This window comes from Veillonella dispar (assembly GCF_900637515.1).
GTDB lineage: Bacteria > Bacillota > Negativicutes > Veillonellales > Veillonellaceae > Veillonella > Veillonella dispar.
On sequence record NZ_LR134375.1, the window covers coordinates 1,785,686 to 1,901,028 of the forward strand.

General features: G+C 40.2%; 97 protein-coding genes and 1 other RNA gene (2 of these 98 running past the window's edge). 23 read left to right on the forward strand and 75 right to left on the reverse strand.

Annotation, left to right across the window (positions count from 1 at the left end; genetic code table 11):
• The 9 genes from argS to EL171_RS08500 all read right to left on the reverse strand — a co-directional run.
• Positions 1 to 1,614, reverse strand: partial view of an arginine--tRNA ligase gene (argS, locus tag EL171_RS08460; RefSeq protein ID WP_005385335.1) — the 5' portion only. It extends 120 nt beyond the left edge of the window; only the first 1,614 of its 1,734 coding nucleotides appear in the window; it begins with the start codon at positions 1,612 to 1,614; its stop codon lies beyond the left edge, outside the window.
• Complete coding sequence (locus EL171_RS08465) at positions 1,580 to 2,038, reverse strand: YwiB family protein (protein ID WP_005385333.1); 459 nt, start codon at positions 2,036 to 2,038, stop codon at positions 1,580 to 1,582. The genes argS and EL171_RS08465 overlap by 35 nt, the downstream gene beginning before the upstream one ends.
• Before the next feature lie 52 nt (positions 2,039 to 2,090).
• The gene (locus EL171_RS08470; protein ID WP_039968938.1) at positions 2,091 to 2,372 is read right to left on the reverse strand and encodes a GIY-YIG nuclease family protein; all 282 of its coding nucleotides are present in this window, start codon (positions 2,370 to 2,372) and stop codon (positions 2,091 to 2,093) included.
• A complete protein-coding gene (locus EL171_RS08475; RefSeq protein ID WP_005385330.1) occupies positions 2,362 to 3,003 on the reverse strand; it encodes a peptidylprolyl isomerase in 642 nt (213 codons plus the stop codon). Before EL171_RS08475 ends, EL171_RS08470 begins: the two co-directional genes overlap by 11 nt.
• Before the next feature lie 228 nt (positions 3,004 to 3,231).
• Entirely contained in the window at positions 3,232 to 4,008 is a 777-nt protein-coding gene (locus tag EL171_RS08480; protein ID WP_005385327.1) for an HAD family hydrolase, read from the reverse strand.
• Between the two features lie 8 nt (positions 4,009 to 4,016).
• Complete coding sequence (locus EL171_RS08485) at positions 4,017 to 4,253, reverse strand: DUF1653 domain-containing protein (RefSeq protein ID WP_005385326.1); 237 nt, start codon at positions 4,251 to 4,253, stop codon at positions 4,017 to 4,019.
• Between the two features lie 44 nt (positions 4,254 to 4,297).
• Positions 4,298 to 5,371, reverse strand: coding sequence for an iron-containing alcohol dehydrogenase family protein (locus tag EL171_RS08490; RefSeq protein ID WP_039968936.1), 1,074 nt, complete (start codon positions 5,369 to 5,371; stop codon positions 4,298 to 4,300).
• Positions 5,372 to 5,514: 143 nt separating this feature from the next.
• Positions 5,515 to 6,846, reverse strand: coding sequence for a branched-chain amino acid transport system II carrier protein (brnQ, locus tag EL171_RS08495; RefSeq protein WP_005385322.1), 1,332 nt, complete (start codon positions 6,844 to 6,846; stop codon positions 5,515 to 5,517).
• Between the two features lie 216 nt (positions 6,847 to 7,062).
• Positions 7,063 to 9,069 (reverse strand): molybdopterin-containing oxidoreductase family protein, encoded by a 2,007-nt coding sequence (locus EL171_RS08500; RefSeq protein WP_039968934.1) that lies wholly within the window; start codon positions 9,067 to 9,069, stop codon positions 7,063 to 7,065.
• A 580-nt stretch (positions 9,070 to 9,649) separates the two neighbouring features.
• Here EL171_RS08500 and EL171_RS08505 point away from each other — a divergent pair.
• Together EL171_RS08505 and EL171_RS08510 are read left to right on the forward strand one after the other, a co-directional pair.
• Positions 9,650 to 10,789, forward strand: a complete 1,140-nt coding sequence (locus EL171_RS08505; protein ID WP_005385319.1) for an Ldh family oxidoreductase — start codon at positions 9,650 to 9,652, stop codon at positions 10,787 to 10,789.
• A gap of 306 nt (positions 10,790 to 11,095) precedes the next feature.
• On the forward strand, positions 11,096 to 12,733 hold the full coding sequence (locus EL171_RS08510) for an L-lactate permease (RefSeq protein WP_039968932.1): 1,638 nt from the start codon (positions 11,096 to 11,098) through the stop codon (positions 12,731 to 12,733).
• A gap of 130 nt (positions 12,734 to 12,863) precedes the next feature.
• Here EL171_RS08510 and EL171_RS08515 read toward each other — a convergent pair whose 3' ends face one another.
• Entirely contained in the window at positions 12,864 to 13,148 is a 285-nt protein-coding gene (locus EL171_RS08515; protein ID WP_005385313.1) for a PepSY domain-containing protein, read from the reverse strand.
• Positions 13,149 to 13,380: 232 nt separating this feature from the next.
• Here EL171_RS08515 and EL171_RS08520 point away from each other — a divergent pair, with 232 nt between their 5' ends.
• Positions 13,381 to 14,568, forward strand: coding sequence for a multidrug effflux MFS transporter (locus tag EL171_RS08520; RefSeq protein ID WP_005385311.1), 1,188 nt, complete (start codon positions 13,381 to 13,383; stop codon positions 14,566 to 14,568).
• A 671-nt stretch (positions 14,569 to 15,239) separates the two neighbouring features.
• Here EL171_RS08520 and EL171_RS08525 read toward each other — a convergent pair.
• The 23 genes from EL171_RS08525 to pduB (EL171_RS08635) form a co-directional block, all read right to left on the reverse strand.
• Positions 15,240 to 19,493, reverse strand: coding sequence for a 2-hydroxyacyl-CoA dehydratase (locus EL171_RS08525; protein WP_005385309.1), 4,254 nt, complete (start codon positions 19,491 to 19,493; stop codon positions 15,240 to 15,242).
• Between the two features lie 448 nt (positions 19,494 to 19,941).
• Positions 19,942 to 21,060 (reverse strand): 1-propanol dehydrogenase PduQ, encoded by a 1,119-nt coding sequence (locus EL171_RS08530; RefSeq protein ID WP_005385307.1) that lies wholly within the window; start codon positions 21,058 to 21,060, stop codon positions 19,942 to 19,944.
• Between the two features lie 11 nt (positions 21,061 to 21,071).
• The gene (locus EL171_RS08535; protein ID WP_232013616.1) at positions 21,072 to 22,505 is read right to left on the reverse strand and encodes an aldehyde dehydrogenase family protein; all 1,434 of its coding nucleotides are present in this window, start codon (positions 22,503 to 22,505) and stop codon (positions 21,072 to 21,074) included.
• A 128-nt stretch (positions 22,506 to 22,633) separates the two neighbouring features.
• Entirely contained in the window at positions 22,634 to 22,900 is a 267-nt protein-coding gene (locus tag EL171_RS08540; RefSeq protein ID WP_005385304.1) for a EutN/CcmL family microcompartment protein, read from the reverse strand.
• A complete protein-coding gene (gene pduM, locus EL171_RS08545; protein ID WP_005385299.1) occupies positions 22,887 to 23,378 on the reverse strand; it encodes a PduM family microcompartment protein in 492 nt (163 codons plus the stop codon). The genes EL171_RS08540 and pduM overlap by 14 nt, the downstream gene beginning before the upstream one ends.
• 1 nt (position 23,379) lies before the next feature.
• Complete coding sequence (gene eutJ, locus EL171_RS08550; RefSeq protein WP_232013619.1) at positions 23,380 to 24,219, reverse strand: ethanolamine utilization protein EutJ; 840 nt, start codon at positions 24,217 to 24,219, stop codon at positions 23,380 to 23,382.
• 10 nt (positions 24,220 to 24,229) lie between these two features.
• The gene (pduL, locus tag EL171_RS08555) at positions 24,230 to 24,850 is read right to left on the reverse strand and encodes a phosphate propanoyltransferase (RefSeq protein ID WP_005385295.1); all 621 of its coding nucleotides are present in this window, start codon (positions 24,848 to 24,850) and stop codon (positions 24,230 to 24,232) included.
• Between the two features lie 6 nt (positions 24,851 to 24,856).
• Positions 24,857 to 25,132: a propanediol utilization microcompartment protein PduA gene (gene pduA / locus EL171_RS08560; protein ID WP_005385294.1), complete on the reverse strand. Its 276-nt coding sequence runs from the start codon at positions 25,130 to 25,132 to the stop codon at positions 24,857 to 24,859.
• Positions 25,133 to 25,158: 26 nt separating this feature from the next.
• Positions 25,159 to 25,692, reverse strand: a complete 534-nt coding sequence (locus EL171_RS10055; RefSeq protein ID WP_005385293.1) for a BMC domain-containing protein — start codon at positions 25,690 to 25,692, stop codon at positions 25,159 to 25,161.
• A 61-nt stretch (positions 25,693 to 25,753) separates the two neighbouring features.
• A complete protein-coding gene (locus EL171_RS08570; protein ID WP_005385291.1) occupies positions 25,754 to 25,933 on the reverse strand; it encodes a hypothetical protein in 180 nt (59 codons plus the stop codon).
• A gap of 85 nt (positions 25,934 to 26,018) precedes the next feature.
• The gene (gene pduB, locus EL171_RS08575; RefSeq protein ID WP_005385290.1) at positions 26,019 to 26,861 is read right to left on the reverse strand and encodes a propanediol utilization microcompartment protein PduB; all 843 of its coding nucleotides are present in this window, start codon (positions 26,859 to 26,861) and stop codon (positions 26,019 to 26,021) included.
• 2 nt (positions 26,862 to 26,863) lie between these two features.
• Complete coding sequence (gene pduA / locus EL171_RS08580) at positions 26,864 to 27,145, reverse strand: propanediol utilization microcompartment protein PduA (protein WP_005385289.1); 282 nt, start codon at positions 27,143 to 27,145, stop codon at positions 26,864 to 26,866.
• A 44-nt stretch (positions 27,146 to 27,189) separates the two neighbouring features.
• Entirely contained in the window at positions 27,190 to 28,197 is a 1,008-nt protein-coding gene (locus tag EL171_RS08585) for a nicotinate-nucleotide--dimethylbenzimidazole phosphoribosyltransferase (protein WP_005385287.1), read from the reverse strand.
• An 18-nt stretch (positions 28,198 to 28,215) separates the two neighbouring features.
• Positions 28,216 to 28,656 carry a EutP/PduV family microcompartment system protein gene (locus EL171_RS08590; RefSeq protein WP_005385286.1) on the reverse strand — a complete coding sequence of 147 codons (441 nt, stop codon included), beginning with the start codon at positions 28,654 to 28,656 and terminating at the stop codon, positions 28,216 to 28,218.
• Between the two features lie 13 nt (positions 28,657 to 28,669).
• Positions 28,670 to 29,032: an ethanolamine utilization microcompartment protein EutS gene (gene eutS / locus EL171_RS08595; protein WP_038117203.1), complete on the reverse strand. Its 363-nt coding sequence runs from the start codon at positions 29,030 to 29,032 to the stop codon at positions 28,670 to 28,672.
• An 84-nt stretch (positions 29,033 to 29,116) separates the two neighbouring features.
• The gene (locus tag EL171_RS08600) at positions 29,117 to 29,839 is read right to left on the reverse strand and encodes an MIP/aquaporin family protein (protein WP_005385283.1); all 723 of its coding nucleotides are present in this window, start codon (positions 29,837 to 29,839) and stop codon (positions 29,117 to 29,119) included.
• A 10-nt stretch (positions 29,840 to 29,849) separates the two neighbouring features.
• Positions 29,850 to 30,905 (reverse strand): cob(I)yrinic acid a,c-diamide adenosyltransferase, encoded by a 1,056-nt coding sequence (locus tag EL171_RS08605; RefSeq protein WP_005385282.1) that lies wholly within the window; start codon positions 30,903 to 30,905, stop codon positions 29,850 to 29,852.
• Positions 30,906 to 30,932: 27 nt separating this feature from the next.
• Entirely contained in the window at positions 30,933 to 31,307 is a 375-nt protein-coding gene (locus tag EL171_RS08610) for a glycerol dehydratase reactivase beta/small subunit family protein (RefSeq protein WP_005385280.1), read from the reverse strand.
• Positions 31,304 to 33,130 carry a diol dehydratase reactivase subunit alpha gene (locus EL171_RS08615; protein WP_005385277.1) on the reverse strand — a complete coding sequence of 609 codons (1,827 nt, stop codon included), beginning with the start codon at positions 33,128 to 33,130 and terminating at the stop codon, positions 31,304 to 31,306. Before EL171_RS08615 ends, EL171_RS08610 begins: the two co-directional genes overlap by 4 nt.
• Before the next feature lie 18 nt (positions 33,131 to 33,148).
• A complete protein-coding gene (locus tag EL171_RS08620; RefSeq protein WP_005385275.1) occupies positions 33,149 to 33,685 on the reverse strand; it encodes a diol dehydratase small subunit in 537 nt (178 codons plus the stop codon).
• 11 nt (positions 33,686 to 33,696) lie between these two features.
• Complete coding sequence (locus EL171_RS08625) at positions 33,697 to 34,395, reverse strand: propanediol/glycerol family dehydratase medium subunit (RefSeq protein ID WP_126413469.1); 699 nt, start codon at positions 34,393 to 34,395, stop codon at positions 33,697 to 33,699.
• Between the two features lie 9 nt (positions 34,396 to 34,404).
• Positions 34,405 to 36,066: a propanediol/glycerol family dehydratase large subunit gene (locus tag EL171_RS08630; protein ID WP_005385273.1), complete on the reverse strand. Its 1,662-nt coding sequence runs from the start codon at positions 36,064 to 36,066 to the stop codon at positions 34,405 to 34,407.
• Between the two features lie 21 nt (positions 36,067 to 36,087).
• Positions 36,088 to 36,789 carry a propanediol utilization microcompartment protein PduB gene (pduB, locus tag EL171_RS08635; RefSeq protein WP_038124004.1) on the reverse strand — a complete coding sequence of 234 codons (702 nt, stop codon included), beginning with the start codon at positions 36,787 to 36,789 and terminating at the stop codon, positions 36,088 to 36,090.
• Between the two features lie 481 nt (positions 36,790 to 37,270).
• On the opposite strand from pduB (EL171_RS08635), the gene EL171_RS08640 reads away from it, so the two are divergent.
• Positions 37,271 to 38,161: a PocR ligand-binding domain-containing protein gene (locus EL171_RS08640; RefSeq protein WP_005385270.1), complete on the forward strand. Its 891-nt coding sequence runs from the start codon at positions 37,271 to 37,273 to the stop codon at positions 38,159 to 38,161.
• A gap of 187 nt (positions 38,162 to 38,348) precedes the next feature.
• Here EL171_RS08640 and EL171_RS08645 read toward each other — a convergent pair whose 3' ends face one another.
• The 7 genes from EL171_RS08645 to EL171_RS08675 all read right to left on the reverse strand — a co-directional run bounded on the left by EL171_RS08645 (position 38,349) and on the right by EL171_RS08675 (position 46,738).
• Positions 38,349 to 39,170: a MetQ/NlpA family ABC transporter substrate-binding protein gene (locus EL171_RS08645; protein WP_005385269.1), complete on the reverse strand. Its 822-nt coding sequence runs from the start codon at positions 39,168 to 39,170 to the stop codon at positions 38,349 to 38,351.
• Between the two features lie 369 nt (positions 39,171 to 39,539).
• Entirely contained in the window at positions 39,540 to 40,853 is a 1,314-nt protein-coding gene (locus EL171_RS08650; RefSeq protein ID WP_005385268.1) for a DUF389 domain-containing protein, read from the reverse strand.
• A 9-nt stretch (positions 40,854 to 40,862) separates the two neighbouring features.
• Positions 40,863 to 41,900 carry a nicotinate-nucleotide--dimethylbenzimidazole phosphoribosyltransferase gene (locus tag EL171_RS08655; RefSeq protein ID WP_005385267.1) on the reverse strand — a complete coding sequence of 346 codons (1,038 nt, stop codon included), beginning with the start codon at positions 41,898 to 41,900 and terminating at the stop codon, positions 40,863 to 40,865.
• Positions 41,901 to 42,007: 107 nt separating this feature from the next.
• Positions 42,008 to 42,919: a hypothetical protein gene (locus EL171_RS08660; RefSeq protein ID WP_039968919.1), complete on the reverse strand. Its 912-nt coding sequence runs from the start codon at positions 42,917 to 42,919 to the stop codon at positions 42,008 to 42,010.
• A 169-nt stretch (positions 42,920 to 43,088) separates the two neighbouring features.
• On the reverse strand, positions 43,089 to 44,408 hold the full coding sequence (locus tag EL171_RS08665; protein WP_005385265.1) for a dicarboxylate/amino acid:cation symporter: 1,320 nt from the start codon (positions 44,406 to 44,408) through the stop codon (positions 43,089 to 43,091).
• A 301-nt stretch (positions 44,409 to 44,709) separates the two neighbouring features.
• On the reverse strand, positions 44,710 to 45,540 hold the full coding sequence (locus tag EL171_RS08670) for a hypothetical protein (protein WP_039968916.1): 831 nt from the start codon (positions 45,538 to 45,540) through the stop codon (positions 44,710 to 44,712).
• Positions 45,541 to 45,565: 25 nt separating this feature from the next.
• The gene (locus EL171_RS08675) at positions 45,566 to 46,738 is read right to left on the reverse strand and encodes an iron-containing alcohol dehydrogenase (protein WP_005385262.1); all 1,173 of its coding nucleotides are present in this window, start codon (positions 46,736 to 46,738) and stop codon (positions 45,566 to 45,568) included.
• A 147-nt stretch (positions 46,739 to 46,885) separates the two neighbouring features.
• Here EL171_RS08675 and EL171_RS08680 point away from each other — a divergent pair, with 147 nt between their 5' ends.
• Complete coding sequence (locus EL171_RS08680) at positions 46,886 to 48,445, forward strand: hypothetical protein (protein ID WP_005385260.1); 1,560 nt, start codon at positions 46,886 to 46,888, stop codon at positions 48,443 to 48,445.
• Positions 48,446 to 48,529: 84 nt separating this feature from the next.
• Here EL171_RS08680 and EL171_RS08685 read toward each other — a convergent pair whose 3' ends face one another.
• On the reverse strand, positions 48,530 to 49,045 hold the full coding sequence (locus tag EL171_RS08685; protein ID WP_005385258.1) for a flavodoxin family protein: 516 nt from the start codon (positions 49,043 to 49,045) through the stop codon (positions 48,530 to 48,532).
• Between the two features lie 444 nt (positions 49,046 to 49,489).
• On the opposite strand from EL171_RS08685, the gene EL171_RS08690 reads away from it, so the two are divergent.
• Positions 49,490 to 51,772, forward strand: coding sequence for a ribonucleoside-diphosphate reductase subunit alpha (locus EL171_RS08690; RefSeq protein ID WP_039968914.1), 2,283 nt, complete (start codon positions 49,490 to 49,492; stop codon positions 51,770 to 51,772).
• A gap of 74 nt (positions 51,773 to 51,846) precedes the next feature.
• Positions 51,847 to 52,875, forward strand: a complete 1,029-nt coding sequence (locus EL171_RS08695) for a ribonucleotide-diphosphate reductase subunit beta (protein ID WP_005385256.1) — start codon at positions 51,847 to 51,849, stop codon at positions 52,873 to 52,875.
• A gap of 84 nt (positions 52,876 to 52,959) precedes the next feature.
• Here the strand turns inward: EL171_RS08695 and EL171_RS08700 are convergent, their stop codons facing one another.
• The 3 genes from EL171_RS08700 to EL171_RS08710 all read right to left on the reverse strand — a co-directional run bounded on the left by EL171_RS08700 (position 52,960) and on the right by EL171_RS08710 (position 55,014).
• Positions 52,960 to 53,598, reverse strand: coding sequence for a hypothetical protein (locus tag EL171_RS08700; RefSeq protein ID WP_005385254.1), 639 nt, complete (start codon positions 53,596 to 53,598; stop codon positions 52,960 to 52,962).
• 458 nt (positions 53,599 to 54,056) lie between these two features.
• On the reverse strand, positions 54,057 to 54,515 hold the full coding sequence (locus EL171_RS08705) for a DIP1984 family protein (RefSeq protein WP_005385252.1): 459 nt from the start codon (positions 54,513 to 54,515) through the stop codon (positions 54,057 to 54,059).
• An 82-nt stretch (positions 54,516 to 54,597) separates the two neighbouring features.
• Complete coding sequence (locus EL171_RS08710; protein ID WP_005385250.1) at positions 54,598 to 55,014, reverse strand: GNAT family N-acetyltransferase; 417 nt, start codon at positions 55,012 to 55,014, stop codon at positions 54,598 to 54,600.
• A gap of 729 nt (positions 55,015 to 55,743) precedes the next feature.
• Between EL171_RS08710 and aroF the strand changes: the two genes are divergently transcribed.
• The 7 genes from aroF (at position 55,744) to EL171_RS08745 (ending at position 63,683) form a co-directional block, all read left to right on the forward strand.
• Entirely contained in the window at positions 55,744 to 56,757 is a 1,014-nt protein-coding gene (gene aroF / locus EL171_RS08715; protein WP_005385248.1) for a 3-deoxy-7-phosphoheptulonate synthase, read from the forward strand.
• A 74-nt stretch (positions 56,758 to 56,831) separates the two neighbouring features.
• Entirely contained in the window at positions 56,832 to 57,884 is a 1,053-nt protein-coding gene (gene aroB, locus EL171_RS08720; protein ID WP_039968910.1) for a 3-dehydroquinate synthase, read from the forward strand.
• 10 nt (positions 57,885 to 57,894) lie between these two features.
• Positions 57,895 to 59,163 carry a 3-phosphoshikimate 1-carboxyvinyltransferase gene (aroA, locus tag EL171_RS08725; RefSeq protein WP_005385246.1) on the forward strand — a complete coding sequence of 423 codons (1,269 nt, stop codon included), beginning with the start codon at positions 57,895 to 57,897 and terminating at the stop codon, positions 59,161 to 59,163.
• Positions 59,164 to 59,235: 72 nt separating this feature from the next.
• On the forward strand, positions 59,236 to 60,330 hold the full coding sequence (aroC, locus tag EL171_RS08730) for a chorismate synthase (protein ID WP_005385245.1): 1,095 nt from the start codon (positions 59,236 to 59,238) through the stop codon (positions 60,328 to 60,330).
• On the forward strand, positions 60,317 to 61,456 hold the full coding sequence (locus tag EL171_RS08735) for a bifunctional chorismate mutase/prephenate dehydratase (protein WP_005385244.1): 1,140 nt from the start codon (positions 60,317 to 60,319) through the stop codon (positions 61,454 to 61,456). The genes aroC and EL171_RS08735 overlap by 14 nt, the downstream gene beginning before the upstream one ends.
• 123 nt (positions 61,457 to 61,579) lie before the next feature.
• Positions 61,580 to 62,815: a shikimate kinase gene (locus EL171_RS08740; RefSeq protein WP_039968908.1), complete on the forward strand. Its 1,236-nt coding sequence runs from the start codon at positions 61,580 to 61,582 to the stop codon at positions 62,813 to 62,815.
• Between the two features lie 262 nt (positions 62,816 to 63,077).
• Entirely contained in the window at positions 63,078 to 63,683 is a 606-nt protein-coding gene (locus EL171_RS08745; RefSeq protein ID WP_005385242.1) for a type II toxin-antitoxin system RelB/DinJ family antitoxin, read from the forward strand.
• A 341-nt stretch (positions 63,684 to 64,024) separates the two neighbouring features.
• Here EL171_RS08745 and aroD read toward each other — a convergent pair whose 3' ends face one another.
• The 3 genes from aroD to EL171_RS08765 form a co-directional block, all read right to left on the reverse strand.
• Positions 64,025 to 64,819 carry a type I 3-dehydroquinate dehydratase gene (gene aroD / locus EL171_RS08755; RefSeq protein ID WP_005385241.1) on the reverse strand — a complete coding sequence of 265 codons (795 nt, stop codon included), beginning with the start codon at positions 64,817 to 64,819 and terminating at the stop codon, positions 64,025 to 64,027.
• A 306-nt stretch (positions 64,820 to 65,125) separates the two neighbouring features.
• A complete protein-coding gene (locus EL171_RS08760; protein ID WP_005385240.1) occupies positions 65,126 to 66,358 on the reverse strand; it encodes an MFS transporter in 1,233 nt (410 codons plus the stop codon).
• A 93-nt stretch (positions 66,359 to 66,451) separates the two neighbouring features.
• Positions 66,452 to 66,871 (reverse strand): RrF2 family transcriptional regulator, encoded by a 420-nt coding sequence (locus EL171_RS08765; protein ID WP_005385239.1) that lies wholly within the window; start codon positions 66,869 to 66,871, stop codon positions 66,452 to 66,454.
• Between the two features lie 147 nt (positions 66,872 to 67,018).
• On the opposite strand from EL171_RS08765, the gene EL171_RS08770 reads away from it, so the two are divergent.
• Positions 67,019 to 68,386, forward strand: a complete 1,368-nt coding sequence (locus tag EL171_RS08770; protein WP_005385238.1) for an NCS2 family permease — start codon at positions 67,019 to 67,021, stop codon at positions 68,384 to 68,386.
• Between the two features lie 156 nt (positions 68,387 to 68,542).
• Here EL171_RS08770 and EL171_RS08775 read toward each other — a convergent pair whose 3' ends face one another.
• From EL171_RS08775 to EL171_RS08785, 3 genes are all read right to left on the reverse strand, one after another.
• Positions 68,543 to 69,868 (reverse strand): hypothetical protein, encoded by a 1,326-nt coding sequence (locus EL171_RS08775; protein WP_005385237.1) that lies wholly within the window; start codon positions 69,866 to 69,868, stop codon positions 68,543 to 68,545.
• Between the two features lie 66 nt (positions 69,869 to 69,934).
• On the reverse strand, positions 69,935 to 70,600 hold the full coding sequence (locus tag EL171_RS08780) for a hypothetical protein (protein WP_005385236.1): 666 nt from the start codon (positions 70,598 to 70,600) through the stop codon (positions 69,935 to 69,937).
• 240 nt (positions 70,601 to 70,840) lie between these two features.
• Positions 70,841 to 71,353, reverse strand: coding sequence for a pyridoxamine 5'-phosphate oxidase family protein (locus EL171_RS08785; protein ID WP_005385235.1), 513 nt, complete (start codon positions 71,351 to 71,353; stop codon positions 70,841 to 70,843).
• Between the two features lie 280 nt (positions 71,354 to 71,633).
• Between EL171_RS08785 and EL171_RS08790 the strand changes: the two genes are divergently transcribed.
• The 3 genes from EL171_RS08790 to EL171_RS08800 all read left to right on the forward strand — a co-directional run bounded on the left by EL171_RS08790 (position 71,634) and on the right by EL171_RS08800 (position 74,527).
• Complete coding sequence (locus tag EL171_RS08790) at positions 71,634 to 73,076, forward strand: amino acid permease (protein ID WP_005385234.1); 1,443 nt, start codon at positions 71,634 to 71,636, stop codon at positions 73,074 to 73,076.
• Between the two features lie 63 nt (positions 73,077 to 73,139).
• On the forward strand, positions 73,140 to 73,709 hold the full coding sequence (locus tag EL171_RS08795) for a helix-turn-helix domain-containing protein (protein WP_039968906.1): 570 nt from the start codon (positions 73,140 to 73,142) through the stop codon (positions 73,707 to 73,709).
• A gap of 23 nt (positions 73,710 to 73,732) precedes the next feature.
• Complete coding sequence (locus EL171_RS08800; protein ID WP_164712004.1) at positions 73,733 to 74,527, forward strand: IS3 family transposase; 795 nt, start codon at positions 73,733 to 73,735, stop codon at positions 74,525 to 74,527.
• Positions 74,528 to 74,581: 54 nt separating this feature from the next.
• On the opposite strand, the gene EL171_RS08805 is transcribed toward EL171_RS08800, so the two are convergent.
• From EL171_RS08805 to EL171_RS08870, 14 genes are all read right to left on the reverse strand, one after another.
• The gene (locus tag EL171_RS08805; protein WP_005385230.1) at positions 74,582 to 75,154 is read right to left on the reverse strand and encodes an immunity protein YezG family protein; all 573 of its coding nucleotides are present in this window, start codon (positions 75,152 to 75,154) and stop codon (positions 74,582 to 74,584) included.
• Between the two features lie 257 nt (positions 75,155 to 75,411).
• Complete coding sequence (locus tag EL171_RS08810) at positions 75,412 to 76,536, reverse strand: cation diffusion facilitator family transporter (protein ID WP_005385228.1); 1,125 nt, start codon at positions 76,534 to 76,536, stop codon at positions 75,412 to 75,414.
• A gap of 238 nt (positions 76,537 to 76,774) precedes the next feature.
• Positions 76,775 to 77,779, reverse strand: coding sequence for an RluA family pseudouridine synthase (locus EL171_RS08815; RefSeq protein WP_005385227.1), 1,005 nt, complete (start codon positions 77,777 to 77,779; stop codon positions 76,775 to 76,777).
• Positions 77,779 to 80,367 carry a 3'-5' exonuclease gene (locus tag EL171_RS08820; protein ID WP_005385225.1) on the reverse strand — a complete coding sequence of 863 codons (2,589 nt, stop codon included), beginning with the start codon at positions 80,365 to 80,367 and terminating at the stop codon, positions 77,779 to 77,781. Before EL171_RS08820 ends, EL171_RS08815 begins: the two co-directional genes overlap by 1 nt.
• A 9-nt stretch (positions 80,368 to 80,376) precedes the next feature.
• Entirely contained in the window at positions 80,377 to 80,631 is a 255-nt protein-coding gene (locus tag EL171_RS08825; protein WP_005385224.1) for a hypothetical protein, read from the reverse strand.
• A 1-nt stretch (position 80,632) separates the two neighbouring features.
• A complete protein-coding gene (gene recR / locus EL171_RS08830) occupies positions 80,633 to 81,229 on the reverse strand; it encodes a recombination mediator RecR (RefSeq protein WP_004694915.1) in 597 nt (198 codons plus the stop codon).
• Positions 81,230 to 81,559 (reverse strand): YbaB/EbfC family nucleoid-associated protein, encoded by a 330-nt coding sequence (locus EL171_RS08835; RefSeq protein ID WP_005385221.1) that lies wholly within the window; start codon positions 81,557 to 81,559, stop codon positions 81,230 to 81,232.
• Positions 81,560 to 81,682: 123 nt separating this feature from the next.
• Complete coding sequence (dnaX, locus tag EL171_RS08840) at positions 81,683 to 84,451, reverse strand: DNA polymerase III subunit gamma/tau (protein ID WP_005385219.1); 2,769 nt, start codon at positions 84,449 to 84,451, stop codon at positions 81,683 to 81,685.
• Positions 84,452 to 84,706: 255 nt separating this feature from the next.
• An RNA gene (ffs, locus tag EL171_RS08845) (signal recognition particle sRNA small type) lies at positions 84,707 to 84,806 on the reverse strand.
• A gap of 113 nt (positions 84,807 to 84,919) precedes the next feature.
• The gene (gene gltB, locus EL171_RS08850; protein ID WP_005385217.1) at positions 84,920 to 89,503 is read right to left on the reverse strand and encodes a glutamate synthase large subunit; all 4,584 of its coding nucleotides are present in this window, start codon (positions 89,501 to 89,503) and stop codon (positions 84,920 to 84,922) included.
• Positions 89,504 to 89,936: 433 nt separating this feature from the next.
• Positions 89,937 to 90,806, reverse strand: coding sequence for an RluA family pseudouridine synthase (locus tag EL171_RS08855; protein WP_005385215.1), 870 nt, complete (start codon positions 90,804 to 90,806; stop codon positions 89,937 to 89,939).
• A gap of 1 nt (position 90,807) precedes the next feature.
• Positions 90,808 to 92,001, reverse strand: a complete 1,194-nt coding sequence (locus EL171_RS08860; RefSeq protein WP_005385213.1) for a GNAT family N-acetyltransferase — start codon at positions 91,999 to 92,001, stop codon at positions 90,808 to 90,810.
• A gap of 189 nt (positions 92,002 to 92,190) precedes the next feature.
• A complete protein-coding gene (locus EL171_RS08865) occupies positions 92,191 to 93,126 on the reverse strand; it encodes a DUF2156 domain-containing protein (protein ID WP_005385212.1) in 936 nt (311 codons plus the stop codon).
• 52 nt (positions 93,127 to 93,178) lie between these two features.
• The gene (locus tag EL171_RS08870) at positions 93,179 to 94,315 is read right to left on the reverse strand and encodes an efflux RND transporter periplasmic adaptor subunit (RefSeq protein ID WP_005385210.1); all 1,137 of its coding nucleotides are present in this window, start codon (positions 94,313 to 94,315) and stop codon (positions 93,179 to 93,181) included.
• Between the two features lie 93 nt (positions 94,316 to 94,408).
• Here EL171_RS08870 and EL171_RS08875 point away from each other — a divergent pair, with 93 nt between their 5' ends.
• A complete protein-coding gene (locus EL171_RS08875; protein WP_039968898.1) occupies positions 94,409 to 95,260 on the forward strand; it encodes an aldo/keto reductase in 852 nt (283 codons plus the stop codon).
• 64 nt (positions 95,261 to 95,324) lie between these two features.
• Here EL171_RS08875 and EL171_RS08880 read toward each other — a convergent pair whose 3' ends face one another.
• The 3 genes from EL171_RS08880 to EL171_RS08890 form a co-directional block, all read right to left on the reverse strand.
• Positions 95,325 to 95,663, reverse strand: coding sequence for a branched-chain amino acid transporter permease (locus tag EL171_RS08880; protein WP_039968896.1), 339 nt, complete (start codon positions 95,661 to 95,663; stop codon positions 95,325 to 95,327).
• On the reverse strand, positions 95,656 to 96,321 hold the full coding sequence (locus EL171_RS08885; protein ID WP_039969303.1) for an AzlC family ABC transporter permease: 666 nt from the start codon (positions 96,319 to 96,321) through the stop codon (positions 95,656 to 95,658). Before EL171_RS08885 ends, EL171_RS08880 begins: the two co-directional genes overlap by 8 nt.
• A 237-nt stretch (positions 96,322 to 96,558) precedes the next feature.
• Entirely contained in the window at positions 96,559 to 97,725 is a 1,167-nt protein-coding gene (locus tag EL171_RS08890) for an iron-containing alcohol dehydrogenase (RefSeq protein ID WP_005385203.1), read from the reverse strand.
• Between the two features lie 253 nt (positions 97,726 to 97,978).
• Between EL171_RS08890 and EL171_RS08895 the strand changes: the two genes are divergently transcribed.
• Positions 97,979 to 98,797: a MetQ/NlpA family ABC transporter substrate-binding protein gene (locus tag EL171_RS08895; protein ID WP_039968893.1), complete on the forward strand. Its 819-nt coding sequence runs from the start codon at positions 97,979 to 97,981 to the stop codon at positions 98,795 to 98,797.
• 73 nt (positions 98,798 to 98,870) lie between these two features.
• Here the strand turns inward: EL171_RS08895 and EL171_RS08900 are convergent, their stop codons facing one another.
• The 6 genes from EL171_RS08900 to EL171_RS08925 form a co-directional block, all read right to left on the reverse strand.
• Complete coding sequence (locus EL171_RS08900; protein WP_016476398.1) at positions 98,871 to 99,686, reverse strand: nitroreductase family protein; 816 nt, start codon at positions 99,684 to 99,686, stop codon at positions 98,871 to 98,873.
• Between the two features lie 611 nt (positions 99,687 to 100,297).
• Positions 100,298 to 101,851, reverse strand: coding sequence for a nitrite/sulfite reductase (locus EL171_RS08905; RefSeq protein ID WP_005385197.1), 1,554 nt, complete (start codon positions 101,849 to 101,851; stop codon positions 100,298 to 100,300).
• A 262-nt stretch (positions 101,852 to 102,113) separates the two neighbouring features.
• A complete protein-coding gene (locus EL171_RS08910) occupies positions 102,114 to 103,505 on the reverse strand; it encodes a cation:dicarboxylate symporter family transporter (RefSeq protein ID WP_005385195.1) in 1,392 nt (463 codons plus the stop codon).
• Between the two features lie 275 nt (positions 103,506 to 103,780).
• Positions 103,781 to 104,509 carry a LutC/YkgG family protein gene (locus tag EL171_RS08915; RefSeq protein ID WP_005385194.1) on the reverse strand — a complete coding sequence of 243 codons (729 nt, stop codon included), beginning with the start codon at positions 104,507 to 104,509 and terminating at the stop codon, positions 103,781 to 103,783.
• The gene (locus EL171_RS08920; RefSeq protein WP_005379682.1) at positions 104,509 to 105,954 is read right to left on the reverse strand and encodes a LutB/LldF family L-lactate oxidation iron-sulfur protein; all 1,446 of its coding nucleotides are present in this window, start codon (positions 105,952 to 105,954) and stop codon (positions 104,509 to 104,511) included. Before EL171_RS08920 ends, EL171_RS08915 begins: the two co-directional genes overlap by 1 nt.
• A 12-nt stretch (positions 105,955 to 105,966) precedes the next feature.
• Positions 105,967 to 106,704 (reverse strand): (Fe-S)-binding protein, encoded by a 738-nt coding sequence (locus EL171_RS08925; protein ID WP_005385192.1) that lies wholly within the window; start codon positions 106,702 to 106,704, stop codon positions 105,967 to 105,969.
• A gap of 525 nt (positions 106,705 to 107,229) precedes the next feature.
• Between EL171_RS08925 and EL171_RS08930 the strand changes: the two genes are divergently transcribed.
• Together EL171_RS08930 and EL171_RS08935 are read left to right on the forward strand one after the other, a co-directional pair.
• Positions 107,230 to 109,011 carry an S-layer homology domain-containing protein gene (locus tag EL171_RS08930; RefSeq protein WP_039968887.1) on the forward strand — a complete coding sequence of 594 codons (1,782 nt, stop codon included), beginning with the start codon at positions 107,230 to 107,232 and terminating at the stop codon, positions 109,009 to 109,011.
• A gap of 176 nt (positions 109,012 to 109,187) precedes the next feature.
• Positions 109,188 to 110,570, forward strand: a complete 1,383-nt coding sequence (locus EL171_RS08935; RefSeq protein WP_005385187.1) for an S-layer homology domain-containing protein — start codon at positions 109,188 to 109,190, stop codon at positions 110,568 to 110,570.
• Positions 110,571 to 110,762: 192 nt separating this feature from the next.
• On the opposite strand, the gene EL171_RS08940 is transcribed toward EL171_RS08935, so the two are convergent.
• Complete coding sequence (locus tag EL171_RS08940; protein WP_005385186.1) at positions 110,763 to 111,605, reverse strand: polysaccharide deacetylase family protein; 843 nt, start codon at positions 111,603 to 111,605, stop codon at positions 110,763 to 110,765.
• A 10-nt stretch (positions 111,606 to 111,615) separates the two neighbouring features.
• Entirely contained in the window at positions 111,616 to 113,697 is a 2,082-nt protein-coding gene (locus tag EL171_RS08945; RefSeq protein WP_005385184.1) for an OPT family oligopeptide transporter, read from the reverse strand.
• Positions 113,698 to 114,145: 448 nt separating this feature from the next.
• Here EL171_RS08945 and EL171_RS08950 point away from each other — a divergent pair, with 448 nt between their 5' ends.
• On the forward strand, positions 114,146 to 115,343 hold the 5' portion of the coding sequence (locus tag EL171_RS08950) for a class II fumarate hydratase (RefSeq protein WP_039968886.1). 158 nt of this gene lie beyond the right edge of the window; only the first 1,198 of its 1,356 coding nucleotides appear in the window; the start codon lies at positions 114,146 to 114,148; its stop codon lies beyond the right edge, outside the window.

Below are 115,343 nucleotides of genomic sequence, written 5' to 3' on the forward strand. Positions count from 1 at the left end.
ACCTTGACGATAGAAGGAATGGAACATGCTTGCCAAATCGAATAAGTAACGAGCAATACGATGTGGTGCATGATGTTCGGCAGATTGAACGACCTCTTCTGGATATTCAGCTAATTTTTTAATCAATTCTAATTCCATTTCGCTTGTAAGCGTTGTGAAATCAGTTTCACTATAATCACCAAATGCAATGCCTGCTTCACGCACTTGGTTGTAAATGCTGTGAATACGGGCATGAGCATATTGAATATAATATACTGGGTTATCATTGCTACGAGATTTAGCCAAGTTAATATCAAAATCAAGTTGGCTATCTAGAGAACGCATCAAGAAGAAGTAACGAGATGCATCTACGCCAACCTCTTCAATCAATTCATCTAATGTAACGCTATCACCGCTACGTTTAGATAATTTAACGAGTTGTCCATCGCGGAACAATGCTACCATTTGTAACAATAATACTGTTAGTTTATCTGGGTCATAACCAAAAGCAGCCATAGCAGCTTTTACACGGCATACATAACCATGATGGTCAGCGCCCCAAATATCAATCATTTCTTTGAATCCACGATCATATTTATTGCGGTGGTATGCAATATCTGCTGCTAAATATGTAGGAACTCCATTATCACGAATAACTACGCGGTCTTTATCATCACCATAGTCAGTAGATTTCAACCACAATGCACCGTCTTTTTCATACACTTTGCCAAGAGCCTTTAACGCCTCTACGGAGTGATGAATTTCATCAGCTTCATGAACAGTACGTTCAGAGAACCAATTATCGAAAGTAACACGGAAATTGCTTAATGTTTCCTCTAAGCGAGCTAATTTTTCTTTTAAGCCCTCTTCTTTAAACAATGCTACACGATCAGCTTCGTTCATAGCATTTAATTTATCGAAGCCTTCGCGTTCTGCAATAGTTTTTGCAGTCTCGATAATATCAGGACCACGGTAGCCATTTTCAGGGAATACGAGAGCCCCTTCTGGAATATCGAATTCAGGCATGGAACCATCTTCGTTGCGCTTAGGTGGGAACACTAATGTAGCACCTTGCAACTCTTGGAAACGGTACTCAATGGAGATAGCCATATTATCGATTTGGTTACCTGCATCATTGATGTAGTACTCGGATTGTACATTGTAACCTGCTGCACGCAACAAGTTTACAAGGGCACTACCATACGCAGCACCACGACCATGTCCGACATGTAACGGACCTGTTGGGTTCGCACTTACGTACTCTACTTGAATCGTATCGCGTGCACGCAATGGTTGAACGCCATACTGATCGCCAGCATTTAAAATAGCTTTCAACGTATCGTATACCATATCAGATTTCAAGAAGAAGTTGATGAAACCTGCACCAGCAACCTCAGCACGTTCGAGCCAATCAAAATTCATATGGCTAATCAAAGCCTCTGCAATAGCACGAGGGTTTTGACGAGCTACACGAGCGGATTGCATTGCAATGTTTGTAGAAAAATCACCGAATTCTTTTTGAGGTGGCACTTCGAGAACGATTTCTGGATATTCCCCAGCTGGTAAGCCACCGCTGTTAATCGTATCTTGTAATGCCTGTTCAATCCCCGATTTCAGGATTTCCTTCATTTCCATGCTCTGTATCCTCCCGCACGTCTATATCTAACTGATTATAAAATTGCCATTCACCTTCGACGGAAATGTCATATCCTAAATGAACATGACCTACACCTTCGTGAAAGTCTACTGTTAATTCATGAGTATTCACGGCCATGTGCAAATCACCATACGGTGTTTCATACACGGATTCGCGCTCTTCACCACGGACATATTGATGACGCATATTAACAGCCCCTGTTCGAAGCAATACAATAGAGTCATCATGGATTTTAATGGTCGTCTTTACCCCATCTAAGCCAGTCACACTAGATTCTTCGTAACGCACATACTGGGCATTACCCTTTTCATGTGATGTACCTGGGGAAATCAGTTCCACTACGGTATCCTTGCCGTCCATATCTCGTTGTACACTTTTTACGGACACTAGAACCCGCTTCATTTTTCAACCTCCATGGCAGTAATTAATCATCATATTATACCATAATCAAAGACTATTTTACACCCTCAATGAGTCGCAATTTCTTAGTCTTTGTCATCTGTTTTATGGCATATTCTCTACGTTGTGCATCTTGTTTATTGTGAAAGCTTTCAGAATACACCAATTCAACAGGACGTCGCCCTCTCGTATACTTAGCACCGCCTGGAATAAGCCCATTATGAGCCTCTATACGGCGTTCAATATCGGTGGTCCACCCACAATACAAGGAATCATCTGCGCAACGCACCAAGTACACATAGTGCCGCTCTTCAGACTTAACCTCCTTATTTGCCATTTTTTGCATCATCAGTAATCGGTTCCAACGTAATAGTATTGATGATTACTGGCTCTACTGGTTTATCATTACGGCCTGTTTTTACTTTGCCAATTTTTTCAACTACATCCATACCTTGTACTACGGTACCAAAGATAGTGTGTTTGTTATCTAACCAATCTGTAGGTCCCAAGGTAATAAAGAACTGAGAGCCCCCTGTATTAGGGCCTCGGTTTGCCATGGCAAGAACGCCCATTTTATTGAAGTGTAAATCATTGGAGAACTCATCAGGAATGGTATAACCTGGACCGCCAGCACCTGTACCATCTGGATCCCCGCCTTGAATCATAAAGCCTTCGATAACGCGGTGGAATGTAACACCATTATAGAAACCTTTTTTCACTAAGTAATCAAAGTTTTTTACAGTAATAGGCGCTTTAGAGCCTAGCAAACGAACTTTGAATTGACCATAATTTGTATCAAAAATAGCATACTCATCAGCAATTGGCGCATTAGAGAAATTAGGCATAGTTACAGTTTCTGCTTTTACAGTATTACCTTGTGGTTGTTCCCCACTTTTTGTACCACAAGCTGCTGTACCAAGCATTGTAATCCCCAACATTGCGCATAAAGCCAAGCGTTTCCAGTTCATAGTTCCCCCAAAATATATTGTTTATACTAACATGTATGTAAAATTCACATAGAAAAGCCGCTCAACCCGTGAGCGGCTCTTTTTTAGTATATCATGTTTTAGAGAAAATTTGGTTTAAATAATTATTAAATTTACCAATTTATATAACCTTATACTTTCAGTTATATATCAGTCATTATTTACCATCAAATTGTTCAGTTTTTTAGTCTACAATGAGGACATTAGAACTCAATCAATCCACTTGAAATGCTTACACGCATTATAAATACCATCCTTATCACAGTCGGTAGTGATATAATCGGCTTTTTCTTTCAATTCAGCACGGGCATTTCCCATGGCAATATTAAGCCATTCTGGCCTAAACATAGATAAATCATTATATCCATCACCAAATACTACGGCTTGATTAGGTTTCATACCAAAATGATCAAGCATATTGCGAATACCCAAAGCTTTTTCCATTGGTTCATATAAAACACAGCCATCGCCATAACGAATGAGCTTATGCGTCATATGCTCAATTTCTTTTTCCTCTTCTTCCCCTTCTTTAAAGAACACATAAATCTTATAAAACTCTTCTACATTATGAAAGTCAAAATTAGGATCTACTGTCGTTTTAAAAACATCCCAATTCGGATGCCAATCTAATATTTCCTTATACGGCGTAATTCGGCCTAATTTATTCCGATCTGTTACAGCCCAAGGAATATTATGGGACTCTAAATATTCCAAATAGTTAATGCATGCATCACGATCCATGCCAATCATGGACACTAGTTCATTATTAACAGTAACACTATGTCCGCCATCTGCCACAAAATCTGTAAGCCCCGCTTGTTCCGCAAAACGCTTTGCATCTACTTGGATACGGCCTGTTGCTAGTGCCACCCTATGACCACGGCGCTTTAATTCATCTAAGCTATATTGAGCACTGTCAGGAATTTTACCTTCCGGCCACACAGCTAAGGTATTGTCTATATCGAAAAAGAAAAATTTCTGTTCCACAGGCCCTCCTAATCACGTCCGCTCATTAACTTAAATCGCTCTTTCTGCTCTACATCAGGATATTTTTCTTGATCCACATCACTCAAAAACATATCTAGTGGTCGTACATATAAGTCACGTTGATCATATAATTTTTGATACACTACGAACTGTTCACTCGTTTCCGAATGAGTTGCAACATCTAACACATAATAGTACATGCCTTTAAAATGACGATATAAGCCACCCTTTACAATTTTTCGCATTTATAACCTCATCACATAACATACACAAACGGTTACAAATTATATTAATCAAGAGATTCCATGTATTGAATAGCCTTAGTCAACATATCTGCTGTAATTTTGTACGGAGATACATCAATATCATGAACAGATGTAGCCTTTTCAACAATTTGAGGAATATGCGATGCAGTAAGACCTAACTGTGAAAGTTTAGTAGGCCAACCTAATTCGCGGTATATTGGCAACCACCGTTGTAATTCATCCATTTGTTGGTCAACGGTTAACAAAATAAGTAAGCCATATGCTACCATTTCACCATGCAAATGGTTTTCTTCTGTTTCTTTATTAGTAACACAGCCATAACATACAGCATGAGCCATATTACTATTATATGCCATAGGAACACAACCCGATACAATACCGGTAGTAAAGATAACAGTCATAGCAATGGTATCAAATGCATCACTACGTTTTTTAGCTTGACTGTCTTTATAGGCTTGTATACCATGTGCTAAAATTGGTTCACTACACATAGAAGCTAGAGTAAGGCCTAACTGAGTATTATAATCTTGCTCACGATTGCGAGCAGAAAGATGAGTTTCATAGTGTTTTGCAATAGTATCTCCCATTCCCGCCCACAAGTAACGGCTTGGTGCTTCTACGAGAATATCAGCATCAATAAAGCAGTGCACAGGAGGATGATTTACAAAGGCTACGTCATCAAAAGTATGCTCTGCAGTGTATACAGCTGCTACTTCTGACGTTGCAGCACAAGTAGAGGCAATGGTCGGAATTGTAAAGAATGGTTTATCATCTAACTCTAGAGCTACTACTTTTACCGTATCCATGGCCTTACCGCCACCAACAGCAAACATAAAGTCCGCATCTTTTACAGAAGCCATTTGTGCAATTTCCTTACCTCGAGAGAAAGTACACTCTCCACCAAAGTGAATAATATCTAGCACTTTAATCCCTGCTTTATCAAGCACTGGACGAATGTGTGGCAAAGCTTTAGAAAGAGCTGTCTCACCACCAATGATAACTACAGACTTACCATATAATTTTGTAAATTTGGGAATAGCGTCAAACACCTCATGACCGCCAAAACTATAACTAGGTAAACAATGAGTACTACGCATAAAATCTTCCTTCCTTCTTTCATTATCTATATTCTTATTATAGAAACTTCTACTCACAAAATCAATTTTATATGACAACCCTTAAGACACTAAAAAGGTTCTATACTTTCACCCAAAACGAAAGTATAGAACCATTAATGATATTATTTATTTTCGGACACAAGACCTTTATGGATAAGACCTACAACGAAGCCTAATACCGCAAAGCTCACCCAGCCCATCCCAGCAGCCTGGAATGGAATGTATTGAGTAAAGAGCTGTTCCAATGCAACAGGTGCAATACCTGCCGTTTCAAGACCAGTCATAAGAGCAGAGATCATTGTGAAAGCCATTGTCCATGCGTATACGCAACGACGACCACCGAACACATTGTGAAGAAGTGCCAACAAGATGATTACAATCGTTAACGGATACAAGAGCATCAACACTGGAATCGCTGCACTGATGATTGTTTTCAAACCGAACATGCTAAGACCAAATGCTGCTACGGAGAAGATTACTACATATAATTTATAGCTAATCTTCGGTGTCAACTTGTGGAAGTACGTACCACAAGAAGTGATAAGACCGATACTTGTAGACAAGCAAGCTAGAAGAACGATGATAGCCAAGATAATTTGACCGAATTCACCGAACAAGTAGTTAGCACTTACGGACAACACAGGAGCACCTGTATCAAACAAACCAAAACGTTCAACACTAGTAGCACCAATGTTAGCGATAAATACATAAACAATACCGAGAAGACCTACAGCAATAGCGCCTACTTCCATTACTGTTTTTGTAATAACCGCACGAGATGTAGCGCCGCTAAGACGAACAAAGTCGATTACAAGAATAGCAAATACTACGGAAGCCAACGCATCCATCGTATTATAGCCGTCCAAGAATCCTTGCAACACAGCTGTAGGTGCATCACCATAAGCTGGTTGTGGCACTGCATAGCCGCCTAGCGGAGTCATAAAGGATTTAATAATTAACAACAGAATTACAAGTAGTAATGCTGGTGTCAAAATATTACCGATACGATTAACAAGCTTTTGTGGACTAATGGATAACCACAAAGAAACACCAAAGAATAATGCCAAGAAAATTGGTTCCATATTCATGCTTAAACCTTCTGTGAAAGGTTTAATTGCAATTTCATAAGCTACAGTACCAGTACGTGGCGTCGCAAACATTGGACCGATACTCAAGTAAAGAGAAATTGTGTACAACAAGCCATAAATCGGATGAACACGGCTCGCAAGTTCTTCAACATCTTTACAGGAGGAGTACCCCATCGCTGCAACACCTAATAGTGGAAGGCCTACACCTGTTAATATGAAGCCGAGCAAAGCCCAACCTACGTTATCACCAGAATGTTGACCTAAGGCCGCTGGGAAGATCAAGTTCCCTGCCCCAAAGAATAGGGCGAATAACATCATGCCTATAGCCCAATAGGCACGGGCAGATAATTTATCATTACCATTCATAAACGTAACCCCCTTCAGGTTATATATAGAAATAATATTACTATTATAATCCTAATGAGGATATGTATGCAATAAAAATATCGTTATTATGATATGTCGGCATAGCACTATTCCCGTAAGTAAAAGGAATTAAGCACCATAATAAATACTATATAGTATTTATTATGCTGTTCTCTTTTATATACTCACCTTATATATCATTTTCATATTCTTATCTTATGCGTCAACCTTTTTAATATGAACTTGTACATCGTAGAATGTACTACCCCAACCTTCATCTGTAGGGCGGTCTGCAGTAAGCGCATTAATAGCTACATTTGGATCACTAGATTGTGATTGCCACCACACGCCAAGTGTTACTAATGTACCTCGTTGTACCTCTTCATCATAGTAAGCTTTAATTTTTACACTACCACGATTATTATAGATTTCTACTTCATCCCCATCATTAATGTTATATACCTTTGCATCTTCAGGGTTGATACGAAGTTTCATAAGCTCAGGATCATCAAACTCGAGTTCACAGAAGCTAGAATCTAAAATACGAATATCGTTCCCTATGATAAGCCAGAACGGTGCATTATCTCCATATGGCGGCAAATAACGAATTAATGGTTCCACATCATGTGGATTATATAGCTCTATTTTTCCAGATGGCGTTTTAAAATCTAATTTGTAATTTTCAGGCAATGTCATCTCTACAGGTTCACCTTGTAAGATTACATCTTGATCGACCTCAGATATACGACTAGATGTACGAACAATTTGTTCTATTAACGCCCGTTCACTAAGGTTAAAGAATTCATCTTCAAGCCCCATTCGCTTAGCTAGTTCAGAAATCACTTGCCAATTGGATCGAGATTCACCAATAGGATTGATTAATTTATAGCCAGTTCCGATGGTATAGTGCCCATAGGAGTTATATATATCATCATGTTCTACTGATGTTGTGGCGGGCAATACAATATCCGCATATTTACATGTGTCAGTAAAGAATCGTTCGTGAACAACCGTAAACAAATCATCTCTCATCAAACCTTTTCGCACCACATTTTGATCAGGTGCTGTTATGGCAGGGTTACTAGAGAACACATAGAGACTATGAACTGCTGTACCTGATGGATTTGTAAGCATTTCGCCAAGTTTAATCATAGGCATCAATCGCTTGGCTGGTGCAGCAACATGAGCCTGCTGCATAACTTCTTTGCCAACAAACTTACTGCCACTAGCACTGGATAGCAAACCACCGCCTAAATATTGCCAAGCACCAACTACAGCAGGTAATGCATTAATGGCGCGACAACTCATGGCACCATTCCCATATCGAGATAATCCGCTGCCAAGACGAATGAATGGAGCCTTAGCCTTAGCGTATGCATGAGCAAACTCAGTCATACGCTCTACGGAAACGCCACAAAGTTCAGATGCTTTTTCCGGTGTAAAGTCAATTAACACATCATTTACAAGCTCATCATAACCTTGTACATGTTTCTTAATAAAATCTATATCTGCTAATCCATCTCGATGAATAATATGAAGCATACCTAACGCTAAGGCGACATCACTACCAGGTTTTACGTAAATATGTTCATGAGCTTGGTTAAAGGTATAGGTTTTATGAGTATCAATAATCCAAACTCGAGCGCCATTCCGTTTTGCCACGTTTACATCATGTAAGATATGAACGTCGGTAGCAGTTGCATTAATGCCCCACAAAACAATTAAATCACTATGTTGTGCCTCTTGCGGCTTAATAGCTAATGTATCACCGTAAACTGAGCGGAAACCGGCCTGCTTAGCGGGAGAGCATATACCTCGATCCTGGTCCGTCGCACCAATACGGCGGAAAAAGTAATCTGCTGCTGGGCTTTGAATAACTCCCATAGTGCCGGCATAGGAGTAGCGTAAAATACTTTCACTACCATAAGTACTAATGGTGTCTTTAAAATTATTAACAATGATATCTAATGCCTCATCCCAGCTGATACGCACATATTGATCTTCTCCAATACCTTTCTTGCCAACCCGTTTCATTGGGTACTGTAAACGCAACGGAGAATGAACCACTCGTTCATAATGCGCCATCTTAGGGCATAATGTGCCTCTTGTAAAAGCATGATCTCTATTACCACGAACAGATACCACTCTATTGTTATCTACCGATACGATTAAACCACATGCATCTGGACAGTCATATGGACATACTGATTTGTATTCTTTCAAAATAAGCACCTCGCTTATAAATTATATAAACTATAGGATGTATATTTATATTATATTACAGCATCCTTTGTATAAGTGTAACCTTTAATACATTTTCTAACTTTGTAAAGATTAAGAATACTGCATATATTGCATAACAATACATTCAGTTATCACAATACGTTAATATACTCATCAATATTTTTTATATATAATACTGAATATTTCAAGTTTTATCGATATTTATCCATTCTCATTCTTACTCAAAGCCTAAACAGATATACTAATAAGCTCTATAAAAATACTGCAAATCTATAAAAAAATTATGCAATCATAACTAAAAGTCATAACCATATAGTTTTAGGTATAATCAGTTGTTTCAGTAACTGCCCTAGGAATATGTGACAAACATCACCGGTACGTATGCGTATTTAGTAATGTGTTTCAGACTGTAAGACTATTCAATCTCACATCTTTCTGTGCTATACTGACATTGTCATTTGAGAGGATATAGAGCTCACAAGATATCATTTAAATTTCATGATATTTTAGAGTGATGTTACTATATCAGGTACATATTTTCTGAAAAGAGGTTTTAACGATGGCAGACGCAAAAAACACTGTGTTATTCCCTTATGAAACATTGAAAAAATTAAGCATGGACGCTTTCCAAAAATTCGGTTTCTCCGAAAAAGAAGCTGACATCATCCAAGACGTACTTTTGACTTCCGACTTGTTCGGTATTCAAAGCCATGGTATGCAACGTATGGTTCGTTACCACAAAGGTATCACTAATGGCTTAATCAAAATCGACGCAAAACCTGAAATCGTAAAAGAAACTCCAATTTCCGCAGTTATCGACGGTCATGACGGCATGGGTCAATTGTTGGGCCACATGGCTATGGAAATGGCTATCGAAAAAGCTAAAAAATCCGGTGTTGGTATCGTATCCGTACGTAACTCCAACCACTATGGTATCGCTGGTTACTATGCTAAAATGGCTTCCGACCAAGGCTTAATTGGTTTCTCTTGTACAAACTCCGAAGCAATCATGGTTCCTGTATATGCTCGTAAAGCTATGCTTGGTTCCAACCCTATCGCTTGGACTGTACCTGCTGATCCTGTTGACTTCTTCTTCGATTGCTCCACTACAGTAGTAACTCGTGGTAAACTTGAAATGTACAACAAAATGGGCAAAGCTACTCCAGATGGCTGGGCTGTTAATAAAGACGGCGTTCCTTCCACTGACGCAGCTGAAGTATTGGGCAACATCTCCCGTCATGAAGGCGGCGGTATCCTTCCTTTAGGTGGTGCTACAGAAGTTCTTGGCGGCCACAAAGGTTATGGTAACGGCATGATTGCTGAATTATTCTCCTCCATCTTGTCTCAAGGCGGTACTTCCAACAAATGTATGGTTGGCGGTAAATCCAACATCTGCCACGGCTTCATGGCTATCAACCCTGAATTCTTCGGTGACCCAGCTGAAATCAAAAAACACTTCTCCCAATTCTTACAAGAATTACGTGAAGCTCCTAAAGCTCAAGGTCAAGACCGTATCTACACTCATGGCGAAAAAGAACATGAATCTGTTGCTAAAGTTAAAGCTGAAGGCATCCCTGTACTTAACGGTACAATGCTTGAAGTTCAAGACCTTTGCAATGAATTAGGTTTAGACTTCAAATCCTACTTCGGCGATTATGTACCAGAAGCTCCTGCTACAATGTTCAAAGGTAACTACTAATACCTAAGACCTTACAAAGGCCCTAACGTGGACATGTAGTCAGTAAAGAAGGGGACATAAACACTGTTTATGTCCCCTCTCTTATATTTTTTTAATCTCATTAACCTCAAAACCATGAGGTTAAAAAATTTTAAGAGATATATTAATTTTTATGATAAGTTTATCTGTTATTTTATTGTAAGCTTTTATTTTAACTGAACTTTTACAACTTAATACAATAGCGATTTACTCATCAATTAAATTGATTAAGCTACATCGTCCTGTTAAGCATATATTTTTATTTTTCTTGAAAGGATGATTTTAGAAATGAGTGCTATCACCGTTCTATTAGCGCTATCTCCAATCATTTGGTTGATCGTAGCGTTATCCATCTTGAAATTACCTGCATGGCAAGCAACAAGTGTTGCTGCAATCGGTTCTTTCATCATCGCTATTACAGCATTCCAATCCGATCCATTCATTATGGTCACTGGTGCCCTTGAAGGTGCCGCTTTGGCAATCTGGCCAATCCTATTAGTTATTACAGCTGCTATCTTCGTTTATAACTTGGTAGTACATACGAAAGCAATGGAAACTATTAAAACAATGCTTTCTTCTGTAACATCTGATACTCGTGTACTTGCATTGTTACTTGCATGGGGCTTTGGTGCCTTCATGGAAGGTATGGCTGGCTTTGGTACTGCCGTTGCAATTCCAGCTGCTATGATGGTTGCAGTAGGTTTTGATCCACTAAAATCTATCATCGCATGTCTCGTTGCGAACTCCGTACCAACAACATTTGGCTCCATCGGTATTCCAACAACTACATTGGCATCCTTAACAAACCTTGATCCAAGCCATTTAGGTACATTCATTTCCGTACAATTATTCTTACTTAACCTTATCGCTCCATTCTTCGTTGTTATGATTATTGGTGGCGGTATCAAAGCGTTAAAAGGCGTATTCCTTGTTACATTACTTTCCGGTTTAGCATTAGCTATTCCTGAAACTATAATCAACGCAGTAATGGGTCCAGAATTATCCGTAATCTCTGCATCCATCGTTATCATGGCAGTTATCATTATTTGTGCAAAAATTATGCCTCCTAATGATCCTGCATACGCAGTTAAACAAACTGGCGAAGTTCCAAAAGTTTCTGGCGGTGAAGGCCTTGTAGCTGCAATGCCATTTATCTTAATCTTCGTATTATTGTTATTAACTTCCAAATTGTTCCCTGCAATTAATGGTCCTCTTGCGTCCATTAAAACATCTGTACCTATTTATCAAGGTCCTGGTGCAAAACCTTACACATTCGTATGGATTGCAACTCCTGGTATCATGATTTTCATCGCTGGTATTGTTGGTGGTTTCATCCAAAAAGCAAAAGCTGGCGAAATCTTCGGTACATTGGGTAGCACAGTTAAAAACTTGAAATTCACATACCTTACAATCATCACAGTTGTTATGACAGCTAAATTGATGACTTACTCTGGTATGACTGCAGATATTGCGAAAGCAATGGTTGCTGGTACAGGTTCCTTATACCCTCTATTCGCTCCTATCGTAGGTGCGTTGGGTGCCTTCTTGACAGGTTCCGGTACAAACTCCAACGTATTGTTTGGCCCACTTCAAATCGCTGCAGCTCAAGGTTTAGATCCTACAAACTTCGAAGATCTTGGCTTCTGGTTAGCAGCAGTTAACTCCGGTGCAGCTGGTATCGGCAAAATGTTGTCCCCACAATCCATCGCGATTTCTATTGGTGCCGTAGGTCCTGCTTTGAAAGCATACCTAGAAAACCACAAAGAAATTGGTTCTGAAGAAGCTCACAACTTAGAACATGAAATCGAAGCAAGCGTTATCATGAACAGCGCGTTCAAATACTTCTTGATCTTCATCGTTATGCATGGTTGCATCTCCTTCTTCGGTCAACATTTCATCCATGAAATTCACCACTTCTTCTTCTAAGATTTGGTAACATAAAAAGAACAGCTCTTAATGAGCTGTTCTTTTTTATTGTTATATATTAGGATACTCCAAGTAATACAACCTTAAGAAGTTTATCCACATTTGTTACACATTATAAAATCTCAGTCTATTAATAGACCTCTTGCTCCACTTCCCATTTTGTAAATGTACCAGTATCTGCATCGATTTCAAAGTCGTATTCATAACCATTGTAATGAATTTCACCTTCATACTCTAAACGGCCATGATCATAATCACGATTGAACTCAGTTACATTTGCAATCGTTGCACCAGGTACACGTGCCAATGCACTTTGTACGGCCTCATCAGAACTAATAGCTTCTACGGAGGACACTACAGTACTACTCAGGACAGCTACCACAGTCAAAATCAAAGATTTTACCATTTTTTTCATATAATTCTCTCCTATATATATAAATCAAATCGATATTTTTAGATGCAATAATATATCTATTTTAATCGATGAAAGAAAAGATAGCAAATCAGAATTCTTAATAACAAAAATCTATAGAAATTATCTACTAATCATGTTACAATACATCGTATCAAATAGAAAAAATTAAATGCAGTCTGCGAAGTGCGATTCGCAGGCTTTTATTTTTCCCATTTTAAGATAGGAGGATTATATGAATCAAGAAAATTCTGCTAAGGTTTCCTTTATCTTGGTAGTATTCCTTGGCATGTTAACAGCCATAACACCGCTCGCAACAGATCTTTATTTACCAGCATTGCCGATTATGCCTGGCGAATTAAATACAACCGCATCTAATATTCAAATGACCATTGGTGTTATGACCTTTGGTGTTGCATTAGGCCAATTATTTGGTGGCCCTATTAGCGATACAATGGGTCGTAAATTACCACTCATCGTAGGCAATTTACTATGTGTCATCTCTAGCATCATTTGTGCCTTTGCACCTAACATCGAAATACTTTTACTAGGTAGATTCCTACAAGGTTTAACTGGATCTGTAGGTGTTGTAATTGCCAAGGCTATCGCTCGAGACTTTGCTTCTGGTCAAGAATTGACGAAACTCTTCGCCTTACTTATGATGGTTAACGGCTTAGCTCCAGTACTTGCCCCTCTCATAGGTGGCCAATTGCTCTTATTCACTACATGGCGTGTAATCTTTGTAATTCTAGCAGTATTCTCTGCTATTCTATTAGTAGGCTCACTTCTATTCCGTGAAAGCTTACCAAAAGAAAAACGTATTACAGGCGGTGTAGGTGTAGCAGTTAAAAATTATATTACCCTCATCAAAGATAAGCCATTCTTAGGTCAAACATTAATACAATTATTTGCCTTTGGCGGATTTTTTGCTTATATATCAGGTTCATCCTTTGTATACCAAAATATTTTTAATCTTTCCGCTCAAGAATTTAGCTATCTTTTCGGTATTAACAGCTGTGGTATTGTCTTAGCTAGTGCCATTAGTAGTCGTGTCAGTAATGTTATAACAGCTAAACAATTACTAACATTCAGCCTATGGCAACTTACAATTGGTTCCTTACTATTCTTAATTGCTATGATTTTCGAATGGTCACTCATCCCTGTAACAACCATCCTATTCTTTACCGTATGTACCGTATCCCTATTCGGCTCCGCCTCATTCTCTATGGCGATGACCAACTACGGGAAAATGGCAGGCAGTGCCTCTGCCATACTCGGCTTTGCAAGCATGTTTGCGGCAGGTATTGTATCTCCACTCGTTGGTATTGGTGGGGATCATACGGGGATACCCATGGGGATTACAATGCTAGTATGTGCAGTGCTTTCCTTATTGTGCCTATATGGTTTAGTTGAAAAAGAATAATCTATTTTACATTTGTGTACGTCCCACAATGGGGCCCAACTACAACAGAATATTATTAGTATATAAATAAGATACCCCTTTCCTTGCTCAGTACTTCGTAAAATCGCTTCGGAAAGGGGTATCTTATTTATATTAACACTACCTGTGAAGGCGTCCCATTGCGGGACTATACAAGCATACTTCAAAATAGATTACTTCTTATTCCCTACAAACACCATAAGCACAATAAAAGAAAGCTACTGTCCAACTGGTTGTAAACGAAAGGAGATGTGGCATAGCCACATCTCCTTTCTCCCCCTCCCATCTCCGTTAGGTGTATTGCTAATTTTTTATAATAAATAATGAGATAACAAACTCGATGGAGCTATTAGGGATATAGTAGATTGGATTACTTACATTTTATAATGGGACATCTTCATAGCCGAGTGTATATAGAAAAGAATACAGCCCTCTCTGCAGCGATTTTACGGAGCGTAGTGACGTACCTGAGCCAAGAGAGGGCTGTATTTTTTCTATACTAATGATATGCAGTTGTATCCGGGCCCCATTATAAAATGAAAGCACCTTATCGCTTATTTACAATAGCTCCATCGAGTTACACAACTATTATTGGGGCTAAAATTAGCAATACATCTAACATGGCCCCATTGAAAATATAACGGAGCATTCCTTTATTCAAACATGGTCGATAGTAATAGTTTCAAGCGGTTTGCTTGGTTTACTGCACTGGAGCCTGGATCGTAGTCGATGGCAGCAATGCGCACGTCTGGGTAGGCAGCGGATAGTGTTTTTACCATGCCTTTACCTGTTACGTGGTTTGGTAAGCAACCGAATGGTTGCAAGCATACGATTTGTTTTGCCCCTTTTTCGATGAGGTCAATCATATCGCCTGTGAGGAACCAGCCTTCACCGCATTGGTTACCAAGGCCAATGTATTGAGCTGCTTCTTTTGCTACTTCTGTCATACGTTGTAGAGGGTCGAAGTGTTTAGACGCTGCTACGGCTTTAGCGTATGGCAAGCGGTAAAGTTCAAGGGCTTCACGAGCCAATGTACCGAAGAAGCCAGATAGCCATGTACCATCAAGGTGTTTAGCACGGTATGTGCTATCCATTGCGCAGTACAAGAAGAAGTCTAATAAACCAGATGTAACGACTTCGCCACCTTCTTTTTCAATGAGTTCATTGATATGGTTGTTAGCACTTGGGTGGAATTTAACGTAAATTTCCCCTACGACGCCAACGCGAGGTTTTTGTACATCTTTATTGACCGGCAAGTTATCAAAGTCATGAATGATTTCTTTGATGTACTTATTATACTGACGAAGGCTGGCAGATGTAATGTTTTCACGTAATTTTTTAATCCAGTAATCACATAATGCATCTGTAGAGCCTGGGTTAGTTTCGTAAGGACGTGTAGCCAATACGCATTGCATGAGGGCATCACCGTAGACAACGGCTTGAATCATGCGATGCAAGAAACCTTTTGTCAATTTGAAGCCTGGTTGACGTTCCATATCGCTTGCATTAAGAGATAGAATTGGCACTTGTTTCATACCAGCGTCAATCAATGCTTTACGCAAATAGCCAATATAGTTTGTAGCACGGCAACCACCACCTGTTTGAGAGATGATAACAGCTGTTTTATCGATATCATATTTGCCAGATAATAGTGCAGACATGAGCTGACCAACAACGATAATCGCTGGGTAACATGCATCATTATTGATATATTTCAAGCCCACTTCAATATCGTCACGCGTTGGTGCTGGCAACATTTCAAAGTTATAGCCTTCATTTTTGAGGACTGGATCTAAGAGGCTAAAATGCAATGGTGACATTTGTGGCACCAAGATTTTATAGGTCTTACGCATTTCCTCTGTAAACACCACGCGATTATAATCGTAGGTTGGCAATTGTTCTTCCACCACTTCTGGTGCCTCTGGGTTGTGATGACGACGCAAGCTACGTTCCATTACAGATTGCAATGAACGCAAACGAATCGTTACAGCCCCAAGGTTTGTACCTTCGTCAATTTTGAGTAAGGTATGAATTTTATGGTTTGCTGAAAGTATATCTTTTACTTGATCCGCTACGATAGAGTCGAGGCCACAACCGAAGGAGTTGAGCTCAACAATTTGGAAGCCTTCTGTTCTACTTACGAATTCAGCAGCGCGATATAGACGGCTATGGTAAGACCATTGGTCTACAACACGTAGATGCTTGATTTCATTCCCCAGTGGCGCAACGCCATCTTCTGTAAGAACAGCCATACCAAGGGATGTAATAAGCTCTGGGATACCGTGATTAATACCAGAGTCCAAATGGTATGGACGGCCAGCTAATACGATAGTAGGAATTTGTTCTGCTACGAGGCGAGATACTGTTTTCTTTGTCGTTTCACGGTAAGAAGCCTTACAATTTTCTTGTTCTTCCCACGCTTTTTCAACAGCGTTAGCAATATCTTTCTTCTTGAGATTCAAGAAGTCCAATGCTTTCACAAGAGCAGGAACAAGAGATTTCTTATCAGCTAACGGCAAGAATGGTGCATGGAATGGAGTATCTCCTAACACGTCTTGCATGTTGTTTTTAATAAGTTCTGGATAGGAAATAACCATTGGACAATGGTAATTATTGTCGCGGCTAAATTCCTTAGGGCCATGTTGAATACAAGGGTACCAAACAAAGTCTACCTGTGCATTCGCAAGATCGCGAATATGACCATGAACAGCTTTTGCTGGATAGCAAGCTGTATCGGATGGGATTGTATCGATAGCCTTGTTGTATTGGTCCTTCGTTGTGTAATCGGAAAGGATTACTTCATAGCCAAGTGTATTAAAGAATGTAAACCAGAATGGGAAATCCTCATACATGTTGAGGACGCGAGGAATACCTACGCGCATTTTACCTTCGAACTCTGGAATATTTTTCTTTAAGTAGTAGTCGAAGTAACGACGCAATTTAACATCTACTAAGTTAGGAACTGCTTTGCGTTCCTCTTGAATCATACCGCCTGCACCGCGGTCACAACGGTTACCCGTTACATAGGTACGACCATCGGAGAAAGCGTTGATGGTAAGCATACAATTATTAGAGCAAAGTCCACAATTGCGCATTGTCGTAGATACTTGTAAGGAGTTAAGACCATTGCTATCGAGCAAAGTACTTTTTTCCTTTTGTAACTCTTCTGCCGTTTCAGCTGCAAGAAGGGCCATACCATACGCACCCATCAAGCCAGATACGTCAGGACGAATTACTTCTACGCCCATCAATTTCTCAAAGGCACGCAATACGGATTCATTGTAGAATGTACCGCCTTGTACAACGATATGATCGCCCAATTCTTTAGGATCTTTTACCTTAAGAACCTTATAAAGGGCATTTTTAATAACAGAGTAAGCAAGACCTGCCGCGATATCTTGTACCGTAGCACCTTCTTTTTGAGCCTGCTTAACCTTAGAGTTCATAAATACGGTACAACGAGACCCCAAGTCGATTGGCAAGGATGCCAACAAACCTTCCTTCGCGAATTGGTCGATTGGAATGCGTAGACCGGATGCGAATGTATCGATGAAGGAACCACAACCAGAGGAACATGCTTCGTTCAATACGATATCTTCGATATAGCCATCGCGAACCTTACAGCATTTCATATCTTGACCGCCGATGTCCAAGATAAAGGAAACATCAGGGCAGAAGTAGCGAGCTGCACGATAGTGAGCCATTGTTTCTACTTCACCGATATCGATGCCAAGGGCGCGTTTAAGGAACGCTTCGCCGTAACCCGTTACACCAGAATGCGCAATATAAGCGCCTTTTGGTAAAAGTTCATAAATTTTCTCGATCATTTCACGAGATTTTTCTAACGGTTTACCATGGTTTGGACCATAGTGAGAGAAGATAATTTCCTTATTACTATTGATGAGAACTACCTTAAGTGTAGTAGAACCAGCATCAATACCAAGGTAACAAGGACCTTGCGCATCTTCAATATTTGCTTTTGGCGTTACTGCCTTAGCATGACGAGCGCGGAATTCTTCTAATTCTTGTTCATTTTTAAATAGAGGTTCTACACGATCTGTAGCCTCCATAGGAATACCGATGAGGGCACCGATTTCTTTTGTTAATTGACCAACTGTAATCTCACGACAGTCTTCTTTCATCAAAGCCGCCCCTAAAGCGATGAACAATTCACCATTCTCAGGGATAATGCGATGCGCTTCATCTAGTTCTAAGGTATCGCAGAAGCATTGGCGCAATTCAGACAAGAATGTCAATGGACCGCCAAGGAACGCTACATTACCTTCAATTTTATGACCGCATGCAAGGCCCGCAATTGTTTGGTTTACAATCGCTTGGAATACGGATTTTGCAATATTTTCATGAGATGCGCCTTGGTTTAACAAAGCTTGTACGTCTGTTTTAGCAAATACGCCACAGCGTGCTGCAATTGGATAAATCGTATCAGCATTCATGGCCAATTGGTTAAGACCAGATGCATCAGTTTGCAATAAAGTCGCCATTTGGTCGATGAAAGCACCTGTACCACCTGCACAAGAACCATTCATACGGTGTTCTGCCGTTTGACCTAAATAGGTTACCTTCGCATCTTCACCACCAAGTTCGATGATAACATCAGTTTCTGGATACAATGCTTTTACAGCACGTGTTTCAGCAATAACCTCTTGTACGAATGGAATGCGTACCTTTTCAGCCATCGCCATACCACCAGAACCGGTAATACATACATGAACTTGATCATTTTCATGGCCCACTTGAGCCTCTTGGAGCAAGGTATATACGGTGTCCAAAATGTTCGCATAATGGCGTATGTACTTTTTATACAAATAATTATCGTGTTCGTCTAATAGTACAACTTTAACCGTTGTAGAGCCCACGTCAATACCCATGCGTAGCATGTGTTGCATAAATACCTCTCTTTTCAAAAACCGTATGACCACACAAGATCATACTCATATTGTGAAAGTAGTACATTTAATATGAAGCTCACATAAAATATACTAGCATCTAATTAAATTAGACGAGGATACGCTTTCACAAAAATATCTAATTTTTTAAATATCCTATACATATTATACAACAAATGTAGATAAAATCTATGTTATTCTATATTCCAATGTGTTATATGGAATATGACTAAATTTGAATAACACCTCTACATCGTGATAGGATGTAAAAATTATTATATCATTCTAAGATGAAAAAAGGTGTATCTAATAGCACATAACCTCAGTAATACTATCTATTCCTATACAAATAAAAAAAGAGGCTTCAATGAAATCATTAAAGTCTCTTTTTTCAGTCTTATATTTCTAGTTTTAGTATTCAATCTATATAGTATTCAGTCTATATAAATTACAATACTTTTTTATATAAACCAATAAGATCATCATGGTTAGCTGGATATGGATTAAATCTGTAACACATATCCTCTAGTGCTCTATCTGCCATAAGGTCGAGCTTAGTTTCCGATACAGCTTTATCTACACCAAAGGCTGTCAGATTCATTGGACAGTCTAATGTATGTTGCAATGTAACGATAGCTTCTATAAGAGCAGCTAATTTATCCACCTCTGATGCATTATGACCTGCAAAGCCTAATTTAGCAGATAAATGAGCATATTTTTTAGCTACCGCCGGATTGTGGGAGCAATTAAATCCAATTACATACGGCAAGAGCATACTATTAGCTAGACCATGAGGCACATGGAATTGTCCTCCCAGCTGATGAGCCATAGCATGAACGATACCTACGCCAGCCTTGTTAAAGGAAAGCCCTGCAAGGCATGATGCTTCGTGCATAGACATGCGGTCATGCTCTGTAGCTGTTGGTTTATGACATTTTGGCAAATATTCAAAGACAAGCTCAATCGCCTGTTGTGCCAATGCATCGGTAAAGTTATTAGCAGCAGTCGCTACATAAGCTTCTAGAGCATGAACGAGTACATCCATACCACTAAAAGCAGTAACACTTGGTGGAGATGTTTTTACAAACAATGGCGTTAATAAAGCTTCATCAGGTAATACCGCATCATCCACAAGAGGATACTTAATTTGTGTTTCGCTATCTGTAAGAACAGCAAAAGAGGTCACTTCAGATCCTGTGCCACTAGTAGTAGGCACGGCAATAAAGGATTTGATATCCATATGCTTTAATTTACGACCAAAATAAGCAATCCCTTTACTCATATCAATGCAAGAGCCACCACCTATGGCTATGATAACGGATGGCTTAATGCCTTCCATAAATTCAATGCCCTTTACTACATGCGTTATGGGCGGATCAGGTACCACATCAGTGTAGATAGTTACTTTATTTTTACTGTCCATTAAGCCAATCACATAGGTAAGGCTTGGAGAATCTTTTAAAAATGGATCACATATGATAAGGATGGATTCATTATTAAATTCTGTAAGACGATTCAACGAATCTGGTCCTGCATAAATTTGAGTTGGAAAAGTCCATTTATTCATATGCTCACCACCTATCGAATATTAAATCCTGTTGTTAAACAACATCTACGACGTCGTGCAAAGCAGCGCGCTGATGTAGTCGATTCCCCAGTTGGTGTAGCAATTGTAAAGGTTGTCGTACCTTCACCACTAAAACCAAGCCCTGCATAGGATGGACCATTTTTAACAAAAATAGATGTTTTCATTTTACGAGCCATACGATTGAGACGTTCCATATTTAAGGAATGCATTGTTGCCGTATGATGTAAGCCCGCTTCTAACATCAAGCATACATCGAGACCTTCATCAAAGCTATCTACCGTCACAACCGGTAGAATAGGCATTAACATTTCAATCACTGCAAATGGATGGTCTTTTGGTGTACGCATGATAATCAATCGTGGATCACCGTTATACGGAATATGTGCCGCATCAAGAATGACGCTTGCATTCTTACCGACGAACTTTTTGTTTGGTGTCCCATTTGGTAATACAGTTAAATCCACTAAGCGTTGAATATCTTGTTGATTTTCAATGAGGACGCATCCTGCTTTCACCATTTCTTGAACTAGTTGTGGCTCAATTTGGCGCATAGCAACGACGCTCTTTTCAGCGATACATAGAATATTATTATCGAGGCTTGCACCGAGAACAATATCTTGAGCTGCCTTTTTAATATCTGCTGTTTCATCTACAAAGGCTGGTGGATTACCAGCACCGGCACCGATAACCTTTTTACCACTTTGAAGTGCTTGTTTTACAACCCCAGGGCCACCAGTAACAACTAATAGACTCACATCGGGGTGCAACATCATCTCTTGAGCGGACTCAATAGATGGCTCCCGAAGTGTAACAATAAGATTTTCAATGCCAATTGATTTAGCGATGATTTGATTAAGTTCACTAACTAACAATCGACTAAGATGCTTAGCACCAGGATGAACGCTAAAGAATACTGCATTCCCCGCTGCTAACATGCCGATAGTATTACATATTAATGTTTCCGCTGGATTTGTACTTGGTGTAATAGCACCGATGACACCGTAAGCAGATAATTCGTATAATGTCATGCCATTATCACCAGTTTCACACTCTGTAACGAGATCTTCTACGCCCGGTGTTTTATCAAGTGTAAGGTTTAATTTCAGTACTTTATCTGCAACGCGCCCCATCCCCGTTTCTTCAACGGTTTTTTGAGCCAACTCTTGTACTCGTGGACGCATAGCAGCACGGATGTCTGCTATTACCTTTTCACGGGTTGCCAAGGTGCAATCTTCAAAGCGCGCTTGCGCTGCTTTTGCTGCTTGAATTGCGTCATCAACCGTATCAAATACACCTGGCTCAACTTGATCTCTAGGCGCTTGTTTAATAGGTTGTGATGAGGCAGATTCTTGATTTTGCCCCTGTAATACATCTATAACCATGGAGCGGATCATTTCTTTCAACTGTGTATTGTTTTCCATCATGAACCTCCATATAGGTTGCATTGCTGATGCAATGACCATGTCAACTAACGGTGTACACAATCAAGGATACATTCATGATGTGACACAATAACTAGGTTTAACTCTGGCACCAGCTATTTCCTATACAATTATTTTTCAAAACTATCAATAATACCCACAATAGCACAATCTACTGCGGTGCCTCTATCATCTTCGAAAATATGCCGTGCCGATGAGCCTCGAGTTAGAAGCACATATTCACCTTCACCAGCACATACTGTATCGACGGCGATTTCTATGCGCCCCGTCAACTCTTGTTCTCCGTCGAGAATGTCCACCATCATCAGTTTCATTCCCTTTAGAGATTCATGCTTTTGAGTAGATACGATACTACCCACAACTTTACCGACTTGCATACTTCTCGTTCCCTTCAATTATTGTGATACCTAAGCGCTCGATTTCATCTCGAGCAGCCATGGTGAACCGTTGTCCCCTATATATGACGATAATAGACTGACTTTCACAAGATCTAACAAAAGAGGCCGTTATCCAAGCTTGATGACTAGCATATATAGGACGACCAAATTTATCTAAAAATTTGATAGGCCAATCTAGAATGACTGATGGATTCATCAACGAGGTTACAGGAACTGCTAGGCGTATTGTCACCTCACAGTCATAGGCTAATGCACGATGCAAATAAGTAACCCAAGGCACCAATGTATCGCCCATTAACTCTCGTATATGACCATAATCTATACCACTGAAAGAAATGAGTTGATTCTGCAACAATATATGTTCATCATAGCTATTGCACTCTGTGACCATAAACGTAGCAGTGGATGTCATACGCTTTTCTAGGCGTTCTAGCACCAGTTTAACTAATGCATCCATATTAATGCTCACTTCCCATGGCAATCCCTAAGGGCGTTACAAATTCTGGATATAATGGCTTATCTACGGGCAATCCTATATATTGACTGAAAGTTTTTGTGAATTCCTCAAAATTAGAAGCACCACCTACAACAACAATAGGAGTCCCCTTTTCATAGCCACCCTCTTGCAACGCACGCTTAGAAATAGCTGCCATTTTTTCAACAACAGGCCGTATGGTTGCATATACATCGCGTTTATTTGCTTCATTGCGCTTATAAGCCTCCGCTTCAGGGATGGAAATCCCATAGGCCCCGCTAATTACGAGGTTCATATGGGTACCTCCTGTAGGCTCATCTACGGTATATACAACTTGGCCATCTTTTAAAATGCTTATGCCCGTAGTACCACCACCGACGTCAATAACAGCTCCATCGGTGATGCCTAGCACATTAGCAGCAGCGGTAGGCTCGTCTAAAATACAGGTTACTTCAAAACCGGCACTTTCAAGAACATGACCTACTACATCTTTATTCTTGCCTATCGTTCCAGGTGGAATAGCTGCTGCAGCATATACAAGTTCTGTGCCTAAGGCTGCTTCCGCCTGAGCCTTTAGCGCTCGCGTAATCGTAACAGCTCCCACATAGTCAACTACAAGGCCATCTCGAATAGATTCGTTGTATTCAAAGGCACCATATATAGGTTTACCTTTATCGTTTACTACGGATAGGACAATAGATGATGTACCAAGGTCAATGCCTACGCGCAAATTCTTTTGATTATGAGAGCTCACTTGTTTAGACTCTACAAGATCAGAGAACTCTTGCAAGGTATTATTTGCCTTTTTCAAACCTTTCATCATATCACCTACTTTACTGTACAATTCTCGCCATTACTGTACCTTGTACATTGGCAGCATTTGCCTCATCTGTATCAATATGGAGTTCTAGAATAAATCCCGGTACGGCTCGAACGATGACATCACCAAATACAGTGGTACGTTCTGGCGTTTGAAGTTCAACATTTACGCTGTCGCCATCGTTTACATTAAGCCGTTTTGCATCATCAGGCGACATATGAATATGTCGTTTTGCAACGATGCAAATAGGTTTTGTAATTTCCCCATTTTCAGTACATAGAGTAATCTCTACGGCTGTTTCTAAATGACCAGATAGTACAATAGGAGGTTTTATACCCAATGTACGTGCATCGGTCAAAGATACCTCCACTTGTGACTGTTTTCTAAGAGGACCTAAAACACGGACATTTTGAATGACCCCTTTAGGCCCCACTAAAGTAACTGTTTGTTCTGAAGCAAACTCTCCAGTTTGCTTCAAATCACTTTTCTTAGTAATAGCCTGATTAGGGAATAATATATCCCAGTCCTCCTGACATAGATGAACATGTCTATTGCTCACACCTACGGGAATGGACGATTCGAACATGGCTTCGATCACTTCTCGTACAATAGTACGAATCTGTTCCCGATCCATAAGCTATTATCCTTTCTTAGGTAAAATTAATTCTACATCGCTATGAGGGCGTGGAATTACATGAGTAGATACTACTTCTCCTACTTTTTGTGCTGCAGCACAACCTGCATCAACAGCCGCTTTTACAGCACCTACATCACCACGAACCATTACAGTTACAAGACCGGAACCAATTTTTTCAGTACCTTCTAATGTAACGTTAGCTGCTTTCACCATTGCGTCAGCCGCTTCAATTGCGCCTACTAAACCTTTTGTTTCTACCATGCCTAATGCGTTATTCATGATAATCTCCTTTATTGCTTACAACTTTATTTCTTTTTAGGGTTTTTCTTTGGTGTTGGTTTCTTTGTACCTGTTGATTTAGAACTTTTTGGTTCTATGATCGTAGATACGATTTCATCTAACGCCGCAACAACCTTTTCATCTAATTTGGGTTTCTCTGTTTTAGAAGTTGTAACTTCAGCTTTGACTGGTTCATCTTCTACAATGCTATCAGTTTCTTGAATACCAGTACTTGCCTCAGTTAACTGTATATCATCAGCTACCTTATCTGGCTTATCTGTAAAATCATCATTAAAGGATTCTACTAAGCCTTCTACAGGTCGAGGAATTACTTTATGCGCTATATAAAGGTTCATGCCTTTTGTAAGAGCTACACCAGTTTGAACGGCTGCTTCAACAGCAGCTACATCACCAGCAACCTTTACGGTCATCCATCCAAGGCCTCTCGCCTTTTCTATTCCTATGAGCCGTACATTTGCAGCTTTAACCATTGCATCTGATGCGGTGATAGCCCCCAACAAACCAGCTACTTCTAGTAACCCGAGTGAATCTTTCACCATGCCACCTCCCGACGTCTATTTTTTGATGATTCGCACGTAGGATTCATGCATTCCTATGACATTAGCTACGTTGCATATCTACTAACATTTGACGAATCAAATCTTTTAACTCTGGTTCTTGAATCTCTGTTTTAGGTTCTTCTTTCGATTTCTCCTGCACAGGTTCATCCTTGAGCATACCTACTTCATCTATTATGTCCATAATGATAGCCCGTAACATTTGTTCATTTAGTTCTGCCATTATGAATCCTCCTATTCACATTGTGAAAGTATCATCTATAGCGACGTAATGATATGTAATGAATGTCTCTTTGAAACAACATTTATTAGATAATATAAGCATTACCTTTATTCTTAGGTTCTTCTCCCATAGTTTCTAGTAACGCTAACCCCACATCACGTGCTACTTTTACAGCTTGTTTAACAGCGCCAGAGTCACCACTAATTTGTAAAATAACTTCATTACTCATAGCGGAACTTGATGGAGAGCGGTAACCTACCACATCTACATTAGCTGATTTAACTGCTATATCTGCCATAACTACACCTATTGCTGCTGGGGCCCCAACGATTAACCCAAAGGCTTTACCTTCTGGTGTCCCAAAGGCAGTCACCAATGCTTCTCCAGCACGAGCTGTATATTGAACCTCCACATGGCCTGCGTCATTCATATATACTTCGCCGAAGGTTCGTTCTAATTCACGCAATGCTACCTCTACAGAACGTCTTACATCAGATACGTCATCGCCACCAAATATGATAAGGGAACCAGCACCGGCGCCACCTTTCATATCACGGGCAAGTTCAATGCTAACAATCTCAGTATTCGTTGCTTTTACAGCTTCATCAGCGGCCATGATTTGCGGCCCTGCACCTGTACGTGAGCCTAAGATACCGATAGATCGATATGACTTAGTGAGCTTCATAGCTTCCAATACTTGACTGTCTACATTGGCAATTACAAGGCCAATTGTATCGCCTGTTGTAGTACTGCCTACATGTTCAGTAATCATTGAAGTTTGTAGTTGATTTGTAGTAGGTGAACTTACAGGTGACGAAGCACATGATGCATTACCTGTTGCGCCTGTAATTTTGCTTAAATCAGCACCATCGATACGCATCAATACACGCTTTAAAATCTCATCTACCATACTTTTAGTATCGGCCATAATTATTCACCCTTTGTTGGTAAAATACCTTCTACATCTTTATGTGGTCTTGGAATTACATGAGTAGAGATAACAATGCCTACGCGTTCTGCAGCGGCTGCACCTGCGTCTACAGCAGCTTTTACAGCACCTACATCACCGCGAACCATAACAGTAACGAGACCAGAGCCAATTTTTTCATTCCCTACGAGTTCTACATTAGCTGCTTTAAGCATTGCATCTGCTGCTTCAATAGCGCCTACTAGGCCCTTAGTTTCCACCATACCTAATGCTTCTTGTGTCATCTGTTTTCTCTCCTTTTACAAAACATAGAGCAAAGATTACAAATTTATTTTTCTAATAGTTCCACCATAGTGCCTATATTCATAAAGGCAAAGTGTGCTGTTTTAAGTAGTTGTACCATTAATACTGCACCAGTTCCTTCACCTAATGCCATTTGCCCATGGATTGGAACTTCATCAAGACGAATATTTGCATAAGCCAATGCTGCGGCCATCCCTACCTCACGAGAATAATGAGATGGAATACCGTATAATGGAGCATCTCCATTCATTTGCGTAGCACAAGCCATGGCAACAGCTGTAATATATCCATCGATAACAAATGGAATATGTAAGTCCGTACAAGCAACCATAGCACCGGTAATAGCGGCTATATCAAAGCCACCTACACGGCTGATTACCTCTTTTGGACTATTTAAGTGCCCCTTATGATGAGATAGTGCAGTACGTACAAATTCTCGTTTTTGATTCATGTACGCCTCTTCATCAGGACCAGATCCAGGACCTACGGTTATCCGTGGGTCTAGTTTTGTAAGACCACTCAAGACAGCTGCTGAAGTTGTGGTATTACCAACACCCATTTCACCAAAGGAAAATAAATTGATACCCGATTCTGCGTAGTAGACAACGCGGTTATATCCCGCTTGGTACGCTAGGTCAAATTCTTCAGCGCTCATAGCAGCACCGTCTAATATATTCTTTGTGCCTTGAGCAACCTTTCGATTCACCCCAATACCTTGTGGACAAGCAATGCCTACATCTACCACTTCGTAAGGGATATGGTTAAAGATACAGTAATTAGCAACTGCACTTTTACCATCAATCATATTTTGAGACTGTTTACGAGTAATCTCATAGTTATAACCAATTAGACCATCTACGGAGATACCATTATCTGCAGAAAAGATAATATGCTGAGCATGAATCTCAGGTGCCATATCCTGCCAAGCAAGACACATTTTTTTGAAATATCGTTCCCATAGACCCAAGCTTTTTGGAATGATCGCCTTATTTAAAATAAATTGATTAAGTTGTTCTTCAAAAACTTTGTCCATGGAAAAACCTTCTTTCAACTAACTATATATGTAGTTACATAATTGTTTTAACGACTCTTCGTCGTGAACTGATATTTCAAAAATCTTAGTGGCTCCCGCTAGTTTGAGATTGCGCCTAGGTGCCTCAACATCTTTGCCCGTATCTACCTTTGACACAACGCCTATAACTTCGCGATTGAGGGAGTTCCCAAAGCTTGGTGGAAATATGGTTGTTTCATCACCTGCAGGAATCATAAAAATCACTAAGTCCGCATCATAGGCGTGCAAGATAATGCCTCGATAGTAATTAGGATTTTCCATATATTCCCCAGGGGTATCGATGAAGTTTCCCACCCGCGTTATGGCTTGTGTCTTATGATACGTAGCCGAGCCATGAGTAATCGTATCTGCTAATGTAGTTTTACCACAACCGCTACGACCTACTAGAAGGATGCGTTTTTCTTTCTTTTCGGTGCTCATAATTGCCCTTTCATTAGGATCTTGTTAAATCCGTTGGGAAGAATCCTAATATGCGTTGCAGTCCTTCAATTACGCTACGCAAAGCAGATTCAACAGCAGATACATCACCAGTTATGAGAAGTGCCCCCGAAAATCTATCGATGAAACCGATTTCGATATCACCAGATTTACTTGCAATATCGGCTGCAATAATGGTCCCTTCGCCAGGTGTTATGGTAAGAATCCCAATGGCATTTCTACCTTTTTCCTCGAGCCCCATTTTTCTAAATAGGTCTGGTTTAGGATTGGCAATAACATGGGCTATCGTAACCTGCTTTCCGGGTACAAATTCTTGTATGATGCGCTGTTTTGCATCAATTACCTCTTGAAAGGCCATATAATCTCCTCCTAATTCAAAATAAATTCTTTGAACCATCCTGATAAACTATAATTTGTTTTGTCTTATATACTCTAGCTAGAGTTAAGGTGCCACTAATTGGAAGAATAATACGGCCAAGCCCGCCCCAATCAACGGACCAATAAATGGTACCCATGCATATTGCCAGTTTGCAGTTCCCTTATTAGGAATCGGTAGTAAGAAATACGCTAACCGTGGACCAAAGTCACGGGCTGGATTTAACGCATATCCAGTAGTTGCACCAAAGGACATACCAATAGATGCAACCAAAATACCGATGACCATAGGTGCTAAACCATCAGCCATTTTACCTAAGCAGAGAATAGCTAGCATAAACATAAACGTAGCTATAATTTCGGACATCAAATTGAACGGTTTATTATCGATTGCTGGACCTGTTGCAAAAATCCCTACGCAGTTCCCTTCGTCAGGACCTGTTACTTTAAAGTGTGGATAATAGAACAGTGCAGCAATGGCAGCGCCTGTAAAACCACCTGCAATTTGCGCTATAGACATTGGAATGACTTGATCCCAAGGGAATATACCTGCCACGGCAAGGGCAAAAGTAACGGCTGGATTCAAATGACCCGGGCCACCAAGTGTAATCCCTACATATACACCAAAGGCTACGGCAAATGCCCATCCGAAGATAATGTGTAGCCAGTTAGTACCAAAAATACTAACAATGGTTTTCTTTAACAAGATAGATGCATTGGTAGTATTACCAAATGCAATTAAAACGGCAGTACCAACAAACTCACTAATATACATTTGCGTTACGTCCATTGTTTTCACCTCATTGAGTTAACAGAGATTGTAATGCATGAGATGCAATGTCCATATCCTGTGCCACGGTACCACCGCTAATGCCGAGTCCACCAATTATCTTTCCATTCATGATGATTGGATAGCCTCCACCAAAGGTGCAAATTTTACGGTTTACCATGGATTCTATGTTGAATAGATCGCCATCAGGCTGTGCGTTTAAATGTATTTCATGAGTTGCTGATTTAAGCGCCACTGCGGTGTACGCCTTTGCCTGTGCGATGTCGTTACTGATGAGCAATGCATCTGACATACGTTGGAAATACATTAATACACCGTTTGCATCTACTATAGATACAACGATAGGTACGCCTATGGACTGAGCGTAGTCCATTGCCGCTTGTGAAAGCTTCGTCATAATATGCTCTAACTCTGATCCAGTTGTCATATCATTAACTCCATTTTCAGCAGTCTGCTCTATATTACCTACGCATTGATTGCTTCCTGTTAGTATTTCCTCACGACTAGTTGTTACACGTTCTGAAACGCGTTCTACAATTGTTTCCACAAATTGTACATAGTCTTCCATGCGAGCCATGATATATAGAGCATCAGATAGTCGATTAATAAATTTACGAACCTCATCGCGAATAGGTTCTACAGAACCTAAGCTTATAAGCAATCGTTCACCGCGACGACAAATGGTGCGCGCCACGTGTAGCTCTGCAGCAGATAGATAATTTCCGCTTAATATAAAGCTATGTTGCTGTGGCAATCGCTTTGTATAGTCATCAATCATGTGTTCCAATTCGCTTATATCTTGTTGTGAAATTAGATTACTACTTTCACTAAGATTTTCCACATGAGGCGTTGCTACCTCCGCACATAAGCGGAATAGCTGATGTTGTAATGTGTGAAGCACATGTTTATTGTCTGGTGAGACGACTAATTTCTCACATACACTAACCTGTGCATTTAATTCATCAAAGGTTCCATATGTGTCCACACGAAGTGAATTTTTTGGTACTCTAGTGCCATCAAAGAGGGCTGTTGTACCTGTATCACCGGTTTTCGTATAAATAGCCATATGCACCACCTCTAAAGTTAGTTAGATTTAAAAAGCTACTTCCAATCGTTCATCAGAAACGAAAGGATTACCTTTTACAAGGCGGGCTGCATTGACACCTAAGGTGCGTAAGCTATCTGGATATTGAGCATAGCCCGTAAGTCGATAAATAAATTGATGAGCCGGTATATTTTTATAGGTTAACACAATCGTCTCATCATCAACGCCTATCCCAACAGATAAAGCCGAATTACGAGATGCTAGGTCAGCCAATGTCGTATGCGTACCACTATGGAACTCAATGACAACAGGTAGACCTTCCTCTTCAATGCCATATAGAACGGGTTTTAGTATATCCGCACTGATATGCTGTGTGGCATAGAGCAATATGGTTGGCTTACTGACGATACTTTGATCCATCATAGGCCTCCCTTCTGTGCATAAGATAATACCAATCCTGTTGCTACCGCATTTCGTGCCCCTTCAACGCCTCGAATATTGCCTCGCCCTGCTACTAATGCATATTGTGAAAGTGCATCGGTTACGAGTTGAGGAATTTCAAAGTCTAATGCAGAACCACCTACGATAACTACAAATGGTATATCTCGCACATTATGAGTAGGACTCACAGATGCCAAAGCGCGGAGTGAATTTGTAACAAATACCCGTTTCTTGGCGGTTTGACGGACACGCTTAATCGTTTCTAGAGGGATATCTCGCTCTACAGGAACGAGCCCATCCGGAGTAATGATAACAACGCGGCCAAACAATGCTGCAGGAAGCGGTTCATTAAAGAACTGCACCGTTCCATCTTCGTGACGAATGTGATATACGCTGAGTACTTGAGCTAATGGATCTCGTTTGATGGCTTCTGCAATATGCATATCCTCTAAACCAAGTTCAGAATTGATGAGCATAGTTACCATATTTCCTGCCCCAGCAAGATGAATGGCCTTAATTTTTCCTTCTTGGTTAATGATGGATGCATCAGTTGAACCAGCCCCTAGATCGAGTATAGCCATTGGTTTTGCTGTCCCCGGCGTTGTCAATGCGCCTAAGATAGCTGATTCAGCCTCTTCACCACCGATTTCAACTGGTACGCCTAGCTCTTTTTCAACCTGCTTTGCAATGATTTCCATTTGTAAATGATCTGACTTAACCATGGAGGCAATGCCTACAGCTTGTTCCATAGAGAACTCACCTGCAAGGCCGCCCTTTACATTGATAGGAACAGATACATCTACGGCTAGCAAGTCTTGGATGAATACATCTTGAGGTGATTTATTCGTCAATTGAGCCATTGTAAGGCGAACCTTTTCAAGCATGCCACCTACGTTCGTACCTGCTTCACCACTAATATCATCGATAGGATGAACAGATTCGAGAGTTTCCATAATCCGCTCTGCCCCAGCAGATACATCAACGGATACAGTTCGGTCATTCCCCATAACAATGATGGAGCCTGCCGGTATTACCCGCTCCTTAACGTCCCCTGCCGGTGTTTTGATGACTACAGCTGAGCGATTTCCGATAAGAGCTCTAGCGATAGGCACAATATTCTTTGTTTCCTCTGGTGAAAGCTCAAATACAGTGGCAATCCCATAAGGATTTGATAATTGTGATACCACTTGCCCCGGTTCTACAACCTCTACAGCAGAAAGCATACCCATTGGAATTTTATCGATATACGCAACCTCATCTACGATAGGAATTTTATGATCCAATCGGTTGTTGACGAGCACGCCGTCATCGGCTTGAAGAATAGCAGCTCGAATATCATAACCTCGTTTACAGTACGCATTAATAAGCTGTGCTACCAATTCAAAATCGATAATCTTTGGAGCTACTACAATGTATGACTGACCTTGTGGCTTATCAATCAGTTCCTCAATGGGAACCGTATAGCCTACGCCAAGACCTAATCCACCGGGTGTTTTAGGATTATGACCGATCATGGTGGATTCTGTAATTATGGTTTCTGTAATCGTTTCCATAGCCACATCACCGATAACTGGTGTAGCCTCATTAATGCGAACTAAGTCAATGTCCCGTAGTGTAAGATTAGCAGATCTAATTAGCGACTTGAGGGAATCCATGAGACCTACGATATTTTCGCGTGTTCCTTTAATACCTGTAGTACTAGCAATGGCAGAAGATAAGAACTTTACCTCTCCATTGCTATGAATTTCGGCCAAGGCCGCTTCTGTTGTAGAGTTTCCAATATCGATGCCAACAATTCGTTTCATAATGACATCTCCTATAGGTTAATTATCACCTTTGAGTTTTTTACGACGTTCGTAGTTTTCTGCAGCTTCTCGTACAAAGTTTGCACAAATCGGAGCCCCTAAACCATCAAGTTCGCTAGCAATATCTAATAATTCTTGTTTGGAAGAACGATATGGACGAAGTGCGTTGTACATTTCAAGTAAGCGTTTATCACTTACCTTTGTCATTTCTGCAGCACGAGAGAAGTTGAGTTCAATTTGATCTCGGCCCCCAGCCTTAGCAATTTGACCTTGAGCTTTCAAAATGGATGGAGAAATTTTTAAATCGTCCATTGTGATATGACCGGCCATTACGTTATCCATCGTAATGTGGCTCAAGTCTCGACCTTGACCAAGATTAATCCATTCTGGGTGTTTTTTAGAAATTGGATAATCTTCGATGGTAACCACTCTATCTACAACTGCTGTATTAGGTGTAGATGATGTATGAGGCGCAGAGTATTGTGTAGTATTTCCCTTTGCCCCATCTATTTCAGATACGATCTGCCGAATTAAGGCTTCTAATTCGTTAGCCATAGTAAACCTCCTTATACAGTGACACGAACTTCATCAGCTGGCTTACCTTTTACTACATGCTTAGTTTCCTTGATATGAAGCAATGCAGATAGTGCTTGGTATTTTGGACGAGCCATTTGATCGTTCAATGTTGGTACTGGTGTTGGGGATTCGCCCTTAGCGTATTTAGCAGCATTTTTACCGATAGCACGGTATGTTTCAGCTGTTAATAGCGGTGCTTGAGGGAATAATTCCAAATTTGAAAGTGGTTGTAAATCGCGTTGGTGAATCAAAGTAGTACCTTTAGATTGAATACCGATACATACACCAGATCCAGAAATAGAATCGCCTTCAACAGCTACGGCCGCTACGTCAGAGGAACGATATACGCGAATCACACGAGCTTTTAAACCTTCTTCTTCGATACCAGCTACTAATTGGCGAATCACTTCTTGATGCGGTACACCAACGATAGTTTGTCGTTGACTACGACCAAAGGCAGGGCCAACAGCAATAACTACTTCATCTGCGCTTGTACCAGGTTGTGCAGGACCCCCAGTTTGGAGCCAGCTATCGTCACCAGTTGGATCTTCATGTCTAGGAGCCGCACTTGATGTTGTGCTTTCACCAACACTAGCCTTGAATTGTGGTGCCTCATGAACACCACCCATTTCTTGTAAAACGTCTAGGATAATAGAACGTAATACATCTCTGTTAATTTCAGCCATCATGACACCTCCTTATATATCCCGTGGATCAATGGCGTTTGGAATATTTTTAATGCGTTCCCAATCTTCACCTTCCACACGATAACCTGTGCCAGCACCTTGATAGTCATTTCTATTGTTAATCGCGGAGATAACATTGAAATCACGGTCAAAGATGGCCGATGTTTGTAAGTAATCGCCGGAGATTTTTTGTTTTAATAGATTCAAAATACTTTGTGCTACATCAGTATGACCTTCTTTAGCTAAGCCTTTTACAAAGTCAACGCCTGTAACACCGCGGTTTAACAAGTCTTGAGCCGCTTTAATATCTGCAACCTTATCGCGAGGAGGCATGTCTTTAGAGCCATTCGCATAGGTAGCAGCCTCTACCTCTTGATCTGTAATCGGAGGCAAACCTAAGGCTTTGAACAAAGCTTGTAGTGCACGAGCCGCTTTATTACGAACCGCTACTACTTCTTCTTCGCGAACAGGGATAAGACCGCCATTTACCTTGAGGTCACGTTGGATAACTGTCCAGTCATCATAGTCCTCTGCATCCCAGTTGGAGCCAGCAAACATGTTGTCATAGTTTGGTGTAGAACTATAACCAGAGCAGATGAAGTCAGTGCCTGGTGCAAATTGCATCAATGTACGAGCTGTTCTACGCAAGTCGGAGTGACTGAATGTTTGGTCATTACTAGATGCACATTCAAGGTCGAGCATAGCTGCTACAAGGTTTTCTGCTAATACAGCACGGATACCAGAAGGTACGGCTGCTGGAATACCGATACAGCTTACAGAACCATTTTGGATACCTTGTACGCCAGCGCCTTTTGTGATGTATAGGCAACGGATTTCAAGGTACAACATAGATTTACCTTCTGCTTGGCCCATTTGTACTTCAGAACCTGTACCAGAAGTAAAGCGCATTTTAAGGCCACGAGATGCATAAGCAGATGCGAGGAAGCCTTTAGACCAAGGTGTATCATCACCATCAGTAAATACATCTTCTGTACCATATACAGAAATAGTTTCTGCATAAGCTGTGAAGCCACGCATACCAAGTTCCAATTCTGTTGCTTCTTCCAAGGAGCATTGAGTCAATACGCCTGGTCGACCACATTGAGAACCTACAAGTAAGCTGATCGCATTAAGTGGTGCATAACGAGCAACTGCAACTGTTGTTTCTTCTTCTGCGAACCCACGAAGCGCACCTTCTGCAGCATCCGCTGCGATTTGTACTGGGTTGTCGTTTACGTTCGTTACATGGGCTTGGTTAGCCATTGTACGACGAGCACGCATTTTTTGCATACATTGCATCATTTCAACAACGTTCATGCAAGAAACAACTTCCAGCATTTTCGCTGGGGTAATAGATTTACAAATCTTAACGATTTCTTCACGAGGCACTGATGGTGTAAGCATCATATTAGCAATCTCTTTTGAGTCCATTGCCATCGCTTGTTGAGCACCATCGAGAACGATACCGTAGTTCGCAATAAATGTATCGATAAGATCAAAATCTTCACGGCGTTTACCATCGAGTTCAACGATGCGACCGCCTTCGATTTTGAGGCTAGGCTTTGGATCTTGAGGAGATTCCATGGCTATAAAACCTTCCTCTACCCATTCCTTTACATAACCATCCTGATTAACAGGACGTTGACTTAAGACTTCGAAACGTTTTGATTTCATAGGGCATACCATCCTTTCAGATTAGATATAGGAAGGGGCTCCGTTCACTGGTTCGTCACCCATAGTACCGAGCAATTGTTTACCTACTTCACGAGCAGAGATAACCGCTTGTCGTACAGCCCCAGAATCGCCAGAAATCTGTAAAATTACTTCGTTAGAATTACTTGTACCTGCAGACGGAGATGCATAACCGATTACATCAACATTCGCAGATTTAACAGCTACATCAGCCATAACTACTCCAATAGCTGCGGGAGCACCTACGATAAGGCCAAATGCTTTACCTTCAGGAGCCCCAAATGCTGCATTTACTGCATGACTAGCGCGTGCTGTATATTGAAGTTCAATATGACCAGCATCGTTTGCATATACATCGCCAAAGGTGCGTTCCACTTCAGCTAACGCTACTTCAATAGCTCGTTTTACATCGGATACATCATCACCACCAAAGATGATTAACGAGCCATGGCCTGCGCCACCTTTAGTATCACGAGGTAATTCAATGCTAACGATTTCAGTATTGGTTGCTTTTACCGCTTCATCAGCAGCCATAATATGTGGGCCTGCACCAGTACGAGCACCTAAAATACCGATAGAACGATATTTTTTCTTTAGTTTCATCGCATCTAATACTTGTTGATCTACGTTAGCAATTACGAGACCTATAGTATCACCAGTTTTACTAGTCCCTACAAATTCAGTTAATCCACATGTTGTCGCCATAATACCCTCCATACGTATAATGAAAGTATCTATGTACAAAAAACTATGTTGCGATATACCATTTTATATTTTTTAACATTTCTTTAACCATTCATATGTATGCAACACTACATTCTGTACACCATATATTGCTATAGAGCATGCCTTGCTATTCAGTCACAACCCATCGGACTCAATCCTTTCTAAATATAAGTAATATAAGGCTTTTATCTATCTTTATTATAAAAATTATTAAATACAACTTTTTTATGTGTATTCGTAAAATGCGATTTTTCTATTACTAAAATACGACAATTCTGTTATACTTATACATGTAAAAGCAAGAAATAACGTAATTTTATAGGTATATGAATTTTAGGTGGTATGTCACTTTTCTCTTTTCACAGGTTTAGAGCCGCCCCTTTCGATAGAGAGCAAGTAGAGCTATTTTAGCGGTGTGCTTACTAGACCTCTTAACACATTTGTGATTGGAGGTTTCACCATGATTTGTACGAATGAAGATACTAAGCTTATCAATGAAATCATGCGCGATTTCACAAACATAACAAAAATCGCCGCCATTTTTGTAAATAATCGTGGAAAAGTATTATCTCAAGAATATAACTTTTCTCCATTTTGTAAGGTTGTAAGGCGCAATCCAAGCTACGCCAAACGCTGCAATCAATGCGACTTATATGGTGGACTAGATGCTACAAAAGAACTATCCTCCTGCCCATATCGCTGTCACATGGGCCTTATAGATTTCTCCGTGCCCATCATGAAAGATGGTGCCATCTTAGGTTTTATCATGGCCGGGCAAACGAAAACAGAGGATACGACAATTAAGCCCATCTTACCTACCCAAACCGATTGGCATGATGATACTAAACTTCGCGCCTTGTATCGGACCTTGCCTGTTTTGACTGCAGAACAAATTTACAGCGCTACAAAGGTTTTACGGATTTTGGTAGAACACTACTTCCCATTTAACGATGCCATAGCTGAAGAAATGCCTTATGAACAATTGCCAGACTTTGTAGAATCGGAACGCCCTATTAATCGTCCAGAAATCCGAAAAGCTATGTTATATATAGAAAAAAACCTGAGCAAACGCGTGTCGCTCAGGAGGATTTCGGAACATATTCATTTAAGCGAGTCCTACTTCTCTAAAATTTTTAAAGATGATACAGGACTTTCAGTAGTGCAATATATAACACTATTGCGTATACAAGAAGCCAAAAAGTTATTAGTATATTCCCAACTAACGGTTAATCAGATTAGTAAAACATTGGGCTATAACAGAACAAGCTATTTCTGTAAAATTTTCAAAATGGCTACCACTGAAACACCACATTCGTATCGGAAAAAATATGCGAAACCTATAGATGCTTAATATACTAACTTAGCAATAATCCTCTTATAAGGATTAAATTACCAATCTTATACTATGTCTCATTAAACAGTATTTAAACATACTAAAAAAGACGTAACACTATTTGGTGTTACGCCTTTTTTGTATTAGAGAGTTAATCTAAGGAGATGTTTTGTGAAATACACTATGTTATTAACGACTCACTTCATTAGAACGCTGGGATAATTGCACCTTTGTAGTGTTCTTCAATGAATTTCTTAACTTCTGGAGATTGTAATGCTTTAGCTAATTTTTGAATAGCAGGTTTATTTTCATCACCAGGGTTAACGGAAAGAAGATTTGCATATGGAGAGTCAGCTTTTTCTACGAATAATCCATCTTTTGTAGGGTTAAGACCAGCTGGCAATGCATAGTTAGCATTGATTACTGCTGCATCTAAGTCTTGGATAGAACGAGGAATTTGAGCTGCTTCTAACTCAGTAATTTGAATATTTTTAGGATTGCTAGTTACATCAAATACTGTATTAGTCAAACCAGTTGGATCTTTTAATGTTACTAGACCAGCACTTTGCAACAAGAGAAGTGCACGAGCACTGTTTGTTGGATCAGATGGAATTGCTACTTTTGCGCCATTTGGCAAGTCTTTCAAGTCTTTAATTTTTTGAGAGTAAATAGCCAATGGTTCAATGTGAACTGGTGCAAAGCTTACAAAATTTGTACCATGATCTTTATTGTAGTTATTTTGGTAAGGTACGTTTGCAAAGAAGTTTGCATCTACTTCATGGCTAGATAGAGCCATATTTGGTTGAATGTAGTCTGTAAATTCAACGATTTGTAAGTCTACACCTTCCTTAGCCAAGATAGGTTTAACTTGTTCTAAGATTTCAGCATGAGGTACAGGATTTGCTGCTACCTTTAATACCTCTTTAGAGCCACTAGAGCTCGCGTTATTTGTGGAAGAGCCACAACCACTAATCAATAAGGACGCACCCAGTACGGCCGTCGCTGCTAATGCTAACCATTTTTTCATGTAATCCTCCTATCTACGATGAAAACCTACATCTCTGACGAGGACTCATACGTATACAACATTCGTAGACATTGTAATAAATCTATTCTTCTTATCTTGTATCTACATTTAATTATTTAATAATTTCGATGTAGTAAGTATAGCAATTTAATTCCTACTCGTATAATAGATTTTATATATGTAATAATATAACTTTAATCTATAGCAAGATAAGAGTAATTACATTTAGCTATGCCAAGTACATAAAAACGGTACTAAGATGATTCCCTGCACTACTAGGTAATATACCTAATAGGTACAATCAATCTTAGTACCGTTATACATATCGATCTATATTATAAACAATATAAGCAAAATCAAAAAATCAACTTATAGAGTTGACGTTGTTTGCTCAATAGAAATAGTTACAGGTGCTGATAATTTAGCCTCTAACCAAGCTTTTATTCGTTCTGAATCTGCATCAGATACAGCGGATGTAGTATGGATGATCACCATATAGCGACTCGCTTTAGGCTGTTCTAGATTATCTATCAAAGGCATACCTTCTACTTTGCTTACAAACGGGAATAACGCCTTTGCTTCAGCTTCTGTCGTTTTCATAGTATTTATAGTTTCACTTACTAATTGATAAGTCGGCTGGTACAGATTACTCAAGTTTTTATATGTTTCAAGATTCTCCGAAGATTTATTCAAGTTCGTCTTATCCATAGTAGATTTTTTCTCATCTACGCTATTAACAAATCGTAATGTATAAGGCTGCAAGTACTCATCCTTCTGTAACTTATCATCCAACTGGGCTTGCTCCTCTGAAGTCACAGGAGCGCCTATAACTACTATGTTTACTAGCTTATTCGTTTGATCCAATGAATAATCAATCACTTGTCGACGTCCCTCTTGATTAATATCATTCTTAATAAACTGCTCCATATGATTTGACTCAGAATACTTGATGGTCATATCATAGCCTGCATAAATACTTGGTATAGCCATAATAAGACCAATCACGAGAAATATTAGCTGGTTACGACGATTAACCTCTTCTACTTGTTTATGGAATGGCAAACTATATACACCTTTTAAAACAATAAAAGCTGCAAAGAAGATGAAAAATGCATTTATAAAGAATAAATAGCTAGCCCCAAAGAAATAGTGCCAATTTCCATTAGCAAGTCCATATCCTGCCGTACATAGTGGCGGCATAAGTGCAGTTGCAATCGCAACACCTGGTATAACATTATCTAAAGTCTTACGCGTTTGCCCAATAATCCCGGCTAACCCACCAAATATAGCAATGAATACATCAAAAATATTCGGTTCTGTACGCGCTAATAGTTCAGATGTAGCCGTCTGAACGGGAGTAATATAAAAATATAAAGCAGATGCCAAAACAGCAATCGTAATCTGTAAGGACAATCTTAAAATAGCACTTTTTACAACTGTAAAATTAAGCGTAGCGAAGCCAAAACCAGTTGCCAAAATAGGTCCCATCAACGGCGATATAAGCATAGCACCAATAACAACTGCCGTACTATTCATATTCAACCCAATAGAGGCAATAAACATGGAAAGGATCAGGATAACCAAAGCAGGTCCCTTAATCTTAGCACCACCTATCAGTCTTTTAGCGATAGTTGCATCATCAGCTCGCTCAAAATGTATATCAAAGTATTTATTTATTTGCATTCGTCCTCCTTATAATTTCATCAAATCTGCAAAGGTCCCAACGTTTACAAACATGTACTGTGTGGTTTTTAACATTTGTACCATCAAAATGGCGCCGGTGCCTTCGCCCATCGACATTTGGGCTTGGATAGGTACCATATCTTGTGTAATCCCCACCTCAGCCAATGCGAGCTCTGTGCCTTTTTCTCGAGAGTTATGAGATGGCAATGCATAATCCTTAACGCAATCATTTATATGTACCGCACAAGCCGCCGCTACCGATGTAATAAAGCCATCAATGACGAAGGGCTTTTTAAACTCAACACAAGCTAGCATAGCTCCAAGAATAGCAGCAATATCAAAGCCCCCTACATGGGCTACAATTCTACGAACTCGTTGAGGTTCACTTTCAGCAACAATACGATCCTTATGTGTATCTAATACAGAACGGACAAAGTCAATTTTACGCTTCATCAAATCTGGTTTATTCGGCCAAGAACCAGGTCCGACCGTTTCTGTTGGATCAGCCCCAGTTAAAGCGGACAACACACAAGCAGAGGTTGTGGTATTGCCTAACCCCATTTCACCAAAGGAAAAAAGATTTATTCCTTTTGCCACATAATGTTCAACTCGTTCATATCCAGCTTGAAAGGCACGATTAAATTCATCCTCTGTCATAGCAGGATGGTTCAAAATATTCTTTGTCCCCTTCGCTACTTTGCAATCCACACCAATACCATCATCTGAGGCAATGCCTACATCTACAACCTCATAGGGAATGTTGTTAAAGTTACAAAACTGTGTTGCCGATGAACGACCTAAAAGCATATTACGAGACTGCTTTTGCGTTACCTCGTAGTTATAGCCTACATAGCCTTCCATATTACAACCATTATCGGCAGAAAATATGATATGTTGAGGTCTAATGTCACCACTAATCTCGCCCCAAGCCGTACAAATCTTGCGGAAATATACCTCCCACAAGCCTAGACCACCTGGGATTAAACATTTGGGTTGAAGAAATCTATTTAATTGTTCCTCGATTGGTAATACTGAGTTATCTTTCATTGCATTCTCTAGTCCTCACATAATATGCGACTAGCCTTCTATTAATTCGATATTATTCTATATGAAAGTATAACATAAATTACATATCTAGTAATGTGAGGTTTGTACTAGTATTCATATATACGAATGATTCTCTCATCAGGAAATAGCCTATGCTTTTTAGCCTTATATTCGGGATTGTTATTAGAATCAAAATATTCAATCGTATTTCTTAGCTGTTCATGAGTAAATGGACTCGTACTTGGATTATATACAAGCTGATTAAATACAGCATACCGTCCATCATATGCAGCAAATAGTAAATTAGATTCCTTATCTGGATTGTATGAATCCACTAACATTCCTGGCAAGCCATTATTCCATACCGCTGAATAAGTAGGATTTTGTAACTCATCAAAGATTCCCCATAAACGCCAATATCCTTGCAATGTGTGATAGAAATTATACTCTTTATCTACAAGTACTTTATTTTCTATATCTTTAGTATCAGGATGATCTACGTCTAAAGGAATAATCTGAATAGAATACCAAATATCTCCTATCTCATACTCTATAAAAATATTATTATCTAACATATAGAACATCTTCAACTCTGCACCTTTTGGAATGCGGAATGTCAGGCCTTTACGAGTAATTGTGTCTGTATATGAATCTATATCCTTTAAACTCTTCTTACAAGGAACCTTGCTTCCTACTGGATACGATAAAAGAGTAGTCTTTCTCTCATCATGAATGAGCTTATCCGTTGAATGATACAATCTGCCCCGAATTAAACTTAATTCTTGAGCATATGTTTTTTCTTCACGTAAATACCCCTTAGCTATATCCTCTGACTTCATTCTTTCCAAATGTCTTTGTAAATCAGCTTCAATCTCATTATTTGTTTGTTCACTACTAACGCACTTCTCTTTAGCACTACCAGAAATATCACTTTGAGTAACCTGCTCTTTTGCATGTACTTGTGAAGCCATAAGACTTAGCATTAACAGTACAGCAAGGTATGAATATATTCTTTTCACAATACAACTCCTTAGCTTTATAACAACCACTACAATAAACTTCAATCTCTACTAGTATTGTACCTTTTAATACTTGTACAGTCATCAAAAAAGGTTATCCCGTACGGGATAACCTTTTATTTGAGTTATATAATTAAGTATTTTTCTTAAGTTTAACTAGTTGCTAAAACTAAGCACCTTGGAATTGTGGCATATCGTCGCCACTGGAATCGTCCAATTTACCTTGAAGGTCATGGTCAACCATAGCACATACGGATGCGTCAGACCATACGTTTTCAGCAGTTTCGATCATATCGATAATTGTATAGATTGGCAAGATGATACCAAGCAAACCAATTGGAGCACCGATGGAGCTCATCAAGGACAGTGTTAAGAAGTAACAGCCCATTGGAACGCCGGCATTACCAATGGCAGCAAGTACAGCAATGAACAACCAAGCAATCATTGTGCCCATAGTTAATTCAATACCTGCATTTTGCATTACGAATAAGGATGTTACAAGAATAAACGCTGCACAGCCATTCATATTAATAGTTGTACAAATTGGCAATACAAAACGAGCTACTGCAGGGTGAGCTTTCAAATTATCCTCAGCAGATGCCAATGTTACAGGCAATGTTGCAGCAGAAGATTTAGTGAATAATGCAACTGCTACAGCTGGAGACATTTTACGGAATACGTCCACAGGGTTTAAGCCACGGAACAACAAGAACAATGGAATAACGATAAAGAATTGGATCAAGTTACCGCCGATAACAACAGCAGTGTATTTACCTAAAGCACCAACGATGACGCCCGCTTCGATTTGAGCAGATAATTGACCTGCAAAAGCAAGGATGCCGATTGGCAACACATAAAGTAATGCTTTAATCAATGTAAATAGTAGTTCTTGTAAGCCGAACAGTACTTTCAATACTGCTTCGCGACCTTCTGTACGAGGCATAAATGCAAACGCTAAACCAACGGAAGCAGAGATAAACATAACGGACAATACGTTACCTTCCAAATATGGTTTCATAATATTGTTAGGAATAACGGATAAGAAGTGATCATAATATGTTACATGACCTAATTTTTCAGGTACTTGCGCTGCACCAGCACCAATTACATCAAGTGGTAAGTTACCTGGCGCAATCCATAGGAACAAGCCAAGGCCCACGGCTGCTGCACAAATTGTAGTAAGCAATGTATATACTACAGCATGACCAAAGATACGACCTGTATCCTTTTTAGCACCGAGCATAGATAATGTAGTAATTACTGCTAAGGACACAGTTGGAATTGCGATGAATTGGAATAAACGTGTGAACACAGCGGCAATAAAGTTAAATAATTCATTTAACGCTGGAATATGTTGCCATCCCAAGATAGCACCAATGATAAGTGCACCCATCCAAAGAATAAACTGACGCAATTTGCCTTGACCGCGGCTTTTTAAGGTAATCTCTTGCGCTAAGGCATCGACGTTTTTGTTGTTTTGATCTGCCATAAAAACACCTCTCTAAAAACTAAACTTCATGAGACCACAAAAGAAATAATCCCAGCCCTAGGGCTGGGATTGTAGATATATCCTAGTCTCTTTAAATCACATTATAAAGATATGATTTAACACTGTCAAACCTAAATATTTAATATAAGGATTAATATATTCAATTAATAAAACACTTTAACTCATAAAATCAAAGTAGATAAATACTAATGATACATGTCTATATCTACAGTAATCATTCGAGTTCGCTCTGGATTAAACACTGTCGCATTTATGCTCTCCACAACAATACCCAATCCAATTACTTAGATTGATAAAACACAGCCCGTGTCCCATCATTACTAATCAAAAGTTCCACAAAATGTGGCCTTTTTGTATTACCATCATCTACAAATACATATAATCTATGATTTCGAGTAGAGTTATATGTATCTTTAACTACAGTTTTTGTCTCTTTTCGAGGTGCAAAGCGTAGCCACTCTATAAAATTCCGTTGTGGTAAGTTTAGAGGTTCTTCCTCGATGCTCTCTATAATGTTATAGCTATCGGGATGAGATATAAAACGCTTTTTCTCCCCAGTGTCTAAATCACGTAATACACCATCCGCATCAATTTGCGCTGTATAGGTAGCATTTTGCTTAGCTATCATTTCATACTGTGAGATTACTTTAGGGTCTCCCTCTAATACAGTATATCTCGTAGGATATGCATTTGCCCAAACTAAGCTATCACCAGATGCAGAGGCTCTCAGAATCCCATCTGGTAGTGCATTCGGGCGCTTTAATCCTTCCGGTAATTCCTTATTATTAGGCCAGCCCCGTTTCCAATCCATTGTGCTAAACTCAAAACCATCCATTTGATCATGAGTCGTTTGAGTATCATACTTAAACCAATCGGCTACGAGCCAAGATATACTAAGGGTTACGACAATAAACAAAGCACAAGTCAATCGGCTATGTGTTTTTTCAGATATGGACTGTTTCTTAAAGCGCCTATATTGAAGTAACACACTCAACACTATGGCTATGCCAAAAACAATATATGTAATAGGCGCTATGTTAAATAGCACTACTACAATTACAAACAACACGCATAGTAGAACTGTTAATAGGCCATAAAATCCTTGGAACAAAACTCTCTCCTATTATGGATAACACTTAAAACATCTTTTTATACAACTCTTCTATATCTTTACGACTTATTTCAGCAACTGTATTAGCAATATTTCCTGTAGCGACAACGTATACATTATCTACAAGCCATGGAATGTCTTTTTTCGTAAAGCCTAATTCTGTAAGGTTTGTAGTAAGATCTAGGTCATGTACAATCAAGCGTAATGCTTCACCTAGTTCAGAGCCATCTCCGTGGTTAAATATACGAGCCAAGGCGTCAAATTTATCAGGGTTTGCACTCCATGTGTATTCCACAGCAACAGGCTCAATAACAGCAAGGCCTACTCCGTGGGTGATATCTTTAAGGCCACTGGCTGGATGTTCCATGCCATGTGCTAGTGTTACACCAGCTGTATTAATAACCATGCCCCCAATGGTGCTTGCTAATGTAACAGCTTCCCAAGCTTTTGTAAGTTGTTTTTCATTGAGTACTGCTGGTTTGCCTTCAGCTGTCGCTTTCACATGTTTATATAGAGGTACAAGATATTGTGCTAATAATGTCACCGCATAATGAGCCAATGCATCGGTGAAAGGTTGCGCTGTTTTAGAGGTATAGGCCTCGATATTGTGGCAGAGTGCATCAAAGCCAACAGATGCCAATACATGAGGTGGCATAGTGCCCATTACAGCAGGATCTACGATGGAAACCTTAGGCACGATAGCGTTACAACGCAAAGATTTTTTGTCCCCTGTTTCAGGATTAGTAAGGACCCCAAAACCATTGCCTTCAGAGCCGGTACCACAGGTTGTAGGAATGACAATAAGAGGCAACGCATTATCACTGACTTTACGGTTGAAAATATAGTCGTTGATGTCGCCATCATTGACAGCCATGAAGGCAATCCCTTTTGCACAGTCCATAATGGACCCACCACCGATAGCAATCACCATATCGCAACTTTCAGATTTAGCTAAAGCAGCGCCGTCTAACGCTGTTGTAGTCAACGGATTAGCATCAACTTGATCAAAAAGGACATGGTCAATATGCGCCGCATCAAGCTTTGCCACAACACGGTCATATAAGCCAGATTTTTTCGCACTACTGCGACCAGTTACAATAAGGGCTTTCTTGCCATAAGGCGCGGCAAAATCGGCAATATGATCTACTTTATTCCAACCAAATTGGATATTTACAGGTAAAAAATAAGAGAATTCCATGTGATAACCTCTTTTCTTTGAAAACTAGTTCTTAAAGTTATTGTAATGTATATTTGAGGGCATGTAAAACCTCATAGGGTTTTCACCAGAAAACAAGTATACTAATAATAAGAGGGGGTATTTATATTTATAGAGGGAGAGACATCTATGAAATTTGCCATTAAACATTTATGGTCTTCGCTGCGGGACCTAGCAACGCAGTCGCCTATATTACTGGCATTAATTGCCGTATTTTCATGTACACCGTTGTATATTGAACAAGATTGGTTTTCCGAAATCGATCTTAAGCTATACTCACTGTATTTCTTTATCGTCATATTACAAAGTTATATAACAAGGGCTCGAAAGTTTTCCATCTTATATATCTTGGTAAGTATCGGAATCAGCGTTGGCCTTTATATGATTCACGAAACCTATGGCTATGTGCGGGGCATTGAGCTAGCCACGGAAAATATATCGTACCTATGGCTGTACTCCATGATTGCCTTATACTTCACATCGCCCGGTGAACACTACATCGGCGAAATCATTAACCGCATCAAGCGAATTGGTATCACCCTTGTTACGTCTACGCTATACAACATTGTTATCATTATGAGTTTATGGTTCTTCTTCATCATCGTGGACCAACCATTCAACTTTGAAGAAACCATTTTTAAAGTGCTCGCATCCATTAATATATTCATTTGTCTATCTATGGTATGTTCTTACAAAGAGGATCCTGCAGGTCCTCCCGCACCGAACTCATTCTTTACCGTCGTATTCGGCATCATCTTGCCAAAGGCATCCATTATTACAGGCATTCTAGCTAACATCTATCTAGTCTTGATTCTGTTGGGCCTTCGCGATGATACTCGATTCTTCTACACGTACTATCCGTATGTAGCCATTTTCTACCTATTCTACTTGGCTAGCTTTAGATCTAGTGAAAGCAGCAGAACACAGCAAATCCTGTGCTTCCTATTCATTACGCTCACTACATTGTGCTTAGCCCTTATCGGTAAGCGTGTAATTAATGAACCAATTCTCTGGCTCAATACGATTTACGTAAGCGCATTCAATCTAATTTTCTTAGCACATAATGTATATTCTCTTGTGAAAGGGTTAAAACCTTCTGTACACACAACTGTTATGGCTCTTGCCTTAGGCGCTGTTCTCTTGACGCCATTCATAGGCTATACAACGTATCGTGAATTTGTGACCTATACCAAGGTTGATGGCGAATGGCATGCAACCCTACCAATAGTAGCTACCTTTGATCCTAACTTCACAGATTACGGCACACCATATGTACCTGTGGACGATTTAAAACTGCCAGATACAAACCCAGTAAACGGCAGACGCGTCGAGTATATCAATTTTGATGCTTTGTCTGCACCAAAGGTTATTTCTATTGCAGGCTACGACAAATACATTGAAAATATCGAATTAATAGTCTATGAAAGAGACCTTAAGGAATATCAAGTAGAATCGGCTAACTTCGACTCCATTTCCTTCAAATTCCTTAACCATGGCCTTGATCTAGAAGTATCTTTACCAAACGGAGTAACAGAGGTGCATCATATTTATGATAAGTTCCTTACCGTCGATAAAACAGCTATCGATCCTATCATTATAGAAGGCACGGGATACAAGCTATTGATTACGTCGTACTTCATAAACCAATTCGACACGCGCAAACTTAAATTTAATGTACTTTATAATTAAGCATAATGTGCCATATAATAACTACAACACTATATGTATACTATGACAAAAGCAGTACCCCACAGGGGGTACTGCTTTTATTCGTTAGCTAAGCTTTATAAGAATATCTTTAGCAAAGTCTTGTGCTGCTTGAAAGTCTTCTTTATTTGGATGTACTGCAGCTTGTTTATGTCGTGCATCTCTATCAGCTGATTGGCCATGGCTATGTCCCTTAGGGAACATTTTATACATCATTTCGATGACCTTAGGGTCTACCTTGCCTTGGCAGATGAAAGTCCCTACAGACTCTACTCCATCTGGTAAACAGTTTGCTGCATTGATTAAACTCTCCTTAGCATGTGCCATTTGTGGTGGTACGCCTGCCGTTGCAAACAAGGCAATATGTGGATTATGTAATGTACCGAGTACATCACGAGCTTCTTTATTGGCTGTTCCTTTATCAACCCAGAATCCTACAAACACAAGATCGTAAGATGATAAATCGGTGGGCAATTCTTTCATAGATACACATGGTGTACCTGCTGGCAATACACTAGTAATAGCCTCAGCTACTTGTTTCGTGTTCCCTGTAAGGGAAGAATATATAACAATAGACTTCATGTCTTACCTCCTAATTAATATATATATCTATTATAGGACATATATATCAGACCTTTAATAAAATAAATCACAATATTATATTGAAGGAAATTCTATTTACTGATACGTACTATTTTTACGTACTATTTTAATATTCTGAAAAAAGATATATCATTCAAAATCATCATATATGCGTCCCATATAGTATTTTCTAGCATTTATAACTATATCGATAAATTTAAGCATACTATATTTATAATTTTCTAAATGTCAATATTGAATGTATAGAATTTTTTCGCTATAATCGTAACATAATGTATAAGCTTAATAAGAAAACTACCATATATTGTAGTTTTCTTATTTTTCTGATTAGACTTAACTTAAAGATATTTTATACTTTTCAGTCTAATCTTATATATGCTTAAATTAACAGTTTTATTACTTTTAAACTCAAGGGGAACAGTAATGGAGATTATGATCAAGAAACGGGATGGCCATTTCGAGCCTTTGTCCGTTGAAAAAACGAAACGTATGATTGCCTTCGCATGTTTGGGGTTAGATTCTTGTGATCCACTAGAATTGGAAATGGATGCGAAGTTACAATTCGTTGATGGTATGACTACTAAAGAGATTCAAAAAACTTTAGTACAAACGGCTATCGAAAAGGTTATCTCTAAAAAAGACGACGGTTTCGGCAACCAAGTTAATAAAATGAACCAAGATTGGCAATTTGTAGCGGCTCGTCTATTCTTGTTCGATCTCTATAAAGAAGCAGCTATTACACGCCGTTACAAAGCATTCGGTTATGGCAACTTCCCAAATCTTGTACACATGCTTGTAGAGGAGAAAAAATACGCTGACTTCTTCGTTACTGAATATACAGCTGACGAATTGCAAGAATTAGGCGATTACATCAAGCCTAAACGAGACTATCTCTTCAACTATGAAGGTCTTAAATTATTGGCTGACCGTTACTTGGTAAAAGGCTTCAACAAAGAAATCTACGAATTACCTCAAGAACGTTTCATGGCTATCGCTATGCACTTGGCATTAGTAGAAGGCGAAAACAAAGTAGAATACGCTAAGAAATTCTACGATTTGATGAGTCAATTAAAAATGACAACAGCTACACCTACATTAGCAAATGCAGGCACACCATTCCATCAATTGTCCTCATGCTTCATCTCTGGTGTAGATGACAACTTATGGTCCATTTACGACGTAAACAGCAAATTCTCCCGCGTATCTAAACACGGTGGTGCTCTTGGTATCTACCTTGGTAAAGTTCGTGCCTTGAACTCCGACATCCGCGGGTTCAAAAACTCCTCTGGTGGCGTTATTCCTTGGATCCGTTTGTACAATGATACAGCTGTTGCAGTAGATCAATTGGGTAAGCGTAAAGGCGGCGCTACAGTAACACTTGATATTTGGCATAAAGACTTCTACGAATTTGTAGAACTTCGTACAAACAATGGTGATGACCGTCGTAAAGCACACGATATCTTCCCTGCTATCTCTGTTCCAAACATCTTCATGGAACGTATGATTGCTCGTGAAAACTTCACCCTCTTCGATCCTCATGAAATCTTAGCTGTAAAAGGTTATGCCTTAGAAGACTACTACGATACTGATGACAATAAGGAATTCACAAAACGTTACCTTGAATGTGAACAAGATCCTAACTTACACGGTATCGAAGTACCAGCATTAGACATGATGAAAAAAATCATGCGCTCCGCTGTTGAAACGGGTACACCGTTCATCTTCTTCCGCGATACTGTAAACGCTGCAAACCCTAACAAACATGCAGGTATGATTTACGCATCCAACTTGTGCCACGAAATCGCACAAAACGTTGGGTTCACTAATCTTGCTGAAGAAATTATCAACGAAGACGGTACTATCACTACGAAAACAAATACAGGTGACATGGTTACATGTAACTTGAACTCCATCAGCCTTGGCCGTATTACTGACGAAGAGTTAGAAGAAAATATTGCCCTTCAAATTCGAATGCTAGACAATGTTATCTCTATCAACCAAGCGCCAGTGCCAGAGTCTCGCATGACGTCTGATAAATACCGCGCTATTGGTCTTGGTACTTCTGGTTACCACCACTACCTTGTAAACCACGATATCCAATGGGAATCTGATGAGCACATCGAAGTAGCAGACAAATTATTCGAAAACATCGCCTACTATGCTATCAAAGCTTCCATGGAATTGGCTAAAGAAAAAGGTGCATACCCTGCATTTAAAGGTTCCGAATGGGAAACTGGTGAATACTTCACACGTCGTGGCTATACATCTGATCGTTGGAAACAATTAGCTGCAGACGTTGCTAAATATGGTATCCGTAATGGTTACTTGATGGCTGTAGCGCCTACTGGTTCTACTTCCAATATTGCGAATACTACAGCTGGTATCGACCCAATCTTCAAAAAATTCTTCATTGAAGAAAAGAAAGGTTCTTTCACACCAAAAACTGCACCAGATTTGAACAATAAAACATTCTGGCTCTACAAAGAAGCTCATACAATCGACCAACAATGGTCTATCAAAGCTTGTGGCGTACGTCAACGTCATATTGACCAAGCACAATCTTTCAACTTGTATATCACACCTCAAATGAAGGCGAAAGAAATTCTAGACCTTTATGTTGAGGCCTACAAACAAGGTATCAAAACAATCTACTATATCCGTAACCAATCCCTTGAAATGGATGAGTGCACAAGCTGCTCCTCCTAATACGAGATGTGTATATAAGTCTGATGACGACCTATCGCAGTATAGGTCGCATCGTTGTATAAAGGAGTCCTACTATGGAGAAAAAACTGATTTTCAACGAACATGGTGAACGTGGCACGCAATCTATGATTGGCGGCAACACAACAAACCTTCGCGAATGGAACCGTATCAAGTACGACTGGGCTAACCAAATGTACCGCACAATGCTCAACAACTTCTGGATTCCTGAAGAGATTTCCTTGAACGAAGACGTTAAGCAATTCCCATACTTAACAGATTACGAACGCCGTGCATTCGATAAAATCATTGCGTTCTTGAACTTCCTTGATTCCATTCAATCTGAAAACTTGCCTAACTTGAGCCGTTATATTACAGCCTCTGAAGTGGCATCCTTATTGAATATCCAAGCATTCCAAGAAGAAATTCACGCTCAAAGTTATTCCTACATTTTGGATACTGTAACGAACCCTATTACACGTGACAAAATTTATGACGAATGGCGTACAGATAAAACATTGCTTGAACGTAACCGTTTCATCGCCGATGCATATCAACGGTTTAGCGATGATCCTAGCGAAGCAAACCTTATTCACACAATCATTGCAAACTATATCTTAGAAGGTATTTACTTCTACTCTGGCTTTAGCTTCTTCTACACATTGGCACGCCAAGGTAAAATGACAGCTACATCTACAATCTTCAAATACATTAACCGCGACGAAGTAACTCACCTTGTATTGTTCCAAAACATCATCCGCGAGTTACGTCGTGAACGCCCTGACTTGTTCACTCCTGAACTAGAAGCGAAAATCACTGACATGATTCGTCAAGGTGCAGAAAATGAAATCGCATGGGGTCAATACATCACTGATGATAAAATCCTCGGCCTTAACAATGTTCTTATCGAACGCTATATCAAATACCTTGCCAATATCCGCTTAGAAGCAATCGGCTTGCCTCATCTATATCCTGAAATCAAGGATAATCCAATGGAATGGATCGAAAGCTTCTCTAACTTGAATAGTACAAAAACAGACTTCTTCGAAGCAAAAGTTACAAACTATACAAAAGCAGCGGCATTCGATTTTGATGATTTAGAATAGTAACAAAAAAGATAAAAGAAAAAGTGATTCTCCCATCGTGAGAATCACTTTTTTTCTTTATAAAGGTTATTCAATTAATAACTGTTAGCCAGCTGTATATGGGCCGAATCGACCTGCAAATAGGTAGGAACCCATTTTACCAAGTTTGGCAGCAAAGAAAGAAGCCACGAGACCTAAAACAATCATAATCCATGCGTTATCAGCATTCACACCGTCAGCGATAGCGATGTAGGCTTGTGCACAGGAAAGAATAAAGTAGATAATGGTTAAGTAAATCTTTGCTTTAGGGATTTTAGATGTTCCTGTTTTGTAACGTAATTTACTACCAAAATAACCAGAAATACCACCAATGATAACGAGAAGTGGTAAAATCATAGCTGCTAATGAAATTGCAGAGAATAATACATTGGAAATAGATGGAATCAACAAAGCAATAACAGGTACTAAGAAAGAAGCTACTGTTGCTACGATTGGGAAATGTACCGCAATTGGATGAAAATGAAAATCTAGCAATTTTTCGCGTCTTGGATTAATGCGACGTGGTTTGTAATCCATCCAAACTGTTGGAGGGAAACCACATGCTGGACAAGGTTGATCCCTGTACTTAGCTTCCTCAATATATCCGCATACACGGCAAATTATCCAGTCTGTACCTTGATCAGGTGTTGGTTTAGCTGCGGTAGAACTTGTTGCTGCCGTAGCTGCTTTTTGTTCTGCTGTCATAATGAAATCTCCTTACTTAAGAAATTCTATGCAATCAAATAACGATTATTATTTATACACCTATATTATATCATAATTCTCTAAGTAAACAGTAAAATTTATATCCTTATTTATAAATTAAATATATTGTTGTACATATGTAACTATAATCAAGAGCAGCAGCATCTGATTTTGATAATTTAGAATAAGGATAATTAGCTTTCTTATAACATTTTAATAATATAAAAAAGGAAGCATTTCACATTCTTTAGTGAAATGCTTCCTTTTTATATCCCCAAGCCACCCTCATCAAAACAGTTGACACATGGTAATACATTATAAAAAATAACTATACATTTATACACAATAAGGGCCTACACGATACATATCTTAAATGCCCCGTACATGTAAATGTCATCTTTTTACGAATTAAGCAATCGTGGCTTTGTATCCACCCTATCTTGATTACCAACTTATACTTAATACTCTATTAAATCAACTGTCCAATTGGTTGACTGTAGTAAATTATCTAATGTACGAATCTCCTTAGATATTCTATCTGCTGTTTTTTGTAATTCACTAACATTTATAGTTGCTATCATTTTGATTTCCGAGCCACGAGCACGATAATTAATCGCACTCGCACTATCTGCTAAGGCACGATATGCAGATAGACGCATAATTGCACCTTCTTTTTCTGCTATAATTTGTGTTAAAGAGCGCCCTTCAACAATAGTTGCACAGTTAGTAAGATTAATATCTTTAATGAGTTGTTGAAGTCTAGCAATTGCCTTTTCTAGTTCTTGCATCAACACTATAGGGTTTTCATTAGGTGTTTCCCCTTCTTGTACTAAACTATTTTGATTTAAACGCCCTCGCAAATCACTAATTTTTTTATTTAAGTCAGCTCGTTCTTGTAATGCCTCTGCTAGTTTCATATACTCTCACCTCGTAACAAAATAATATGCACATTCAACTTATTTAATGCTACCTATCTACTTATTCTTATTATACAAGGACTTATAAAAGCTTTCTCATTAAAATATGAGGACACCCTTCATCAAGGTATTCCTCTCCTTCCGCTTTATAGCCAAGGGATTCATAGAATGGCTTAGCCTGTACCTGTGCAGACAAGGAACATGTTTTATATCCATCCCTACGAATAGCATTTTCTGCTGCCATCATAATTTTTGTTCCTAAATGTTGCCCACGATACAGCTTGCGTACTGCCATGCGACCAATATGTGCATCTCCGACTACGTCACTTGGAAAATATCGGCAAGTACCAGCTGCTTTACCATCTATGGACAAGAGAACAAATTTTGCAGTCTCATCGATTTCATCGAATTCTTCTGTAAAGCCTTGTTCCTTTATAAATACATCAATACGTATTGGTTTTATTTCATCAGTAATATGATCTAAGATTTGAATAACCATATAGCCTCCACAGCTACTCATATATCGCTATTTGTGTAAAATTATTTTTGTTATACTGTACCTAAGAGAGTCAATTGACGTGAGTTAGGTTCATCACCGAAAGGTGGTGATACTATGACAAAACATGAAATTACATATGTAGTTATCATAATTTTGTTATCCGTAGTTACTATCATTGCCTTAGTTAAGTAAGGTAATGAAAACGCCTAACGTAATGAGGTGGCTAGACCTCTAACACGTTAGGCGCATCATTTTTACCAAAATTTTAGATGAGCCTAACGCTACCGACACGTTGATTGGCTCTCTTTATGAACTCATTATACTACAATTTAGTCATGAATAGCAAAAATCATTTTTATACAAAATACCTCATTACATCTATATTTCGAACAAGTTATTAAGTATATTTTTTTTAAAACTTCCATGAAATTTATTTTTAGGTGTTGCATAATTTTATCATTTGGGTTTATACTATACCCAACATTTTAGAAAGGAGCAACCAAAGATGACTAACCAAATTAGCCTCGCTACAAAACAATACTTTTATTGGTTCTTTATCCAACGTACGGGTAAGGAACTATTTGTGGTGTGCTAATTAAGGATTTTGTCATTATTAGTTGCTTAGAATAGTAAAAGGGCTACCCGTATTAGATTACGGGTGGCCCTTTTTTGTTTGCTATCCCGTATGGTAAGCCCTACTATTCACTGTAGTTACAAGGAGGAATTATCATGATTATCACATTGAAACAAAATGCAGCAGAAACAGAAGTATCTCGTTTACGCAGTGAATTAGAGGAAAAAGGCTTCATTATCCATCCTGTAGAAGGCGCTCGCTACAACATCTTGGGTCTTATCGGCGACACTGCATCTCTTGATGCACGCCAAATCGAATCCCTTGATTTCGTAGATAAAGTAACTCGTATTCAAGAACCATACAAAAAAGCAAACCGTAAATTCCATCCAGATGATTCTGTAATCAACGTAGGTGGAGCACTTATCGGTGGTGGTCACTTCGCAGTAATGGCTGGTCCTTGCTCCGTAGAAACACCTGAACAAGTATTAGAAACAGCAAAAGCTTGTAAAGAAGCTGGCGCCACAATTCTTCGCGGTGGCGCTTTCAAACCTCGTACGTCTCCATACTCCTTCCAAGGTATGGGTCCAGAAGGTTTAGAATTGTTAGAGCTAGCTAAAAAAGAAACTGGTCTTCCTATCGTTTCCGAAGTTATGGATATTTCCCAATTACAATACTTCGATAACGTAGATATGCTTCAAATCGGCGCTCGTAACATGCAAAACTTCACACTTTTAAAAGAAGTAGGTAAATTAAATAAACCAGTTCTTTTAAAACGTGGTTTGTCTGCTACATACGAAGAATGGTTGATGGCTGCTGAATACATCATGTCCGAAGGTAATGAACAAGTTGTATTATGCGAACGCGGTATCCGCACATTCGAAACTAAAACTCGTAATACATTAGACGTAACAGCAATTCCTATGATGCACGAATTATCTCACTTACCAATCATCATGGACCCTAGCCACGCTGCAGGTATGAGCCGCATGGTTCGTCCACTCTCTCTTGCATCTGTAGGCGGCGGTGCAGATGGCCTTATGATCGAAGTTCACAACGATCCATCCAAAGCATTGTGCGACGGCCCTCAAGCATTACGTCCAGACCAATTCACTAGCCTTATGAAAGAAGTTATCGCATTGCGCCAAGCATTGGTAGAATGCACGAAATAATCTCAAATATCACACAAATAAGCTAGTATCCGTTATAATAGATACTAACTTATTCTTTTATGAAAGGAACCGTTATGACTCGCATCCACATTAACGCGTCCACACCGTATGACGTTGTCATCGAGGAAGGCGCTTTACAACGCATCACCGATTATATTAAACCGTTAAAACCAAATTGCCGTGTTATCATCGTCAGCGACAGCAACGTGGCACCACACTATTTGGATTCTGTGAAAGCTAATATGGAACATGCGGGTTATACTGTTTGTGATTATGTATTTCCTGCTGGTGAAAGCTCCAAAAATGCTCATCAACTCATCGATTTAGTAGAGTACATGGCAGCCCAATCGTTAACGCGTAAAGATCTTCTCATCGCCCTTGGCGGTGGTGTTGTAGGCGATATGGCAGGCTTTGCAGCTGCTACCTACTTACGTGGTATCGACTATGTACAGGTTCCTACGTCTCTATTAGCCGCTGTAGACTCCTCTGTAGGTGGTAAAACAGCAGTCAATCTAGAAGCCGGTAAAAACTTGTGGGGTGCTTTCAAACAACCGATCCTTGTTCTCTGCGATCCAACTACACTCAATACATTGCCAGACATGGAATGGAAAAATGGATGTGGGGAAATTATCAAATACGGTTTCCTCGATGTACCAGGTTTATTAACTCAACTCGAACATAAACCATTAATAAAACATCGCGATAGCGTGAGTGCCGTCATCGCTCGCTGCGTTCAAGCAAAAGCAGATATCGTAGAACAAGACGAACGTGAGTCTGGTGTTCGTGCCCTCTTAAACCTAGGTCATACCTTTGGCCATGGCATCGAAAAGGCCAGTCACTTTGAAGTCCACCATGGCTATGCTGTAGCCATCGGTATGGTCCTCATGGCTCAAGGTGCGGTAAAACATGGAGAATTAGATGCAGCGGCATTAGAAAAATTAAAAGCCCTCATCGAAGCACACGATTTGCCAACTACTACGACCATAACGAAAAAAGAGATCTTAGCAGCTGCTAAACACGATAAAAAAAGCGAAGGAGCAACTATAAAAATCGTCGTTCCTACCAGCTATGGACATAGTGAACTTAAGGTGGTAACCCACGAAGAGCTTGCCACCTATTTAGATTAAGGAGATTTATATGCATTCCGTAACGAACGCCATCCCTACAGGGACGATTGCGTCCATCCCAGCAAAGGCCCATGCACACCGCGCATTGATTTGTGCAGCTCTTGCTACCTCTCCATCTACTATATTACTGAGTCGTACCTCTAAGGATATCGATGCAACGATGGACTCCTTACGAGGCTTAGGAGCTCACGTAGTATATGAAAATAAAATTGTTACCGTTACTTCTGGCCCCGCTCCTGCAAAGGGCAATGTAGTACCTCACGAATCAGGCACTACATTACGCCTTTTATTACCTGTAGCAGCATCCATCTGTAATGATGTAGATGTAGATGCTAAAGGTCGTTTACCAGATCGCCCACTAGAACCTATGCTAAGTGAAATGAAAGCGCACGGCGTGACTTTTTCCCAAGACAAACCACCATTTACTATGACAGGTCATCTTCAAGGCGGTCAATTTAGTATGGTTGGTGATGTGAGTAGCCAATTCTTCTCTGGATTATTGTTGGCTGCTCCTCAAATCGGCTTATCTACTATTACCTCTACTACGCCACTACAATCTAGCGATTATGTAACATTGACAACTGAAACTATGCGCAATTTTGGTGTAGAAGTAGAGCATACCTTACCAGATACTGATATTAACGAGGCTTTCACAGTCCCATTTGGTGCATCCTTCATCGGTCGTGATAATTATCAAATCGAAGGCGACTGGTCTAATGCAGCGATCTGGATGGTGGCAGCCGGTATGACGGGCAGACCAATTACGATTACAGGTATGAACAAAAACTCTGTACAAGCGGACCGCCGCATCATGCAAGTTATGATTGATGCTGGTTGTGATGTTATCTGGGATGGTATGAATGTGACGGTCACAGGTCGTGCTTCTAAACCGATTCATGCAGATCTTGAGCAAATGCCTGATATGTTGCCTGTTATGGCGGCCCTCGCTTGCTCTATTTCTGGTGAAAGCGCCTTTGTTAAGGGTGCTCGCCTACGTCTAAAGGAATCGGATCGTCTTGTAGCCGTTGCTAATCTCGTAAGAGACTTAGGCGGCACGGTTCGTGAAGATGGTGATGACCTATATATCATCGGAAGTGGTATACTTAAAGGTGGCCAAGGTGATTGCGTAAATGACCATCGCCTCGTTATGGCTGGCACATTAATGGCTCTCATCAGTGAAAATCCTGTTACCTTAAAAGATAGCGAAGCTATCACAAAATCCTATCCAGACTTCTTCGAGGACTGGAACTTACTGGGCGGTAATGCACAACCAGTTTAGATTTCTAATCGTATCTGGTGAAATCTAATAGATAATAGAAATAGTACGTACTATATAGTAGGAGTTAATATAATGGCATCTAATTTCGGTAAAACCATACAGGTATCTACCTTTGGCGCCTCTCATGGGTACGCCATTGGCGGTATTGTAGAGGGTCTACCTTGTGGACATACCATCGATATCGATGAATTAAAAGCCTTTTTAAAGCGCCGTGCGCCAGGGCAAAATCAATTAACAACGCAACGTAAGGAAGCCGATGTACCTGAGTTTTTAGCAGGTATCGTAGATGGTATGCTCAGCGGTTCTCCATTGGCATTTATGATCCGCAACACATCCCAGCATTCTAGCGATTACAATAACTTGCGCGATATCCCTCGCCCATCTCATGCGGACTTCACAGCTCGCATGCGCTACGGCGACAAGGTAGATATGCGCGGAGGTGGCCATTTCTCAGCTCGCCTCACAGCACCACTTTGCGTAGCTGGTGGCATCGCCCTTCAACTATTACGCGAAAAAGGTATCGAAATCCACGGCCATTTAAAACAAGTGGGAATAATCCAAGATGCTCCTATCGATATGGTTCATCCAGCTATGAAAGCATTAGCTAACATCGCTGCAGAGCCGATTGCTATGGTTGATCCAGAAAAACGTACTGAAGTAGAAAACTTGGTCATGAAGCTCAAAAAAGATGGTGACTCTACCGGTGGTATCGTTGAGGTCGTTGCTACAGGGCTACCTATTGGCCTTGGCAATCCAAACTTTGACGGCATTGAAAACCGACTAGCTCGCGTTATCTTTGGTGTACCTGCCATTAAGGGCGTATCCTTCGGCGGTGGTTTTGACATGTGTGCTAAGCTTGGTTCCGAAGTGAATGATGCTTTCACCATGAACGACGACAAGATTACAACAACGACTAACAATAGCGGTGGTATCCAAGGCGGTATTACCAATGGTTTGCCGCTCGTTATGCAAGTCGGTATCAAGCCAACACCATCTATTTATAAAGAACAACATTCTGTATCACTTTCACAAAAAGAGGACACATTGCTCACCATTCAAGGTCGTCATGACCCATGTGTAGCGCTTCGTGCAGTACCTGTTATCGAAGCTGTAACAGCCCTCGTTATTCTTGATTTCTTAGGAGATATTGACCATGAACTTAGATGAAGTACGCGTTAAAATTAACGACATAAACGATCAGATGCTCGAATTATTCAAAGAGCGCATGGAACTCTCCAAAGATGTTGCAGCGGCAAAGAAAGAAATGAATAAGGCCATTTACGATGCTAAACGGGAACGAGATATTCTCGACAAAGTAACGCGAGATGCAGGCCCTGACCTCGATCTATATGCGCGTCGTTTCTTCGAAGCATTATTCAGCTTGAGCCGTACGTACCAATCTGAACAGTTATTCCAAGATAATGAGTTCACTGTAAAAATGAAAAAAGCCATTGAGCAATCCCCTACCTTACCTCCTCAACGAGGCAGCGTAGCTTGTGCTGGCGTATTCGGCAGCAATGCACAAGTGGCATGTGATAAATTATTACCACTTAGCCAAATTCACTACGTAACAGGCTTCCGTGCCGTATTCGATGCCGTTGAGTCTGGTGAATGTCAATTCGGTGTATTACCTATCGAAAATAGCTCCAATGGTTCTGTAAAAGAAGTATATGACCTTCTAGAGGATCGTAAATGCTATATCGTACGCGGTACACGCCTATGGATTTCTCACGATCTACTCGTGAAAAAAGGCACAAAACTAGAGGATATTCATACTATCATCTCTCACCCACAAGCATTGGGCCAATGTAGTCACTTCCTAGAAAAACTAGAAGGTGTAGAATTGCGCTCCTTTGATAATACAGCGCGTGCTGCACAGTTAGTAGCAGCCAGTGACGATCCAGGTGTAGCCGCTATCGCAGCACCTCAATGTGCAGACTTGTACAACTTGTCTCCATTGATGCGCAACATCCAAAACAGCGATAACAACTATACGCGCTTTATCTGCATTAGCAAGGACTTCCATGTGTATCCAGGGGCTAACAAAATCTCTGTAGTAACAACAGCAAGTCACGCTCCAGGTGGTCTTGGTACATTGCTTACCAAGTTTGCTAACATCGGTGTCAACCTTACAAAACTCGAGTCTCGCCCTATCGTAGGCCATAACTTTGAGTTCTTGTTCTACCTCGACTTAGAGGCATCCTTAGCGGATCCAAAGGTGTTGTCTGTGCTAGCAGAGCTTCATACATCACAAGATAAGTTCCGCTTGCTCGGTAATTATCCAGAAAACTAATATATTCATCTGTACTAGTGCCTATAAGGGCATATATAGTACAATGAATGTAGTTATAAAATTTCAATGGCTAATAGGTACCAGCCTATTAGCCATTCTATGTATATTGACCTAGGAGGTCCTATGAAATTTGGTTTACTTGGCCGTACGTTGGGCCATAGCTTCTCCCCTCGTATTCACAGTGCGTTAGGGAATACAAATTACGAATTATTTGAGCGCGAACCAAGCCAATTGCAAGAGTTCTTCGCTGATCCAGAATTACAAGGCATCAACATTACAATTCCTTACAAGGTAAATGCCCTTGAAGCTTGTGATGTGGTGGATCCTCGTGCTGAACGTATCGGTTGTGTAAATACAATGGTTCGCAAGGATGGCAAATGGCACGGCTATAATACAGACTATGATGGTTTTGTGTTTACCCTACAACATGCAGGCATCGATGTAGCTGGCAAGGAATGTATCATTCTTGGTGATGGTGCGTCCTCTGCTACCGTTCACGTAGCCCTCGAAGATTTAGGCGCTAAAAATATCGTCCATTTATCTCGCAAAACGGCTCCATTCTATGGTGATGCGCCAAACTATTATGAAACAGCGCAGATTATTATTAACTGCACCCCTATCGGCATGTACCCTCATAATCCAGCCAATCTCATCGATATTACGCAGTTTTCTAAATTGGAAGGTGTTGTAGACCTCATCTACAATCCACGCCGCACGATTTTACTATTACAAGCAGAAATGATGGAAATTCCTCATTGTGATGGCTTGCCATTCCTTGTAGCTCAAGGCGTTGAGGCGGCTAACCATTTCCAAGGCCAAAGCTTTGGCACGAAAGAAATCGAGCAAATCTTGCGCGATATGCGACGTGAAAAGGAGAATATCATCCTCATCGGCATGCCTGGTGTAGGTAAAACAACAGTAGGCAAAGCCCTTGGCGAAGAAATGGGCCGTACTTGCATTGATGTGGATCAAGAGTTAGAAAAAGAAATCGGCGACATTTCCACCTATATTACGGAACAAGGGGAACCAGCATTCCGCGAAAAAGAAGCAGAAATGATTGCAAAACTCGGTACCCAAACAGGTCTTATTATCTCCACTGGCGGCGGCTGTGTAACAGTGCCTAAAAACTTCGCACATCTACGCCAAAACGGTCGCATCTACCAATTAACGCAACCGGTAGAAAACCTATCTACCTCTGGTCGTGTTCTCTCAAGTGGTGGCATTGAGCGCTTACGCGAACTAGAAGCAACTCGTACACCAATGTATGAAAGCTTCGCTCAATGCATCGTAGAACATAATCGCAATGCACCAGAAACAGTAGCGGCTATCCTAGAAGACTTTGAAACAAACCTATTGTAAGATTATTTACATCTGTATTTCTAGATAAAACTAAAACTCATATCATAACATCAATGATATAAACTAAAAAGCAGTAGCTATCCTAAAGATAACTACTGCTTTTTTATATGTCCTATGTATTATATATATTTGTAAAAGTTACCACTTGCAATTACAATGTAATTACAGATAAGATTAAAAAAGTTATCTACCTATTAATGTAAAATCGATACAGTATCCATATCATAGTAGTCACAATCGAAAGAACATTAGGAGAGATTTTATGAAAACCGTAAACCTACAAGTCCGCATCAACGAAGACCTAAAACAGGAAGTATCTAGCATATTAAAAACACAAGGTCTATCATATACATCTATGCTTGACGCACTATTCCGCCAAATCATCAAAGAGCGTCGCATTCCATTTGCCATTGCTTTACCGACGGCACCGATAGACAAAACACCTACACCAAGCACACTCAACAACGGCACCTACGAACAACCACAAACTACATTAAAAGCATCAGATGCTATCAGTATATATGGATCAGCAACCTCAACAGAGGTAGAAATATCCTTCGACACAATCGATAAAACAGGTGTTCTTAACATCCGCATTAACCCAAAAGTAAAAACACTTACTACTGCAATCCTAAAAGAAATGGGATTAACTATATCTCAAACTATAACACTTGTATCTAAGCAAATACAATTCGCTAAAGATATTCCTCCGACTATACATCGTCCAGAATGGGTTGATGCGATAAATAATAACTTATGGACTGAAGAAGATTTAAACGCTAGAATCCAGACTGGACTTAATCAGGCTGAAAATGGGCTTGGTGAACCTGCAGAAAAAGTCTTTAATGAGCTCCTTAAAGATTTATAAGTATGGAGGTTAAAATGAGATATACAATAATTTTGACCCCCACAGCTAAATCTGACATAGTAAATCTCAAAATTTCATTAGCACAATAGCTTATAGATCAAAACGTTATCAGTAAAGAATTAGCGTTAATCTATGAAAAAATATCGTCATTAACTATTTTTCCTGAACGATATCCCATTATAAATAGTGATACAAAGTACAGAAAATTATCACATAGAAAATATCTCATCCTCTATAAAATTATAAATAATTATATATATGTGTTCTATATTAGACCTTCAAAAATGAATACATTACAGGAAATATAAAACATTAAAAAAGTCGGCTTTAGCCGACTTTTTTTAATGCACTTTTACGCGTTTATGTTGTTGTTCATCGAATACACCATCTACGTCAATGGTATCAAGAATTCGTTTTAGTTCATGCACATCAATTTGACCTGGTGCCGATGCTTTGCCAGCAGAGGCAAAGGTCATAGCATTACCAAATAGAGCGCCTGCTGCGCGCGTAACAGCGCCCAATGGTCCCATGGCCATCGTAATGATTGGATCTGATGGATATAAAGCTTTCACCTCAGCTGTCGCCTCAAGTAGTGTAAGAACATCGCCCGTTGTATGAGGCATAACAGCCATCTTTGGCACGTCGGCCAAGAATTCTTTCATTTGAATGAGGCGATTTACAATAACCTCATGACTTGGAGTGCCATTAAAATCATGGTTACTCATGATAATTGTAATACCATGTACCTTGGCAAATTCAATCGTTTTAAGCATTCTATCTTGATCAAAGAAGAGTTCAATATCGATAGCATCTACCAATCCAGTAGGAATGATGCGCTCTAACATTGTGAAGTAGTCTTGTGAAGAAATAGACTTTTCTCCACCTTCCCCTTTCGTGCGCCATGTAAATAATAAGGCACGACCTTTTAATTGAGGCTTAATAAGCATTAACAATTCAATAATAGCGTCAATGGAGTGGGCCCGCTCGTAATAGTCAATGCGTAGCTCCACTACATGACACGGTGTATTACATGCAACCGCAGTGGCATCTAAAATTTCTTTCATTGTTGTGCCTACAATAGGCACACATATCTTTGTCCCCTTTTCGCCGAGTACAGCATGACCGATACGGACCATAATAACTCCTTTCCGTCCCACAAGGTGAGACAAATGACTTACCTTAAACTAACTATATACCAATATTTTTGTAAAAGCAATCAATCAGCCTATATTGGATTGCTATTCACTAAAAATGTATGAAAGCCTGTTATTATGCACTAAAACAGTATTCTTAGATTAACGATTAGCATCAATTTTTGTTATGCCCAAAACCTTAAGACTAATAAAATATAATTATATTATATGAACCTTACAATACTAGTTATACTAAAAAAGATACCTTGCTCAACTACTGTAATAGTTAAGTAAGGTATCTTTTTAATGTTAATCATGTTGCACGGATAGTTTTCGAGATTGGAAGCCCATATATAGTAATAGCAAGCCGGTAATACTAAATACATAGGATATACCAACATAAGTAGATACAATACTAGCAAATACAGGGCCTACCATAGAACCAAATTGTTGAGCTGTTGTTGTCATACCAAACATGCGACCTCTAAAGCTTGGATCTGTATTGAGTGTTACAGCTGCACTCAAGGATGGATTAATGCCTACAATACAAGAGCCTATTAAGACTTGTAAAATACCAAACCACCAAATGCCCACTGGCAAGCTTTGAAGTAAGAGGACGATACCACTCCCCATCATACAGTAGGATATGGTCTTAAAGTAGCCACGGCGTTCACCAAGGCGAACCCATAGATTTGTCGTCAAGGATCCTGCTAAGCCGCCGATACTAAGGATTGTACCAGAGATCATAGCCGCCCCTTCCATGGTACCTTGCATATCCCCGACATAGAGGGCCAAGATAGGTTGCAACATCATGATAGCACATTGCATAAAGAAGAAAATCCAAAGCAATCGTACTAATACTGGCTGTTGTTGAACAGCTTTAAAGTCTTCACGTAGCGATGTAGATTTAGTAGGTTGAGCCGGCTGTTCCTTTCCATCAGCACCTTTAGCATGTAATTTTGGTTCTTTCACAAAGAACAATACGGCCAATGTCGCAATAAATACAGCGATACCAGATACATAAAACACAGGGCGCATGCCTACTACACTTTCAACGGCGCCACCTAAAAATGGACCGATGACATTACCCAAGATAAGTCCCGTTTGGAAGATGCCTAGAGCTCGACCAACCTGTTTCTCATCAACACTGAGGGATACCATGGTCATCGCCGCTGGATAGAACCCATTGGCAAAACCAACGAGCGCACGCCCCATGAGTAGTTGATATTGGTCTGTAACTAAACCAATTAATACATAACAGATGGCAATGGCAAAGCCGGCGCGCAAAGCCATCCGTTTTTTACCTTTATTATCCGCAATCTTCCCCCATATAGGAGCCATGATGCCGGCGATGAGGAAGGTAATACCGAAAACGAGGCCTGACCAAAGTGCTACATCAGCCTTTGGCACTCCTAACTCTAAAAGGTAGATAGGCAAAAACGGAATGATCATGGTGTAACATATAGCCAGTACCGTCATGGCAGCTGTAATAATCCATACATTGCGCATACCACCACGAGCATCATATGCAGTTGTGCTCATCCTTTGCCTCCTTTCATATATAAAAGTATATATAGTAATATACTTTTATATTCTATATAAATAAGAGCCGCATATAAAACGCGACTCTCTCATTTATTCCGTTGGAAATTTGTGATCCATTACATCCTGTAAGGATACGCGTTCCATAACGTGACGGAATTCATCTTGCAAGTACTGCCACAAGGGAGCAGTCAAGCAATCATTAAACATAGGACATGGCTCAACATCATCTTCTAAACAAGATACGAGAGCAATGGAGTCCTCTGCAGCATATAAAATTTCATATACATTGTATTCAGCAGGCGATTTCACCAAGCGATATCCACCGTATTTACCACGGCCACTTTTAACGAGGCCAGCGGAGGATAAGCGAGATACAATCCCCTCTAAGTATTTATCGGAAAATCCTTGGCGTTCAGCAATTTCACGAATGGGTACATTTTTTTCTACCCCGTGTTCTGCAATATCCGCCAATATCCGTAGGGCATAACGCCCTTTAGTAGATATTTTCATAAGTTAACCTCTAAATCATTCATAATATATTTATAGTATATCATAAATTCATACAAAAAATGGTGGGAAATATGGTACACTATACATATATCGAAATATTTTCATTCAGATATAATTTTTAATTTCATATCGGGAGGGTGTTATCTAATGTTAGATAAACTATTTCAACTCAGTGAGCGCGGTACCACTGTTAAAACCGAAATTTTAGCAGGTATTACTACGTTTATCACGATGGCGTACATCCTATTCTTAGCGCCTAACATTCTTAGTCTTGCAGGGATGGATAAAGACGCAGTCCTCATCGCTACAGCCTTAGGTGGTGGCCTTGTAACGATTGCTATGGGTTTATTCGTAAACTATCCTATCGCCCTCGCTCCAGGGGTTGGCCTCTTAGCCTTTTACTCCTTTACCGTAGTTCTCGGTATGGGTGTGTCCTGGCAAACAGCATTGGGTGCTGTATTTATCTCCGGTCTCGTATTCCTCGTATTAACACTTACGTCGATACGCCAAATGATCGTTGAAGGCATCCCAGCCTCTATGAAGGTTGCCATTACTGTTGGTATCGGCCTCTTCATCGCTATCATCGGCTTAAAATTATCCGGCTTGATGGCAATCTCTATTAGTTTGTCTCCAAACTCTTTAGGCCAAGTTGTACAAACACATGGTAATTTAGTACCTCCAGCATCCGAAGCACTCTTGACGCTCGGTAATTTGCACAATGGCGAAACATTGTTGGCTCTATTCTCCCTCATCTTTACAGCACTATTGATGGCTCGTAAAATTCAAGGGTCTCTCTTGATTGGTGTGGTAGTAACAACAATTGTATCCTATGCTACAGGCCTTTCTACAATGCCTGAGAACTTCACTGTATTAGCAGTGCCTGATTTCTCTAAGGCAGCATTCCTTCAATTAGATATTCCTGGTGCGCTCCACATGGGCTTAATCACGATTATCTTCTCCTTCACCTTCGTAGAATTGTTCGACTCCATGGGTACTTTGATTGGTACTGCTACAGAGGCGAAAATTGCAGATCCTAAATCTGGTAAATTCCCAGGTCTTGGTAAAGCCATGACTGTCGATGCTATCGGCGTTAGTACTGGCGCATTGCTCGGTACTTCTACGATTACTGCTTTCGTTGAAAGTGCGGCAGGTGTAGGTGCTGGTGGCCGTACAGGCTTAACAGCGGTTACAACAGGCGTATTATTCTTAATCTGCTTGTTCTTGGCTCCAATCGTATCCTTGGTGCCAAATGCAGCCACATCTCCTGTTCTTATCATCGTTGGTGCCCTTATGTTAGGTGCAATCCGCAACATTGACTTCGATGATTGGACAGAAGGCTTCCCTGCATTCCTCGTTATCGTTTTGATGCCATTCACATACAGCATCGCTAACGGTATCTCTGCAGGTCTTATTGCATATCCTCTACTCAAAATTATTGCAGGCCGTGCAAAAGAAGTTAACTGGATTATGTACGTATTGGCGGTACTCGTTATCATCCGCTACGTATTCTTCTAATTAATAACCAAAAGAACCTATCTCTAAAGATATTAGTAAAATATCTAAGAGATAGGTTCTTTTTATTATGTACTTTTTTATGTACAGTTTTATACTAAACACTAATACCGTATACCATCGGTAAATCATGCTCTAAAATCTTATTACAATTCAGTACTAACGAATTGTTTTTACACCGATTAAATCTGTACGACTTGGATCGATATCTTTTAACGGAACTACATGATCTCTATAAAAGTCTGCTTCAGATGCTTTCACAGGCACTTGGAAGAACAAGAAATACGCCATATTATCCTTGTACCACGTAACACTACGTACTAAGCCCTTATCTACATCCCCTGTATAGTCAACATCACCTAATGGCGTAGAGTCAGTCCACTGTACGTCATGGTACTCCATTGGAATATATTCTTCAGGCCATACAGTATCCATAGAGTAGCTCATGCGGAAGACCATAGTATGAGTTACCCAACGGCCACTGCGCTCTTGATATTCTTGACCTTGCTTCCAATATACAGTTTCTAATACATCATTGTCATAAAAATGTGTAGCATAGTATGTATAACCAAGCGGTAAATAACTTGGTACAGATACGTCATAGGACACCTTATGAGATGCATCAATTACACCACTTGGTAAGCCCTTGGATTTACTGGTAAGTATAGGCCATACGGAATTCGTATGTGTACGCAATGGCAACCCAATCGATTCATAAGGAGGCCATTCAGGCTCATCATTTAGTTTAACCTTTTTCGCATCGTTTTCTTCAACATGTTGCTTATCATTGCGATCACCACGTAACCTAGTATCATCAGCGGCTACATTATTTAAAGGGCCTACAGAATCTACAATTTTGCTTACAAAGTTTTGGTTTCTTGAAGAAGCAAAGTAGAGCATATACACTTTATTATCTTTTTCCCAGTAAGCAATCTGAATAGCGTCTTTACTAGAACCTAACGTATGTACAGAGATTCCATCAGGGGTAGTAAAGCTAACTACATCCTTAGCATTGTAATTTGTCTTTTCTAATATAGGCTTTACTACGGTATCGATAGCCCAACCCATGCGATATACAATATCTGTATTAGAGAAGGTTAATTTCGGACCATATTCTCCATCATGGCCTGTTTCTGTATAAACAATTTCTAATACATCATGGTCCTTGGCCTTTACATCGCGTACTGCATAGTCTTTAGGCATATAAGACGGAACTTGTATAGGATAGCCAAATTCCTGCGCAGCACTTTCAATATTAGTTTTAACTAAATCATTATCACCAACTTGATCATACCAACGATAGCGATCAGCGAGTTTTTCATTATCATCGATGAGCTTTTTATTATCTACATCTCGTTCAACAGGAACCGTATTACCATTTTTATCGATTAACGGATATGTGGCACTAACTGGCTGTACACCAAACGTAGTGACTGCTGCAGCCATCGTGGCACATAACACAGCAGATGTTATTATTTTCTTCATATTCTCTCCTCTTTGAGCGGTTACATACGTTACCGCTTTGTTCCAAATAAATTGCTACGTGAGCATCTATATTCTCACAGGCTCCACATGTTCCTTATAGAATTCAGCATCAACTGCTTTCACAGATTCTAAGAACAATAAGGAGTATGCCATACCGTCCTTTGTCCACGTAATGCTACGGATTAGTTGTGCTGCTGGATCACCAGTGTAAAAGACTTCGCCAGATTCACCTTGTTCAGACCATTCAAAATCCTTATACTCACCGGGAATATACGGTACATCTTTTACATCGTTCACGGAATAGCCCATTCTATAAACGAAAATACTACCAGAGTTTCTCTTCCCAACTCGATATGGTTGGGAATTTTTTATAAAATATACAACCTCTAATACATCATTTTTGTCTTGACGTACTGTATAAATTTCATAGCCATAAGGGATATAACTAGGGGCCTTAACCTCATATGGAAGCTTCTTCGCTGCCTCTTTTAGGTTTCCCTTAAAAGTATGCGCCTTTTTTGTATTCTCTATAGGCCAATCATGAAAGTGCCACTGTAAACCATCCATTCTAGGCTCGACATTTTTAAAATTATGTCCTAACTTAAGCGTTTTTGTAGATACAGAATTATCTGTAGATATAGCAGTGTCTACAGTATCTGCTGTTACACTTCCTACAGATAGTAACCCAACAGCTATAGTAGCTAAGATGGACTTATATATTGTTTTGCTCATACTCTCTCCTTGTATAAAAATTTATAATATACTTCACACATATAATGATATATTTTCTTATTTATATCAAAAACATAACTCCGATTCTGTTGCCCTAGCTACTTCATAAAACTTTTATTTTTCCTACGGTGAAAGTCTAGTTATTAACTAATAACAGCCTTAATACTTACTAGTTCGACACATAAAAAAACATCCTACTGAGCGCTATATCTTAAAAGAACTCAATAGGATGTTGTATCATTATTTAGTTAATGGAGGCATAATAATATCTTGTTCAAGTTGTCTTCGTCTTTTTGCAGTATAGTCCACCACTTTAATTTGAACGACGCCCACAGAGTTTACCATGGCTTCTGTAAAAGCAAATTTACGATTTGTTTGATGGTCCATCAAAACTTGTAATCCATGAACCTTTTCATCAATACTCTCTAAATAAGTCACCGTCCCTCGTCCCATAACACTGGAATAAACTGAACTATATTTACAAGGAATATCTCCACCTGAAACAAGGGCCTCATCACTGCCATCAATTTCGATAAATACATGAGGATTTGCTTTAATCAAGTCAAACTTCTTTCCCTCATGATTGCCATGTACATAGATATAAAGCACCTCATCTATAAATTCGTATCCAAAATGTAGGGGTACTACATAAGGGTAATCACCATCCATCATACCTAGGTGAATGATACGAGTACTATTTAAAATACTTTTAATTTCATCTATATCTGTAACCTTACGATCTTGTCGTCTCATATAGCCTCCACGAGTTTACGTATAAGATAATCTACGTATCATTATAGCAAACTTTTTATACCTTGTATGATAGAATGCTTTTTGCATGAATAAGCACTCTTTTATTCGTATATTAATAACACTGTTTTTAATATTTGTCTACTGTATAAATACATTTGACTTTTTACAATAGATACTGTATTATAAGAAAATAGTTTTATAGATTCTATAGATTATAAAGGCTATGGTCATCCATGGCTTTTTATATTTGTAGATAGTTTGTAGAAAAGAGGTCTTTACTATGTCTGATACGCATCAGTTAAAACGGGGCCTTAAGAACCGGCACGTACAGTTGCTCGCCATTGGCGGTGCCATCGGTACAGGCTTATTCTTAGGCTCCGGCCGTGCCATTCACTTGGCAGGTCCATCCATCATTTTTGCTTACCTAATTACAGGTATTATATGCTTCTTTATCATGAGAGCATTAGGCGAATTATTATTGTCTAACTTGAACCACCACTCATTTATCGATTTCGTAGAAGAGTATTTAGGTGATCGAGCAGCCTTTATCACAGGATGGACATACTGGTTCTGTTGGCTTTCACTAGCCATGGCCGATTTAACAGCCGTAGGCCTCTATATGCAGTTCTGGATACCATGGCTGCCTCAATGGATACCGGCCCTTGTCGTCTTAGTGGCATTGCTATTGATGAACCTAACAGCTGTAAAATACTTCGGTGAAATGGAGTTCTGGTTTGCCTTGATTAAGGTAATCGCCATTATTTCCCTCATCATCATCGGTATCATCATGATTGTTACAGGCTTTACTACAGATGCGGGCGTTGCCGCCTTTAGTAATATGTGGAATTATGGGGGCTGGTTCCCGAACGGAACGATGGGCTTTATCTTATCATTCCAAATGGTTGTTTTCGCTTTCACAGGTATCGAGCTCGTAGGTTTGACAGCTGGTGAAACAGAAGATCCTGAAAAGGTTATTCCTATGGCAATCAACAACATCCCATTACGCATTATTTTGTTCTATGTGGGCTCTTTGGCCATCATCATGAGTATTTACCCTTGGACAGCCGTTAACCCTTCTGCTAGCCCATTTGTGGCTGTATTTACAGCAGTTGGTATTGCAGCCGCTGCAGGCATCGTAAACTTCGTAGTTCTTACATCTGCTGCATCTGCTACAAACTCTGGTATCTTTAGTACAGGCCGTATGATTTATGCCCTTGCTAAACGCGGTCATGCACCAAGCTCTATGCGTCGCTTAACACACAGTAGCGTACCATACCAAGCAACGATTTTCTCTGCTGCTGTACTATTGATTACGGTTGTACTCAACTATGTAATGCCAGAAGCAGTATTCGTTATGATTACTTCTATCTCTACATTCTGCTTCATCTTTATTTGGGCGATGATGGTTATTTGTCACCTCAAATACCGCAAGAAAAATCCTGAATTAGCGGCACAATCTAAATTCAAAATGCCTCTATTCCCTGTGATGAACTATATCATCCTTGCATTCTTTGTCTTCATTCTAGGTATTCTTGCCTTAAATGAAGACACTCGAATTGCACTCTTGTTTACACCGATTTGGTTCGTTATCCTCTGGGCCTTCTACTCCATGCTTAATACGGACGATGAAGATGCTCTCAGCGAAGAACTTATCGAAATGGCTGGTGTAAAAGAAATTTACAAAAAACCTAAAAAAGATGATTCTGACGATTACATTATCTAATACAAAAGCCCGTGCATTGATATGTACCCCCTTTACTGGACAACCAGTAAAGGGGGTATTTTCATGAGATATAGTTATCAATTTAAAAGGAAAGCAATTGAATTATTCTATCGAGGTGAATGGCCTAAGACACCTAACGGTGTAACAACAGATACATTTCATAGACTAATAAGAGACTGGGTTAAACTAGAGCAGCATCATGGCCCGGACATTAATAAAAATCGAGGGACTAATAAGTATTGGACTCCAGAAGAGAAATATAGTTTGGTATGCCAAGTCCTCTCTGGACAAGGATTGAGAACAGTAGCTATTGTAGCGGGTATTAATTCTGGACAACTGTATCAATGGGTTCATAAATATAAAACTTTGGGATACAATGGTCTTATTAATAAACCTAAAGGACGACCACCAAAGGATTGCAAAATGAAAGTACCTAAGACTATCTCACCTCGAAAACTCAAAGAAAGTGAATATGAGGAACTCATTCGCTTACGTGCTGAAATTGCGTATATTAAAGCTGAAAATGAAGTCATAAAAAAAGAGATTGCCTTGAGAGAAGAAAAAGAGGCTGCGCGACTCAAGGCGAAAAAGCAGCGATTATTAAAACGCTCCGCCAACAAGGCTATTAACTAAAGCATCTTTTAAAAGCTATGCCAATGGCCAAATCTACCTATTATTTTGAACTTACTAAAGTAGATCTTGTAGATAAAAGAAATACAGAGCTAAAAGATGAAATTCAAAAGATTTTTACAGAACATAAAGGTCGGTATGGTGTACGCCGTGTATACCAAGAACTTCTTAATCGAGGTTTTGTAGTCAATCATAAACGAGTACAAAGACTAATGCATAGTATGGGACTCGCAGGAAAGCGACCAAAGGAAAAGTATCACTCTTACAAAGGTAAAGTCGGTAAAGTAGCAGAAAATATCGTCAATAGAGATTTTAGTACAACTGCACCATTGCAAAAATGGACTACTGATGTGTCTCAATTTAATTTCTCGTGGGGAAAATGCTATTTGTCGCCTATTTTAGATATGAATACGAATGAGATTGTTGCTTATGACTTAGCATTAAGGCCTAACTTAGAACAGATTTCTCGTATGTTAGAGAAAGCCTTTAAGAAGTTTACTAATCTTTCGGGATTAATCTTCCACTCTGATCAAGGCTGGCAATACCAACATAACTATTTTAGGCAAGCACTTAAAGAACATGGGATTATTCAGTCTATGTCTAGAAAAGGGAATTGTTATGATAACTCTGTGATGGAAACCTTTTTTGGTAGATTGAAAACAGAAATATATTATGGTTTTGAAACAGAATATTCATCATTTAATGCTTTTTCAGTAGCGATAGAAGAATATATTAACTATTACAACAACAAAAGGATCCAGAAAAAAACAAAATGGATGCCCCCTGTAAAATACAGGGAAGCATCCATGTGTTTAGGCTAGTAAATAATATGTGTCCAGGAAAATGGGTACATATCACATAGCACGAGCTTTTTGTTACTTCATAGTAGGGAAGTTTTGTTTTTCATATTGTTGTTGATAAGCAGGTAGATTTCTTGTGTCTTCACCATAATTGAAGATCGTCTTAGTACGATATCCGCCTTGGGTAATGATAAGATCAATGGAGGATGGTACCTCTTGACCATTCTGTTGCAAATGGTTTACTAATTCTTGTAATGCTTCAACTTGTCGTAAAGAACCAGTCATATATTTGCCTTTGGATAGACCTGTATTTCTAATAACTTGGCCATTATATACTTGACCATTTTTATCTGTGTAATAGAAACGTACAGCCGCTTTATCTCCTGTAGGCACTGCTTTAATATAGATAGTCTTCCAATTCTTCTTAATCATCACTCTTGTAGCATCTGCTAACTTATTAGATAAACGTTGTGTCTCTTTATTGGTAGACTTGGATACACCATTAACCTGTTGAATTTCATCATTCATAGGCATTTCAATAGGTGATATTGCAGGATCTTGTTGTACCTTCTTCGCATCTGCAGGCTGAACCGCCAACACACCAACGGCCGCCATTACAGCTAATGTAGTAAGAGCAAATTTCTTCATTCTATCTCTCCTCATATGAGATTCCCTAAACAAATTATATTTTATACAATATATTATATTCACTTAGTGTATAATTTTCAAGTCAGTCTAACGTTTTAGAACTAGTATCCTTAATTACTTAGTTCCATCGCAACATAGAACCCCCTCTTAGACTTATAGTATAACTAAATCTATAGCCTAGTAAAAGAAAAGGCTTCAACCATTTCTTAGCGAAATATTTTCGTCGATGATTGGTTGAAGCCTTTATTTATATTCTATTAGTTACTGAAGTCTGTATCTACAATAGCAAATTGTACATAGTCAGGGCAGCGTTTTTGCATTTCTGCTTTAATTTTTTCTAATGTACCATGTGGATCTTCTTCGTCAAAGTCAAAGATAATATCGTAGTAGATAACTTTCTTCTCTTCGTGTACGTAAAAGGCATGTACTTGTACAACATGTGTATATAAGCTTACAACTTGGTCAAGAGCTTGTCTAATTTCAAGCACTTCCACACTTGGTTGGTTTTCAGCATAGACGCCAACGGTCATATTAATACCAAATTTTTTATAAAGATGAACAGCAATACCTTTTGTCAAAGGATGAATATCAGCCATAGTCATCGTATCTGGTACGGTAATATGTACAGAGCCAATTGTTTCACCAGGTCCGTAGCTATTCAAAACCAAGTCATATACACCACCTACATTTGGATGTTGAGCGATGGTTTCTTTAATATCACGGATTAAGTTATCATCTGCACGAACACCAAGCAAGTGATTATACATTTCTTTTAAAATGTCATAAGCAGCTTTCAAAATCAAAACAGAAATCACTGCACCAACATAACCTTGAATATCAAAGTTAAAGAAGAATACTAAGCCTGCAGATACTAATGTGGCAAAGGTAATTACTGCATCAAAGAGCGCATCTATACCAGACGCTACAAGCGCATCAGATTTGTATTTCTCGCCTTGTGCCTTGATATAGCGGCCCATCACAACTTTCACCACAATAGCAACGGCGATGATAACGAGGCTTGGAATATCAAAGGTAGATACCTCAGGGTGAAGAATTTTATCAATAGATTCTTTAAGAGATCCGATACCTGCACCAAGGATGATGAAGGCAATTGCCATGGTAGTCATATATTCTATGCGACCATGTCCAAAAGGATGCTCCTTATCGGCCCCTTTAGCGGCTAATTTTGTACCAACGATGGTCAATACAGAGGACAATACATCCGTTAAGTTGTTCACCGCATCAAGGATGATAGCGATGGAGTTAGACGCAAGGCCTACAATCATTTTAAAGATAACGAGAACGACGTTACCTATAATACCTTTTATACTGGCAAGCGTAATTCCCCGATTACGTGCTGCACTATTTTCTTGCAAAATCATACTACACCTCTTACATTCATTTCACTAAGCTACAAATCGAAGCCTATCGATTTATCTATGTTCTTATTATAGCTTATCGATTATCATTTGTCATTATATTTTTTGAAAAATTTTTATAAAATCATTGTAATTACTGAATTATCAATAATTCTCAATTCTCAATTAGAATATTTGATGTATTATGACTTCACAATATATAGGACAGATTTATTGTTAACAATAATATAATCAGATCAAATTACGCGGTAACCGTAATGCGTTCCCCTGTGCGCATATGTGTAAATACTACCTTCTGAGCCCGCAATTGGAAAGGCTGTCCTGTCGGTTGTGCACCGTATAATGTATCCCCTACAAGAGGGTGACCTATATGGCTGAAAGCTACACGAATTTGATGTGTTTTCCCTGTGTACAAACGAACTAAAACCTCAGTATATCCACATTTTGATGAGTTATGCACAGATTTGTCCACATTTACACCATGTTTATCCACATTTTGTAATTCTATATCCACATTTTCTTGAGCTATATCCACAGATTTTACCAACTTATGCACAGAGTTATCCACAGGCTGTGAAGAATGTCTACATAGGAAGGAAAAATCGGTACGCGTTTCCTTCCCCTTTGGATTGACTTCATAATGAATACCATCAGTACTGCGATCCATAGGTAATACTAAAGAGTCTTCATCAGCTTCTACAATACCTTCAACAGTGGCCATATACCACTTTTCAAAGGTATTATCGTCCATTTGCTGTTGATAAAGACTTTGGGCTAAGCCGCTTTTAGCAATTACGATACATCCCGTTGTATCTCTATCTAAACGGTTTAAGAAACGCACCTTACGCTTAATACCATTCTCTTTGAAATAGTACGCTACCCCATTGGCAAGAGATACTTGGTCTTTAGAGTTTACTGTCACACCTGCTGGCTTATCCACAATGAGGAGATCATCATCTTCATATAAGATATGTAGATCCATTTCAATTGGTTCGTAATCGATTTTTTCCTTAGCCATAGCAATCCAAATCTCATCACCTTCGGAGATAACATCCTTTGGCGTCGCCTTATGACCGTTGATGTGGATTAGTTTTTCCTCAAACAGCTTAACTAAGGACTTACGAGAATATCGAGTATCTAGTACTGCACCAAGTGTAACCTCAGTTTTTTCACTACGTGCAGTCTCTATATCTGCGGCAGTGACAGTCCACAAAATATCGTCTGGACGATGTGTTTTTCGCGCCATTAGTATCTCCTTTCTACGAGCTCAGGGTCTCGTGGCATGTAGTTCAGTAGCGAGCTTGGTTGAACAGCTCGGCCACGTATATTCGTTTGTTCAAAGGTAATAGTCAGCTCTTGTTTAGGTCGTGTAATAGCCACATAGAACAAGCGCTTTTCTTCGTCTTCACGACCTTCTGCAATAGCAAAAGGACTTGGGAAGGTTCCTTCATTGAGGCCGGCCAAGAACACGTGGTCAAACTCGCTCCCCTTCGCTTGGTGAATGGTAATGATTGGAATGCGATCTTCATTGCGTACCTGTTGGGCAGGCTCACCTGCTGTAAGGGCTGCCATCTGCAAAATTTGATTTAATCGAGCCAAACCTGCTGGACCTTCATAGGCAGCATCAAGTTTTTCCATGATGCGATATAGATCCCGTATATGCTCTACCTTCGCTACTTCCCCATGAGATTTATAGTACTCTAGAACCCCCATTTGGTTCATAATGTACGCTAATAACTGTGTAGGTAGCTCTGTATAGGCCTTTCTACGCAATGTCGCCATTTGGGACGCAATATTGGTGAAAGCCGCTTTATACTTATTAATCGCCACCATACGACCTGTTGTAGTGGGCACGATATTTTCTTTTACTGCATAGATTAAAAGCTGTGAAGTGGCCAAGATATCGTCCATCGCATTGTGCGTAGGCTCATGATTGATAGGAAACTCTGATGCTAGGAAGCCCAGTTTATGATTTGGCAAATTAGGATAGAAACGACGGTAAATATCGAGTGTATCGTAGATAGCCTTAAATTCTGGATTACCTAAATTATGGCGTGCCAATTCATTAGTAAAGATGGTCACGTCATAATTTACATTGTGGCCTACGATAATAGCATTCTTGGAGAATTCCTTAAAGGCTTGTAGCACTATAGCTGGCTCTTCGCCGTGTTCTTTTAAATACGCATCCGAAAAGCCGTGTACCTCTTCGGATTGTCCCACAGGTACGCCGGGGTTGATAAAGCGTTCAAAGGTTTCTAGGACCTGCCCATTTTCATCGATGCGGATGGCTGCAATTTGAATGATGCGATCCTGGGACGTATCGGTACCAGTACTTTCTACGTCATACACCACGACCTCATGATTTTCTAAGCCACTGACGAGCTTCGCATAAGGCTCTGCTTCAAAGATAGGCATATCCATAAAGTCCGTCAATTTTAAGCCCACTTGACGCGTCTCAGGACTTTCAATAGCTGCAATACGAGCGTCACCGATGCCGGCAACATAGCGTTTAATAATGCGCTTAGCGCTGACCGAGTCATTCGGGTTCATAAGCAGTTTAAAGTAAGCCATAACGTCTTTAATTTCTTGACGTCTAAAGAATTTAAACTCGTCAATGATCATAAAGTGACGGCGTTCATCTTCAGCCTTTTCGTTGTTCAGGCGTTCAAAGGAGTCGCTCAGCCGTTGCGCCTTTTTATTATCCCGCACTAAAACGCCAATATTGGCATCCTTTGGCAAGGCGCAGATAGCTTCATAGATATATCGTCCCTCAAGATAGCTGTTTTTACAGCCTTTTATGAGAACAGGCTTGCCCTTTCTTTCACTATTGGCGCGAGGCAATTCAGTATAGATAGAACCTACCAGATCAGGGAACATATTCTGCAATGTTTTGAAGGCCATCGTAAAAAGCGTCCAGTTAGAGCGGTAGTTTTCGTAGAAAATGATTTTTAAAGGCTTAAAGTCCGCATCAAATTGCTTGAGTAAACGGAATGGATCAGACCCACGCCACTCGTATATGGTTTGGAAATAGTCCCCACATAATAGGACGTGATTACCTTCCCAAAGCATTTCAAGTACCTTGTACTCTAGTACACCGGTATCTTGCATTTCATCAACAGAGATATAACTATAACGACTGCTCCAACGTTCTCGAACTACAGGATCTTGGAATAGACGATGAACACCGCAAATGAGATCTGTGAAATCTAGACCATGTACGGAGGCTAAGTTTTCATCATAGGCAGCAATCCATTCGTGACCATGGTTCAAGAAGTCATGGAGTTCACTATAAAGAACATTCCCAAAGCTAGAGAACTGTTGCTCAATAGCAGGACGCTGTTCCTTTTGCAAACGATCAATCGTTCGTTTATAATCGCCTACGAGATCATCAGAATAAAAGCCATATAAGGAACGATATTCTTTTACCATACCGATGATGTTGGCAAAGGACATTTCTCGCAACTTACCTGGACGATACGGTTCAGACAATTCCTTGCAATCCTCTTCATCAAAGATCGTTACATCCGTATACAAGGTTTCATTGCGCTTCCCCTCTTGTTGGAGTACGAAAAAGCAAAAGCTGTGGAATGTACTAATCTCCACAGCCTTTGCAGGACTGCCTACGAGCGATTGAATGCGGTCTTTCATCTCGTTTGCTGCCTTGTTCGTAAAGGTCATGCACAAGATATTCTCCGCCTTCGCATAGCCGCCCTCGATGAGGTGAGCCACTCGATAAGCAAGTGTATTCGTTTTTCCCGTCCCAGCGGACGCTAACAAGAGGATATTCTGTTCAACTTCATCAATAACGCGTTGTTGTTCACGATTGATAAGCATGAGGTCCTCCTATTTTAAAAAGCCGTACCATCCGGCAGCAATGAGCATTGGAATAGGGCCTAGAATTGCTGTTAAAGCCCATACGCCCAAACCAATATCCATAGGAATATTGAGGATATGAACGCATACTAAATACGTCAAAATACCAGTTACTGCATTCATAGCCACTCGTTTAATGGTGAAAAATGCTACTTTGAAAGCAATGTAGGCTACAGCAACGGATACAACCGCCGATATAATCGGTGATGCTAATAAAGCTCCCATATTATCCTTTCATTTCTTGGCGGTTCACTACAGCACCGCCTAATGTTAATTCATCGGCATATTCGATATCGCCACCCACAGGCACACCACGGGCAATACGCGTTACCTTAATGCCACTTGGACTTAATAAACGCGCCAAATAGAGAGCTGTCGCTTCCCCTTCTACGTCTGGGTCAGTAGCGAGGATAACCTCTTGTACGACACCATCACGAAGGCGAGCAATCAATTCTTTTACGCGAATATCGTCAGCACCGATGCCCTCCATAGGGGACAAAGCACCTTCTAATACGTGATATAAGCCCTTATAGTCACCACTACGCTCGATAGCAATAACATCGCGAGATGTTTCAACGACCATAATCGTCGTTTGATCCCGGTTTGGATTGCTACAGAATTCACAAGGGTCTTGAGCTGATAAGTTAAAGCAAATAGAACAGTGACGCGTAGCCCCCTTCGCTTCTACGATGGTTTCCACGAGACGGTCTACCTCTTCCTTCGGCATTTCTACCAAATGATAGGCCAAGCGTCTAGCCGACTTGGAGCCTATACCCGGCAAGCGGCGCAACTGCTCTACGAGCCGTTCTAAAGCGTTTGTCATTTAGAATAAACCTGTTGGCAAATTAAGACCACCAGTTACTTTGCCCATTTCTTGAGCCAAAAGGTCATCTACTTTTTTGCTAGCTTCGTTGACAGCAGCCATTACTAAATCTTCTAACATTTCCACGTCTTCAGGATCTACTGCAGATGGGTTCAATTTCAAGGACTCGATGATTTTTTCACCGTTCATTACAACTGTTACAGCACCGCCACCAACGGAAGCCTCTACTGTACGAGTTTTTAATTCTTCTTGCATTTTCTTCATATCTGCTTGCATTTTTTGAACTTTTTTCATCATGCCAGCCATATTGCCCATACCTTTACCAAACATTGTAATTCCTCCTTTTAGGACCTTGTCCTTACTAACTGTCTATGCCCATAACTCTAACATGCGACATAGATTTTAACATATGTGTCACCTACGGCCTTAGGACCAACGGGTATACTCAAAAATTTATTCTTCGATGACCTCGACGATGATGTCGTGATCTTCAGATAGTTTCTCTAATGTTTCTGCCAAAAGAGGATTGTTTCGCTCCTCTTCTGTCATATGTTCTGGATCCCATGCATATTCACGAGCTACCGTCACGCTATCGATAGGCGCTACTTCAATAGGTGCTTGTGAAAGCATAGTATGATCATCACTTTGATAAGGGGTTCCCTGTTGCTGTTCGCCCCCATTAGACTTTGGGACAGCTTCTACCTCAATATGTGCACCGCTATCCATAGGGCGTTCTAAGACTTCCCCATCATCGCTAATAACAGTGACACTATCTAACGGATGTGGTGGCATATCATCTAAAGATGATACGTAAGATTCCTCCATATCGTCTACAGGTACATCATCAAAGGAATGAACTGGAATATCATCGCCTTCCATAGAACCTGCTAGAGACTCGATAGGGATTTCTCCATCTGGAACTGATACAGACGGACTGCCATCAAAGGATGTAATCGGTACATCTCCACCAGTTGGTGATGTTTCTGCTCCGACCTCACTCGTATCAGCACCAGTTGTGGCACTTACAGCAGCACCGCCCGTCTTCTTCGCCAAGAAGGCTAACGCTGCGGCCTTAGCTGCATCTACTGCTGCGGAATCTGGCTTACTTGGTTGCTCATCAGTTGTAGGTCCACCATTAGGCGCCGTACCTGTAACAGTCTGCGGACTAGCACCTTGAGATGCTTGACCACCTTGAGTACCCTTTTCGTTCGCCCCTTGTGCATAGCTAGCGACTTGCGGAGAGGACGAATTTGTTAAGTCCATTTGCGTTGGTTGACCTCCAGAGGTCTTCTGCACATCAACCATTGGCTCTTGTGGTCGTTGCGGCGCTTTTACTTGGTGTTGCGTCGTACTGCCAGAGGCCTTTTTATAGTCTTTGTAAACTTGTGTGAGGGCATCAACGATTTCTACATGTACTGGATAGCCCAGTGTATATGTGAAAGCATCTGCCGCTTCTGCTAAGTTTACTTCGTTGGTCATTACATTGAGGTGCAATGTATTTTTGAAGGCCATAACCGCCTTGCTTTGATCTACGTATACAAGTTGACCTTGACCTATGACGGTAGAGGTCATATTGCGATTGCTATCCTTCAAGTATTTAATGACATTGGACTGTACATTGCGATACTCTTGAGCAGACAAGATTTGATCACTAATGATAGCCTGTGTACTAATACCTTTTTTACTACGACCTTTGGCTTGATTTCTAGCCGATCGTTCTGGCGCACTGCTTGTACTTGGTGGCGCCATACCAACGCCGCCCATTGGAGGCGGAGCCATACCTACTCCATTCATAGGAGGCGGTGTACTACCTGGTGTACCCATCGGTGGAGGTGTCATGCCTACACTCGCAGGCGGTGGTGTCATCCCCACTCCACTTGGAGGCGGCACAGTACCAACAGTACTATTTTGAGTACTACTCATGGAAGCATTCTGTACAGCAGCATTATCTACAGGAACAAAGCTATTGGCATAACCACCTGGCGGTCCAAAGGAATTAGCACCATAAGCAGGTGCAGTTGCGACAGCTGGACCTCGTTGTTCTAATTGAGCCATGCGGTTCAATAAATCATTTCGTTCAGATCGTTCTGAAGACTCTAATGCATACACACGGTCTTCTAAGCTTTCATCAACAGAACCTAATTTAGCACATAAAACGAGTAAGCCCATTTCGATGATAGTTCGTGGATTATCCACCTGTTTTGCATCATTCATGATGGATTGCGCACTGCGCACATACTGGTTAAGCTCATTAAAATCGATGCTTTCAGCTTGAGCTAAAAACTCATCCTTAAAGGCATCATATACCTTGAGCTCATCCGCATCAGGTGCGACCTTACCAACTAATAAGGCCCGCACGTGCTGAATGAGGGCTTCCATAATCTGCGTCGCATCACGACCTTCTGCTAAGGCATCGTGGATATAGGACAACAATTTGGGACCATCCCCGTTGCGCAATGCATCTAGGAAGTGAATAATCCATTCTTTGCTAACAAGACCGATTAGTTCTTCTACTACTTGCGGCGTAATAGTACCTGTTGCCATACCGGCACATTGGTCTAAGATACTCAACGCATCGCGCAAACCGCCGTCTGCATGGACAGCGATGAGCTGTGCTGCTGCAGGATCTAAGCCAAAACCTTCCTTTTCCGCTACATAGGATAAACGCTGTGCGATATCGTCAGACGTAATCCGTCTAAAGGTGTATCGCTGACAACGAGATACGATAGTAACAGGTAACTTTTCAATTTCTGTAGTAGCGAAGATAAACATAACGTGAGCCGGCGGCTCTTCGATAGTTTTTAAAAGCGCATTCCACGCTTCGGTCGTAAGCATGTGGGCTTCGTCGATGATGAACACCTTTTTACGGCCCTCAACAGGCATGAATTTGACACTTTCACGAAGGGCACGCACCTCATCGATACCACGATTGGATGCGGCGTCGATTTCAAGAACGTCCATGGACTGACCGCTCAAAATCGATTTACAAGCACTACACTCGTTACAAGGATGATCCGTTGGCCCATGCTCACAGTTGATAGCGCGTGCAAAAATCTTGGCCATACTCGTTTTACCAGTTCCGCGCGGACCAGCAAACAAATACGCATGAGCTACCTTATCCTCGCGGATAGCGCGCATCAACGTATCCGATACTTGATGCTGACCAACCACATCGGTAAAGGTCTGCGGACGGTACTTACGATATAACGCAATATATGCCATTGGAACACCCCCTTTTTCCGAAAATTACAATACTTTATTATACCATATTCAGAAAATTCTGACTTCCTTAATAAAGTTCTTTCCCCAATACGAAAGTAATATATTTACTTATAAATAATGCTGATATTTCCTAGTCAAAACTCCATCATATGGTTCATAATACAACATCGTATAGTCCAGAATCGAATATCATGCATTCTAAATTAGACATAAAAAAAGCGGCCCCACAGGCCGCCTTGCAATATTCGATCACGACAGCCCCCGGGTTCCCCGTGGCACATGAAGGTTACCGCTTAGTGCTGCTACCTCTCAGTCCTGACACGATTCACAGGCCCCCATTGCACAGGCCCGAGAACTGCCATGATCCAATATTGCAATACAAATATTATACATGAAAATACCTCTATAGTCAAAGCTATAGAGGCATTTCATATGTCTTATCTAAAGGATATTCAGTTAGATTAGAAATTATTTTGCATATTTTTCTTTGAATGCAGCTAATTGAGCTTCTTCCAAGGATAAGCCTTGTTCTTTATAGCGTTCAATAGCAGCGTGCATTTCTTCATATGCTACAGGTACAACTTTTGTAAATCTGTTTACAAAGTTATTCCAGTTTTCAAGGATGTGACGGCCTTTAGCGGAATTAGTATGCAATACGTGTTGTTCTACTAATTCTTTAATGCGTTTAAGGTCATCATTATTAGCAGGACGTAATTCTACTAGACCTGTGTTTACATAACGTTCATCGCAATCGAGGATGTACGCATAGCCACCGGACATACCTGCTGCGAAGTTACGACCAATTTTGCCAAGTACAAGCACTTCGCCACCAGTCATGTATTCACAACCATGGTCGCCTACACCTTCTACAACAGCTGTGATACCACTGTTACGAACGGCGAAACGTTCACCAGCTACACCATTGATGTAGGATGTACCAGATGTAGCACCATAGAAGGCAACATTACCGATAAGGATGTTTTCATCAGCTTCAAAGATGGATTTCTTAGGTGGATATACAGTGATAGTACCACCGGATAAGCCTTTACCGAGGTAATCATTCGCATCCCCTTCAAGTTCTAATGTCATACCTTTAGGAATGAAAGCACCGAAGGATTGACCAGCAGAACCTTCAAAGTTCAATTTGATTGTGTTATCTGGCAAGCCGCTTTCACCATAACGACGTGTTACCTCAGAACCAACCAAAGTACCTACTACACGGTTAATATTATTGATAGCCAATTTAGCGCGGATAGGTTTTTGATCTTCGATAGCAGGACGACACATACGCAAGAGTTTGGACATATCCAATGTGCGTTCCAATTCGTGATCTTGGTCAACCATATGCATATGACCTACAGATGCATCGATGTATGGGTGGAACAATACGCGTTTAAGGTCAACGCGAGACAATTTGAAGTTATCGTCTTGAGATTTTTGACGAACAAGATCGATACGGCCTACCAGCTCAGCTACGGAACGAATGCCTAAACGAGCCATGATTTCACGCAATTCACGAGCGATGAAGATCATCAAGTTTTCTACATACTCAGGTTTACCTGTGAAACGAGCACGCAATTTTTCGTCTTGTGTAGCAACGCCGTAAGGGCATGTGTTGAGGTTACATACACGAGCCATTTTACAGCCTACAGCAACGAGTGGTAATGTACCGAAGCCGAATAACTCAGCGCCAAGCATAGCCGCAACAGCTACATCGAAACCAGTCATCAACTTGGAGTCTACTTCCAATTTAACACGGTCACGCAATCTGTTGAGCATCAATGTTTGATGAGTTTCGGACAAACCTAATTCCCAAGGCACACCAGCATGTTTTACAGATGTACGACCTGCCGCACCTGTACCACCATCGTAACCAGAGATTAAGATATTATCTGCTTTTGCTTTTGCTACACCAGCCGCGATAGTACCAACGCCTGCTTCAGATGTTAATTTAACGGAAATACGAGCATCTTTGTTAATGCATTTCAAATCGTAAATCAACTCTGCCAAGTCTTCGATGGAGTAAATATCGTGATGTGGTGGTGGAGATACGAGTTCTACGCCAGGAGTGGAGTGACGAGCTTTCCCGATTTCAGGGTATACTTTTTTACCTGGTAATTGACCACCTTCACCTGGTTTAGCACCTTGTGCACATTTGATTTGCAATTCTTTTGCATGAATGAGGTAGTTTGCAGTTACACCGAAACGACCAGATGCAATTTGTTTTACTTCAGAGTTCATGCTGTCGCCATTTGGCAATGGTTTAAAACGAGCTACGTCTTCGCCGCCTTCACCAGAGTTAGATGTAGAGCCAAGACGGTTCATAGCGATAGCAATCGTTTCATGAGCCTCTTTACTGATAGCACCATAACTCATAGCGCCCGCTTTAAAGCGTTTTACGATGGATTCTTCAGGCTCAACCTCTTCGATAGGAATACCGCCGCCCACTGGGTAGTTTAATTCCATCAAGGAACGCAATGTTACATGGTAATCGTTGCGAATCGCTTTAGAGTATTCTTTATATTTTGCGTAATCACCGTTGATAAGGGATTCTTGTAAAAGATCAATTGTTTTAGGATTGAACAAATGCTCTTCCCCATCTTTTACAGGGCCATACCAACCACCTGGTTCAAGCACAGATTCATCGGATTTGAAAGCACGGTCATAACGAGCCAATGCTTCATTGGCAACGCCTACAAGACCAATACCGCCAATACGTGTTGGTGTATTTACGAAGAACTTATTAATAAAGTTGGTATTCAAGCCCAAAGCTTCGAAGATTTGGGCACCATGGTAGGAACGAACTGTGGAGATGCCCATTTTGGACATAACCTTCATAATGCCGCCTACAGCTGCTTTAATGTAGTTCTTTTCTGCTTGTTCAGGTGTAATATCACCAAGGCGTTTACGAGCTTGTAAATCGCGTACAGTTTCAAGGGCCAAGTAAGGATTGATAGCTGTTACACCATAACCGATCAATGTACAGAAATGATGTACTTCGCGAGGCTCACCAGATTCGAGGATAAGACCAATTTCTGTGCGCAATACTTTTCTAATTAAGTGATTATGAACAGCTGCTACAGCTAACAACGCTGGAATTGGTGCATGATTTTCATCGACTCCACGGTCGGATAAAATCAATACATTTTGCTCTGTACGTGCTGCTTCTTCTGCTTTTTCGCACAATTCATTCAACGCATCACGCAAGCCATCCGCACCCTTAGTTGGGTCGAAGAGGATTGGCAATGTAACAGATTTCATGCGACGGCAATCAAGAGCCTTAATGGACGCCAATTCTTGATTTGTAAGAATTGGTGTACGCATGGACAACGCATAGGTACCAGCTTTATTAGGATCTGTTAAGTTACCAGAGTTACCAAGCATAACGCGTGTAGATGTAACCATTTCCTCACGAATGGAGTCGATTGGAGGATTTGTTACTTGCGCGAACATTTGCTTGAAGTAGCTGTATAACAATTGTGGTTTATCAGACAAGATAGCAAGTGGAGCATCGGCACCCATTGCACCTACAGGGTCTTTACCATCTTTCGCCATAGGTACGATCATACGTACAAGATCTTCTTGAGTATAACCAAAGGCTTGTTGCTTTTGGAACAAATCTTCTACTTTTGGAATATCGCTTTCATCAGCTTGCGTAATTTCAGACAAGTGGATTACGTGCTCTTTTACCCATTCATCATATGGCAATTCAGTAGCAACGCGTTGTTTGATTTCTTCGTCGGAAATAATACGTTGTTCCTCTGTATCGATGAGAAGCATTTTGCCTGGCTCCAAACGACCTTTAGCGCGAATATTTTCAGCATTTTCGTTTACTACACCCACTTCGGACGCCATGATAACGCGATCATCAGTTGTTACATAGTAACGAGCAGGACGTAAACCATTACGGTCAAGTACGCCACCGATAACAGTACCATCAGTAAAGCCCATAGCGGCAGGACCATCCCATGGTTCCATCATGAAGCTATTGAACTCATAGAAGTCATGTTTTTCTTGGCTCATGAGATTATTGCGTTCCCAAGGTTCAGGAATCATCATCATAATCGCATGAGGCAAGGAACGACCTGTCATGTGCAAGAATTCCAAAGTATTGTCGAACATAGCGGAGTCAGAACCGCTATCATCTACTACAGGGAATACCTTTTTAATATCTGGGAATAATGGAGATTCCGCTTTGCCTTCACGAGCATTGATCCAGTTTACGTTACCACGGATTGTGTTGATTTCACCATTATGCACTAAGAAACGGTTAGGATGCGCCCGAGCCCAGCTTGGGAATGTATTCGTACTGAAACGAGAGTGAACCATAGCCAATGCAGATGTAAAGTCAAGGTCACTCAAATCAAGGTAGAAGTCACGCAATTGACCAGGTGTTAACATACCTTTATATACGATTGTTTTAGAGGACAAGGATGCAATATAGAAATCACTAGATAATTCCTTGCTCAATGGAACAATGCGTTTTTCTGCTAATTTACGAATAATATATAATTTACGTTCAAATTCTTTATTATTAGTTACGTCTGGGCCTTTACCGATGAGGATTTGAATCATCCAAGGGCGAATGGCAGCTGCTTCTTTACCAACTTTTGTACCATCAACTGGCACTTCGCGCCAACCGAGAACAACTTGGCCTTCTTCGCGTACAACCTCTTCGAAAATGCGTTTTTGCTCGTTACGGAGGCTTTCATATTTATGGGCAAATATCATACCTACGCCGTACTCACCAGCTGCAGGCAAGTTGATACCAAGCACTTCGCATTCGCGTTTGAAAAACTCATGAGGAATTTGTACCAAAATACCGGCACCATCCCCTGTGTCCTTATCGGCACCAGCACCACCACGGTGTTCAAGGCGCTCTAAAATACGCAAACCATCATCGATAATATCGTGGGATTTTTTACCTTTAATATTAACGACAAAGCCCATGCCGCACGCATCCTTTTCAAATTGGCTGCTGTACATACCATTAGCTTCTAGTCTAGCTTGATCTAGACATTGTTGCTCGATTGTGCTCTGATTCCTATCCATAACGTGCACTCCTTCATATCACTTGATCAATCCAAGCTCTGCGGCATCGTTCCGTTCGGTCTTGGTGAAAGTATAACTATAAACTACTTCTAAAGAATCCATTCTGTAGTGATATTATCGGCTGTAACCGTCCATATCCTCATCTAAATTTTAAATTCTATAGAATTTTTGTCTATACATAGTATACTCCTGTCCACTGTGAATTGAAAATATAAAAAAAACATAGTCCATGACTTTAAGTCATAGACTATGCATTTTTATCACTATTGTTTTTTGTATACACGAATACACAATCATCAATTGAGCTTTTTTTGTTTTACGTGGCACGCTCTGTGACCACATCTAGCAATTGAGCTTTCTTTATTTTACGTGGCATGCTCTATGACCACATCTTCATTTAGATTATAGTTGATGATACTTATAAAAGCAATTACTATTTTTCACGACCAAAATCATCCCCTACTTCACAGGTTACCGTCATAGCCTCGTCCTTACCATAGGGTACAAAGGTGAGTTCTGACGCATGTAAGCATTGACGTGTATAAGGTTTATTGCGTGTCCCATACATGGCATCTCCCACAATAGGATGACCAATGTGTTCCATGTGCACGCGGATTTGATGTGTTCTACCGGTTAATAATTTGAACTTCAATAGCGTATGTTCGCCTTCGTGACCAAGAACGGTATATTCCGTTTGAGCCGGTTGACCAAATTCATCGATGACACGGCGATTATCAAATACTGGATCTACACCGATAGGTGCATCGACAACACCATCTGAGTTAATGCGACCTTCTACAAGACCAGTATAGATGCGATCGATACGACCAGCTTGTAATTCATCAGTGTAATATTGCTGAGCTTCCTTTGTTTTACCAAAGAGAATACAACCAGATGTGTCTCGGTCAAGACGATGTACAGGGCGTACCTTGTGAACTACACCTTTTTTCGCATAATACCCAGCCACATAGTTACTCAATGTACCAGATTTAGTTTGTCCCGCTGGATGAACAAGCATGAATGGAGCTTTATCAACCACCAAAGTATGAGCATCTTCGTAGAGAACTGTAATTGGACCTTTTTCTACATCGACGCCATAGTCCTTATCCTGTGGTAATTCCAAAGTTAATACATCACCCTTTTTGAGGGAACGCTGGGAATGGGCTACACGGCTATTTACTTTCACCCGTTTCTTGCGGAACATCATTTGAATATCTCGAGAAGATAATGAAAAGCGTTCTTTTACATATTTAGAGACCGTCAATTCTGTCGGTTCTTTCACCGTATACGTTTTCCAGCTCATATTACCACCATTCGTTAATATATGTTTTTTGTTCAGGATAGAGAATATCGAAGAATTCTAGCCATTCCTCATTAGCTGAAAGTTTACCTTCAAAAGCAAGATCACGAGCGGTTAATGTGCCCATTAAGAGTTGGCTCAAAGCACCGACTTCAACAGTAATATCTACGTCCCCATCTAATGTGTCAGACACCTTTTTAACAGATGGTGTCAATGCACCGCCATATTGGACTTCATAGCACCCTTCATTCCACTCACAAAGGCTATCTTTCACACCAAAGGTCATTGTAATAGGCATCATCAAAGCCTCTGGGTTTACAGGAATGGATTCGAAGGCAGCTTTCACATCCACAATACGGCTCATCATGTACGGCATTGTGGAATGTCCGCTTTTACCATCTGGATAGAAGCGATAGTATGTATCGTGAAGGCCCTCATTCCAACGAATAGTAGTGCCTTGAGAACGGTGGTTATAGAAGTAGTTCAACAATGCTCGTTGTGCACGACGTGTAGTATAAACTAATTCGGATACAGGAATTTCAGGTTGACCTAAGCGATATACCGCATAGCCTTCGATAACACCTTCATCATTGCGCACTACAGCGATATTCACGCCTTCTGCAAAGAAGCTGCCGAGCAAGCGTTTCCATTCCTTTTCACCGCGTTCAGCATAGCCAGAAAGACGAGCTGTATATGCTTTATATACAGGATCAAGCAATGTCCATTGGTCAACGCTATTAAGTAAACCAAAGCTCAAGGATTTATCAGTCATAGGGCGCAAGTCCTCAAGAGACATAGCGTTCACCCATTGATGTGCATAGAGTTCCCAACCATATTGTTGGTAGAATGCAGCCTTGGAAGGCATTAAAATCGTCAATGCTTGACCGCGGTTGCGAAGTTCTTCAAGAGAAGACTTTAGCAAGGCACCACCTACGCCACCACGGCGAGCTGCTGGATGTGTTGCTACGCCAACCATGTAACTTGTAGGCAATACAGCACCACGAACATTGATATTATATTGACGCAAATGAACGGTACTCAACAATTGACCTTGTTCGAGACCAACCATTGTGTTTTCTGGTTCATAGCAATTGGTAAAGTAATATTGGAAGAATGGGTCTTCCTTTGGTTCAAAGCAGTACGACCATAGATTTTCTACATGTGGCGTATCTTGAGCCGTTGCAATTCTAAATTCCATAAGTATATCCTCGTTATAGTAATAAACCACTTTCTATCTGTTACATCGCATCGCATCGCATCGCATCGCATCGCATCGCATCGCATCGCATCGCCATGATGATACAAAATATACAGTCAAATAGATAGGCTAACACTTCTATTATAACAAAAAGAGCTATGAAGCACATCGGCTTCATAGCTCAGATTTTTATTTACCGCCTGTCGCATTGTCTGCTTCGTTAGCATATACTGCGTCGTATTTTTCAGCAAAGTGATCTGGATTGTAAGATTCTTTTGCTTGGCGAAGACCAGGCAAGCCCATATCTTCTTCACGGTTAATGAATTCTACATCGCTAAATTCATGACGAATGAATTCATTATTGATAGCTTGGTACAAACCACGGATATCTGGATTTGCTTTTTCAATGTGAATCAACGCCATTTTATCATTCAACAATTCACCGATACTGAAGGCTTCAACGCGGCCAAACAATTTGATGGCGCCACCTTTAAGGCCTAACGCCTCCCAATTATCGAATAACAAGTTGATAGCTACCAATTCATCTTCGATACCTTCTTCATGATGAGTTTCTACCCAAGATGCTGCTGTTTCGCGGCACAATGGAATGATATCTTCAGTGATTGGCATATATTCATAGTTAGAATATTGCATACGGAATTGATTCAAATGGTTTTTCTTTTGACGGAATTTCTTACCAGACAAGTTGATAAGATCTTCAGACTTATAAATGTATTCGTAGTTGTCGCGGTCAGGTGTAAATTCATAACGACCAGGACATAACTCTTCCATACGCTCTTTTACAACTTTGCTAACACCTTTGAAAAGGAATGGCAAATTATTTTCTACGAACCATTCTTTAGCGCGTAACAAACCATCAAGGAACTTTGCATCTTTACCGGCAAACGGAGGTAATAGGAATGGTTCACGTTTACCGCCACCTTGGATGTACAATACACCGTTTTCCTCAGCCCAACGAATACCATACGCCTCTTGCCACATAAATAATGTAGTAAAGCAATTATCAGATGCTTCGTAATGATGTTGTTCAAAATATTTATCGATTAATGGTTTGTCTCTTAGTTCAAAACGTTTAAATTCTAAAATAATAATCCCTCCTATCAAATTCCTCGGTCGAGGTGTTTACCATTGGTACCTATAACCACATGGTTCTTCATTATAATTTAACAGATTCACCTAATTCAAAGTTTCCGTCGGTTGTAATTACCTTATCTCCTTCGTTTAGGCCTGAAATAATTGCTACATCATCGTCTTCTGTCATACCGACCTCAACGACACGTACGTCAACTGTATTATTTTCGGTCAATACATATACGTATTTGCCGTCTTGGTTTTCGCGAACCGCTTTGCTTGGTACAGTGAGCATCTTCGCTTTTATATCTGACTCGATGATGAGCGTATAGAACTCGCCAGCCTTGATAAGGCCTTTGTCATTGTTGAAAGTAGCTTTCACAAGAACACTTGGTACATTTTCTGGCTGTGTTACATCTACATAGGTCAATTCGCCAGGTAATTCTTGGTCGCCTACCTTGAGGAGTACCTTAATCCCCTTTTTAGCGTCAGGTGTGCCTAACTTCATCGCCGCATCACGAGGAATGCTAAGGGATGCTACCATCGGTGTAGATTGTTGAATCATCATGAATGGACGATCTGCAATCGCCATTTGACGGTCTTCATTGTAAATAGCTGTTACCGTACCAGCTATAGGCGCTACAATTGTAGATGCTGCCATTTGTGCAGATACTTGAGCGATTTGAGCCTCAATAGCCGCCGTATTAGCACCACCGCCGCCACCGCCAGTTGTTACTGTCGTAGTTTGTGGCTGAGACCGCTCTACAATGCGATCATATTCTTTTTGAGTAATCATGCCCGCTTCGCGCATCTTCTGAGCTTGTGCCAATTGAGCACTATCTACAGACGCTGCTGTCGTAGTTGTCACAGACGTCGCATAGGACTGAGCTGAGGCTTGCGCTAACTGACCTTGTAAGGATGCTAGCTGTTGCTGTAAAGCCGATGTATCTACAGTGGCCAAGACTTGACCTTGTTGTACTTGGTCGCCTACTTTCACAGCATATGCGACCTGCCCCGTCAACGTCGGCGTTACCGTCGCCTTATTGAGAGCTGTTACATTGGCGTCATTATGGATCTGCAGTGGCATATCCTTGTATGTTACATCAGCAACGGATACCGTTTTCGTACCGCAACCAGCGATGGCCAAGGCCATCATCACAACACCAAGCATAGCAACTACAGAATAAATTCGTTTTAATTTCATTCTGTCACTTCCTGTCATATTGATTTTTATCAATACCTTAGTATATCATAAAATCAATTAGAATTGTATGAAAGCTAATTCCTTTAATTAATGGATATAACGGAGGTTCTCATGGAAGAACGGATGGATTTTAGAATTTTAAATAACGGTAGCTTTATTCCCTCTATCGGTTATGGTACCTACAAAACAGGTAGCGAAGGAGAAACAGAACAAGCCGTAACTAATGCATTAAACGTAGGTTATCGATTACTCGATACAGCTGCCTACTACGGCAACGAAGAGGCCGTTGGCAGAGGTATCAAAGCATCTGGCGTTAAACGTACTGACATCGTTATTACCACAAAAATTTGGCATACCGACGCAGGCTACGATAATACGATGCGTGCTGTTGAAAGCTCCTTGAAAAAATTAGACACTAATTATATCGATATTATGCTCGTACATCAACCCCTTGGCGACTATTACGGTTCTTGGCGCGCCATGGAAGAGTTATACGACCAAAACGTATTGCGCGGGTTAGGCCTATCTAACTTTTACGAAGATCGCTTAATCGACTTGCTATATCACTGCAATGTGAAACCTGTGGTGAACCAAATTGAATGTCATCCATTCAACCAACGCCAATCTCTTATTCAATTGATGAGAAAGCATCAAGTAGTGGGCATGGCTTGGTCTCCATTCACCCGTGACCGCCAACCTATTTTTGACCATCCTATCATCAAAAGCTTGGCTGAAAAATACGGCGTGTCTAAACATCAAATCATCTTGCGTTGGCACATTCAACGTGGCATCATTCCATTGCCAAAGGCAAATAATGTAAGTCACATGGAAGCCAACTTCGATGTATTCGATTTCAAACTTACAAACATCGACATGGACGTTATGGAACTATTAGATCAACAAGACTTCTTGGAAGATCACCATACAGCGCCAGGTCTAGAAAGACTATTACAACTAAGATAAAAAGAAAACCACTTATATCTCCCTTCTTTTAGGAATAGATATAAGTGGTTTATTTTATTGTAATTTATTTAGGCACATTAAAGACAGCTTGTATAAGGATCATGTACACTACAGTGCCCGCCCCAATGGATATAAGCATATTTCGCTTCCATAGATGTAAGCCTACGGTAACAACCAATGCAATCAATTCAGGTATGCCATATGGATACGATAGGACGACAGTTTCTTTAAAAGTATATACAACGAGCATCCCCATCACAGAGGCAGGTAGCGCTTTACCAAGATAGAGCACAAAGTCTGGTGCCTTTTTACCAGGTGGGAATATAAGAAACGCCCCAAAACGAGTCAATAATGTACCTGCTACTACGATAGCAACGGTCATAACCATTTCTATACTAGTCAAGGCGCACACCTCCCCACTTATACGCAATATAAGACGCAACGAGCATACAACTCATAGAGGTAAGCATAAAGAGGGACTTACCTACTACTAATAGCATAATAAGTGCTACTATAGCACCCGCTACACCAAAGGCTTTAATCCTATTATTCTTAGCATTCAATAACATTTCAAGGAATATCACAATAAATAGGCCCGGTAATACGAAATCAATGCCCCGTAAATCTACAGCAGCCAATAAATTCCCGAATAAGCCCCCCACAAGAGTACTAAATACCCAGAATACGTAGTTAAGCCAAGATACATGGAAATAGAACCACTTTTCATCTACATCTTCTGGAAGCTTAGTTGAGGCATTGATAGCAAAGCTTTCATCGCACATCCAAGCTACGGTAGGAAACCATTTCCAGCCCATATTAACATAGCGCTGTAACATAGGCAGCCCATAGAAGAAATGACGCCCATTGACAAACATAGTCAAAACAAAGGCATTTAACGGATCAAAGCCTGCCATGAGCATACCAATAGTGACGAATTCCATGGAGCCTGCGAAAATAGTGGCTGCTAAAACAGGTGCCGTCCACCACGGAAAGCCTTGGCTCGTCGCATACAGGCCAAACCCTAATCCTATGAAAAAGAAGCTAATACCCATAGGAATCATAATAGGAAGCGCAAAGGAAAAGGCACTTCGACGCTTTATTTCACTCAAAGGATTTTCTCCTTTCCAAATCATATATCTTATATATGTAAACAATAGTCAAAACTAATCTTAGCCCTCTTTCAGACGCTAAAAACTAATTTGAACAATAATAAAAGACACCATATGGTGTCTTTTATGTAAGCTATTATATACATTGTATATAATCAGTGTCAATTTTGATGGATTTAACCAAATGTATTATAAAGCGCGCGTTAAAATTTCACGAGCTACTTCTGGTGTTACATCGCCTTTTTCACCAAGTTGTGTCATACCATGGGCTTCTAATTGTTTCACAATTTTATCAACTGCTTCTTCGCCTAGACCATAGTCTTTCAAATGGGTAGATACACCAAGGGACTCGAAGAATTCACGGGTTTTAGCGATAGCCTTATCTGCTTTTTCTTGATTTGTACCTTCTGTAATATGCCATACACGTGTAGCATATTGTGCCAATTTTTCAAGCTTGTCTGCTTTTTTCACTTCTAACAATGCAGGCAATACAATAGCTAATGTAATCCCATGGTCAAGATGGTACGTCGCAGTCAACTCATGACCGATAAGATGTGTTGCCCAGTCTTGTGGCACACCTGCACCAATCAAGCCGTTTAATGCCAAGGCAGAAGCCCACACATGGTTAGCACGAATATCGTAGTTTTCTGGATTCTCTACCGTTTCTTTGCCGATTTCAATCATAGTTTTCAAAATACCTTCACTGAAACGATCTTGAATACGGCCTTCTACAGGATATGTTAAATATTGCTCTGTAGTATGTACGAAAGTATCGATAACACCATTCTTAACTTGTTTTTCAGGCAATGTGAAAGTCAATGTTGGATCGAGCATGGAGAACTTAGGGAATATTAAGTTACTGAACACAGGATATTTACCATCACCATAAGTAATAACGGCACCATTGTTCATTTCGGAACCCGTAGCAGGAAGTGTCATAACTGTACCAAATGGCAAGGGATTTGGTACCATCTCTACTGGAACCGCTGGCACACTAGCTTTCATAACCTCAATAACAGGTCCATCATAGGTAGCGCCCATAACGATAAGTTTTGTAGCGTCTACTACAGAACCGCCGCCTACAGCGAGAACGAAATCTACACCATGTTCTTTAATGAAAGCTACTGCACGTTCACACGTTTCAAGGGATGGGTTTGGCTCAATACCGCCGAATTGCTCTACCTTACGGTTACCAAGTGCCTTTACAATGCGATCAATAAGACCACTACGCACTGCAGATCCGCCGCCGTAAGTAATGAGTACCTTTGCCTCCTTTGGCACCAATACATCTAATTCATCTAAACGATCTTTACCAAATACGATATAGGTTGGATTATAAAAATCAAAGTTAAACATGGGGACCTCCTAAGTATTATATTTGTATTCCACCATTTTAATTGTATAAAACTTTTCTTTATTATACCATATTTCGATTTTTTTAGATATATCTAGATGACGCTACTTTCAATTACTTAATAACTCTACTTTACAATCATCCTGAAAGCCATAGTTTTAATCTATAGCCAACCCCTATATTTTTATCTATATACAAAACCCCATTTACATGATAGGATATATCCATTATATGTATATAGAAAGGGATGTTCACATGAAATTAAAAAAATTTATTGCCCCTCTTCTCGTTGGCGTTTTAGCATTCGCCATCGCAGGCTGTGGCACAAATACAAATCAATCTAGTCAGGCACCAAAGGAAATTAAAATCGGTGCTACTGCTGGTCCTCATGCTCAAGTTGCTGAAGCCGTTGCAAAAGAGGCTAAAAAACAAGGTATCGACCTTAAAGTTGTAGAGTTCTCCGATTATGTAACACCAGATAAAGCCCTCGCTGATGGCGACATTCAATTGAATGCGTACCAACACGTGCCATTTATGGAAAACTTTAACAAACAAAATGGTTCCAACTTAGTAGCAATCGGTAAAACCCTTTTAGTGCGTATGGGATTATATAGTAATAGTGTACATAGCGTACAAGATGTACCTGAAGGCGCTACGGTTTCTATTCCAAATGACCCTACTAATGGTGGTCGTGCATTAGTATTATTAGCTAAAGCTGGATTAATTACGTTAAAAGATGGTGTCGGCTTCAAAGCAACTGTTGCAGATATCACATCTAACCCGAAAAATATAAAGATTCAAGAATTAGAAGCAGCTCAATTACCTCGTAGTCTAGATGATGTAACAATTGCAGTTATTCCAATGAATTATGTACAAAGTGCTGGCCTTAGTGTAGAAAAACAAGGCTTCTTCTTCGAATCAAAAGATGAACCATTAACAGTTATCGTACTTGCTGTACGTAATGAAGACAAAGACAACGAAACTTACAAAAAAATTGCAGACATCTACAAATCTGATGCTATTAAACAATACATCGACGAAACATTCAAAGGCACTATTACAACTGCCAACTAATATAATTTATATCATCACTATATAGCTAAAAAGAGATACTTCAATGATTACAATCATTGAAGTATCTCTTTTTTTACTCTTCTGTATCAAATGTAACATCTAATGGTTGACGTTCCACAATATTGCGGTAACGAACCTTTGGATAGCCCATTAAGATACCACCAGCAATGATTTTATCTTCAGGCACACCTAATAGCTCCAATAATGGTTCATATTCTGCTTCTCCAGCATGTTCAAAGAAGCCTGCCCAACAAGTGCCTAAACCTAATGTTGGTGCATACAACTCTGCATAAGACAAGCAAGAATGACCACTATCGTGAGTACGATGAATATCCTTTTTAGAACCGATAGCCACTACTAACGCAGGCGCATCACGCAAGATGTATTCCTTACCTTTATCCACTTCAGCTTGTGCTGCACGAGCATAAAGACGCATAATCGGCACAGTTTTCGCAGCTAAATGCATCCACTCAAGAACGAGATCTGCAATGCGGCGCAACTTTTGTTTATCCCGAATTACAATATAAGAAATACCTTGTGTATTTGTTGCTGTGGGAGCCATTCTCGCAACATTTAATACCTTTCGAATAAGCTCAGCAGGAACTGGTTTATTTTGGTAATTACGAATAGAGCGACGGCTGCGTAAGAATAACTCAGCTTGCTCTGGCGTTAACTTTTGTTCTTTTGTGATATCGATTTGCTCTTTACGTGGTGTCATATCACTATCAAGAGCAAGTGTAGGGCAGACAGAAATACAATGCCCACAGGAGATACAACCTCCTTTGCCAGTTACAGGCCCATTTTCGGACATCACTAGCAAGCCTGTCGGACAGTCAGCTACGCAAAGGCCGCATCGTGTACAGACTTCTGTATTGACGGTAAATAACATCTGATAAATCCTCCAAACACTACTATAAAGCCTATTATAACACAATCAATCAAGGGTTATCTAGACAACATATGCTTTTCAAGGTTATTCTCCCTATTTTGATGGGGCCCTATTTCATTTCTACAACCTAGTAAAAAAAGTACAAATATACTTGCTTGCTCCGTCCTTCGCAAAGTCGCTGCACAAGTATATTCGTACTTTTTTATAATTATATTTATAAAGGCGTCCCATCAAAATAGAACTACACACTTAAATACATAACACCTAGATAAGCCGATTGTTCTATGTAAAAAGGCTTTAAACTAATGGCGCCACGCCCACCATGTGGGAAAAAATAGCCTGCAGCTAGGCTTTATAGTAGTGGTGCCATGCCCACCGTAGGGGAAGGACTAGCCTGCGGCTAGTCCTTCCCTTCCCCCATCATATAAAAGCATATTGAGTAAATGTCATATGTAGCTTGTGATGGGACTAGTTAATAGTAGGCGCTCAAATAATAAAAAGAGTTCCCTATGCAGCGACTTTGCGAAGAACGGAGCAAAGAGGGAACTCTTTTTATTATTTATTGAGTTGTCGCAATCTAACGGGGCCCCATCACAAGCGGAAAAGGAAATTTACTCAAATGCTTTTATAAGTTCCATGTATTCCGCTTTGTGTGTCATTCTCCATGTACCAAAGTCTGGTTCTGGGGATTGGTTCAAAATGTTTGCCAAGGCTTCCAAGAATTCGGGAATTTTTGTGGCTACGATATTGCCTGCCATTTTACCGAAGTTTTCGGAGCCCATGTGTTCTGAGCCACCGTCTACGAGGATGAATGCTACGGTAGGTTTCTTGTCTACTAGTTTTACAGCGCCATGGAAACCAATTTCACCGATTTGGTGTGTACCACAGGAGTGTGGACAGCCGGAGATGTGTAAACGAGGTAGTTTACTTGTGTCTACACCTTTTTCTTCAAGGTGTTCGAAGATGTCTTTCAAAAGACCATTGGAGTCTTGCATACCAATTTGGCATACTGTAGAGCCTACACAGGACACGGAGCGACGGAAGTCATTTTCTGCACTGTCATCTGTTAATTCTGCAATTTTACGAGCCTCATCAGCAGTAAGGTTGATGAAGAACAATGCTTGGTCCGGCGCAATACGAGCTTCCACTTGATCCAGTGTTACTGCATAATCGAGAGCAGCCAATAGATGTTCTACATTAGCGTCGCCACCTGCCGGATGGTATTCAACGTAGTATAAACCTTCTTGTTTTTGACGGTGAATACGATCATTTTCCACAGAATTATCACGCTTACCTGTTTTTGTAATTTCACAAGCATAATCAGCAGGATTAATTGTTAATTGTTCAACTTCTTTCACCATCGCCAATGTTTCTTCATAGGTCTTGATGAAAGCTTCCGCTCCACCCATTTCAGCAGGCATGTAGCGAGTACGAGCCTTACCACGGTTTTTGAAATTTCCATGGTTAGCAAAGACCATAAGCATAGCTTTCACATGGTACAAAACATCCTCAGGCGCCACATCGTGCGCTACAGGAATACCAATGCGAGGATTTGGGCCAATACCACCACAAGCATATACATCAAAGGTATTGTGTTTTGTTAAATTGAAACCAAGGTCCTTGAATGTAGCATGAGGCGTACTATCGAAGCCATTATCGATACCCATTTTAAATTTGCGAGGAATTTTGATGTAGAACATTTGCTCTAGAAGGAACTCGCTAATAGCCGTTGCATATGGCGTAATATCTAAGGTTTCACGAGGATCAATACCGCGTAAAATACTCGCCACTACATTTGGATTGTCCCCACCAGCACCGCGGTTATAGATACCGTGATCATAGCATTCTTTATAGAGATTTAAAATTGTATCACCATCGAGGCCATGCATTTGCAAGCATTGGCCGGTAGTAAAATGTACGTGTTGTAAGTTATATTTACGGATAGAGTCAGCTAAGAACTGCATGTGCTGATGCGTCATGCGTCCCCCATTGAAGCGCCAACGGCTCATACCAGAGTTAGCACCGCGCTCGGCGTAACTACCATAGGCCCCAGATTGACCTTTATAATCCGCAATAGACATTTCTTTCTTATAGAATTTATGCGTCATATCTTCAAACTTTGGATAGTCTGCAATTAATCGATCTTTCAATTCTTGTGTAATCATACTATTACCCTCTTGGCTTATATCTATTAAGCATAATACAAAACTTTGTATTGGTTAGTATACCATACACGCATACGTATGTTAGTAGCCAAGCTCACAATTTTAATATCAATTACAAATAACATGCTTTACAATCTGTAATAATAATCACTTTTAATTAGAACAATAGAAAATCCTAATCGTACAAAAAAAGAACAGCCCAAAGGCTGTTCTTTCATTATTATTAAATTCTACTATGTAGGAATAATCCTAAGTCTGCCTATTAAACTCGACCTTCATTAGGATTGTTATAGGCATCTTTATCGATGGTACCCATAATCTTATCTACTACGAGAGCATTTGTTAAGGAACCAGATACGTTCAAGCATGTACGGCCCATGTCGATCAATGGATCGATTGCAAGAATTGGGCTGATGGATGTGAAGTACGCACCAAGGCCTGTACCACTAAGGGATACGGATGCAGCCATTGTAGCTGTACCAGGAACACCAGCGATACCAACGGAACCGATAGCGATAACGATAACACTCATGATGTACATAGTCAAATCGAACGGAATATTTGCTACATTAGAGATATATACAACGACAAGTGCTGGGAATACGCCGGCACAACCTTGCATGCCCGCAGTAGTACCGAAGGATGCTACTGTATTAGCTGTTGTAGCATTTACGCCAAGACGTTTTGTCAATGTTTCAACAGTTAACGGCAATACGCCCATAGAGGAACGGGATGTGAAAGCTAACAAGAGCGGAGCTTTTGCTTTTTTGAAGTATGTAATCGGATTGTAACCAAAGCTAGCAATTAAGATAGCTTGAACAACGAACATAATCAAAAGGCCAACGTAAAGCAATACTACGAATAGACCCATGTCTAAAATAGCTTGCACGCCACGTGTTGCCAATGTAGATGCCAACAATGCAACTACGCCGTATGGCATAAGACCAATAATGAAGTCTGCTACCCAAGAAATCAATTGGTGAAGTTCATCAAATAGCTTAGTAAAGATTTCCATGCTATTTGTGCCTGTTTTTTTCAACAAACGAGCAACGCTACCCAAGATAATAGCAAATACTACGATGCCGATAACATTTGTTTCAGCTGCAGCTTGAATTGGGTTACTTGGAATCAATGCACGGAATGTATCAACCATTGGTTTGATTTCACGAATCTTTTTACCAGATTCAACAATATCAAAACCTTGTCCTAAACCGAAAGCATTACCCAAGATAAGACCAACAATAGCAGCAACCGCTACCATGCCTAAATTTGTAGAAACCATGGCAACCACTAATTTCTTAAGGTTTGCACCTGCTTCCATGTGCAAGATAACATGTACAATGGAAATAAATACAATAGGAATAACAAGCATGCGGATCAAATCAATAAAGCCGCCCCCCACTAGAGAGAACCACTTAGTACTTTCTTTGATGTAAACCACTTTAGATGGATCATCTGGGAAGCCCGCAATGATTTGAACTGCAATACCGAGTACGGCACCAACAATGGTACCAATAATAACGAGATTACCAAAGGATGTGCCCTTGCGTTGCAATACATAAATACCGATTAACGCGAGCACAAATACTGCGATAATAGCGATACTTATTGGATTACTTAACATGAGGTAATCTGTAAAGAATGGAATATTCATAATACACCTCTTTAATTCATATCACAATAATAGGTTATGAATTAAGTATAGCATATATCGAAAATTTTACAAGTAAAATAATTCGAATTTTATAAGTTTATCTATGCAGAATCTGCAAGCCCCATAAACACCTTAATCTACATGGATGTACATATGGCTCTATAATTTCATGATTACTATACATCATAATAGAAAGCTAGGTATATAAAAAGGTGACCTTCGTAAGGAAGATCACCTTTAAAATTATTCAGTTATAGCTATACCTACCTAACGTATTAGCGATTAACCAAAACGTAAGTTACTTGGATAGGACCATGAGCACCATCTACAGTAACCAACTCAATATCAGCTGTACGGGATGGACCAGAAATCAAGCAGATATTTGTAGGGAATTTGGATGGATCGTTGTGATAACGTTCAGCCAAGTTTTCCATTGTTTGAGTCATACGTGGGTTGATTGTATCCGTGTACAATACAGCGATATGTGTAGTAGGCAACAAGCTAATAGCACGGCCAGATTCTTCACCAGACGCTTGTACTACAGTAGCAGTTTCAGCAATACCGCAGTATGGGAATGTAATACCGATATCTGCATTGGCAGTGTTGGAGATACATTCTTCACGGCCTTTAGCTGGGTCCCATTGGAAGTATGTACGAGTGCCGCCATTATTAGCTGCATCTTGTTCGAATAATTCTTTTAATTTATATTCATCTACTTCAGGAGTGCTTGGGAATACAACCTTACCATTGCCCCAATCTTCGATAGCTGCCAAAATTGTTTCACCTAATTTATCAGGTGTAGTTTCAACGAATTTTGTACCAACACGTTGACATTGTTCCTTAAACATTGTCAAAATTTGATCTTTATTCAAATCTTTGAACATAGTTTCTTGAGGACCATGGCTGTAATCAAAGTCCTCTACAAATGCAGGGCACATTTCTTGATCACGGCCTAATGCACGAGATAAACGTGCAATAAATTGTTTACGTTTAGCTTCATCCATTATTTTTTCTCCTTCTTCTTGTTCTTTTCATGTTCAGCATATAAGTCACGGAATTTCTTGAACTTCAATGTACCCATTTCTTTAGATTTAGTCCAGCCGTTCATAACTGGAATAGCTTGAGTCCATGTAGGCATATTGCCTTCTTTGTTACTGATCAAGTTCATACCGATAGCACCAGCTTTTGTACCAAGGTCGAATAATGTGGAGTTACCAAACATCTTAGCCGCTGCAGTGAAGATTGCTTCTTCTGCTTTCGGACGAGTTTTTTCGATGTCAGCCATAATATGACGGTGTTCCATCAATAATTCATGCAATGGAATAGCTACTGGACAGTTTTCTGTACATGCGCCGCACAATGTGGAAGCGTATGGAAGATCGCCTGCTACGTCGTAACCTTTGAACAATGGAGTCAATACAGCACCCATTGGACCTGGATATACGGAGCCATAACCGTGACCAGAGATGTGACGGTATACAGGACAGATATTCATACATGCACCACAACGGATACAACGTAACATTTCTTGGAATGTACCACCCAAGATACCGGAACGACCGTTATCGATAATGATGATATGAGTTTCTTCAGGACCGTCAGCTTCGCCAGCACGACCAGGACCAGTCATCATGGAGAAGTAGTTGGAAATTTTAGCACCTACTGCAGAGCGGTTCAACATTTCCATCATTACGTCAAGAGCTTTGAAGTCAGGAACGATACGTTCTGTACCTAAGAAGATTACTTGAGTCTTAGGAATGGAACTAGCCATACGACCGTTACCTTCGTTGGAAACGATTGTGCAAGTACCAGATGCAGCAACTGCAAAGTTACAACCATTAACGCCTACGTCAGCTTTCAAGAAGCGTTCACGTACATAACCACGTACGAAGTGAGTCATTTCAGTAGGGTTTTCTGTACCTGTATAGCCTAATTTTTCAGCAAAGATTTCGCGGATTTTATTACGTTCAAAGTGAAGGCCTGGTACTACGATGTGAGATGGTGGGCTCACTGCAGTTTGCAAAATGAATTCCGCCAAGTCAGTTTCGTTTACTTCAATACCAGCTTCTTCAAGAACTTCGTTCAAACCAATTTCTTCAGTTAAGATAGTTTTGGATTTAACGATCATTTTAGCTTCGCGTTCACGTAGGATATCCAAAGCAATTTGAGTTGCTTCTTTATCGTCGAATGCAAAGTGAACTTTAGAACCAGCTTTTTCAGCGTTTTCAACGAATTGGTTTACATAGTAATCCAAATTGTTAAGAACGTGATCACGAAGTTTAGCTGCTTCTGCGCGGAAATCTAACCATTCAGGAACGTCCGCAACTACTGTATTACGTTTATCATAAAACACGTCTTGTGCTTTTTTGATAGCTGCTACTTTGAAATCATCAGCCAAACATTCTTTTATACGTGTTTTATAGGGGCGATTGTCATATATAAGTGCCATGTCGTCTCCTCCTTAACGGCAGTTTAAGATTTCAGCAATATGCATTACTTTGATACGGCGATCGATTTCGCCTTCTTTGTGAAGACGGTCAAGCATACCAGCGATGTTCATCAAGCACGCTTGGTCAGAACCGGAAATAACGTTAGCACCTGTGCCAGCGATTTCCAATGCTTTTTCGCGTGTCATAACTTCACTAATTTCAGGGTTCTTAACGGAGAATGTACCGCCGAAACCACAGCAACGGTCTGCACGTGGTAATTCAATCAAGTTGATATCTTTAACATTTTTAAGGAGTTTGAATGGAGGCTCTTTAATGCCCATCAAACGAGTAACGTGGCAAGAAGTATGGTATGTAACGGATTCGTTAAAGCGTGCGCCTACATCTTCTACACCTAATACGTCAGTAATAAATTGAGTGAACTCGTAAATTTTGCCGCTCAATTTTTCTGCACGTGCCAACCACTCAGGTTGATCTTTCAAGAAATGATGATATTCATCACGGATTGCAAATGCGCAAGAGCCGGACATGCTGACTACATATTCAGCGTTTTCGAAGCATTCGATTGTATTCTTAATTGCATCCATAGCTGCTTCGTTGTAACCAGAGTTAGTGAACATTTGGCCACAACATACTTGTTTCTTAGGCACTACGAGCTCGCAGCCTAATCTTTCAAGTACTTCTACACCAGCCATGCCTACATGTGGGTAGAACATGTCAATCAAACACTGTTGGAAAAGATGAATTTTCATATTATCGTCCTCGTCTTTTCTAGTACTTAACCTAATAAAAAATTTTGATATGTATGTGTTATGGCAAGAATTCTAGTGAAAGGTTTTCAATAATTTTCTGCCCGAAACATTACTTATGCTTTCAAATAAATATTCAAAAGCTTTATCGATATAATTATAAATTAATCATATAGAAAATGTCCAAAGGATTGCTATATTAGTATGTACCCTTTTATTTCTTATATCGTTATGACTTTTTGTAATAATAAACATTGCATTTTATCACATATACCTACTTATTTATAAATGATTCTTGTGAAAGTCCCGTAAACTCTAGATTTTGGGAATGTTTATCATTTTGTATTCTTCAATGGTTCTCATATCGTTATTTACCTATAATTCATTGAATATTTATATAAATAGCCTTTAAATTTCAAATTCATGTAATTTTTATCCTTATATATTACATTTTCTTATAGTAGTGTATAAATTTAAAAAGTGTTATAATTTATTTTATATAAGTATAGTTTGAAAGGAGCCTTTTCAATGAAACTAAATAAATTATCTTTATCCTTGGCAATTACATTAGCCCTCGGTTCTACATTCGGCATGGCTCACGCCGAAACAACTGCGGCGCACGCAAAAGCCGAAGTATCTAATGTTGCTACAAAAACTGATACTGCAGCTAAATCTGATGTGAAACGTGTAGATACATCTGTAAAAAATGACGCTAAACGCGTTGATACTTCCGTAAAAAACGATGCTAAACGCGTTGATACTTCTGTAAAAAACGATGCTAAACGTGTTGATACATCTGCTAAAAACGATGCTAAACACGCAACTACAGTTGTAAAACATGATGCTAAGCATGCTGATGCATCCGTTAAAAGCGATGCAAAACATGTTGATGCATCTGCCAAAAATGACGCTAAACGCGTAGATACTTCCATAAAAAACGACGCTAAACGCGTTGATACATCTGTAAAAAACGATGTTAAAGAAGATGCTGCTAAAGTAGAAGGTAAAAAAGCTGTAAAAGCTAAAGAAAACTTACCTGCTGGTGTATATCCTGACACTAAAGATAACTGGGCGCGCGATGCTATCCAAGCAATGACACAAGCTGGTTACCTTTCTGGTTACGCAGATAACACATTCAAACCTGGCGCTCAAATCACTCGTGAACAAGCAGCTGCTATTTACGGCAAAGTATTACAACATAACTTAAACGAACAAGAATTAGCTGATATTGTAACAAAAGAATCTTCTACATCCTACTCTGACGTAGAAGCAGATCGTTGGTCCAGCTCAGCTATCAAATTAGTAAGTGCTGCAGGCGTAATGGAAGGCACATCTAAAACAGCTTTCACACCTAGCAAAACTATGGACCGCGAACAATTCGTAGCATCCGCAGCAAGCTTGGCTAAGAAATTAAATCTTTCCACACCTGTAAAAACAGAAAAAGTAACATTCAAAGACGAAGCTAGCATCTCCTCTGCTTACTTGGCAGATATCCAATACATGGCACAACGTGGCATCGTAGCATCTGGGGCAACTGAAAACTTTAACCCTAAACAACCTGTAACAAGAGCACAAGCGGCAACAATCTTAAACCGCATGCTTAATGGTGCTGGTCTTGCAACACCAAAACATACTACAACTGAAGCTAAAGCTGAAACAGCTGTAAAAGAAGATGTAAAAAAAGCTGATACAGCAGCAGAAAAAGATGCATCTAAAGTAAGCAAAGATGCTAAAAAAGATGTAGCTAAAGCTGACAAAGCCGTAAAAGCTGATGCAAAAAAAGTTGAAAAAGACGTAAAGGGCAATAAAAATACTGCAGTAGCTCAAAAAACTGAACCTACTCGCACAGTTCGTCCTGTTCGTCGCAGCACGTTAAAAGCACTTGATCAAAAACAACAAGCTGCTTTGGAAGATAAAGTATTCGCTGAATTGAATAAAACATACAAAACAGAAGATGCTTTCCAAGATTACGGTGTAATGTACTGGCGTGACAATCAATTACACGTAGCATTGAAAACAGATAGCGATATTTCCACAGTTAAAGCAAACCTTGCAGCACGTGGTGATTCCACTGTAAATAACTACGTTGTAGTTGAACCATCCCAATACAGCCAAACTGAATACGATGCAATCGATGCGAACTTCCGCAACTATTACAACAAAAACGAAAAAGCTGGTACAATTCTAGCTACATTCCCAGATGTAGAAAACAACCAACTTTACGCTGTTGTAACAACTGCATCTAAAGCAACTCAACAAGGAATCTCAAAATTATTCGGTTCCAAAGTAAAAATGACAGTTAAACGCTAATCGGCGTTCACTCAACTAGCCAAGGCAGCGTATACGCTTAGTATTACGCTGCTTTGTTTATATCACTATGCATGCCTTATTATTCGCTATATAATGAATATAGATTTTATTGTTGATGAAAGTTTATATTCTAGGCTATCGAGCCTTAGCCTTTACCATAATTAGGAAGGATTTTTATGTACAAGAATACCCCTTACCCATTACGTGCCCTTGTTCTTGGCACATTATTAGCCGCAACAAGTTTCGGTTTTGCTTCTGCAAATACTACAACTCATGCTCCTGCCACTGCAGTAGCATCCACAAAGGTTGAAGCGCCTACAGTGGCCTCTACGCAAGCAGTTACTATAAACACAGCTGCTCCTAATGTAGCAACAACTAAAGCAAAGGCTCATAAATTTGATGCCGCTAAAGCTGCTACACCTGTAGTTGTGAATACATCTATTGGTACGCCTCAAGACATTCAAAAAATTCGTGCCCACATTTTCTCCGATGTGCCTAGCAATTTTTGGGCTGCCAATTCTATCAGTACGGTAACAAAAGCAAATCTAATGAAAGGTTATTCTGACGGTACATTCCGACCTAATCAACCTATGACTCGTGAAGAAGTAGCTGCCCTCTTCAACAACATCACTGATGATGGTACTGCAGCATTCTTATCTAGCAAATTTAAAGATATTACATCCGACCGTTGGTCCGCTCTCGCTATCGAATCCGTAGCGCGTAAAAACATCATCAGCGGTTATGGCGATAACACATACAAACCAGAAAAATATATGTCTCGCCAAGAATTTGCTGTAGTAGCAGACAACTACATTCACTACTTAGGATACACAACAGAAGATCCAACAGCACTTGATAGTGTTGCTTATGGAGACCAAAAATTCGTAGCTCCTTGGGCTCAAGACGCAGTTCGTGAACTTGCATACCTTGGCTTCACAAACTACGCTCCTGGCACATTATTTAACCCTGAAAAATATGTAACTCGTGCTGAAGCAGCTGAGATTGCATACCGCATGACACAAACAGAGCAAGCACTTGCCTTCCACAATACATTGTTCAAACAACAAGTAGAAAGCAAAACAGCTACTATTATCGACAAAACATTAGGCTATGGCAATGACTTCACTAAATTCCGTCAAGACGGTGCCCTCTTCTGGGATGGTGGAAAATTACATGCATCTTTAACAGATAAGAAAAAAGCAGAGGCTGTTGCTCATGCAATCTCTGAAACACAAGATCCTCAACTTGAAAGTGCTCTTGTTGTATCTCAAGGCAAATTAAATCAAGCACAACTTGAAGATTACCAATCTGACGCTATTGATTTATACAAAGCAAAAGAGCCAAAAGGTAACATCATCTCCATCCGTCCTAACGACGACACAAGCGCTCTTATCATTACAGCTGACTCCGTTCAAAAGGACACTGTGAAAGCTTTCAAAAAGAAATTCAAAAACAATGTAGTCGTAGAATTACCACAACCTGAGACAGTAAAACCGGATGCAGCAATTCAATTCCCATTACCTCCACGCGTAAACTACTACGACACAACAAACAAATAATTAAATAATCGCAACGATAAAAAGCCGTGTAACTACACGGCTTTTTGTTTTACCCTCATTCAAAGCTAAATAGTAATCTCCCTTTATATTTTAATTGCTATAATACAAAAAAGAACCGCCCCTAAAGGAGCGGTTCTTCTCACAATTAAACAGCTGTTACTATACACACATAATCGAATTCACATAGTTCGATTATTTTTTTGTTACATCATTTTGGCGGTCACGTAAGTTACCAACTGGTACATATACGGTACCTGCACTGTGGATTGTATCCACGTCTTGTTGTAATACCATTACAACAGAATAATCATCAGTTGTGTAGAATTCAGTAGGCATTTTATCGATATTTACTTCGCCGCCCAATTGATTTTTCACATCTTGATTATTCTCGATAGCATTCACTAATTCTTTTTTGTTAAGACCACCAAGGTCATACAAGGATAATTGACGACCTGTTGTAGTGTTGAATGTGAAGCCTTTTACATAGTTGACGCCATTAGCATCACGATCACGCATTTTGTACGTATGAATCAATACACTGAAAATACCATTTTTGTCTGTTTTAACATCGTAGTACATAACTACATTTGTTTTATCAGCTTCTTTGGCATTCAATTTTTCTACGTCGTTTTGTACTTTAGCAACGTATTTTTTGATAGTCATATTGATTGCTTTCTCTACAGTTGGGCTAACAGATTTAACTGTTGGGAACACTAGATCAAGATGATCTGTAGTGGATTCCACTGGAGATACAGCCACCTCTTTACGGTCCATATAGCGGTCCGCATTTGGTGCTACCACTTCAACTGCATTGCGATCAACTTTTGTTGCTACAGAGCGTAACGCACGGTTTTGCTCAGGTGTAGCAGTGCTAGAAATACGATATGTTAAATCGTTACGATTTACTTTATTCGTATCAGCTGGAGCTGCTTGTACTGTAGCAGTGTCTTTAGTTACAGGAATTTCGCTTGCTGCGAAGGATACCACTGGCAACGCAGCAGCCATCATGATGAGTACAGACTGTTTTAATTTCATTGTTTACCTCTTATTGTTGTTCTTGCTCAGCTTTCATAGCTAAAGCTTCTTCTTTATTGAATTTGTGTGCTACAACACGACGAACAAGGTATAAACCAGCGAAGATGAATGCAAGCAATCCTAACCATTGTGCTGTGCTTTCAAATTGAGGGCCTACTAATTCAAGTGGAGATTCACCACCACCAGTTGTAACAGACAATACAATAATAACAGCTATGATTACACCAATCAAGCTTTCACCAACAATCAAACCAGAAGCGAAGAGAACGCCGCGGCGGTTAGATTGTTCTACATCGTACTCAGCAAGTTCGCCAGCACGCATTTTAGCACGAGCTACTAGGTAACGACCTACGAAATAGCTAATGAAAGAACCTAAGATAAGAGGTACTTCCAATGTTGGAGGTAAGTAGATACCCATACCAACTGCCAATGGAGGCAATGTTAAAGAAGCTGTTGTGCTCTTAAGAATTAAGTTAACGATGATTGCTACTACGCCAACACCAACGCCGATCAAGATGTAGTTCCAATCCATGCTAGAACTGAAGATACCTTGAGCAATTGTAGTCATCAAAGTTGCTTGTGGAGCAGATAATGCAGCATTAGGATCCATTTCAGCACGTGGTAACGCACCTGTGAAGCCGTATGCTTGGTAAAGCAAGTTAAGAACAGGAGCAATTGCAATTGCACCAGCTACGGAGCCAAGTAACAACGCAATTTGTTGACGCCAAGGTGTAGCACCAACGAGTTGACCTGTTTTCAAGTCTTGCAAGTTATCGTTAGAAATAGATGCAATGGCGATAACTACGGATGTCATAAAGATAGCCATAGCTGTAGCGAATTGTACGCCTGCTTCTGTAGCGAACAAGTTATTTTCAGAAGCGATGAAGTACACCACTAGGGAAGAAATAATAGTCGCCAAGATACCAATACCAGAGATTGGAGATGCAGATGTACCGATAAGGCCTGCCATGTAACCACATGCAGCAGCTACGAAGAAGCCAATTAGCAATGCTACGAGAACACCTACGATAACAAGTGTCCACATTAAGCCTGCGCTAATAGGTACTGCAGATACGAAGTCCCAGAATGTAAGAACTAAGCCTAAAAGGATAATACCGAATACGATAATAACAGATTTTGTGCTCATATCTGTATCCATGCGATGCAATTCACGTTCAGAGGAACTGCTATTCATGGATTTAACAGAAATTTTCATACCTTCGATAATAGGTTTGATCAATGTAATCAAAGTCCAAATCGCTGCGATACCGATAGCACCTGCACCGATGAAACGAACTTTAGATTTCCAAACAGCCATTGCAAATTTAGCTGTAGCACCACCATCTGGAGCAAGCATGTTAGTCAAGTAAGGTACGAAGCCAGCCCAAGCGATGAGTACACCAACTAGGATAGCGATACCGGAAGCGATACCAATAAGGTAACCAGCACCTAACAACGCTGTAGAGAAGCCCAATGGAATTTGAGTAATACCCTTGCTACCTACAGGAAGCCAGAAGCTCATGCTGTCGCCAAGCACTTTGAAGCCATTCGCACAAAGACTGATAATACCAGCTACAAGACCACCGGATACGATATCTCCCATACCGGAGCTAGATTGAGGACCTTGGCCACCATTATGGGAACCAACCTTCAAGATTTCTGCTGCTGCACGGCCTTCTGGATATGGTAGATCACTATTTACTACCATGGCACGACGCAATGGAATGGTGAATAATACACCAAGGGAACCACCGCATGCGCAGAGCAAGAATGTTTGCCAGAATGGGAAACCATTCCAATAACCAAGCATTAATAGACCTGGCAAGATAAAGATAATTGCGGACAAAGTACCGGCTGCAGAAGCCTGTGTTTGTACCATGTTGTTTTCAAGAACGTTAGAATCCTTGAAGAAACGTAAAATTGCCATTGAAATAATGGCTGCCGGAATGGATGACGAGAATGTCAAACCAACCTTCAAACCGAGATATACGTTAGATGCTGTAAAAATTACAGTAATCAATGCACCAAGTAGCATCCCACGTAGTGTCAGTTCCGGCAGATGAAGGTCATGGCTCATAAAGTCATGTTTCATAAGTACTTACCTCCTCTGTGAAACTAGAGCTTACGACATATAATAAGCTACTTCCATTTTATCGTGTTAAAGCGCTGATTTCAATATATATGCGATATTTATAATGTATACATGTTTCATTAGACCATTAACTATGTAGAAAAAGGCAACAGTCCAAAAGCCTCCAAAGCCACCTACCCCGCTACGCGGGGCCGCTAAGTCGTTTTTGGACTGTCGCCTTTTCCCTCTCAAATTAGCCCTCTATGAAACATGTATGCAAATTAAATATAAATCATCGCATATATATTGGGAGAGGAGAAAAGGTGTATATGCACAAATCGCATATACACCTTTCCTCTATATGAAAATAGAAATCATTATCTTTTATTCTGTACAAATATACAGGATTTTATATAATTAAATTACCGACGATAAAGTCGGCATGTCTTTTAAGGAGGTTGTAAACATTATGGAAACAAGAATTGAATATGATTCAATGGGACCAGTCGAAGTCGACGCTAGACGAATTTACGGACCTCAAACGCAACGCTCGTTCAATAATTTCAAGATCGGTGACCACCGCATCCCTATTGAACAAATCAAAGCGCTTGCGCTTGTAAAAAAAGCATGTGCTTTAACCAATGCAAAATGTGGCGCAGTAACTGAGGAAAAAGCGAAACTCATTGCTCAAGTAGTAGATGAAATCGTGGACGGAAAATGGGATGATGAATTCCCATTGACTGTATTCCAAACAGGTTCTGGCACCCAAACTAACATGAATGTGAACGAGGTAATCGCTCACCGGGCTAAACAGTTAGATGAAAGCAACCCGCTTCATCCTAACGACGATGTAAACCGCGGCCAAAGTACAAACGATACATTCCCTACGGCAATGCATATCTGTGCGTACTTTGAAATTACAAAACGCGTAATTCCTGCATTGGACGGCCTTATCCAATCCTTCGAAAAATTGCAAGAAAAAGGTAAAGGCTTGCAAAAAGTTGGTCGTACGCATTTACAAGATGCTACTTTCATCATGGTAGACCAAGAAATCAGCGCCTTTGTAGAAGGCCTAAAAACTGCCAAAACTATGCTTGTCCAAAACGCTGACCACCTACTCGACGTAGCCCTCGGCGGCACTGCCGTTGGTACTGGTGTAAACACACCTAAAGGCTATCTAGACGTTATGGAAACTGTATTACCAGAGGTAACAGGTGCTCCATTCCGCGTTAAGAACAACAAATTCCAAGGCCTATCTTTGAAAGATGCTTTCATGATGGCTCACGGTGCACTCAATACATTAGCTACTACACTATTCAAAATTGCTAACGACGTCCGTTTCTTAGGCTCTGGCCCTCGCTGCGGCTATGGCGAATGGCATCTTCCTGAAAACGAACCGGGCTCCTCCATCATGCCAGGCAAGGTAAATCCTACACAATGTGAAGCCTTGGCCATGGTATGCGCCCAAGTATTCGGTCATAATACGACTATGACACTCTGTGCAGGCAGCGGTGCGTTCCAATTGAACGTGTACATGCCTATCATGATCTATGATTTTGTTGAAAGCTGTCGCCTCCTCTCAGATGCTATGAACTCTTTCACAACACACTGCATCGACGGCGTAGAATTTGTGCCGGAAAAACTCAACTTCTTCGTAGAACAATCCC

Bases quoted from the DNA above. Each gene is read 5' to 3' on its own strand.
- EL171_RS08465 (WP_005385333.1), bottom strand. From the start codon at position 2,038: ATGAAGCGGGTTCTAGTGTCCGTAAAAAGTGTACAACGAGATATGGAC.
- EL171_RS08470 (WP_039968938.1), bottom strand. From the start codon at position 2,372: ATGGCAAATAAGGAGGTTAAGTCTGAAGAGCGGCACTATGTGTACTTG.
- EL171_RS08475 (WP_005385330.1), bottom strand. From the start codon at position 3,003: ATGAACTGGAAACGCTTGGCTTTATGCGCAATGTTGGGGATTACAATG.
- EL171_RS08485 (WP_005385326.1), bottom strand. From the start codon at position 4,253: ATGCGAAAAATTGTAAAGGGTGGCTTATATCGTCATTTTAAAGGCATG.
- EL171_RS08490 (WP_039968936.1), bottom strand. From the start codon at position 5,371: ATGCGTAGTACTCATTGTTTACCTAGTTATAGTTTTGGCGGTCATGAG.
- brnQ (WP_005385322.1), bottom strand. From the start codon at position 6,846: ATGAATGGTAATGATAAATTATCTGCCCGTGCCTATTGGGCTATAGGC.
- EL171_RS08505 (WP_005385319.1), top strand. From the start codon at position 9,650: ATGGCAGACGCAAAAAACACTGTGTTATTCCCTTATGAAACATTGAAA.
- EL171_RS08510 (WP_039968932.1), top strand. From the start codon at position 11,096: ATGAGTGCTATCACCGTTCTATTAGCGCTATCTCCAATCATTTGGTTG.
- EL171_RS08515 (WP_005385313.1), bottom strand. From the start codon at position 13,148: ATGAAAAAAATGGTAAAATCTTTGATTTTGACTGTGGTAGCTGTCCTG.
- EL171_RS08520 (WP_005385311.1), top strand. From the start codon at position 13,381: ATGAATCAAGAAAATTCTGCTAAGGTTTCCTTTATCTTGGTAGTATTC.
- EL171_RS08525 (WP_005385309.1), bottom strand. From the start codon at position 19,493: ATGCAACACATGCTACGCATGGGTATTGACGTGGGCTCTACAACGGTT.
- EL171_RS08530 (WP_005385307.1), bottom strand. From the start codon at position 21,060: ATGAATAAATGGACTTTTCCAACTCAAATTTATGCAGGACCAGATTCG.
- EL171_RS08535 (WP_232013616.1), bottom strand. From the start codon at position 22,505: ATGATGGAAAACAATACACAGTTGAAAGAAATGATCCGCTCCATGGTT.
- EL171_RS08540 (WP_005385304.1), bottom strand. From the start codon at position 22,900: ATGCAAGTCGGTAAAGTTGTGGGTAGTATCGTATCTACTCAAAAGCAT.
- pduM (WP_005385299.1), bottom strand. From the start codon at position 23,378: ATGGATGCATTAGTTAAACTGGTGCTAGAACGCCTAGAAAAGCGTATG.
- eutJ (WP_232013619.1), bottom strand. From the start codon at position 24,219: ATGATGAAAGGTTTGAAAAAGGCAAATAATACCTTGCAAGAGTTCTCT.
- pduL (WP_005385295.1), bottom strand. From the start codon at position 24,850: ATGGATCGGGAACAGATTCGTACTATTGTACGAGAAGTGATCGAAGCC.
- pduA (WP_005385294.1), bottom strand. From the start codon at position 25,132: ATGAATAACGCATTAGGCATGGTAGAAACAAAAGGTTTAGTAGGCGCA.
- EL171_RS10055 (WP_005385293.1), bottom strand. From the start codon at position 25,692: ATGGTGAAAGATTCACTCGGGTTACTAGAAGTAGCTGGTTTGTTGGGG.
- EL171_RS08570 (WP_005385291.1), bottom strand. From the start codon at position 25,933: ATGGCAGAACTAAATGAACAAATGTTACGGGCTATCATTATGGACATA.
- pduB (WP_005385290.1), bottom strand. From the start codon at position 26,861: ATGGCCGATACTAAAAGTATGGTAGATGAGATTTTAAAGCGTGTATTG.
- pduA (WP_005385289.1), bottom strand. From the start codon at position 27,145: ATGACACAAGAAGCATTAGGTATGGTGGAAACTAAGGGCCTAGTAGGC.
- EL171_RS08585 (WP_005385287.1), bottom strand. From the start codon at position 28,197: ATGGACAAAGTTTTTGAAGAACAACTTAATCAATTTATTTTAAATAAG.
- EL171_RS08590 (WP_005385286.1), bottom strand. From the start codon at position 28,656: ATGAGCACCGAAAAGAAAGAAAAACGCATCCTTCTAGTAGGTCGTAGC.
- eutS (WP_038117203.1), bottom strand. From the start codon at position 29,032: ATGGCCTTTCAAGAGGTAATTGATGCAAAACAGCGCATCATACAAGAA.
- EL171_RS08600 (WP_005385283.1), bottom strand. From the start codon at position 29,839: ATGGACGTAACGCAAATGTATATTAGTGAGTTTGTTGGTACTGCCGTT.
- EL171_RS08605 (WP_005385282.1), bottom strand. From the start codon at position 30,905: ATGGCTATTTATACGAAAACCGGTGATACAGGTACAACAGCCCTCTTT.
- EL171_RS08610 (WP_005385280.1), bottom strand. From the start codon at position 31,307: ATGATGGATCAAAGTATCGTCAGTAAGCCAACCATATTGCTCTATGCC.
- EL171_RS08615 (WP_005385277.1), bottom strand. From the start codon at position 33,130: ATGAAACGAATTGTTGGCATCGATATTGGAAACTCTACAACAGAAGCG.
- EL171_RS08620 (WP_005385275.1), bottom strand. From the start codon at position 33,685: ATGGCTAACGAATTAGAAGCCTTAATTCGGCAGATCGTATCTGAAATA.
- EL171_RS08625 (WP_126413469.1), bottom strand. From the start codon at position 34,395: ATGATGGCTGAAATTAACAGAGATGTATTACGTTCTATTATCCTAGAC.
- EL171_RS08630 (WP_005385273.1), bottom strand. From the start codon at position 36,066: ATGAAATCAAAACGTTTCGAAGTCTTAAGTCAACGTCCTGTTAATCAG.
- pduB (WP_038124004.1), bottom strand. From the start codon at position 36,789: ATGGCGACAACATGTGGATTAACTGAATTTGTAGGGACTAGTAAAACT.
- EL171_RS08640 (WP_005385270.1), top strand. From the start codon at position 37,271: ATGATTTGTACGAATGAAGATACTAAGCTTATCAATGAAATCATGCGC.
- EL171_RS08645 (WP_005385269.1), bottom strand. From the start codon at position 39,170: ATGAAAAAATGGTTAGCATTAGCAGCGACGGCCGTACTGGGTGCGTCC.
- EL171_RS08650 (WP_005385268.1), bottom strand. From the start codon at position 40,853: ATGCAAATAAATAAATACTTTGATATACATTTTGAGCGAGCTGATGAT.
- EL171_RS08655 (WP_005385267.1), bottom strand. From the start codon at position 41,900: ATGAAAGATAACTCAGTATTACCAATCGAGGAACAATTAAATAGATTT.
- EL171_RS08665 (WP_005385265.1), bottom strand. From the start codon at position 44,408: ATGGCAGATCAAAACAACAAAAACGTCGATGCCTTAGCGCAAGAGATT.
- EL171_RS08675 (WP_005385262.1), bottom strand. From the start codon at position 46,738: ATGGAATTCTCTTATTTTTTACCTGTAAATATCCAATTTGGTTGGAAT.
- EL171_RS08680 (WP_005385260.1), top strand. From the start codon at position 46,886: ATGAAATTTGCCATTAAACATTTATGGTCTTCGCTGCGGGACCTAGCA.
- EL171_RS08685 (WP_005385258.1), bottom strand. From the start codon at position 49,045: ATGAAGTCTATTGTTATATATTCTTCCCTTACAGGGAACACGAAACAA.
- EL171_RS08690 (WP_039968914.1), top strand. From the start codon at position 49,490: ATGGAGATTATGATCAAGAAACGGGATGGCCATTTCGAGCCTTTGTCC.
- EL171_RS08695 (WP_005385256.1), top strand. From the start codon at position 51,847: ATGGAGAAAAAACTGATTTTCAACGAACATGGTGAACGTGGCACGCAA.
- EL171_RS08700 (WP_005385254.1), bottom strand. From the start codon at position 53,598: ATGACAGCAGAACAAAAAGCAGCTACGGCAGCAACAAGTTCTACCGCA.
- EL171_RS08705 (WP_005385252.1), bottom strand. From the start codon at position 54,515: ATGAAACTAGCAGAGGCATTACAAGAACGAGCTGACTTAAATAAAAAA.
- EL171_RS08710 (WP_005385250.1), bottom strand. From the start codon at position 55,014: ATGGTTATTCAAATCTTAGATCATATTACTGATGAAATAAAACCAATA.
- aroF (WP_005385248.1), top strand. From the start codon at position 55,744: ATGATTATCACATTGAAACAAAATGCAGCAGAAACAGAAGTATCTCGT.
- aroB (WP_039968910.1), top strand. From the start codon at position 56,832: ATGACTCGCATCCACATTAACGCGTCCACACCGTATGACGTTGTCATC.
- aroA (WP_005385246.1), top strand. From the start codon at position 57,895: ATGCATTCCGTAACGAACGCCATCCCTACAGGGACGATTGCGTCCATC.
- aroC (WP_005385245.1), top strand. From the start codon at position 59,236: ATGGCATCTAATTTCGGTAAAACCATACAGGTATCTACCTTTGGCGCC.
- EL171_RS08735 (WP_005385244.1), top strand. From the start codon at position 60,317: ATGAACTTAGATGAAGTACGCGTTAAAATTAACGACATAAACGATCAG.
- EL171_RS08740 (WP_039968908.1), top strand. From the start codon at position 61,580: ATGAAATTTGGTTTACTTGGCCGTACGTTGGGCCATAGCTTCTCCCCT.
- EL171_RS08745 (WP_005385242.1), top strand. From the start codon at position 63,078: ATGAAAACCGTAAACCTACAAGTCCGCATCAACGAAGACCTAAAACAG.
- aroD (WP_005385241.1), bottom strand. From the start codon at position 64,819: ATGGTCCGTATCGGTCATGCTGTACTCGGCGAAAAGGGGACAAAGATA.
- EL171_RS08760 (WP_005385240.1), bottom strand. From the start codon at position 66,358: ATGAGCACAACTGCATATGATGCTCGTGGTGGTATGCGCAATGTATGG.
- EL171_RS08765 (WP_005385239.1), bottom strand. From the start codon at position 66,871: ATGAAAATATCTACTAAAGGGCGTTATGCCCTACGGATATTGGCGGAT.
- EL171_RS08770 (WP_005385238.1), top strand. From the start codon at position 67,019: ATGTTAGATAAACTATTTCAACTCAGTGAGCGCGGTACCACTGTTAAA.
- EL171_RS08775 (WP_005385237.1), bottom strand. From the start codon at position 69,868: ATGAAGAAAATAATAACATCTGCTGTGTTATGTGCCACGATGGCTGCA.
- EL171_RS08780 (WP_005385236.1), bottom strand. From the start codon at position 70,600: ATGAGCAAAACAATATATAAGTCCATCTTAGCTACTATAGCTGTTGGG.
- EL171_RS08785 (WP_005385235.1), bottom strand. From the start codon at position 71,353: ATGAGACGACAAGATCGTAAGGTTACAGATATAGATGAAATTAAAAGT.
- EL171_RS08790 (WP_005385234.1), top strand. From the start codon at position 71,634: ATGTCTGATACGCATCAGTTAAAACGGGGCCTTAAGAACCGGCACGTA.
- EL171_RS08795 (WP_039968906.1), top strand. From the start codon at position 73,140: ATGAGATATAGTTATCAATTTAAAAGGAAAGCAATTGAATTATTCTAT.
- EL171_RS08800 (WP_164712004.1), top strand. From the start codon at position 73,733: ATGGCCAAATCTACCTATTATTTTGAACTTACTAAAGTAGATCTTGTA.
- EL171_RS08805 (WP_005385230.1), bottom strand. From the start codon at position 75,154: ATGAAGAAATTTGCTCTTACTACATTAGCTGTAATGGCGGCCGTTGGT.
- EL171_RS08810 (WP_005385228.1), bottom strand. From the start codon at position 76,536: ATGATTTTGCAAGAAAATAGTGCAGCACGTAATCGGGGAATTACGCTT.
- EL171_RS08815 (WP_005385227.1), bottom strand. From the start codon at position 77,779: ATGGCGCGAAAAACACATCGTCCAGACGATATTTTGTGGACTGTCACT.
- EL171_RS08820 (WP_005385225.1), bottom strand. From the start codon at position 80,367: ATGCTTATCAATCGTGAACAACAACGCGTTATTGATGAAGTTGAACAG.
- EL171_RS08825 (WP_005385224.1), bottom strand. From the start codon at position 80,631: ATGGGAGCTTTATTAGCATCACCGATTATATCGGCGGTTGTATCCGTT.
- recR (WP_004694915.1), bottom strand. From the start codon at position 81,229: ATGACAAACGCTTTAGAACGGCTCGTAGAGCAGTTGCGCCGCTTGCCG.
- EL171_RS08835 (WP_005385221.1), bottom strand. From the start codon at position 81,559: ATGTTTGGTAAAGGTATGGGCAATATGGCTGGCATGATGAAAAAAGTT.
- dnaX (WP_005385219.1), bottom strand. From the start codon at position 84,451: ATGGCATATATTGCGTTATATCGTAAGTACCGTCCGCAGACCTTTACC.
- gltB (WP_005385217.1), bottom strand. From the start codon at position 89,503: ATGGATAGGAATCAGAGCACAATCGAGCAACAATGTCTAGATCAAGCT.
- EL171_RS08855 (WP_005385215.1), bottom strand. From the start codon at position 90,806: ATGAGCTGGAAAACGTATACGGTGAAAGAACCGACAGAATTGACGGTC.
- EL171_RS08860 (WP_005385213.1), bottom strand. From the start codon at position 92,001: ATGGAATTTAGAATTGCAACGGCTCAAGATACGCCACATGTAGAAAAT.
- EL171_RS08870 (WP_005385210.1), bottom strand. From the start codon at position 94,315: ATGACAGGAAGTGACAGAATGAAATTAAAACGAATTTATTCTGTAGTT.
- EL171_RS08875 (WP_039968898.1), top strand. From the start codon at position 94,409: ATGGAAGAACGGATGGATTTTAGAATTTTAAATAACGGTAGCTTTATT.
- EL171_RS08885 (WP_039969303.1), bottom strand. From the start codon at position 96,321: ATGATTCCTATGGGTATTAGCTTCTTTTTCATAGGATTAGGGTTTGGC.
- EL171_RS08890 (WP_005385203.1), bottom strand. From the start codon at position 97,725: ATGTTTAACTTTGATTTTTATAATCCAACCTATATCGTATTTGGTAAA.
- EL171_RS08895 (WP_039968893.1), top strand. From the start codon at position 97,979: ATGAAATTAAAAAAATTTATTGCCCCTCTTCTCGTTGGCGTTTTAGCA.
- EL171_RS08900 (WP_016476398.1), bottom strand. From the start codon at position 99,686: ATGTTATTTACCGTCAATACAGAAGTCTGTACACGATGCGGCCTTTGC.
- EL171_RS08905 (WP_005385197.1), bottom strand. From the start codon at position 101,851: ATGATTACACAAGAATTGAAAGATCGATTAATTGCAGACTATCCAAAG.
- EL171_RS08910 (WP_005385195.1), bottom strand. From the start codon at position 103,505: ATGAATATTCCATTCTTTACAGATTACCTCATGTTAAGTAATCCAATA.
- EL171_RS08915 (WP_005385194.1), bottom strand. From the start codon at position 104,509: ATGGATGAAGCTAAACGTAAACAATTTATTGCACGTTTATCTCGTGCA.
- EL171_RS08920 (WP_005379682.1), bottom strand. From the start codon at position 105,954: ATGGCACTTATATATGACAATCGCCCCTATAAAACACGTATAAAAGAA.
- EL171_RS08925 (WP_005385192.1), bottom strand. From the start codon at position 106,704: ATGAAAATTCATCTTTTCCAACAGTGTTTGATTGACATGTTCTACCCA.
- EL171_RS08930 (WP_039968887.1), top strand. From the start codon at position 107,230: ATGAAACTAAATAAATTATCTTTATCCTTGGCAATTACATTAGCCCTC.
- EL171_RS08935 (WP_005385187.1), top strand. From the start codon at position 109,188: ATGTACAAGAATACCCCTTACCCATTACGTGCCCTTGTTCTTGGCACA.
- EL171_RS08940 (WP_005385186.1), bottom strand. From the start codon at position 111,605: ATGAAATTAAAACAGTCTGTACTCATCATGATGGCTGCTGCGTTGCCA.
- EL171_RS08945 (WP_005385184.1), bottom strand. From the start codon at position 113,697: ATGAAACATGACTTTATGAGCCATGACCTTCATCTGCCGGAACTGACA.